This is a genomic window from Neobacillus niacini (assembly GCF_030817695.1).
In the GTDB taxonomy this organism is placed as follows: domain Bacteria; phylum Bacillota; class Bacilli; order Bacillales; family Cytobacillaceae; genus Neobacillus; species Neobacillus niacini_F.
Map to the genome: position 1 here is coordinate 1 of NZ_JAUSZQ010000002.1, position 115343 is coordinate 115343.

A 115343-nucleotide genomic window follows, 5' to 3' on the forward strand; every position below is an offset into this window, starting at 1 on the left:
GCTTTTATAAAAAGCTAAAAAATTGTTTGTTGACGTTCTTGTTTGTTTAGTTTTCAAAGAGCAATATTCTAACTCTAATCACTTCATGAACAACTTCGCTCAGAAGCAACTCTATTACTATATCATTTAGCTAACTTAGCGTCAACACTTTTTTTAAAATGTTTTCGACGCTTGCGTGTTGTTAACTCGTATTAACGACCGCTAAAATATAATAACACCGTTACCAACTAACGTCAACAATATATTTAAATTATTTTCATTCCCCTTACATGACTATTTTATATAGAAGAAAGCCGACCCTCTAATGAGAGCCGGCTCCTTTATTCTTTATTTCGATATTTCAATAATTCCTGCTTGTTTTAGATTAACTTGACCTGGTTTTTCAATTACTACCTTTTCACCTTCAGCTAAATTAGTGAAGACAACTGGTGTAATGGTAGATGTAGCATGTTCTTTAATGTAATCTAAATCAACTTTTAGTAATGGCTGACCTTGTTCTACAATATCATTTTCAGATACTAATGTTTCAAATCCTTGCCCCTTTAGGTTTACCGTATCAATTCCAACATGGATTAGAATTTCACGTCCTGTATCAGACAGGATTCCAATTGCATGTTTAGTTGGGAATAGGTTAACTATTTTCCCGTTTACAGGAGATACAATTGTACCCTCTGCCGGAACAATCGCAAAGCCGTCACCCATCATTTTACCTGCAAACACTTGGTCAGGCACTTCTGTAATTGGTTTTAATTCACCTTTTAGCGGAGCCACAAATCCTTCACCTTCAGTCCCGCGTGCAGTTTGAAGCGCTTCCGGATTAATTTCCTCGATTTGCTTTTCCACACCTTTTTCAGGCGCTTTTACCGTTGTGCTTGGTTTTTTACCATTCATTATATCTTTCATTTGACCCTTAATGGTTTCCGAGCGCGGTCCAAAGATTGCTTGAATATTGTTCCCCACTTCTAAGACACCAGCAGCACCAAGTCTTTTCAATTGGTCTTTATCCACATCTTTAATATCATTAACTGACACTCGAAGACGGGTAATACACGCGTCTAAATGAGCAATATTTCCTTTACCGCCCATTGCCTCTAAAATGTTAGAAGCCAAATCACCCGAACCAGCTTTACCTGTTGTTGCTTGACTTTCTTCTTCCTCTAGCTCACGTCCTGGAGTTTTTAAATTAAAGGTACGAATCGCAAAACGGAAACCGAAGTAATAGACAACTGCAAATACTAGACCTACTGGTATAACAATCCACGCATTAGTTTGCGGGTTAATTAATCCAAAAAGAATATAATCAATTAAACCACCAGAGAAAGTCATCCCGATTTTTACATCTAACATGTGCATGATCATAAATGAGAATCCGGCGAAAATCGCGTGGATACCAAATAATATTGGTGCTACGAATAAGAATGAGAATTCAATTGGTTCTGTAATACCTGTTAAGAAGGAAGTCAAGGCTGCTGATGCCATTAATCCTCCAATTACTGCTTTCTTTTCAGGCTTTGCTTCATGATAAATCGCTAAAGCCGCCGCTGGAAGACCAAACATCATGAACGGGAATTTACCTGTCATAAATGTTCCAGCCGTTAGATTTTGAACATTGTCTGTGATTTGTGCCATGAAGATACGTTGGTCTCCACGAACCACTTCTCCTGCTTTCGTTGCATATTCTCCGAATTCATACCAGAATGGAGAATAGAAAATATGGTGTAAACCAAATGGAATTAATGAACGTTCAATCACACCGAAAATAAATGCAGAAATCGTTAAGTTGGCATGAACCATGTTTTGGGAGAATGCATTTAGGCCATTTTGAATTGGCGGCCAAATAAAAATCATCAAAATCCCTAAAACTAGAGCAGTTGCTGCCGTGATGATTGGAACAAAACGTTTACCTGCAAAAAATCCTAAATAAGATGGTAATTCAATCTCAAAAAACTTATTGTACATTGAAGCTGCTAAAATACCGACGATAATACCGCCAAATACTCCTGTTTGAAGAGTAGGGATTCCAAGTACACTCGCATAACTTAAGCCATTAACATCCTCAGCTGTAATACCAAGTACTGTTCCCATTGTTACATTCATAACCAAGTAGCCGATAATCGCAGCCAGACCCGCGGTTCCTTCTCCGCCAGCTAATCCTACAGCAACACCAACCGCAAACAAGAGCGGTAAGTTCCCAAAGATAATGTTTCCGGCATTCTGCATCACAGAAGCAATCAATTTAACCGTGCTATTATCTAGGAAGGGTGCTAATTCTAAAAGTGCTGGGTTTAATAGTGCCGCTCCTAAAGCAAGTAATATACCTGCAGCCGGTAATAATGCGACCGGAAGCATTAACGCTTTACCGACTTTTTGCAAGACGCCAAAAGCTTTTTTAAACATAATATATAACCTCCATTTTTTATATAGCTCATTAAGCGTTTTCATTTACCATAAAAACACAAAAAAGGCATGAGTAAAAGTTCAATTGAAATGAGACTACGGGTATAGATTACCCAAAAGTCTTGGTTTCAATTAATACTTTTCACTCATGCCTGATCGAATCAGTAACACGTAAAAAATAATAACTATTTAAATTTTTTCTGTATTCTCTGCAAATGCATGGTTAAATACACTGCTTCTGCGTCAAATACTTTCATTTTCAAGGTCTGTTGCATCACTTTAATGAGCTTCCATGAGAGATTATAGCATACGGGATATTCTTGTTTCAATAGGGAATTTATTTTTTCTGGTTCATCTACTTTTTCCCCTTTAACCACTCTCTCAATGGTGAATCGCAGGTGACGCACAAGCCTCATATAATCAATGCTTTCTTTATCAATTTCAATTTCAAACTGCTCTTCGACCATATTTACCAGCCTGCTGACCAGCTGTGAATGCTGATTAACTTCAGATAAGTTCCTATTTGTCATGGCACTGTGAATATGGAGAGCAATAAAACCTATCTCCCCCACAGGAAGAGCAATCCCAGTTTTTTTATTGATAAAGTCAACAACCTCGGTAGCAATTTCATATTCATGCCGATAAAGCGTTTTAGTTTCTACCAGAAACGGATTACTCATTTCCAGGCCTTTAGATATTCTGTTGATTGCAAACATTAAGTGATCAGTTAACGCAACATGGATATGCTCATCTAACGGCGTATGGGTTCTTTGTTTGATAAGTTCAATAGCTGAAATAATCACTTCTTGTAAATCAGTATCTATAAAAGGAAGTAATTTAAGATAATTTTGCTGCTCCCTTTCATCTTTAAGCACAAAGAGCTTTTCTACTGAATCTGTTTCAATAAAATCACCTTGTTTGCGATTGAAACCAATTCCTTTTCCGATCAAGACTACTTCTTCATAGGAAGGGTGTGCAGCAATCAAAACATTGTTATTTAATACTTTATCAATTAATAGCTTCGCCATTGCCTTCCTCCCCATTTTGTCCAAATTAGCTTAGTATTCTCATGTTATAAGAGACAAAACAAGAAGTCAACGACATTATTCGACAACCACCTACTTATATGCTATTAAAAAGAAACCAACCGTAAATACAAGCAAAGTAAATGTATTTCGTGAAATTATTCGCAGCATAAAAAAAGAGCCTGTGACTATCACAGACTCTTTAACTCAGGTTATAAAAATAAGAAGTATAGAATGAATATAACAAAGAAGAAGTACATGATTGGATGAATTTCCTTCGCACGTCCTTTAACAATCATGGTAATTGGGTAAAAGATAAACCCAATTGCAATACCTGTAGCAATGCTATATGTCAAAGGCATAGCAATCATCGTAAGGAAGGCTGGTACAGCTACTTCAAATTTTGTCCATTCAATTTTACCTAATGAAGCTACCATCAACGCGCCAACAATAATTAATGCAGGTGCTGTAACTGCTGCAGTAACAACTGATAATAAAGGGAAGAAAAACAGTGATAAAATAAACAATGCAGCTGTAACAAGTGAAGCAAACCCTGTTCTTGCACCCGCTGCTACCCCTGCAGATGATTCAATATAAGATGTAGTTGTTGAAGTACCAAGAACTGCACCGACAGTTGTTGCCACTGAGTCAGCAAGTAACGCTCTGCCTGCACGAGGTAATTTATTGTCCTTGATCATTCCTGCTTGATTCGCAACTGCTACAAGTGTCCCAGCATTATCAAAGAAATCGACAAACAATAGAGTCAAGATAATTCCAAGCATACCCATTGTGTAAAATGAACTATCACCTAAAGAAGAAAACGCAGCTCCAAATGTAGGTGCTAGACTTGGAACAGAATCGACGATTTTATCTGGTGTTTCAATTAAGTTAAAGATCATTCCTACAATAACAGTAATAATCATTCCTAAAAATACTGCTCCATTAATCCCTCTAGTCATTAGAATAACTGTCACAATGATTCCAAAAATCGCTAGTAAAGTTGGCCCAGCTGTCAAATCACCTAATCCAACAAGGGTTGCATCATTGTTTACTACAATACCTGCACTCTGTAATCCAATAAAGGTAATATATAAACCAATACCAGCACCGACAGCATGCTTTAACTCAATCGGAATCGCATTGATTAATTTCTCACGTAAACCAGTTAATGTTAATAAGAAGAAAAATACACCGGAAATGAATACTGCTCCTAAAGCATGCTGCCATGGAATGCCGCTAGCTAACACGATTGTATAGGCAAAGAAGGCGTTCAATCCCATACCAGGCGCTAAGGCAATCGGGAATTTTCCTAGAAGTCCCATAACAATGGAACCAATCGCTGCAGCCAATGCTGTCGCTACAAAGACTGCCCCGTAATCCATCCGCATTGCATCTGGTAAATCCGGTACACTTGATAGTGTCAATGTTAGCGGGTTAACCACTAATATATAGGCCATAGCCAAGAATGTTGTTATGCCGCCAATAATTTCACGACGATAATTCGTTCCTAATTCCTTAAACATAAAATATTTTTGCATTGGTTCTTCCCCCTAGGAATAAATCTGTATAAAACAAAAAAACGCTCCGATATCTACCGGAACGCTTGACTTGGGGCAAGTGTAATAAGAGGAATTTCCCTCCGTTTAACACTGCCTCGTAGTCAAGCCATTTACGGTGGCTCGGTAGAAACTCTTGGGCCTTATTCCCAATATTATACGAGTTAAATCGACAAATTATTTACATCTCCGTTATTCTACCAAGGATTATTTTTTTTGTAAATATAAAAAGCGAACGTTTTTAAAAATATATTTAAAAACGTTCGCTTTTAGAAGTATTATTTTGAATTTATTCCCATTCAATGGTTGCAGGCGGCTTGCTGGTAATGTCATAGACCACTCGGTTAACGTGAGCTACTTCATTAACAATCCGGGTTGAAATCACTTCAAGCACATCCCATGGGATACGTGCCCAATCGGAGGTCATCCCATCAATGGAGGTAACTGCGCGGATACCGATTGTATAATCATATGTCCGAGCGTCACCCATGACACCAACACTGCGAATGTCTGGAAGTACCGTAAAGTATTGCCAAATTTCACGGTCAAGTCCCGCCTTCTTGATTTCTTCACGGAGGATCCAATCAGATTCACGGACAATTTCGAGCTTATCTTCAGAAATCGCTCCTAAGACACGAATTCCAAGACCTGGTCCAGGGAATGGCTGTCTCCAAACAATATCATCGGGAATTCCAAGCTCTGTTCCAAGTGCACGAACCTCATCTTTAAACAATGTATTCAATGGTTCAATTAATTTAAATTGCATATCTTCAGGCAAACCGCCAACATTATGATGGGATTTAATGGTTTGCGCAGTGGCAGTTCCACTTTCGATAATATCGGTATAAAGTGTCCCTTGAGCTAAAAACTCAATTCCTTCTAGCTTAGTCGCTTCATCATCGAATACATAAATGAACTCGTTGCCAATGATCTTACGCTTCTTCTCAGGATCAGAAACGCCTTCTAATTTAGACATGAAACGTTCTTTCGCATCGACTTTAATCACGTTCATATGGAAGCCTTCAGCAAAAGTCTTCATTACACTCTCTGCTTCATTCTTGCGAAGTAAACCATGGTCAACAAAAATACAAGTTAGTTGATCACCAATCGCTTTATGAATAAGGACTGCAACAACAGAGGAGTCTACTCCGCCGCTAAGTGCGCAAAGTACTTTCTTGTCGCCAACTTGCTCACGGATTTTTGCCATTTCCACTTCAATGAAATTCCCCATTGACCAATCGCCTTTACACTCACATACATTAAAAACAAAATTCTTAAGCAGCTCATTTCCATATACGGAATGACGAACTTCTGGGTGAAATTGGACTGCATAAAGTTTCCTTGCTTCGTCACTCATAGCCGCAATCGGGCAGTGTGGGTTTGTTCCGTCAACCGTAAAGCCAGCTGGTGCTTCGACAACTAAATCTCCATGGCTCATCCAAACCACTTGCTCATTTGGCATATCATGGAAAAGCTTTGTTTGATTTTGAAGGTTCATTACCGCCTTCCCGTACTCACGGTTCTTCGCCTTTTCAACCTTCCCATCAAAGTGAACAGTCATTAGCTGCATCCCATAGCAAATTCCTAAGATAGGCAGACCCATTTCGAAAATTTCCTCATCACAGCGGAATGAGTTCTCATCATATACACTATTCGGTCCACCTGAAAAAATGATACCCTTTGGATTCATTTTTCTAATTTCCTCAGCGGTAATGGTATGCGGATGTAGCTCACTGTATACGCCGAACTCACGAATTCTGCGTGTAATTAACTGGTTATACTGACTTCCGAAGTCTAAAACTACAATCATATCTGTATTTATCAACACGTCCACCTCTTCCAAAATAATAAGGATAGTATTTACTTAAATAACAAAAAAAAACTAGAATTCTCCTCCCCAAATAGACCAGGAAGGCAGAATTCTAGCTTTTTCACAATTGCTATAGCCGAAATTTCTGCCTTCATAGTCAGGTTATTTATGGTAACCCGGTAGAGACTCTCGAACCCTATTTTCGAGGATATATGAAGGAATACTCATTAAATTTACGCCTTATTGTAACAATAGGTTGTTTTATCGGTCAAGCAATTGTCTTTTTAATTAAATTTTCCCATAATTCCCGTGAATCCTTCCAGCTTCCTTCGGGGAGTTTCTGATGGTAAAGATATTGCTCATATCTATCCGTCAGCTTAGACATCTCTCTAGAAGCAAAGAATGTATCAATGTATCGGGCATAATTTCTTAATGTTTGATTCTCATTTCGCTTTAAGCCGTACCTCTCTAGTTGTTCTAAAAGGATAAGATAAGCTTTACCAATATTTTCATCCTTTTTTCTTAAACGGAACTGAAGTAAATATAAACGAGGAATCCACTTTCCTCGTAACCTATACATTAGGCAAGCTGCACCAATGACTACACCAGCTAAACCAATAATCCATTCCCCGTTTTGATTGAAGAACGTTTTAATGCTAAGCCAGAAACCACTAAATGAAAAAGTTTGTTCTGTCTTCTTGGAACTGCCGCTTTCTTCGTCCAGGTTCCGCTGTGGCTTTGGTGTCGGCGTTGCCGTTGTTTCAGCAGCAGGAGTTGTTCCATCATTGTTTGTAAAATCAATTGAAACACTATTCGTGAATCCCTTTGTTGGTTCAAATGGAACCCATCCTTGATTAGGAAAATAAACTTCAACCCAGGAATGGGCATTATTATTGGTGATTTCATAAATTTGTTTCGAAGAATTATCTTCGCTGTATTCTAAAAACTCCCCGCCAGTATAACCTTTAACCCAGCGTGTAGGAATTCCGATTGATCGGAGCAAAACCGCCATCGAGGTGGAAAAATTATCACAGTACCCTATTTTTGTTTCAAATAGAAATTGGTCCACGTAATCCTCATTTTCTCCCGGAACGGCTACATCACTCTGACTGTAAGTGAACCCAGAGCCGCCAAAATAGCGCTCCACGGCTTTTGCTTTATCAAACCAGTTTGTTTCTTTTTCTGTGATACTCTCAGCCAGTTCCCTCACTCTATCAGGCAGGTTATCCGGCAATTGCGTATATCTTGCGAGAAATTCTGCATGAATCTGTTGCGGGTTTGCCGCAGTTGTTTCCCTTAGCTCAGTTGCCTTATAATTCGGAACCTTATACTCCACTGAATAGGAATCAGGAGCAATTGGACTAGAGTCAAAACCGTTCAATATAGAGATCTTTTCCTTAGTTGAGTCGATTTCTAAATTATAATCACGTTGAAATTGTACCCTTTGGATACCAGCCGGATAGATGACGTGATCATAATCCATAAACATTAATAAGGAAGCACTCTCATCCCGGGTTTCAACATTAGAAGGGATAGGGGAAACAGGTATTAACTCCTCTCCTCCTATTCGGAAGGGAGTCGATTCAGAAGGAATCCACCCTTTTCCTGTATAATGGTCCTTTGTTTCTACCTTCCAATAATTCTTTTCTGCAGCTTCACTTCGAAATACGATACTGTCATCGCCAATAAAAGGACCGCCTAAACGGGAATCATCTGTGCCGTAACCCACTTTGGCAATCCCATTGCCTGCCACATCTTCGCCACCTTTATTGCCTGCAGCCTTTAGGTATGGAACAGGGTCTGGCCATATCGGCGCGAACTTTGGAGCAATAATGCCAACGAAAACGCTAGAAGCAATCATTAAAACTAACGGTCTCATCCATTTTCGAGTAGTAAAGGAATCACTATTTACTTGTTCCTTACCGAGAATTCGGTAATAGGTTAACATCCCCATCACAGCAAACCCAACTACAACCGTTCGGATAATGGCTGTTTTTGCACTATAAAGTGTAAATGTATCTAAAACGGTAATATAAATGAGTGTCATAAAGAAGAAAATGAAAATTCTTTTCCGATTCAATAACCAATAATGAACTAAGTACACCATTAACCAAAGAAGAATAAACAACAAGAATGTCCTAAATTCATTGGTCAACCCTAACCAATTGCGAGCCACTATCCTGCTAAAATTTGTGGTCAATTCATTGGTAAAAAAAGTTAACCAACCCAATTGAAAGAACCCTTCCCCATAATGAAACATATTAACTGAGAAAAAGATAAACCATAATTTTATTATCATCTGCCAAATCCACTTCATCCTAAGAAAAGCCAATGTAAAAGATAAGAGGATAAAAATGACGAACATTTCAATATGATCGGTCGTTGTTAATTGCCCAATTGGACGGAGCCATTCCCATAGCAGCAAAAAACCAAACAAGTATAGTAGAAACGACTGAAAATCTCTTTTCATCGCAAATTCACCTCCGAAAAGGCATGACCAAATTGCCCTTCATGAACCATCACTACACGTACATTTCGTGCATTTGCCAGTGCAATTAGTGATCTTTCGTCTTCTGTTGGAGACTCCTTTTCCCCTTTTATAAGAAATAGAGTAATCTTCCCCTTTCTTTGCCCTAGGAAGCCAGCCTTTTCTATTAATGGCTTCGTTAAATGAGCCGATACTAATAAGAAGGATACGGTTTGTTGGACAAACATCCCCTCAGTCTCTAACACTTTTTCAAACGAGGAAAGACACTTTGCTTCTATCTTTGCTAAATGATAGAAAAGCTGGTGGAGTTGATTTTCTCCGCCCCTTATAGGAAATGTTGCTCTTTCACGGCTAATGGTCAATAGCCCAATTTGTGCTCCTTTTTTCAAAACAGCACGTAATAAAGAAGCGGTAAAGGAAACGACTGCTTCAAAATGCTGACCAGGTGCGCAATCCATCGCCACAAACACATCATGAGATTGACGCTGTTCAAATTCCTTTGTCATGATTTCATTTCGCTTTGCAGAGGCTTTCCAGTTAATCCATGAAAATCGATCACCAGGCTGGTAATCCCGGACACCAATCGCCAATGTGGTATCACGCTGTACCCGCTCCCTTGACGCTGTCATCCCTTGATCAAAATGGGTTTCAAAGGGGCGGTACAGTAAGTCAGTATAAGCTGGGTAGACAATGATTTTACTTTCATTTGTCTGTACCTTTTCTTTCTCAACTAAGCCGAGTATATCACCGGTTTTGACGAAAAAACCGTGAAATATATGCTCTCCCCGTGGAAGTTCATCAATGACGTATTCATAGGAAAAATTCTTCCTAAACCCCGGCAATACTAATGTCTTTGCCTTCTCTTTCTTATGGGTTAGAGTGTCATCTATTTGATCCTCAATGAACAGATAAAATATAGGAAAAAGTGATTTTCTCTTTACATTTACAGTTATCTTCAACGCTTCGCCGGCATTGTAATCACTTTGGGGTATATGTCGAGTTATTTCCAGCTCATTCAAGGAATAGAAGGATAAACAGATACAATAAAGAGCAAAAGGCAAAAAGCTATAAAATAAAAACCAGCTTACAAATCCGCCTTGAAACATGGCATAAGAAAAGGTAAGCATAATCAAAAATAGTAAGACGACAAACTTCCATACTTTTTTGAATGGAATCCATAACTTTTTCATCGTTACTTCACAAGCCTTTGGATTGGAACAGGAATCCTCGCAATCACTCGAGTGACAATTTCTTCTGCAGAAATTCCTTCAAATTTTGCTTCTGATTTTAAAATAATCCGATGAGATAAAACAAACGGTGCTAAGTATTGAATATCGTCAGGAAGGATATAGTCTCGGCCATACATAAAGGCATAGGCCTGTGCCGTTTTCATGAGGGCAATGGATCCCCTTGGACTGGCACCAAGGTACACTCCAGAAAAGTTTCTCGTTAGGTTAACGATGTCAACAATATATCGTTTAATCGTTGGGTCGACATAGACTTCTTTGATTTCCTTTTGCAATGCGATTAATCCTTCTAGGTCAATCACTGGATAAAGGTCTTCGATCGGCGGGACTTTTTGTGCTCGATTTAAAACTTCTATTTCTTCATCTACATCGGGGTAGCCCATTTTCATTTTTAATAAAAAGCGATCCAATTGTGCTTCTGGCAGCGGATAAGTCCCTTCGTACTCAATGGGATTTTGTGTCGCCATAACAAAAAATGGCTTTTGCAGCCGATGGGTAACGCCATCAATGGTTACACTCGCCTCTTCCATTCCTTCAAGCAGCGCCGACTGGGTCTTTGGCGACGTCCGGTTTATTTCATCGGCGAGAATAATATTCCCCATCAATGGTCCCGGCCGGAATTGAAATTCCATTTCTTTTGGGTTATATATCGAAATTCCTGTAACATCTGACGGCAGTAAGTCAGGAGTAAACTGAATCCTCCGAAAGTTAGCATTTACAGACTTGGCAAGAGCACGGACCATCATAGTCTTCCCCACACCAGGTACATCCTCCAGCAGCACATGACCTTCTGCTAATAAGGCAATAAGGCTTAGTTCGGCTACATTCCTTTTTCCAATCATAACCTTTTCAATGTTTAAGAGTATTTTTTCTATTATCGGGTTCATTTGTTCACGGGCCACTTTATATCCTCCTCAACAGTTCTATCTATATAGAACAATTATATCTCATGTATTCTATTTTACTTTAGGAAATTCCTGTAAAAAGTAACGCAATATTCAAAAACTAAATAAAATCGAAAAAGGCCTTCCACCAGTTTTAATAACTGATGAAAGGCCTTTTCTATAGATCACCAACTTTAGCGATTTACCACTCTTTGTATATGAATTGCCAAGTATAATTTTTCATTATTTGTAAGACTATAGTCAAATTGATTTTCAATGTAATCATTGATTTTTTCTGTACATATAAATGCCTCTTTATGCTTTTGCTTAAAGGACTCATACAGGAATGGATCATCGTCTTCAATATAATTCTTGCTATAAAGTCTCTGAGCAAAAAATTTCAAATGCGTCACAAATCGAAAATAATTTAATGATTCCTCGTCAAAACTAATTTTATAATGATATTTCACTATGTTTAGGATATCTTGCATGACTCTCGTAATATTAGCGACATTTGGCATTTCTTCATTCAAGCCTGAGTTAACGATGTGCATGGCAATAAAACCAGCTTCATCCTCCGGCAAGAGGACACCTATTTTCTCTTTAACTACTTTTAATGCCTCCATACCGATTAAAAACTCATCCTTATAAAACCTTTTGATTTCCCACAATAAAGCATTTTTTATATCGTAGCCTTTTTGGTGTCTATCTACAGCAAAGTGAATATGGTCGGTTAAAGAGACATAAATGCTGTCGTTAAGGTTTCTACCTAACCTGCTTTTAGCGAGTTGGATGATACTCTCCGTTATTTCCATGTATTCAATAGGCACTTCATATAAAAGAGTCTTGAATCTCTCAGATAAATCGTTATTTTTTAAGACAAAGGTCTTTTCAATCTTTTCTTCGTCCACAGTATCTCCGGGCTTTTTTTGAAATGCTAGACCTCTCCCCATGACCACTAATTCTTGGTTTTTCTCATTAAATGCACTGATAACATTATTATTAAATACTTTAGCTATTTTCATTTGACCACCTATATATGTTAGATATGGTTTTAATAACTGATTTAGTGATCGTTAAAAAATCTAGAGATTGGAAAGTAGGAAAGCCATAACAGCTTTCCTACTTTATAGTATATATTATAGTTTTTCTCCATTGGTTGCAATGACACCCTTATACCATTCGAAACTCTTCTTCTTTGAACGCTTGAGCGTCCCATTGCCCTCATTATCCTTGTCCACATAAATGTAGCCATAGCGCTTTTTCATCTCACCAGTTGAAGCACTGACAAGATCAATTGGCCCCCAGCTGGTATAGCCGAGAATTTCAACTCCGTCTTCAATCGCTTCAGACATTTCTGCCACGTGCTTACGTAAATACTCGATGCGGTAATCGTCGTTAACACTTCCATCTTCTGTTGGAACATCGACTGCACCTAAGCCATTTTCAACAACGAATAGAGGTTTTTGGTAGCGATCATATAATTGGTTCGCGGTAATACGGAAGCCCTTCGGGTCAATTGTCCACCCCCACTCAGACTTTTCAAGGTAAGGATTTTCAATGGAACCGAACACATTGCCTTCAGTGGTCTTATTAATTTCTGGATCCGTACTTGTTGTGCGGCTTGCATAATAACTGAAGCCAATATAATCTACCGTATGATTCCTTAGAAGCTCTTCATCCTTCTCTTCCATTTCAATCGTCAGGTTATTATCCTTGAAAAATCTTTTGGCATAGCCTGGGTATTGCCCCCGAGATTGCACATCGATAAAGAAGAACGAATCACGGTCTTTTTCCATTGCATCAAAAATATCATCGGGGTTACATGAATACGGATATGTTTGACCTGCTGCCAACATACAGCCAATTTTCACATCAGGAATGATCTCATGTCCAGCTTTTACTGCCAAGCTACTTGCCACCAATTGGTGATGCGCAGCTTGGTATTTTACCTGCTTTTTATCTTCTCCCTCGTTAAAGACAAGGCCAGCTCCAACAAACGGCAAGTGCAGAAGCATATTGATTTCATTAAACGTCATCCAGTACTTTACTTTGTCTTTATATCTTTTAAAAAGAGTTGTAGCATATGTTTCAAAAAAGTTAACCAGCTTGCGATTTCTCCAGCTGCCATAATTTTTCACTAAGTTAACGGGTACATCAAAATGGGCAATCGTTACCACAGGCTCGATACCATATTTTAAGAGTTCATCAAATACATTGTCGTAAAATTGAAGTCCTGCTTCGTTCGGCGCGGCATCATCTCCATTTGGGAAAATCCGAGCCCAAGAGATAGATAAACGCAATGCTTTGAAGCCCATTTCAGCAAAAAGCGCAATATCTTCTTTGTAAGTGTGGAAAAAGTCTATTGCTTCATGTGATGGATAAAATTCACCTTCAAGTGGTTCATACGAAGGCAGATTCCCAAACATAATCTCCCAGCGTTTATTCCCTGTTGGTAATAAATCAACCGTTGTTAATCCCTTTCCGTCAGCTAAATAAGCACCTTCCGCTTGGTTAGCTGCAATCGCGCCGCCCCATAAAAATCCGTTAGGAAAAGCCATTTTATCCTTCCTTTCTTTAAACACAGGAAGAAAGGAAAAGCAAACCTTTTCCTTTCTTCAATAAAAATGATTAATTCGTCACTAGTTTCATTAATTGATTACCTGTTTTTACTTGCTTTTGATTTGTTAACTGTAAGCTGTATTCCTTATGGTTCGTCACGACAACAGGTGTTGTTAACGGCTTACCTGCTTTTTTAATTTGCTCGATATCGAACTCAATTAATAATTGACCTTTTTTCACATACTCACCTTGAGTAGTATGCGCTTTGAAATACTTTCCTTCTAATTGAACCGTATCCATTCCAATATGCATTAGAATTTCTGCACCTGAATCAGTTGTAATTCCAATCGCATGATTCGTTGGGAACAATGCCGATACAGTTCCAGATACAGGAGCGAGTAACTTACCTTCGCTTGGTTCAATTGCCACACCGTGTCCAAGTGCACCAGATGAAAACGCAGCGTCTTCAATTTCTGATAATGCTAGTACTTTCCCATTTAATGGGCTAACCAATTCTTCATTTTGGACCTTAGTTGCTGCAATTTCCTTAGAAGCAGTAGTTGTTTCATTTGTACCCTTTGAAGTCTTCTCTTGATTAATTCCACCGAATAAATAAGTTAAAACAAATGCTACTGCAAAACCTGCGACCAAAGCAATAATCGATCCATAGAAACTCATATCAAGTCCTGCACCTGGTTTGATAAAGGCTGGGAAAACGAATACACCCATTCCACCAAACATCCATAATTTACCTGCAGTTGCACCGATGATACCTCCACCAACTGCACCACCGATACAGCTCATGATGAATGGTTTTTTAAGCGGTAATGTAATACCGTAAATAGCCGGTTCTGTTACACCGAAAATACCTGAAATGAAAGATGAAACGCTAAGTGATTTTAATGTTTTGTCTTTAGTTTTTAGCATAACGGCTAATACTGCACCGATTTGTGCAAAACATACCATAACGGTTGTTGCTAATACTGGGTCGTTACCCATAGTAGTCAAGTTGTTAATTGCGATTGGAACAAGACCCCAATGAAGACCGAAGATAACAAATACTTGCCATAATCCGCCTAGAATTAAACCAGCTACAAGAGGGCTTAACTCATAAATCCATACAGTCGCTGCACCTAACAAACTGCCCGCCCATGTTGAGATCGGTCCGATTGCTAGGAATGTTACTGGTACCATGATCGCAATTGTAAAGAATGGAACTACGAATGTTTTTACAACATCTGGAATAATCTTCTTTAACCCTTTTTCTACTCTTGAAGCTACAAAGGCTGATAGAATAATTGGAATAACGCTTGATGCATAACTCATCATTATTACAGGAATCCCTAAGAATGTAATGTGTATTGGTGATTCAAAGAGTGTACCTTTGAAAAGCACCGTGGAAACTTCCCCTGTTGTTAATGTTGCTAATGTAGGGTGTACCAAGGCTGCGGCGATCGCCATCCCGATAAACGGTGAACCGCCAAATTTCTTCATTGCTGTATATCCTAAGAAAATTGGCAAGAAGTTAAATAGTCCATCCCCAGCAATATTCAATAGTTGGTAAGAGCCAGAAGTTGCTTCGACCCAACCTAACGCTAAGATTAAGGCAGCAAACCCTTTAATCATACCTGTTGCAGCAAGAACGCCTAAGATTGGTTGGAAAACACCTGAAATCATATCAATGAATTTCGCACCCAAACTCGTTTTTTCATCACTGCTTGAATCACTGTTTTCGCTTACAGAACCAAGGTTTCCAACTTGTAAAACAGCGGCATACACATCAGGGACATGGTTTCCGATAACGACCTGATATTGTCCTCCGCTTTTCATAACGGTAACAACACCATCCATATTTTTTAACACTTCTGTATTAGCTTTCTTTTCATCCTTTAACTTAAAGCGGAGACGTGTAATACAGTGAACAAGACTGGAAACGTTTTCTTTTCCGCCCACATTTGCAAGAATATCTTTTGCTAACTGTTCGTATTTCATATTTTGACCCTTCCTTCTTTATTTGATTTTATTTTTATCTGAATTTAATTTTTATCAAATAAAAAACCTGACCTGATTAGATACAGTACACACTCATAGCAAAGAGCGTGTCTTACTCTAATCAGATCAGGTTATGCCCACTTAAGGTAACATTCCTGCAAAGGAATTTTATTAAGTTTTATTTGATACGTGTAATTTATCACGGGTATTTGGTATATGTCAACGCTTTCTCTTTAAAAAAATTAATAGATTAATTGAAACCCGAAAACCATCTTATATATATATAAATACAAAAAAATAACGGTTACAAAAATTCTTGCCTGTTAAAAAAAATCATGTTATAGTAAACGCAATTAAACAAACAACCTTTTAGGATTGTTACTGGTTATGCAGGCAAAACCTAAATCACGTATTCTATGAGACCCTTATGTCTTCATTACGTGGTTTAGGTTTTTTTATTTGCTTTTTTAGGTAAGCAGTAAGCGTAACCAAAAAAATGGAGGGATTCTATATGAATAAAACAACATATCAATTTCCAGAAGGATTTTTATGGGGCGGCGCTACAGCTGCTAACCAATTAGAAGGTGCCTATCTTGAAGGCGGCAAAGGAATGAATCTAGCAGATGTCATGCCTGGTGGAAAAGTAAGATTAAAGGTTATTTCAGAACCCGGTTTTGATTTTAAAATTGATAGCGAGAAATATGTTTATCCGAACCATGATGGCATTGATTTTTATCACCGTTACAAAGAAGATATCGCACTATTTGCTGAAATGGGCTTTAAAACATATCGAATGAGTATAGCTTGGAGCCGGATTTTCCCTAAAGGTACCGAATTAGAACCAAATGAAGAAGGTTTAGCTTTCTATGACCGTGTATTCGATGAATTAGAAAAATATAATATTGAACCGGTTGTTACGATTTCTCACTATGAGATTCCGCTTTATCTAATCACTGAATATGGCGGTTGGCGTAACCGTGAAGTGATCGGTTTCTTTGAACGTTATGCAACAACATTGTTCAAACGCTATAAAAACAAAGTAAAATACTGGTTAACATTTAACGAAATCAACGGTGCAACACACATGCCGCTTCTTGGACTTGGTTTCTCACCAGAAACGGAAGAAACAAAGTTACAAGATAGTTTCCAAGGTCTTCATCACCAATTTGTAGCAAGTGCCCTTGCTGTAAAAGCGGGACATGAAATCATTCCTGGAAGTCAAATCGGCTGTATGCTTATCTATGCACCAACCTATTCTTATGATTGCAATCCTGAAAATGTGTTACATGCACTACAAGAGGAACGTCTATTTAACAATTATTGTGGTGATGTACAGGTTAGAGGAGCTTATCCAGCGTTTGCAAACCGTTTCTTTAAAGAAAACAGCATTAGCCTTGAAATTAAAGAGGGTGACTTAGAAATCATTAAGGAAGGTACTGTTGATTTCATCTCCTTCAGTTACTATATGTCACGCACAGATAAAAAGCATAAAACACCAGAGGAAATTGGACAAGGTAATCTAATTGGCGGCGTTAAGAACCCATTCTTAAGCGCTAGTGATTGGGGCTGGGAAATCGACCCTACTGGACTTCGAATCGCTCTAAACCAATTATATGACCGTTATCAAGTGCCATTATTCGTCGTAGAAAATGGACTCGGCGCTTATGATAAAGTCGAAGAGGATGGCTCAATCAATGATGATTATCGTATTGATTATCTAAGAAGCCATATCGATGCAATGGGTGAAGCGATTGAAGATGGTGTGAATTTAATGGGATATACTCCATGGGGCTGTATCGACCTAGTGAGTGCGTCAACAGGCGAAATGTCCAAGCGTTATGGCTTTATCTATGTAGATAAGCATGATGATGGAAGTGGTACGCTTGAGCGTAGTAAGAAGAAATCATTCTTCTGGTACAAAAACGTGATTGCTACAAACGGGCAAGAACTATAAGAATGTAAAAAGCAGAGACCTAGAATACTTTAAAGGGTTCCGTATTCGGGTGCTTCCTTATTAAAGACACAAGAATTGACGTATGAATTGGCATACGTCTTTTTCTTTATTTATCAAGGTTGCCACGAAATTTAATTAACTTTGACATACAATTAACATCATTATTACGATGGACAATAATATTGTACATTAAAAAAGAGAGTCAAAACTTCTGTCATTTGTAGTGCCGTTTTAAATGCAATTTTATTGATCTTTATAAGCTGGTCGATTAATTCCCGCATTTATGATTAAGAGGGTCCACACTTACCGGTTGGGGAATAAGTTAGATTAAGCACCCGAGCTGATAGATAGACGGAAAATTTCCGCTTAATTAGTATTTATTATTAAACAAGGCTTAAATAGACGGAGAAATTCCGCCTATTAGTTCGAAAAATTCGAAAATGGGAGATTTTGCTTTGCATAGTCGGAAAAACTCCCCTTATTTACCCCGAAACGAGCTCCATTCTGCATTTAACCGGAAAATCTCCGCTTATTTTAACTTTTACTTGTTACTAGATTAAGGACAAGAAATCTTATTTTCCTAATAAAGAAACTCGCCAATTCTATGGCGAGTTTTACCTTTTTATGATACTTAATCTCTGTTCTTTTGGTGTTTTTAAATTGTTTATTACTAAATTAAATTATAACTCTATCCCATGACGTTCAAATGCAGCTGCTTCTAGAACGGACATACCTTGCGCCTCGGCAGCCTTAGCCACTTTTTCCGAAACTTGCGGTGCAAGATTGGCAGGAGCAGCGTAGGACATTTCTCTTGAGCGAGCAGAGTTTCTACGTTGGAACGGTCCCCAGATCGCAAAAGTTTGGCCTGGACTTTGAATATTAACAAAAAGCGTGTTTCCATCAGGCGAGAACGTTGGGCCTGCTAATTCAGACCCACTTTGACGGTTGTGGGCAAATGGATAGATTTTGCCTTCTGGAGTAATTCCCATAAGTCTATCGTCACCTGAACCATCTTCTGCATACCAAAGGTCGCCCCATGGAGTCATACAAATATTATCTGGATATTCCATTTCTCGTGCATCATTTCCCTCATAGAAAAGCTCCAATGTATTAGTGTGAGGAATATAACGGTAAACGCGGCCGAGTTTTTTGTCGCCGGCAGAGGTATCATCGAACCAGAAAACACCCTCTTGGAAGAACGCTCCCTCAAGTCTAGAGAACTTAATGCAATTCTGTACAGCAGCTTCCTCACGGCACAAATGAGGATCTACTTGCTTCCAAACAATTTTAAATGTTTGTCCTGTTTTAAAAGTGCTTGCAACTGGATCAGTTACCGCTTCAATCGCAGCTGCATACAGCGTACCGCCTTCTTGTAACGCGCCAGGCTTTTGGCTCGTGTTATTTGGGATAAAACGGTAAAGGTAGCTTGGGCTCGCATCTTCAGTTAAGTATACATATCCTGTAGATGGGTCAATTGCACAGGCTTCGTGTGCAAAACGGCCCATCTCCTTGATTGGAGTTTTGGACATATCGTTTTCCGGCTGCTGTGGATCTACTTCGAATACATATCCGTGTCCCGTAGAACGGTTTTCTTCACAAGTCAGCCAAGTGCCCCAAGGTGTTGCACCACCAGCACAATTTCGCATTGTTCCTGAAGACGTTACATATTCTTTAATAACTTCGCGATTAGCTCCAACAACTAGAGCCGTTGTACCGCCTTGAGCATTTGCATTATACGGATTGCTTCCAAATGCTGGACCTGTCCCTAATTCATGATTACGAACAAGGATGGTCGTATTGTTTGGACCTTCAAAAGCTGCCATCCCATCAAAGGCGCCCGGGATTATTGCTCCGTTTGACATTAGACCGCCTTCTTTAGAGATAATTTTGTAATGAAACCCTTCTGGAAGGTCGAGAATTCCATTCGGATCCGGCACCAAAGGACCGTAACCGCCAAAACCGCCGGTTGGATTATTCGTCGTATCTGCAAACGCTTTTGAACCAAGTGCTAATACCCCTGTTGAGCCAAGTGTGAGGGCAAGTGTCCCCATTCCTCCCGCTTTTAAAAAGTCTCTCCTGTTCAAGCCATTTTTAGAAGTTTCATTATTCAAGACTATCTCTCCTCAACTATTAAATATGAATCTAGTAATAGATTAAATTGAAAGTTTTAAGGAAAAGTAGGATTCCTGTAAAAATTCAGTAAATGAATGATAAGGAATTGTAAATAGGTCTTATTTTTACTAGAAATCAATTTAAAAAAATCCTAACTACACCTGATTATTAGTTCCAGGGTTCTTTTAAGCCTAAGGTTATTTAAATACATGAACTCCGTACGAAAAACATTAACTGAATACTTCACCAATTCTTAACATTTCTTAATATGGCGTTTACACTCAAGAAATTATTTCTTCACATTTCTTCCGTACTATTTAATAGAATCTACTAGGGGAGGAAATAAGTAATGAAATTCACTAAATTTGTAATGTGCCTGATGTCTATTGCATTTTTTATGGGTTCTCTAATTGGGACACAGTCAAAAGCAACAGCAAATGGAACGGATTTTGAACGTGGTGTATCGGTCAATGTGAAGGTGATGTCATATAACATTCATCACGCTGAAGGCGTTGATAAAGTATTGGATTTGGAACGAATTGCTAAGATTATCGAGGATGAAGGAGCAGAGATTATTGGACTTCAGGAAGTGGACAACCACTGGTCAGAACGCAGTGCTTTTAAAGACCAAGCAAAATGGTTGGCTGAGCGGCTTGGAATGTTTTATGTCTATGCTGCCAACTTGGACAGAGATCCAGTAAACGAAGGGGAACCGCGCCGTCAGTATGGAACAGCGATCTTGAGTAAGTATCCGATTTTGAACTCTGAAAACCACTCTCTTACGAGAATCGGAAATACAGAACAGCGGGGTCTCCTTGAAGCTACCATTAATGTAAAAGGAAATCACCTACATTTTTATAATACACATTTAGCTTTAACAACAGCCGAGCGTGAAATACAAATGAAGGAAATCATTGCAATTGCAGCAGAATCCAAAGGACCAAAAGTAATTATGGGAGATTTAAACGCTGTCCCAGAAAGCATTGAAATGCAGCCGATGTATGCACATTATCTTGACGTATTTGCGGATCAGCCTGAAGCTTATACCTATTCGGCTACGAAGCCTACTAAACGTATTGATTATATTTTTACCTCAACCGATATTAAAACGGTAGAAACGGATGTAATTAATACATTAGCTTCCGATCACCTGCCAATTACAGCTGAAATTGTATTGGAAAGACTCGAACCTTATTATAATGGCGGAAAGTAAAAACTAGGAAAAATACCCATCAGGCTGTAATGGCTTGGTGGGTATTTTTTTGATTAAGTCACCTACCTTCAAATAATACCTCTAATCTATTAATAGATTTTATAAAACATCGGAGGACAAAAAGAGGACAATTTGTCCCCAAAGTGCCCCCAAGTAGCTATTTTAAATTATCGAACTGTTTGTACTAACTTTAGTGGAATGGATACGTTACGATCAAGAGTAGTCCCTGCACCTTCCGGGAAAAGTTGAAAGTGATCAATAGCTTTTCCAATGATATCAGCTTGCTGTCTTGACTGTTCCGTTCCTACATGAATGGCAGTTACATGACAATGGTCATCTTGGACGTCTAAAATTCTTACACTTTGATTGTCCATCACGGAAGCAATTTGAATAAATGTCCAGTTCTCATTACTAACAATCGAATCAATATGATTATGACCGTTGACATAAATCCCTTTCCCTTTTTTCTTCCTTAAAATTGACCATACATCAATGCTTGGCTCAATAGATAACATCGGAATATTAGACCTTGCAGTTGTATCATAAACCGGGTGATGTGCAAAAATAATCATTAATTTATCACCTGATTTTTCAACTTCTTCTGCCAGCCAGTTTTGCTGTTCTTCACTTATCCACCCGTCCCATCGATCAAAATCCATTTCACGAGCGGTTTCTAGGAATAATAAATAAGCTTCCTCTGTTTCAATAGAATGATTTCCATTCATCCCAACTTGTTTTAGTACCTCTTCCCGAGTTTGGCTATATAAATCGTGATTACCTAATGTATGGATAAATGACCTTTGATATTGCTGAATGTAGCCATAAATTCCATCCAATTCTTCTTTTCTGCCAAAGTTTGTTAAATCGCCAACGGAAATATGATACTCTGCTTCTTGACTTAGAAAGTTGTCCATAAACATTGAAAAAAAATCATCTCGATTTTTTAAGGTTACTTCATCTAAGTCTAGTGAACTTGGATAATGTAAATCTCCGATAACCGCTATTTTCATTCCTATGCACTCCTTTAGATTTTAATTTTTTCAGGATGATTGGTTGTAAAGTATATCTCATCATAAATTTCAAACAAAGGCTTAGCTACTTCCATTTCATCTACCGTCCATGTGACAATCCCAATGGAAGCGTCCAGTAATTCTTGAATGATATCAAAATTTAGATAATGGTAATTCATTGACACAAAAGAAGCTCCTGTAGCTTTAATTTCATCGATTAAATTAATCAACAATCCATGTAGAACAGAACAAGTTTGAATATTTTTATCAAGGTCTTTGATTTTTCTTAAAGATCGGTGATCAAAAGATATGGCGATCGCTTCTTGATACATATTCTTTTCCTTGATAAGTTCTGCTACTTTCTCTTCTAACAGTTCATAATGATTTCCTTTTTGCTTTAACTCAATCAATATTTTCTTTTTTCCTTTACACAGTTCAAGAACCTCACTCAAAGTCGGTACTTTTTCTCCTATAAAATCATTCCCAAACCAACTCCCGGCGTCAAACTGCCTAATCTCTTCTAAAGTAAAATCTCTAATATACCCGCGGCCATTTGTTGTCCGGTCAATTTTGTCATCATGTATAACAACGGGCACATCATCCTTAGTTAAGTGAACATCAATTTCGATACCCATAACATCATCATTTTCAATAGCTTTTTTGATTGCTGCTATCGTATTTTCCGGAGCCATTCCAGACCATCCTCTATGAGCAATTAAATTCATAATTCATCCTCCTATTTAACTCCTGTATAGACAAAAGCACGAATAATTTGGCGTTGGGCAATAAAGAAAATAATTAAAATTGGAATAACAAGAATCATATTTCCAGCCATTAAAATATTCCACGTCGCTCCACCTTCAACTTGACGCAGTTGAGCGATCCCAATCGGTAGTGTTCTTGATTTTTCACTGGTAGTCATAACCAGGGGCCAGAAATAATCATTCCAATGTGTAATAAAACTGAATAAGCCAAAAGTCACTAACGTTGGTTTGGCCATAGGCACCATAATTCTTCTCATTATTTTCAACTCAGAGGCGTTATCTAATCTGGCTGCTTCAATTATTTCTTCAGGGATTTGCATAAATGTCTGTCTCAACATAAAAATTCCGAAGGCACTAGTTGCGAATGGCAAAATCAATCCCCAAAGCGTATCAAGTAAACCCCAGCTGCTTAAATTTAAAAATACCGGTAAAAAGATTAGCTGAGCTGGAATCATTAATGTCACCATCGTTATCGCAAAAAAGAAGTTTTTCAACGGAAAGTTATAGCGGGCAAAAGCGTAAGCGGCAGGGATAACCGTTGCTAATTGAAAAATTAAGATTCCAACAGCCACGATCACACTATTTGTAAAGTACTTTAAAAATGGACCAGAGTTCCAAGCCTCAACAAAGTTTTGCCACATCAGGTTTTTTGGGTACCACTGAGGTGGAAAAACTAGAGTTTCCGCAAGTGTTTTGAAACTGGTGGAAATCATCCATACAAAAGGCAAAGCAAAAATAGAAACTACTAATGCTAAGCCTATGCCATTAACAATTTTTTGTACCTTAGGCATGTTCATCCTCCTTATTTTTTATTGATAATGCACTTTTTTGCTTAGCACTTTAAAATAAATCAGGGTCAAGATTGATAATATAATTAATAGAATTACTCCAGCTGCAGATGCATTACCTAATTTAAAGAAAGTAAAGCCATTTTCATAAATGTAATAGACTAATGTTTTGGTTGAGTTGACCGGTCCTCCACCTGTCATTATACTGATTGTTTCAAATACTTGAATTGAGTTTATTAACCCAATGATTGTTAGAAAGAAAAGCGTAGGCGTTAACATAGGCAGCGTTATTTTAGTAAGGACTCTCCATTTGGATGCTTTATCCAAAGCCGCTGCTTCATACAAATTATTTGGAATGCTTTGTAAGCCTGCTATAAAGATAAGGGTGTAATACCCAACGCTTTTCCATACAGATACAATAACGAGTGATATTAAAGCAAATTTTGGGTCTGTTAACCAAGGCACTTTTTCAAACCCTAGTTTTGTAACAATCCAGTTTAACAAGCCATAATCTGCTTCCATAATCCACATCCAAAGCATGGATACAGACACGAGAGAAATAATATGCGGACTGAAGACTGCCCCTTGAATAATGCCGTATATCTTCCCTTTTTTGTTTATCCAAAGAGATAAAGCCAGAGAAATCGTAACGGTGAGAAATACCGATAAAAACGTATATACAAGCGAATTTTGGATGACCTCTAAAAAAAGAGGATCTGTAACAAGACGTTTGAAGTTTTCCAATCCGACATATGTTTTCTCAGGGCTGATAAAGTTCCATTCATGAAAACTCAAAAAAATCATGTAGCCGATAGGAAAAAGAAAAAATAATATAAACACAATAAGTGCAGGTGCAATCATTAAATATGGACGGATATAATCCCGAGTCATATTTTGATCCCACCCTTTTCATGATTTTGTAACGGATATGGAAATACGCCTTTATCCTTTTCGATTCGATCTCCCGTCCGATCAAAATAATAGATTTTTTCGACCGGGATACATAAGGCCACATTCGCATTTTCTGAAAAAGGGGTTTCTGTACTTTTAATATTTTGTCTTCCTAATTTGTTCTCAATCAAATAAATAGTTTCGGATCCGAGCGTTTCACGAGTAATAATTTTACTAGGGTATCGAAGGGTAAATACCTGGGGATCGTCTGAATATACTATTTTCCCATGTTCTGGTCTAAAACCAAAGTGAGTAATTTCCGGATGGTTTTTTACATTTAAATCATCCCTTACTCCTTCCACTGGCAGCACATTCATAGCAGGCGTACCGATAAACTCAGCTACAAAAGTATTTTTGGGGTTATTATATAAAACCATCGGCGCAGCTTGCTGCATGATTTTTCCCTTATCTAAAATAACAATTTCATCTGCCATAGACATAGCTTCTACTTGGTCATGAGTAACATAAATAAATGTCGTACCGAGACGTTTATGAAGTTGAATCAACTCTGTTCTCATTTGTCCTCGAAGCTTTGCATCTAAGTTCGATAGAGGCTCATCTAAAATAAATACTTCCGGCTTTTTCACCATTGCACGAGCTAACGCTACCCGCTGACGCTGACCTCCGGATAGATTTTGCGGCTTCATTTCCAAATATTCCATTAAACCAACAACTTCAGCGATTTCTTCCACCATTTCTTTCCGTTTCCGTTTTGGGATTCCAATATTCTCTAACCCAAATTCAATATTTCCGCGAACAGTCATCGTCGGGTACAATGCGTAGTTTTGGAAAACCATCGAAATGTCACGCTTTCCAGGTGCTAAGTTATTCACCATTTTATCGCCAATCCATATTTCACCTTCCGAGGGCTTTTCAAATCCAGCAATCATTCTCAATGTCGTTGATTTTCCGCATCCAGATGGACCGACTAGAACAGTAAAGGAGCCATCTTGAATATGCAAATCCATATTGTCTACTACTTTTTTTTCGTTATCATATACTTTGGAAATACCTTTTAAAGAAATGCTTGCCATTATAGATAGACCTCCCTATTTATTGCTAACTGCTTTTTTTCTGAAATTGTGTAAAAACGAAGACAATTCTTCAATATTTTTAACTTTATAATCCCAAGGGGTTTGATCTAAATTTCGATAATCTGAAATAAAAACCGTCCTGGCTCCTTTATTGCGGGCAGGGTACAAATCATTAAATGGGTTATCACCAATAGAAAGAATTTCTTCTGGTTTATATCCTTTTTCTATTAGGTCAATCATTGTTTTTTCTATGCCTTGTGGTTTTTTTCCATTATAAATGGCTTTATCGAAATGAGGCAGTACCTCTAAATACTCTAAAAATACTTCTCCTGACTCAAAAGGGGAATTTGTAATAAGAATTTTCGCTTCCACATCGATATGCTTAAACGCTTGGATTAGCACCTCACTTTTTGGAATGGCAAATTCAGCGTTTAACATTTCTGCCCTTACACGATTAAAAGCATTCGTTCTCACTTCCTCGCTGACCCCTAACTTCTCTCCAAGGATAAGTGCTATGCACCATGGATCTCCAATATAGAATAAGTTGGAATCCTTTGTATATTCTTGTTGTAATGGATTGCCTTCCCAACTGAAAGCACGATTTGGTACTAAATCTGTATGGGTAAAAATACTGTCAGTGGTAAAATCGTAATATTGGCCAAGAGAAACGAAATGCTCACCATTTAAAATGTTGTATGCTGTCTTAATCATGCTTTCGATTTCCTTTTCGCTACATCGATCTTCCAACATGTAAGTTAAATATCTTCCTAAAAAGGTATCTTCTTGATAGAGAGTTCCGTCCATATCAAAAATCATTACTCTAATGTTATTTATCCAGTCCATGTTTAGCTCCTTAATATTTTTAAAAAACGTCCATGAGAAAGAGCTATACTCCTCACAAAGTCTCATGGACGTCTAATATAAATCGGGTTTTACTTTATGACAGCATTGGCGCGTTCAGCAGCGGCATCCAGAGCAGCTTTTGGCTCAATAGATGGGTCAAGTATCATTTTCTGAATTTCCTCAATCACGATTTTTACTACTTCCGGGTAACCCGAAACCATTGGACGTGCATTACCATACTGTAATTGATCGACGGCTACTTTGAACTGAGGTTTTTCCTTATAAAGATTTTGAATTGTCTCCGTTTCTTGTGCCGAAATACGGCTTGGCAAGTATCCTGTATATTCGCTTGCATAAGCAGCTTGTTCTGGTGCTGTCATAAATTTAATAAATTCCCATGCAGCTTGCTGCTTTTCCTCATCTAATCCAGCACTCATAACTAAGTTAGCACCACCAGTTGGTACCTTTTGCTCTTTATGTTTTGGCATCATGGCTGTATCTAATTCAAAGCTGTTTTCTTCCGCTAACTGAAGCATAAATGATAGATCTGCAGTAGATGAAAAGTACATGGCTGATTTACCGTTGACAAAATCCTGTCTAGCTTGGTCTGCCGCAGCTTTTGGCTCTCCACCAGGAATGCGTAAAGTACCTTCTTCAAACATGTTTTTCCATAAAGACAATGCTTCTACACCAGCTGCTTTATTAAATGTGAACTCAGTTCCTTTTTTATTGATCACTTGTCCGCCAGCCTGTGCAAGAAACGCTTCAAAAAACCAAATATCAACAGGCATTGAAATTCCGACACGATCTTTCGTAGTTAATTGCTTGGCTGCATTTGTAAAATCTTCCCACGTAACAATGCTTTTCAGATCAATACCAGCTTCTTCAAAGATTGTTTTATTCACATACATAATTGGCGTACTTCTTAAATATGGCAAACCATACAACTTACCATCCACATAGGAGTTCCCCATTAATCCAGGATTGAAATCATCCATATTAATTTCTGGGTCAGCTTCTACAAATGATGTTAAGTCTTGAGTCATACCAGCCTTAGCAAAAGTTTCAATAAAAGATATCTCATTCATTGTTACTTCTGGTGGATTTTTAGCGGCTACAGCAGCTTGGGTTTTTGCATGCAATTCATCATAAGTTCCTTGAAATTCTGCTGTAACCTGAATCTTATCTTGGGACTCATTAAATTGTTTAACTAAGTTTTCATTATTTTCACCAATTTTGTCGCCCCACGCGTACCAGTATGTTAATTCAATTTTTTCTCCATCTTTCGTTCCACCCTCAGCTGCTGTTGTATTGGCTTCCTGATTGCCGGAACATGCTGTTAGTGAAATCATTGCAGTTAAAATTAATGGTAACAATCTCTTTTTCTTCACAAATATTCCTCCCGTTATATCATTTTTTTATTTTATCGCAATCTCATTCAAGGTTAGTTCTATTTACCCTGCGAAGCCCCCCTCTTTATAAACAACAAAAAGACTGCAAATAAACTGTGTATGTTTCATACACCAGGAATTTGCAGCCTCTCTAATTGCGCCTAATTAATACTATTTACTTTACAATACTTACTATAAATTCATTATGTTAATAGAGCATTAATTGAATATTAATATATTGTAAATTAACATTTAATTTATATCCATTATATCCGATTTCCACAAATCTGTATTTGAGGTTGTAACTGCTGATACTCCATGTGCTAACGCCTCTTTCGCATCATGACTATTTGTTAGTAAGCCTCCCGTTATAATGGGAATAGGAGAAACCTTGATCAATCTCTGTAAAAAATCAGGTGCCCGACTTGGCATTATTTCAATAATATCGGATTGAATATGCTCTATATTATCTACTAGGTTATTATATACTTCTGTATCAATGAGAAAAACTCGCTGAATGACAAATATCCCTTTTGACTTTGCTTTTTTAATAATGCTTGATTTTGTTGTTACAATAGCAAATGGCTTTACATTTTTCTTAATAAACTCAATACCATAATCATCTACCGCTAAACCTCCAATCTTCTCCACATGCAAAATAACAGGTAATCCTGCTTTTTGCAGTACATCCACATACTCCTTAACCGTCAAAACATTGCCAGTCATCAAAATGACTGCACTAATATTCTCTTTATACTTAATAGCTTTTTCAATCGACTTAGGTTCTTTGATTGCTGCAATTAGCTTGTGGTTGTTCAATCTCTCCTCAAACAATTTCCTCAAATTATACTGGACCATGTAATCATCCTTACTATTCATACTTTTTAGTCTTATATTATACAGTATCAAATGGAGTTAAGCCGAATTCCTTTCCTTTGTTCCTGCTAATTCACCTTACCAACACGAAAAAAGCCCCCACCAGTTCAGTAAACTGATGAAAGGCTTTTATCAAAAAATTTAAATATCAAAATAACCTTTCTTAAACAACCGTTAGTTCTTTTTCAAAAACCTTTTCTGGAGAAACATAATTATAGCCAAGATCTTTTGCGATAGCAGAGTATGTGATTTCACCATTCGCTACGTTTAATCCAAGTTTTAAAGATCCATTGTCCATAATTGCTTGGTATACACCCTTGTTGGCAATCTGTAATGCGTAAGGAACCGTGACATTTGTTAATGCAATGGTAGATGTTCTTGGAACCGCCCCAGGCATGTTTGCTACTGCGTAATGAACAACACCGTGTTTTTCATATGTTGGTTTGTCATGTGTTGTAATATGGTCAACTGTCTCTACAATACCACCTTGGTCAATAGCCACATCTACGATTACAGAACCTGGTTTCATGGCTTTTACCATTTCTTCGGTTACCAGCTTAGGAGCTTTTGCACCAGGAATTAATACAGCTCCTATTAAAAGATCAGCTTCTGCTACTGCTTCAGCAATGTTGAATGGATTCGACATTAATGTTTTAATTTGATTGCCAAAGATATCATCCAATTGACGTAATCGATCCGCACTTAAGTCAATGATGGTAACATCCGCTCCTAATCCGATTGCCATTTTTGCTGCATTTGTACCTACGACACCACCACCAATGATGGTGACTTTACCTCGACTAACACCAGGAACACCAGCAAGAAGGATACCTTTACCGCCATTTGATTTTTGTAGGAATTGAGAACCAATTTGCGCAGCCATACGACCTGCTACCTCACTCATTGGAGTAAGGAGAGGAAGAGTACGGTTTGCTTCAACTGTTTCATAAGCGATGGCGATTACTCCCTTATCCTTAAGAGCTTGAGCTAAATCCGGCTCTGCAGCTAAGTGTAAGTATGTGAATAAAACTAACCCTTCGCGGAAGTATCCATATTCGCTTGGAAGAGGTTCTTTTACCTTCATAATCATTTCAGCCTGAGACCATACATCTGCAGCATATTCAATAATTTCTGCACCAGCATCGGCGTAATCTTCGTTTGTAAAACCACTTCCAACCCCAGCGTCTTTCTCTACTAATACCTTATGCCCAGCATTTACAAACGATAGTAATCCAGCTGGAGTAAGAGCTACACGATTTTCATTATTTTTTACCTCTTTTGGTACTCCAATAATCATTTTAATCTTCCTCCTAAGTTAAATAGTTGCTTATCAAAAATTTTTCTCCAACCTTTCAAACTATCATTAATTTTGATTACGGTTAGAATTGTAACTCAAGTATAATATTTGATTTATTACACTTCATTAGACACAGTGTAAAATACAAGCTGGATATGATACGACAGTTCGGATTATAAAAAAACCTCCTTCCGCTTTGGAAAAAGGTTTTGCTTTTCTCAGTAAATAGTGTAACTTTGTCCTGTTTGAGAACCCAAGATGCTTTTTCTATATGCAAGTGCAACTCTTTTAGCCGGAACTGGTTCAAATCCAACAAAGAAGGAACCATACTTTTCTTTTGATTCTTCAAGCATGTTTGGACTTACGCTATTAATACGAATTCCCCTTGGTAATTCAATCGCAGCTGATTTGACAAAAGCACGAATACCACCATTAGCCATTGCAGAAGAGGCACCCCCAACTACTGGATCGTCCATAAGAATTCCAGTCGTCAACGTGATACTACCTTTATCACGAATGTATGGCAGTCCGAGAAGAACCAAGTTTATTTGGCCAAGAAGTTTACTATTTACTGCAATCCTATTTAGTTCTGGGGTAAGCCCCTCAATCGGCCCGAAATGAGCAGAGCCTGTTGTACTTACTAGCGCATCGATTTCTCCAACTTCCTCAAACATTCGCATAATGCTATCAGTTGAAGTAATATCTACTTTTATTTCGGAATTACTTCGACTTGCTTTAATAATTTCTGTATCACCTTTCATTTCATTTACAACAGCAGATCCAATAGTACCATTCGCTCCTACTACTAATATCCTCATTTTTTACAACACTCCTATTTCTGTCTTCCCATCACTATTTTCATAAAACTCTCTATGAAGTTTCCTGCGTGCTTCTTCAATACCTGGCTGGAATTGGATGAGTGCTTTACGTCTTGTTTCCTTAACTCCTGCAATAGCTTCCTCTATTTTTTCATCAGCACGGTCAACAAGGGCTTTAAGTTCACGTGCAACCGCAAGTCCAGCTACTGTTCCTTGAGCCTTGGCCACCTTAGCACTTTCAACACCTGTAATATTGCCTGCTACATATAAACCATCGACATTTGTCTGCATAGATTCATTGTGCATAGGAACATGTCCTCCCAGTTCAGGAACATAGCAGAAAGTGCACCCTGCAACAGCCGCAAGCTCAGACATTGGTGTAAGACCACCTGCAATACAGACAAAATCCGCTGATACTACTTTTTCCGTTCCAGGCACAACTTCCCCGGTTGCGGTAATATCGGCAATGCGCACACCTTTCACTTGATTTTCTCCAAGTATTTCAAGAGCTGTTTTGCGCAGTTGAATCGGAATATCCCACATTTTAAACCCATTTTTCGGATACAAACGCGCACCAAGTTTTGGGCTAACCCATTTACCTCCAAACCGGATTAAAGGCGAAGGTGCCAAATGTGATAATCGTAAAAGTGATTCCATCATTTTCTCAGGATCAGCGGCATCCCCAGATAAAAGACTCTGCTTTGGAAGCAATATACCCTCAATGTGAACGCCACATAATTGCAATTCCCTTGCAATTGATACTGAGAGTACATTAACACCGATAATGATCCCTTTCTCTCCCGGCTTCACACGATGAACATTTCCCATCACCTGGGCTGCTCCAACCGACATTACACCTGGAAGAGTCCAACCCGGAATCGGAATAGGAATTTCCGAAGCACCTGTTGCTAGCAATAAACATTTAGATTCAATGGCTTTATCAGTGGTATATACGCACCACCCATTGTCCAATTTTATTAAATCATAAACGGATACTCCACATTGAATTTTTACCCCAAGCCCAATGGCACGTTCATAGAGTTTTTGGGCTTCGGCAATACCGTTCACCCACTTGCCATCAGGTTCCTCGTGCAACTGCCCCAATAAGCGCCCTCCAGATTTAACGAACTCATCTATCACATACACTTTTAATCCATATTCGGCTGCCGAAATGGCTGCGCCCAACCCGGCTGGACCTGCACCTACAATCAAAAGATCAATCATAACTTACCACCCTTTAAAGACATTGTAGAGAGAGAGATGCCTGATTCGATTTGTATATTGTTTTCTACTGGAGTTATACAAGCACGAACGGTATTTTTCCCATTCACTCTTACCCGACATTCAAAGCAATGACCAATATTACAATATATCCCGCGTGGAGTTCCCTTGTCCTCGTGACAGCGAAGGGTACGAACACCAGATGCAAGCAAGGCAGAAGCAATTGTATCTCCTTCATAAGCTTCATATTGTTTTCCGTCAAAATAAATCGTAACTTCTCTTCGTTTCTCAATATCCCCCAGAATTGGATGATGGTGAACTCTCATTGAACTCATTTTGACTCGCCTCCTAATACACCAAATGTAACTGGCCGAACAGGAGGACGATAGCTAAGTGACACTTCATTAGAAACCGCTGGTCCCCCTAATTGCTGCACCAATCGATCGATCATCGTGCGACAAGTACGTCCCCCGCATGGTCCCATCCCTGCACGAGTTCGTAACTTTACCTCACGTGAGGAACATTGAAACCGCTCAACCGTGTCTTTAATTTCACCCAACGTGATTTCTTCACATCTGCATATTACGGTTTGATTATCACTCATGGAATTTCTCCTCCATTATTTCTTGATTAAATTAAACTTATTATTTTATCCAGGTTATCTATTATTGTAAAAGGAACTAGCATTCCTATTATTCATAAATTGATATGGCAGCGATTATACAAAGTAAAGAGACATCAACATTCATTCTTTGTAAAATAGATGTGCAGCCAACTATTTTTACGCAGAAGAGAACGTTTGATGTCTCATACGTATCCCAGTAGCACATCAGAGAATATTATTTGAAAAACTGCGGTGTTTAAATGTTTACATGCTACGATTCATTTAATCTATGTTTTTTTAAATAAAACCATAGTATGGTTTTTGACTTGTAGCAAAATGTGCCCATCTGATCATGGTTATGAAATCAAATACCGGAAGTTTAACAGCCCTTTGGATATCAGCTGCATACGGCGGTAAATCACTGCATTCCAATAGAATTGCTCCAATATCGGGATTTTCATTGACCATGTTTACAGCTGCCTCTACTACTTCTTTTCTCACCTTTTCGTTATCGAAAGATCCTCGGCTCTCAATGATAGCTGAGAATTCAGGCAATCTGCCTAAATCTCTTACTACAACGCTGTTTGGATCATTTATCCCACAACTTTTAAATAAGTTTGGTGTAATTCCATGGGCATCTGCTGTCAACATGCCAATTTTTTGACTAGGTTTTAAGCCTGTCTTAATCCAAGGTACTTGAACGACACTTGAAAGATAAACTGGAATATCAACCGCTGCTGCAACTTTATCTTGGAAATTACCAAAGAACCCGCATGCCGCGCAAATTGCACGTGCTCCTTCTGCTTCAAATTCTTTTGCAGCTTTGATAATATCATCTAGTAATGTAGGATCACCTACATGAATTCTTTCTTGATTGCAATTTGGTACTACTTTAAGTCTTACAGGAAAGTCATATGTAGACAGATTGGCAACATTTCCGGGTAAGACAGGGTACCAGCATTCATCTAAATAAAGGATTCCAACTGAATATCCTGCTACATATTGACCTTTTTTCATGGTTATAATATTACTCTCTTTTTCCTTCCCTATATAACCATATTCCCGTTCATTAATTAATGTTTTCGTTTCCAATGATGACCTCTCCTTATAGGTTCAGAGAATACATTTGTATTCTCTGAACCTTGTTATCTCTTTTCTTTGACCCTACACTAAAGCAACTTCATATCCTAACTTAATCAATTCCTCTTGAAGCTTTGCTTTTATCTCGTCAGTAGGTTGTGTTAAAGGCTTTCTTACTTTTCCACCTTTAATTCCGATCAGGTCCATACCAGCTTTTACTGGCCCCGGATATGGGTTACCTTCCGCCTCCATTAAGCCATAAATGCCTGATAATTTGCGGTTCAAATCACGTGCAGCAGGTAAATCGTTCTTCTCAACTGCAAGTTCGTAAAGCTCTACAAGTTCCTTAGGAAGCAAATTAACGAGGATTCCAAAAGCACCCTGTCCTCCAATGGAGAAAGTAGGAAGGATAAAGTGTTCTTCACCGGTAAATACAGTAAAGTTTTCAACATCCTTCGTCAAAGCTACCACCTGACATAGGTGACCAAAATCGGCAGATTCCTTGACACTTACAATGTTTTCTTCCTGACTCAACTCATAAATCATTTCAGGAGAAAGGCATACGCTGGTTGCTCCCGGATAATTGTAAATGACGATTCCAACATTTGATTTTGCAGCTACTTCCTTGAAAAATTCAAGAATTCCTTCTTCACTTGTCTTATGATAATAAGGAGGCAGAGCCAGTCCCCATTTAGCACCACATTCTGCAGCATAATTAGCAAGTTCGATGGTTTCCTTGGCAGTAGAGCAGCCAACACCCGCCATTACAGGTACTCTTCCTGCAGCATACTCACAACCAGCCTTAATTAAATTTTTACGTTCCTCTAATGACATTACATGGTATTCTCCTGTAGTGCCTCCAACCAGAAGTCCGTGAACTCCATTTTCAATTTGAAAGTCAATTACTTTCTTATAAGATGGAAAATCAATCGTTTCATCATCGTGGAATGGTGTGATTAATGGTACAAAAATTCCTTGTGGTGCAGTAGTCATCATTAATTCCTCCTATTATTAACCCATTGTTTTTATTTACATTTATTAGTTTTAGATATTCACAACTTGTTTTTTCTTGTATCTGGAAAAATTTAATCGATCAATGTTAAAATCAGTTGGTTCCCCTGTAATTAGCTGTGCAACCATTCTTCCAGTGATTGGAGACATGCTAATACCATCTCCTTCATGTCCACTGGCAATATAGAACCCAGGCACTTCTTCCACTTCTGACACAATCGGAAGGTGGTCTTCCACCCAAGGCCTAACTCCTGCATAGGCTCTTATGCAGTTAAGTTCTTTTAAGATTGGCAAGAAGCGAATCGCTCTCTCCGCAATGGCACGCATAACTTCCACTTCTGATCTAATGTCATACCCTCTGAAGGCCCGATGCCCTCCTACTAAGTAGTTATTGGCATCAGTAGGCTCAATCGTAAAAGCGACATTATGTTTTTCTACTATTTCACTTACATTTCTTTTAAAACTAATATCTTCGAATTTAGATAACATATATCCGAATTCATGAACCTTTTGACTCGCCACCTTATGTGGTGTTTTCTCAGAGATTAATACCATGCCTTTTCTTGGTTTAATCGGTATGTGAATTCCGACCATTTCAGCTATTTTAGGCGACCATACGCCAGCACAATTCACAATTCTTTTTGTTTTAAAGGTGCCTCGGTCCGTTACGACGCTTTCAACTCTTCCTTTAGCATCCAATGAAATATTCTGTACCGCATGATAGTCATAAACTTCCAAACCTAGCTTTTTTCCTTCTTCGACAAACGCATAACATAATTTATATGGATTCATGGAAGAATCAACTTCCGTCCAAATACCTCCGGCTAAATCATCGGCTAAATAGGGTTCAATTTCCTGCAGTTCAGTTCTATCAACCATGCGCATATCATAACCATCTTTAGCTTGCTGGGAAACATAATCCCTGGCAATTTCCAGCTCTTTTTCTGTTTCACAAACATATAAACTTCCTCTGGAGGCAAATTCAAAATCCACTGAAAATTCCTTCGCCAATTGTTTAAAAAGCTGGATACTTCTATAGCCTATCTCCGTATCAATACCAGGTTTCTTATCACAAATTAAGGCTACTGCATCACATCTGCTCGAAGTGCCTGAGGCAACACCGCCTTTTTCAATTAATGCAACCTCAAGGCCTTTTTTTACCAAATGATAGGCTACACTAGATCCGATTACACCAGCTCCAATGACCACAACATCAAAACTTTTCATTTGTAATCCCCTCTAAGAAAATATGGTTTCTCTACTGCTATTTGCCCTCAAAAAATCCTGATGGTTCTACTTTAAGGCTTATGTTGATTTGCTTCGTTTCCAAATATTCTTCAAAACCATATGTCCCCAAGTCTCTTCCGATCCCACTTAGCTTGTACCCGCCCCAAGGCGCTTCATTAAACGTTGGATGATACGTATTGATCCAAGTAATCCCTGCACGTAATTGGCGAATAACACGTTGTGCTTTCGCACCGTCATTTGTGAACACAGCACCAGCTAATCCAAAAGCAGTACCATTCGCTAATTCAATGGCTTCCTCTTCTGTTTTAAAGGTTTGGATCACTAAAACCGGACCAAAAATCTCTTCCTGAACAATTCTCATGTTCGGAGTTGTATCTCCAAAGATCGTAGGTTCAACATAATAACCCTTTGCAAAGTCACCCTCAACCATTCGCTTGCCGCCACAAAGTAAGGTAGCGCCTTCATTTTTTCCTATCTCAATATAATCAAGTACGGTATTCATATGATCTTCTGAAACCAGTGGCCCCATTTCAATGCCTTCTTCCCAACCTGGCCCCACTTTGATCTTCTTGGCACGCTTGACTAATTCAGGCACGAACTTTTCATATAAACTTTCTTCTAGCACTAAGCGTGAACCCGCTGAACAAACTTGGCCTTGATTGGCAAAAATAGCATATAAGGCATAATCAACAGCTGCATCAAAATCTGCATCCGCAAACACGATATTAGGAGATTTCCCACCTAATTCCAGGCTAATCTTTTTCACGGTATCCGCTGCCGATTTCATTAACATAATTCCGGTATCCGTACCGCCGGTAAACGAGATTTTATCGACATCCGGACTGGAAACCAATTCTGCCCCAATTTTACGTCCAGAGCCCAAAACTAAGTTAACTACACCTGGTGGAAATCCTACTTCATCAAGAATCTCAAATAAACGAATAACCGAAAGTGGTGTGATATTTGCTGGTTTTACAATCACTGTACAACCTGCAGCAAGGGCAGCCGCAATTTTTTGGTTGGCCATAACTAACGGGTAGTTCCATGGAACAATAATACCTACCACACCGATCGCTTCACGAACAACCATGGCTTGAATATCATCCGGAACATCATACGTCTGACCATGTGGTTTTGTGGCTAAACCTGCATAGTAGCGTAATTGGTTAACAGCATCTTCCACGTCACCCAGAGCTTCTCTTAATGTTTTTCCGTTATTTAATGTATCTAAATAAGCAAATTCTTCTTTTCTTTCTTCTAATTTATTGGACACCTGGAGCAGAAGTTCAGCACGGTGTCTGGCTTTACTATTCATCCAGCCATTCACATAAAATGCCTTTCGGGCAGCATCTATCGCCTTTTTAGCATCTTCTGTTGATCCCTCGGTAACAGTTCCAATTACCTCTCCATTTGCTGGATTAATAATTTCTCTAGTTTGATTGGATTCACTTAATACCCACTCACCATTTATGTACATTTTTTGAGTAGTACTATTGCTAATTAATACTGATTCAATGTCTGCTTTTTCTAAAATCATTACATTCACCTCTTCATCGATTTATACAAATTGTAAAATTAAGAATTTTTTAAATACCACTGATATAAAGATACATCAGGTTTCAATGTTCTTCATTGGACAGTGTGTAAAATATATCGCTTGATTTATTTAACACTGCTTGAACTAAATTGGTCTTTTATACACACTGTCCTCTTACTAGAATTTTGAAGTATAATGCTCAAAAAAAAGAACAGATTCGCTTCAAGAAACGTCTGCTCAAAATTAACCTATTTTCCCATTAGAATCTCATTTTCAATAAATCACTGAATACTTCTACATTGATATAGTCTTATTTTCTTTTGGTATTTCTTGTTCAATTTCCCGATATTCTGTTTCCCAGAAGTCGGCTCCCTTAATCCCTAATTTAGTCGGATTAAAGACTGGATCAAGCCCGGCTTTTTTCTGCATTTCATAATCCTTTAATACGATTAAGGCCGTTTTAGTGAGGAAGAAAATAGCCGGCAGGTTAACCCAAGCCATAGTACCCATGCCTAAATCTCCCAATGCCCAGGCAGTACTTGCTGTTTTTACAGAACCATAAAATGCCGTAACTAACATAAATACTTTTAATAAATTATATAACCAAGTTGATTTAAGTTTAGAGTTTTTGAATAGGAAAACAAGGCTTGTTTCTGCTTTATAATAGTATGAAACTAAAGTTGTAAAACAGAAGAATAATAGAGCAATAGCTAGAAATGCTGCCCCAAAATTTGGTATAACTGATTCAACTGCAAACTGTGTATAAAGAGATGGTTCAACGTCGCCAAGATTATTCACAATTGGGTCCATCCCATCAGGCTTTACATCATACATTCCTGTAATCAAAATCATAAATGCTGTTGCTGAGCAGATTAACAAGGTATCAATATAGACCGAGAAGGATTGAACTAAACCTTGTTTTGCCGGATGAGATACTTCTGCTGCACCAGATTCAAAGGTTTCACTACCTAAACCAGCAGCGTTGGAATAAACCCCTCTTTGAACTCCCCATGCGATCGCAGAACCGATTAATCCTCCGAACGTTGCATTTAAATCAAAAGCACTAGTAAAAATTAAGGAAAGCACGGTTGGTATTTGAGATGCATTTAATACAAGGGTAATGATACAAACTGCAAGGTAGCCAATGGCCATAAATGGAACCATAATCTCAGCCGCCTTGGCAATCCTTTTAACTCCACCAAAAATAATAACTCCTAGGAGAATAACGATAAAGCTTCCAGTGACAAATGGTGAAACACCAAAGGCATTTTCCATCGCTAATGCCATGGTATTGGTCTGTACGCTTGGCCATAAACAACTCATGACAATCAAAGTTAAGATGGCTGAAAAAATGGCAAACCATTTGATCCTTAACCCTTTTTCAATATAATAAGGTGTTCCACCTCTGTATTCACCATCAATTTTACTTTTATATACTTGTGTAAGAGTAATCTCGATAAAGGAAGTAGCTGCCCCTAAGAACGCTGATACCCACATCCAGAAAACAGCCCCCGGACCTCCCAGCGCAATCGCAGTAGCAACACCAGCTATGTTCCCTGTTCCGACTCTACTGCCTAATGACATGGTTAATGCTTGGAAAGAACTGATTCCCGCTTTAGAAGACTTTCCTTCAAACGAAAGCTTAATCATATCCTTAATAAACCTTACTTGTACAAACCGAGTAAGTATCGTATACAATATACCTATTCCTAAAAATATATAAACTAGTACTGGACTCCAGACATAGCCATTTAGCCAACTAACAAGGTCATTCATTCGATTTCCCCCTGATTATTGTTATTTTTATTTCGGCATTAATCTGTAACACAAAATGTATAATACTAACGAGAACTATGAATAATCTATCTGCCCTCCCTTTTTTATAATTCTTTTCAACCTCCGTCTTTGAAAGCCTTTTCACTCCCCTGTAAATAAAAACAATTTCACGCAGGATAATAAAAAGGTTTATAATTCGTAACCAATGATTCTACAAAGCATAATTAAGTAGTCTTTTGAAAAACTATTCTAAAGCTTTTAGTATGCTCTAAAAACAATGTAGGATTTATTTATGTTTTGTAGAAAATAGGGTACTTATATATATTTTAAATTTAAATTAAATTCTGAATATTAACATTGGACATAATGTTAAACACTTATAACAAATTATTTTACATTCATTAAGCTCAAGCACATTTCACACCTCTAATAAAATAAAAATGGAGCAACGTGTTTAGATAAACGACGTTGCTCCATTTGCCCTGCTCTTTTTGAATTCACTCTTATGTTCGAATAACTTCACAAAAATACTTCAGTTATTGAGCTTTTTCTTCTATTGAAGTATGATAATGGATTTGTGCGTATTCTTTTTCCCTGATTTCATTTTGCCGGTATTCTTCTTCCCAGAAGTCAGCTCCCTTAATCCCTAATTTAGTTGGATTAAAGACAGGATCAATCCCGGCCTTTTTCTGTATTTCATAATCTTTTAATACTTTTAATGCAGGTTTCGTTAAAAATAAAATCGCAATGAAGTTTAACCAAGTCATTGCTCCAAATCCTAAATCACCTAACACCCACGCAAATTCAGCCGAATTCGTACTGTTATAGAAAACACCCACTAATAATGCAACTTTTAAAACGGTTAATGGCCATGTTACCTTTACTTTTCGATTACGATTAATATAAGCAAGACTGGTTTCAGCCTTATAAGAATAGGTAATTAGACTTGTAAACGCAAAGAAGAAAATAGAAATGGCGACAAAGGGAGCGCCTAATCCAGGTAAAACTGATTCCACTGCTAGTTGTGCGTTACCAGCCCCTGCTTCAACTTCACCTATATTATTTATAAGACTTTCGCCACTTGGAGATTCTACATTATACATACCTGTAACTAAAATCATGAATGCGGTTGCAGAACAAAGGACTAACGTAACTATATATACCGAGAATGCTTGTACCAAGCCTTGTTTTGCAGGATGAGATACTTCTGCAGCTCCAGATTCAAACGTTTCACTACCGAATCCAGCGGCATGGGAAAAGGCTCCTCGCTGTACTCCCCAAGCAATGGCCGAACCAATTAAGCCACCAAATGTAGCATGAGTGCTGAATGCACTTGTAAAAATAAGTGAAATAACACCAGGTAATTGTGTAAAATTGGTGAATAATATGTAGGCACAAACCAGTATATAACCAATCGCCATAAACGGTACGATTATTTCAGCAGCTTTTGCAATTCTCTTGACCCCTCCAAAAATTACAACACTGAGTAAAAGAACCAATAAGCCTCCAGTAATGGCAGGAGAAATACCGAATGCGCTTTCCATTGAAATAGCAATGGTATTTACTTGTATGCCAGGAACAAGTATCGTCATTGAAATCATGGTAATAATAGCGAACAATACCGCAAACCATTCCCATTTTAACCCCTTTCCAATGTAATACGGGCCCCCACCTCGATACTGACCATCTTGTTTACTTTTGTAGACTTGTGCAAGTGTTGTTTCAACAAATGAAGTACTAGCTGAAAGAATGGCCATAACCCACATCCAAAATACCGCACCTGGTCCACCAAAAGTAATGGCTGTTGCTACGCCAGCAATATTACCAATACCTACTCTACTTCCAATGGACATAGATATTGCCTGAAAAGAAGATACTCCCTCTGCCGAGCTGTCTCTAGCAAACGTTAACTTGATCATGTCCTTTAATAGCCTTATTTGAAAAAAACGTGTAGCAATCGAATAAAATAATCCCACTCCTAAAATTATATAAACCAATGCTGAGCTCCATACGACACTATTTAACCAATTAACAATAGCATTCATCGAATTCCCCCTAATCAAGTGTGTTCCTGGTCTGAATATTTGGAGAATATTATTATTAATAGCAGCCTTGTAAATTTCATAAGGCTATAGACATACTTCTTATTCCCCCCACTTTTTTAAAATATAATGGTTCCTACCCTTATTCATTTGCTTAATAGGTGACTGGTTACTTGTACTATTTATTTTAATATAATATATTTTCTGATAATAGCTCATTAGACACTTTGTTAAATATTGGTAGCTGCAACTTTTACATTATGATGGTGTACTTTCTCTTGATAATAATTTGTTTATATTTTCATAGGGCTTAATCCCCGTCATGACATGACAAAAAGGAGGGGAGATCATTAGTGACCTTCCATTGCTTGAATAAAATGATTATCTTAGTTACTAGAATTCCTCTATTAATACTTATTTCTAATCATCACTTCATCAACGGCTATATATTTCCGCTGTTTCATCATATCTATGATGATATCTGCCACATCATCCGGATGAATAAACATCTCTGCTATATCATCATTCCCCCATAATTCAGTTTTCATATTGCCCATGTAAGCTGCAAATAACTTAATGTCAGTATCTTTCAGCTCATCAATTAAACTCTCAGTAAATCCCCTTACCCCGAATTTACTTGCACTATAAACAGATTCCAACGCTTTACCTCTTTTACCTGATAGAGATACAATATTAACGATCGTACCTTGGTTTTCCTCTTTCATGTCACTTAATACTTCTTGCGTACAAAAGATGGTTCCCTTTAAGTTAATATCAATCATATGATGAATACTTTCTTCAGATAAGTTTTCCGTTAAATCGAAGACACCGACTCCAGCATTATTAATTAATAGATTGATTGGACCAACTTCTTCCTTAACTAATGGAAATACCCTTGATACATCCTTCTTAGAAGAAACATCCACTTCATATATTGAATGACTGTTCTTTAATGTTTCGGCTATTCGAACCAGTTTTGTTTTTGTTCGTCCCAATAAGCATACGTAGTAGCCGAGATCAGAATATTTTTTGGCCAATGAAGCACCGAGTCCACTTCCTGCACCTGTAATCACAATATTACTAGCCATATAATACTCCTCCTTTCCCTGAACAAAGAATGGTAAAATTCATAGAGATGTTAAATGAAAACGATGGGCACGCCCATCGTTTTCATTTAAAGAAACTATTCCATTTTTCATGTATAATTACTACAGTTGATAGATACTTTCCTTTAAAGTTTTCACAATAAAAGTAAAGTCATCTTCTGTAATGCTTAATGGAGGTGAAAGTTGTAAAATGTTATTATATCCAGCAACCGTATCTCCATTTTTACCAATAATAAGACCTTTTTCTTTACAAAGAGCCATTACCTTGTTTACTTTTTCAATCTTTGCTGGCTCTTTTGTTTGCTTATCTTCTACTAACTCAATTCCTAATAGCAGACCTTTTCCACGAACATCGCCTACGTTTGGATGTTCTTTAATTTCTTCAAGTTCAAGTAATAGGCGTTCACCTAATTCTTTAGAACGTTCAATTAAGTTTTCGTTTTCTAGAATTTCCAAATTCTTTAACGCTACAGCACAAGATGCAGGGCTTCCACCAAATGTATTGACATGACGTAAACGGTCATATTCATCATTGCCTACATATGCCTCATAAATTTCTCTTTTCACAGCTGTTGCTGAAAGAGGAAGATATGCACTTGTAAGACCTTTCGCCATTGTTATGATATCCGGCTTTACTCCATAGTTCATAAAGCCAAATGGCTTACCTGTTCGGCCAAATCCACAAATGACCTCATCACAGATTAGAAGTGCCCCATGCTTTTCACAAATTTCTTTTACTTTAGCCATATATCCATCGGGCGGCATTAAAATACCTCCACCTGTAATAATAGGCTCCATAATAACTCCAGCCACGGTTTGGCTTAATTCCCATGTCATCACACGATCAATTTCTTCAGCACTTTTTAATGTTTGAACATCTTCTGGATTGCGATACGTATCTGGTGGTGCTACATGTAGGAATCCTTGACCTAGTGGTTCATATTTATATTTACGTTGCGCTTGACCAGTTGCTGCAAGAGCCCCCATTGAATTACCATGGTAAGCGCGATAGCGTGAAATAAACTTAATTCGTCCATGGTCCCCTTTTTGCTGATGATACTGGCGAGCAATTTTAAAGGCTGTTTCATTCGCTTCCGAACCACTATTGGAGAAGAAAATGACGTAATCATCACCAAGCCACTCATTTAATTTTTCTGCTAATTTAATCGCCGGAACATGACTTTGTGACAAAGGAAAATAAGGCATTTCCATCAGTTGTTCATAGGCTGCTTGAGCCAGCTCTTTCCGACCATAGCCCACATTCACACACCAAAGACCTGACATTCCATCCAAATAACGATTTCCATCAATATCGGTTACCCATGCACCTTCTGCTTCCTTGGCAATTAAATTACTTTGATTCGGATTTGCCCCTCTCATCGCATGCCAAAGGTACTTTTCATCTGTTTTTTGCAAACTTTGTGTTTGTTCTATCGCTTGCACAATCATCAACCCCATTCTTTCCTTTTATGTTTAATAACGAGCCGTAAGCATTTTCTTGCGAGTATAGAATTCTACGCCATCTTTTCCGTTTGCATGGAGATCACCGTAGAAAGATTTCTTATAACCTGAGAATGGGAAGAATGCCATTGGCGCAGGAACTCCAAGATTAACCCCAAGCATACCTGCATCAATTTCTTCACGGAATTCACGGATGGCTTTAGCACTATCTGTATATAGACATGCGCCATTTGCGAACTCTGACTTATTTGTAAGTTCAATTGCTTCCTCTAAAGTTTCTACTCGAACAATCGATAACACAGGGGCGAAAATTTCATCTTGCCAAATTTTCATTTCAGGTTGCACGTTGTCAAAGATCGTCGGTCCAACAAAATATCCTTGCTCGTTCTCTGCTTCCTTTCTTCCGTCCCTAATAAGAGAAGCGCCCTCGTTTTCACCAATTTCAATATAATTAAGGGTGCGTTGTTTTTGTGACTCACGGATAACTGGCCCAAGGAATACGCCTTCATCCATACCGTTTCCAATTTTTATTTCATCGGCTGCTTTTTTTAGTCGGCTAATTAATTCATCTGCAACGTCTCCAACTGCAACTACCACGGAAGCTGCCATACAACGTTCCCCTGCAGATCCAAATGCAGCACCAATAATATTGGTTACAGCATTGTCTAAATCAGCATCCGGCATAACGATTGAATGATTTTTTGCTCCTGCAAGAGCTTGTACACGTTTGCCATTGGCAGCAGCTCTTTTGTATATGTACTCAGCTACAGGTTGAGAACCAACGAAGGATACAGCCTTTACATCTTCATTATCCAGAATGCCATTTACAACGTCATGTGCACCATGCACAATATTTAATACGCCATCTGGTAGGCCAGCTTCTTTAAACAGTTCAGCTAAACGATTAGCCAATAACGGTGTTCTTTCAGATGGTTTTAATACAAAAGTATTTCCACATGCAATAGCTAGTGGGAACATCCAGCATGGCACCATCATAGGGAAGTTAAACGGCGTGATTCCCCCGATAACTCCGATTGGGTAACGATACATACCCGATTCAACACCAGTAGCAATATCCGGAAGCTGAGTCCCCATCATTAAAGTAGGTACACCTGCGGCAAATTCAACACATTCAATACCGCGTAAAACTTCGCCGTAAGCTTCTCCATAACTTTTTCCGTTTTCAAGGGTAACGAGTTTGGCTAACTCATCCCAATGTTCAACTAATAGTTGTTGATAGCGGAATAAAATACGAGCACGTCTCGGCACTGCAACCTTACTCCATGTTTTGAATGCTTTTTTAGCGGTCGCTACAGCTCTATCTAAATCTTCACTAGTCGATAGTGGTACACGGGCAATAACCTCTCCTGTTGCTGGGTTCGGTACTTCTTCCATTTGTGTACTCGCAGATTCTACCCATTGTCCACCGACATAGTTCTTTAATGTTCTTACAGTTTGTGTTAACTCCATTGTAATGCCTCCTATTTTTGAATGTATAACAATCCTTTAAGCTAATTATATTTGTTCAAAAAAAAACCATCATTGGACAGTGTGTAAAATGTTTTGCGAATTTTTTCTACATTTCGAGTGATACCATCTAAAACAATTTACTTATTGTCTTATAAAAAAAAAGAAACCCAGCTTGTGGGTTTCTTTTCATTTTTATGATGATTTAGGAATAGAGGTATATTCATACGGTGTATTAGACGCAGTGGCATATTCATATGCAGATATCGCCACTTCAATTGCTTGACGCTTATAAGGATCCATGAAGTCTTTTCCAATCAATTCATATAATTTATTAAGTCGGTGATAGAGTGTTTGCCGGACAATATGAAGTTGTTCAGATGTTTCCTTTTTGGCACCCTTACATTGCAAATATATTTTTAATGTTTTAAGCAGCTCTCCATTGTTTTGTTGGTCATGAGATAATACAGGTCCTAGATAATCTGAGATGAATTCACTAAGTACTCCTTGTTCTTTAGCTGCTAAAACTAGTCGAAAAATATATAAATCCTCATAAAAATAACTAGTTAATTCATTTGGCATTTTTTCTCGGATATTCAATGTTTCTGTTGCTGAATGATAGCTATATTGAACATGGCTTAAATTACTGGTAAATTTCCCGACGCCAAATTCAAGTTGAGAAAATTTCTGCTTCTTTATAAATTCAGACTCTTTTAAACAATCTATTCCTTCTTGCAGCCTGCGCTTGAAATCATCAGTTTTCCCATTATTAACAAGTATAAAAGCTAACTGGTTTTTTTGTATATGAGTTAATAGATAGATCCCTCGTTGTTCAAAAATAGAACGAAAGTAGACTTTTAAATAAGTGAATTCTGATATTACTTTTTTAAGATTATCAGCTTTACAGAGTAAAACTGTACACCCATTCGGCTTGAGATTAGGTTCAAGTTCTGAAAGATACTTATGAATTTGTTCATTACTTTTCCCTCCTTCAAGCCAACAACTAACCCATTCCGCCTCTTTAGCCATCCTTTGTTCTTCAATATATAATTCGCGTAAAAGGCTTTGAGCTAAAGCAATAGCACTACGGTCTAAAATTAGCGTTTCAAATTCAGTGATTTCACCTGATTCAGATATGATAAACAGGTCGGCAAAAGTCTGATTCAAAGCTTGTACAGATTGATGGGCTACGTTCATATGTATAGGTATCTTGTTCCCTTTTAATAGTTGAAAAATTTTATCTTGTTCTTCTGGTGGTTTTTTAGAGATTACTTGAACTTTTCCTTGGTTAGAAATATAAAAAACTGTCATCTTTAAATGTTCATGTAAAAGTTGTAAGATTTTTTGATGTGGATTAGAGGAGAGAAGCACTTGATTTAACCTATTAGAATACTCTTCCAAATCAGAAAGAATTTGATAATGTTTTTTAATCAAAAGACTATGTATCTCTTGTGTAATATCAATAAACCGCACTTCTTTTTGGAAAACAATTAATGGAAAGTCGTGGGCGTCAGCTAATTCAATAATTTCTTGTGGTATTAGAGAAATATGTGGTCCTAATTCTATGCACAGTCCGGCTGCATTGGAATCAATCGACTGTTGAACTAAAGAACGAAAAGTATCTTTATTCCCTCTCCACCCAATTCCAGTAGAGAGAATAAGCTCATTGCCATTTAATAGATTTGAGATAGAAGTTACCTCCATAACATGGACCCAGCGGACGAGACGGCAAAGTCCTGTCTTCCCCGCTATTACTTTTGCATGTCTAAAATGTTTATTATTTAGAATCTCCTGTACCGATAATTTCACCTCAAGGTTCATTCACAACTTCCTCCTCTTAGAAGAAAAACTCAAATTGTAAGCGCTTATAAATATCTAAAAAAAATAAGAATTATTCATTTGTTAAATTAATCATAGCTTGGCCGATAATTTCGTTCTTGGGGGTTAGATGAACTATTTTCAGTATACTCTAAAAACTTTGCATGAGTAAAATGATTGTTTATAATGTTATACATGAGATAGATTAATGTAAACAAGGAGAATAAGATGACAATAAGTCGTTTTGAGGTCTTTAACACAGTAGTCGAATTGGGAAGTCTTACAAAAGCTGGAGAAATGTTAAACTTAACACAGTCTGGAATCAGCCATGCAATTAATAGTCTTGAAAACGAATTAGGCTTTACCTTACTCAATAGAGGGCGTTCAGGTATTTATTTAACTAACAACGGCGAACGCATGCTTGCATATATTCGTGATATCTTGATCTTAAACGATAGAATGAAGCAAGAGGCAGCAGCAATTAACGGTTTAGAGGTAGGTGTAGTCCGAATAGGAACATTTGCAAGTGTCTCTGCACAATGGTTGCCCCATATTATAAAACAGTTTGAAAATGAACATCCAGGAATCGACGTGAAATTGTTTGAGGGCGATTATTCTACTATAGAGCAGTCGATTTTAAACGGGGTAATTGATTGCGGTTTTCTCACTTTACCTGTACCGAAGCCATTGGAAGTTCTTCCTTTAAAAAAGGATAAAATGCTTTGTATTATCTCAGATCAGCATCCTCTTCATAAACTAGATAGAATTTCCTTTAAACAAATAGAAGCAGAGCCTTTGATTATGCCCAAAGAAGGTTGGGACAATGAGGTAAGCCAAATTTTTAGAGAGAATAAAATAAAACCAAATGTGAAATTTGAGGTATCAGATGATCAAGCAATCATTGCTATGATACAAAATAATATAGGTATCAGCATACGTCCTGAAATGACTTTATCCCGTCTCCCTAATAACGTTCATATTCTTAATTTAGAAAAGGATTCTTTTCGTTTTATAGGTATTGCTACAAAACCTAATATGTCTCCTGCAACTAAAAAATGGATTGATTGTGTCCACTCGTGGTTAAGTGACAACAATTTATTGAATTTTTAACATTAAAATAGTTTTTTCAGTACTTAAATTGCTGACATAAAACATATTACTGCCAATCATGGAAGAAAGGTAATATTACGATCAAAAGATGAAAAGTTAGTTTCTTTATGTAAGTTTGCTCAACTTATGAAAAGCCTCCATTAAAATCCAATTTGCAGTATTTTTAATTAAAACAAAAGGCTGTAAATGATATTCTCATCATTCACAGCCCTCCTAGCTTTATTCCTCAAGTGATACTGTTTTCTTCCGTCTAACCAAAGCAGTAATCCCAATTCCTATTATTCCGAAAATCCCAATTAACGAGCCTGCAAACAATGGTTTGTTTTCATAAAACTTCACTAAAGCTGTCTTCTCGGCAATTTCAAACGGAATGACTGTAGTCGTTTTATTTCCCGCTTCATCTTCCGCTGTCACTTCCACTTTATATGAATTGATTTCTGAGAAAGTAGATGTAAAGATGGAAACACCATTCTCATCTGCTGATTCATCAAAGTTATGCAACTTGCCATTTACCAGAATGGATTTGATGGTATCGCGCGGATTATCAAGGGTAATCTCTGCTTTAACAGCCTCGAAGTATAGCTCATTCTGCTTAATACCATCGTAAATTACCTTTGGAGCCTTTTTATCAATAATAAACTCGACACTTAATTGCTTAATATTACCTGCCTTATCCTTTACTTCAAAGAACAAAACATGTTTACCTTCGGAAGTAATCGGATCGCCTAGCTTATACTCCCTGCCGTCCAAGGTGAGCGCAATAATGTCATATTCGTTCAAGTCCTCAATTAACAGTTCAGGTATTAAATCCTTATTAAAATAATTATTCGAAACAGGTTCTTTAAACTTGATGACTGGTGACGTTTTATCAATCGTAAAGACGATTGTTCTCGCACTAACATTGTTCGCTAAGTCTGTTACCGTTGCTTTGAAAACATAGTCTTTTTCCAACTCTAGATTCGTTCCGTTTTTGTAAGGAGCACCATTTAACGTAACAGAAGTTCTGCTTGGATCTAAATGAATGTCAGAATACGCAACCATTGGCTTCAGGTTCTCATTAAAGAAACCATCAAGAATGCCAGAAATCGATAATGCGGGCTTTGTCGTATCTACGGTAAACTTGATTTCCAATGTTGATTCATTGCCGGCTTTATCCCGAGCCACGACATTAAAGTGATACGCCATTTCCTTCGATGCAGTCGGAGCCGTTCTGCCGGCATTATCACCGTTTAATGTAACGGAAACGATTGTATCGTCTTTCTGATCCAAGGCAAATTCCGGAGTAAAAATTTCATTAATATATTCTCCATCTTTAATGACTCTGCTTTGCCCTTTGAATTTAGGGGTGATGACTGGTTTCGTCTTATCAATTGTGAAGCTGACTTGCTGGATAAAGCTATTTCCTGCTTTGTCTGTAGCTTCTACCGAGACATGATAGTCTCCCTCTTCACTAAAATTATGACTAAGCGATGCCGTGTTATTGCTGATAGAGAAGCCGCCGGTATTATAACGGGCACCATCTCTTGTAACGGTTATTTTGTTATTGTCTAAATTTACGTCACGAATTGCCACACTTACTTTCTTATCCACATTATAAAACGCATCCTGCTCCACACCAGTGATTTCTATAGCGGGTTTTGTTTTATCAATTGTAAATGTCCTGTTAACAGTGACAGGTCCATTGCCAGCCTTATCTGTCGATTTCACAAAGATTTCATACAACCCATCTTCGTTGAAATTATGGTTAATTGAAGAAAGTTGTTTTTGATTGGTAATGAACGTACCCAAATCATATGACTTGTTATCTTTTGTTACCGCTAGTTCGACTTTATTTGTCGGAAAATTCTTCTCCATTACGGATACTGTTACGTTTTTGTTCGCCGGGTTAAAGGAGTGATTGTCGACACCCTCCACTTCTATAACAGGCCTTGTGGAATCAATAATAAAATGAATCGGTCCGTGGACGGTTTTTCGCTTCGCTTTGTCCTTCGATTCCAAAGTCACAGTATAATTTCCTTCTTCTTTAAACGTGTAACGAAGTGCGCCTTCTGTTTTATAGCTTAATGCAATCTCACCAATGCTATAAGGCTCTCCATCTTTTAACACATTCAATTTTGTATTAGATAAGTCGATGTTCGTATCTTTTACCCAAAATGCTGCTGTCGTACTTTGGTAATTCTGATCATTCTCCATACCATCAGTTGCCACTATCGGATTAATCGTATCAATGGTAAAGGTTACGGTTTTTTCGACTGCAGTGTTTCCCGCTGCGTCTTCCGCGTTCACTTTAATGAAATACTCATAGTCATCGTTAAAATTGTAGGTAAGACTAGATAGCTCCGCAAAGTTCCTCCACTCACCAATCCAAACACTTTTACTTTCATTTGTAACCGTGTTTTTTTCTATTACCTCATACTGTACTTTGTTGTTAGCAAAATTATGTTCGTTCACTACGAGTGAAACATTTTTGCTCTCAGTGTCGTATGATTGGTCCTCCACCACTTCGTTGGTTTTCACATCGATAATATCAATTACCGGTTTAATTGTATCAACCGTGAACGATAACCCCATGTCGGGTGCTTTGTTACCTGCCTTATCTTCCGCACTTACTGTAATCTGATAATCTCCATCTTCAGTAAATTTCAATGGTAGTTCAGATTTTTCTCCTGTATTTACAAACGTTTCTTTTTTCTCACTATCATCTTTCTGAACCATAACGGTTACGTTGTTTGTTTCATAGTAGTATTCGTTAACCCCAATGACAACCTCACCGTTTTTCACAAAAGTACCATCATTAATTCCAGTGATCTCAACCTTTGGTGCCGTTCTGTCGATGGTAAACACTACAGTTCTAGAACTTACTTTTCCAAATCTGTCTACTGCGGTTACTTTTAGTTGATAAATACCTTCCTCTTCGAAAGTAAGGTTCATTTCACCTTTATAAAGCCACTTTAAGTAATCATAGATGTCCCAGTTGCCTGGTTTAAGTTCGGTTACCTGACTTCCATTTGTTCTTGTTATTTCAAGGGTTGTTTTGTTTTTATCAAACGTGTAATCATTTACGATTACGGATACATCCACCGTCTCACTATTATAATGTTCTTGATGTTTAACCCCTTTAAACTCGATATCTGGTTGGTTCGTATCAATCGTAATAGTTTTCCTTACTACACTTTCATTCTTAGCTTTATCTGTAGATTCTACTAATATTTCATAGACACCATCTTCTTTAAATAAATGCTGTGCTGTAACGGTTTCACCGTCCCGAACGAATGGTTCCATCCCATACTCTTCGCCATTTTTCTTTACCGATACGTTGTACAACTCATGATTCTTATCGGTTACCGTTATTTTTACTGTTTTTTCACCATCAACAACTAGTTCATCTTCTGCCATCACCGTACCGTCAAGGGAAACCGCCGCTTTTGGATTGGTATTATCAATTGTAAAAGAAACTGATTTTGCTGGTGCGACTTGCCCTAGTTTATCGGTTGAAGTGAGGGTAAGCTTATATTTTCCTTCAGTGGTAAAGGTATGTTTCGCCTCAGCCTTTGAGTCTGAGATGGCCTTTAGTTGAATCACTTCTGGATAAGCTGCTCCGTCTTTCTCAACTTTTAAACTGGTTTGAGTTAAATCAAGGGTTAAATCCTCAACCGATACCGTTACTTCCTTTTTACTTTTATCGGAGTTGTAATATTCTCCTGCATTCACTCCTGTGATTCCAAGTGTTGGCGCAGACTTATCGATAATAAATGTTACCTTTTTAGCTGCGGTATTCCCTGCTTTATCGGTGGCGCTTAACTCAAGTTCATAAGCACCTTCCTCAGTAAAAGAATGTTTTTTGTAGGCTTCTTCACCCGTATAGGTTGTTACTTGGTTTCCTGCCGTTACTTTAAGCTGTGTTTTACTTTCATCAACATTCGTGTCGGTCACACTGATTTCAGCATTTTTTGATTCACTGTATTCACCTTGATCATTAACACCGTTAATAGCTAGGACCGGTGCTGTATGATCAATTGTAAAGCTTGTGACTCCTAACTGATGTCCAGGATCCGTATTTTGCCGATCTTTTACTATCACACCTACCTTGTAATCACCATCCTCTGTCAGGGAAAGGACACCATTTTTACCTTTTCTCTCGAAACCTTTCACTTCTGTTGTCTTTTCGCCATTAACCGTTTTTTCAATGGCTGCACTTGCATCAAGAATGAGAATGTCACTTTCAATGTTGAGTTCAACCTGTTGATAATAACCACTTTCGTTTTGATCCTTTATGGTTAATCGTGGACCTTGTTTCACGATACCAAAACTCACTTTTGCTGGTTCACTTTTATTTCCTGCTTTATCCTTGGCAGCAATCGTCACTTCATAGAATCCAGTATTATCAAGAGTTAGGAACATTTCATTTTCTTTCCAGGCAGGCGCCTGTACAGGTTCGTAGGCAATTCCATCTTTTAAAATTGAAATCGTATCCTTCCCAGAAATAAAATGGCTATCAGTTACTTTTATACTCATCGAGACTGGCTTGCTAGTAAACGCTCCATCTGAAAAAATGCCATCTTCAAACCAAGGTGTAACATTTACTACAGGTTTTACGGCATCTCGAATTATAGTAAATGTGTTGGTTAAAGCTGGGATATTCCAAGAGTTCTCCTCAGCAAATTCCACCGTAACATGTAAACTGCCCTCGGGACTATCTGGCTGTACTGGGACGGAAACCAAATATTCCCCTAAAAAGCCTACTTCAGGATCCTTTATTTCCTCAACCTTTGCTGTTGTGATTTCACTGCCTTGGTAAGCAGCTTTAACAGCAAACGGTGCTTCTGCCCCCGCAACACCTTCACCCTGGCTGTTATTCTCAAAGTCTTCCTTTAAATCCACCTTAAAGGTAATACTATCTTTATTCGTCATCCAGTCTGGCTGGACACTCGACTCCATATCCCATCTGTCATCATTAAACACGATATATCGCTTTGCCCCATCCAGCGAAAATGCATTTGTGCTAAATACAAACACTGAAATAAGCAAAAGGATTACCGTTAATAACCAAATGACCTTCTTTTTACTGTTGTACCCTCTAGCTATCCTGTCTGCCATTCTACTAAACTCCCCTTAAATGAACGTGGTGGAATGAACAACCATCACATCTACTTCTTTTTTGAAAAAATCTTCTTCCTCTAGTAATAATGAAGTTTCCTCTATATCATTCGATAAAAGTGTTGTTTCATCAAGGTCTGCTGTTAACAATAAAGTTTCTTCGATATATCCATTACCCAGTAAGGCTGTTTCTTCGATTTCACTGCTCATAAGTTCCGTCTCTTGACTAGCTGCTGCCTCCCCTGCAAATTGCTTTTTTAACATAATTTCTTTTGTCAGCCGCTTTTCATTCGAATCATCCTGGGCTCTTTTCTTTTTATGTAATCTTTTCCGCAGGCTGATACCGGTTAAGTCCTCGACCACTTGTGCAATACCCATTTTGACGTAGAGAATAACTGAGATGATTAGGGTAATCATTGCACCGGCCATTCCTCCGTAAAGCATAATCTGGTACTCCATTTTCCTTCCCCTTTCTAGTTAATACTAAGATTATCAAACCTCCTTTTTAGCTTTTTAAAGGCTTCATTCTCTCCTGCTCCCTCCAGCGCATTTGCTTGTTCAAAAGTTAGCTTCGCTGCTTGATAATTTCGGCTGCCTTCTTCTTTACCTTGTTCGATATCTAACAATAAATTTCCAAGTTTAACATAGGCATCTATACCTTTCGGATCATTTTTTATCGCGTCTTGGAATTGCTCAACCGCACGGGCTGGCTCACCCATCTCTTGATATATGACGCCAATTTTCACTACTATATCCGCTTCATTACTTGCATTTAAATCCAAAAGGTTCTGATAATGCTGTATGGCTTGCTCGTAATCTTCCTTTGCAGTTACTTTATCCTTTGAATTTACACCTCTGCTATAGAAGGCTTGCGCTAATTTTTGCTCAAAATCCAATTCATACTTAATCAATAAGTTCTCGTTTTCGACTAAATGTAAAACCTCGTAGGCCTTTTCAACGATTTCGATTGCTTTTGTATTGGCGTCGGAAATTTGCCCTTTATACGAGATGTAAATATTCGCTAAAGAATTATAGTTATCAATTTTCCTGCGTTCATTGGGCAGCCGATCATTATACTTTTCAAACTCAAGCAGATTTTCGGAGAACTTTTTATAGTCAATATTCATGGAAATCATCGTTGTCGCTAATGCTTCATAATACTGCGCATCCGGAATTTCTTCTGGATCGACTTGATTAAAATGTTTTAACGCTTCCGAGTAATTACGTTTGATATCAAAATAGGTCATCCCCATCTTAAAGCGGACCTCATTATTCTCATGGATATCTCCGTACTCATCCTCAATATAGGCTTCTATCTTTGTTAATCCTGTATCCGTCTCATTTCGATTGCTATATAAATCTAGTAAATTGATATACGCTTCTGATCGGGTATTATCAATTGTCGTAATCGCTTTTTCTAACATTTCAATAGCTTTTTTATCCTCGCCATCCATTAAATAAACCGTGCTATCATTGACCAAGCTCATATAATCCTGGAACTGCGTATTTTTCACGCCTTTATAGCCAAACACGGATGTAGCCGTAAATGCTAGACACAAAACAACCGGTACAAGAAAAATGGAGAGCTTCTTGCGCAGCTTATTTTTATATCCTGCTGTCAGCTTGTTAATATTTTTAAGGTCGTAGGATAGTTCACTGCAGCTCTGATAGCGGTTGGTTGGTTCCGACTGAGTCGCTTTGTTAATAATATGTTCAAGACCTTCAGGAAGGGTTGGATCCCAATGGCGGATTGGCTTAAGCTCAAAGGGCGGCTCATTTAAACTCTTACCGGTGACAAGTTGATACAAGGTAACCCCTAAGCTATAGATATCGGTGCGCGCATCTGTCTGTTTGCCAGACATCTGCTCGGGCGCAGCATAGGATTTCGTTCCTAAATTCGTTGTATCCGTAGAACTCTCGGTTTTGAATTCCCTTGCAATTCCAAAGTCAATCAGCTTAATTTTCCCTTCGGGAGTTAGCATAATATTATCTGGTTTCATATCTCGATAAATAATTGGGTACGGTTTCCTTGTATGTAAGTACTCTAGTACCTCACTCAACTGTCTTGCCCAATCAATTACCTGATTCGCAGAAATCGTCTTTTCTCTTTTCAGTTTCTCTTTTAAAGACTCGCCTTCGATATAGTCCATGACCACATAGATATCGCCTTCAGATTCGATAATATCGTAGATTTTTGGCAGCGCTCCATGGTCAAGTACTTTGAGCATATTGGCTTCAACAATCAAGCTGTTGATTAGAAGTTCGTTATCACTAGACGCACGTTTCCGTATATCCTTCACGACTAATGATTTGTTCAGCCTATTATCCATCGCCAAATAAACGATACTCATCCCGCCGCGGCCAATTTCCTTTAATATTTCATATCTTTCATCGATTAACGACCCAATTTGTATCAAGTAAAACGCCCCCGCTGCTTACAAAACTTTTGCTGCTACAACCGAAATATTATCTTCTTCTTTTCTTGCCTTGACTAATTCGACTAAGTCGACAATTTTATTTTTCAATTGCTGATCATTCGTTATCGTATCTGGTTCGAGATTCAACGCTAACTCTTCCTCCGTAATCTGATGGTAAAATCCATCTGAACATAGCATTAATACTGTGTTTGCTTGGACATCACCTGTGGAAAATTCAATTTCAATTTCTTTTGTTGCCCCAACACATTGCAGCAGGACATTTCTGCGTGGATCAATTTTGGCCTGTTCTTCCGTTATGTTCCCACGGGCCACTTCTCTTGCTACTAATGTTTGGTCCTTTGTGAGTTGGTTAGTGGATGTAGAAATGCTGTATGCCCGGCTATCTCCGACATGTGCAATATAATATTTATTGTGAACGATTAGCAGTACGGTCAGGGTTGTCCCTAAATTCGCTTTTGAGTTCTCACCGTAGTTGAGGATTTTCTCATTCAATTGTTTAATGCACTTTTCTACTTCTGAATAGATTTCTTCCTCAATGTGCTCTGAGCGCGAGAGTCTCGGCATTTCCGCATCAAACCACTCTGCCATGCCTCTAATGACCGTCGCACTTGCCAACTCACCGTGCGACAAGCCGCCCATCCCATCACAGATGATAAATAGACCTACTGGACCTCTCGGAGTTTTGGCTGTCTTAAGTAACAAGGCATCTTGGTTGGTCTTCTTTTTAATACCAACATCCGTATGGTGCGCTGTTAAAAATGCCATCAGATAACCTCCTTTTAAAATAACTTGAAAATAAATTCTTGATTAGCAAGTTTAATACGGTCTTCGTGTTTAATTTTGGTCTTTTCATTTGGAGACAGTTTGACTCCGTTAAGAAAGCTGCCATTTCTTGAATGTTTATCAATTAGAAAATATTCGCCATCAGAGGTAACCAATTCTGCATGTATCCGCCCAATCACTTTGTTGTTCGAAGCATAATCGGCTTGTTCAGGGTCTCTTCCTATTTTAAAAACTTCTTTCGTTACGAGTATTTTGGCACCGGTTTCCGTCTCTAAAAGAAATGGTTTTTGCAGACTTCCATTGTTTATCCCTAATGCTGTGGTACCTTCTTCATACTCGTCCGGCTCGTTAAAAGCCTCTAACACGAAAGTCCCCTCATCCGCCAGTGCTAATGCACGCGTGATGAATCCCGGACCTGGACTGTAAAAATTGGAGTTCGTTACCTGAACAGCCTCGTTTTTATCTCCACCTCCGCCTGAAAACTCAGTCAGTTTTTCTTTAAACTCCTGCAGCTGGAATGTCGGCGTACCCGCTAGGTAATTATGAAGCTTGATAAAAAACTGCAAATCGCCATTTTCATCATAGGATGTGGAAGCGATTAACTCTTTGAAAAATTTACTCATTGATACCTTTTCAAAGACATTATCTTTTATGGGATGGCACATAAATACTAATCTATTTGAAAAGTGATCAAGAAAAATATGTTTCTTGTCTAGCAAAATGTTTTCGAGGTCTACACTGCTTTTCTCTAACTCCATTAAACTGTCAATAATGTTTACTAAATGGGTCATCAGCTGTACTTTCGTAAGCGTCCCTGAAAAAAGCTTATCCAAGTTGGTTTTCATCCTATCGTCTCCATTTTTAGGGTTTCAACACTACCCGTTATTACTTGCTTTCGTAATGGTGTTGTTCCTAACTCTCCTCTAAAAAGAGAGTTAGGAACAGGACAACCTGCAGGCTTATTTAAATGCACTCGCGTTGCTGTTGACCGCGGTTTCTGTAGAGTTATAGGCATTTACAGTTTGATCTAAAAACTTTGCATAGCTATCAACAATTTCACGGAAGTTATCGAACTTTGGTGTAAGTGCATTGAAATTATTTCGAATTGTATTCGATGCATCACTATTCCATGAATTCGCTAAAGCATTCATTTCTCTCTTAATCTCATCCAATCTGCCCGTTAATTGTTGGTTTAAATTACGGATTTGATTGGCTGTACTGCTAACCTCATTCAGGGATATTTTGATTCCTTCTACTGCCATCGTTTCCACCTCACATTCATTAAAACCCTATTAGTTCGTTAAACGTCGCGCTCCATTAATGACCTCATTTTGAGTGTCACGATAAGTGCGGGCACTTACTTTCAAGAATTCAGAGTATTGTTTCATTAAATTCGTCATCTGATTGAAATCATCCATAAATCCTTTAATCTGATTAACATAAGCCAAGTTATCAGTACCCTGCCAAGCAGCCTGCATCCCTTCAACTTCGTTGAAAAGAGCTTTATAAACTCGCTCATAATCAGCGGATTGCTGGTCAATCTTTGCAGCAGCAGTGTCTAGCTTTGCAGGATCAACTGTGATTGTTCTTGCCATTCTTTTCACCTCCTTTAAAGTGCCATCAGCACCAGTTTACAAAATCATCAGCTTTGAGCCATTTTTCAAACCAATTTCTTCGATGGTCCTGTTGATATCAAATACATTTCCAGTAATTCGGTCACATAAAACCGTTTGCTCTGTTGCCTTGTAATCCCCTTGTGAAAGGTCGGAGATTGTATGTGTCAGCAGATAGACAACTTCATATACAGGACTTTTCAGCGGTATAAATACGTCATAAGTGTTGTTTGAAGCCGGGTTATAAATCTCGACTAAAATCTTATGCATATTGCACTGCCTCCTCTTCACTCGCTGCAGTAGTGAGAAGTTTTACTAGTTTTACTTTCCCTTTGTTCACTGCATAGCCGAAGTCCTCTGGTAGTTCACCATACATATCATTGGTAATTTTATTGATTTTCAGCGTGTATTGTTCAGCAATACCATTGCCTGCCCAAACACCTTCACTCAGTGATACTTGTTTTTGGAACCACGGTTCATACGTGTATGAGCTAAGTTTATCAACAGCATCGGAGAAGATAATCGTTACGTTCAGTCCATTTACTCGTTCTAAAAAGACCTTCAATTTATCCATTCCGTCCTCAGAGAGCTGTGCATTCAATTCCGTGAAAGAATGGATGAGGCATGTGATGTTTTCAAACACCGGTGCTGGTTTGCCTTCCGCGACTGCATCCTTTGTAGTGTTGTTGCGGTACACCAATGTATTAAATAAATAGACAATCGTCTCTTCTAATTGTTTTGGTCCTGTCACATATTGATACGTGCGGCTGCTGTCAGATAAAAAGCTGCTAGCAGCATCGATGACAATTACCTCTCTCCGATCTTTCATCGAGATAACTTCCGCAAGTCCCTGCATGAAAGCTGAGGATTCATCACCCGTAAGCGAAGTTACGAGACTAACCTCTGGAGCAGTAAAGTCATAAGTATAAATACTTAAGGAATCCTTCTCGACCCCAATCGGTATTCTGTTTGTTTGATTAAAACGGATTTCATCCTGCAAATATTCGACATCTACTTTATCTGGAAGAACCGGAATTCGTTTTGCTGAATTCTTATTCCATTTCCGCTGGTGCTCACGGCAATAACCTGTTACAAAGCTGTATAAGTCTCCTGCTCCTTTTGAAAGTTGCGCAACTTGGAATTCATAAACATTCTCTGTTTTAAAAATACCTCTTCCTTTATTTTTCGATGGATAAACTCCATCAACATTGCCTAACACACCAGAATATTCCGTTGTATCATTCAACTGCAGGACATACATTTGCTTGAAGTTCTGCAGAAGCCGGTATCGAATGGCACCTGTGTTTAACGCCGTTACTAGAAAAAAGATTCCGTATTTCGTTCCTTCTCGAGTCAAAAACGAAATGGCTTCCTCATGGTGTTCATACATCTCTGAAAAAGCAGAGTAATTATGAATTATCAAAACAAGCGAAGGTACTTTTTCGTTCGACTGCTGATTGAAGGTTTTAAAGTCTCCTCCATAATTTGCGAATTGTTTCTTTCTTGCTGCGATTTCACGATTCATCATTTTAAAGAGATTATCGATTTTTTCTCCTTCATGTGACAGCATGACATCGCCAACATGCGGGGACTCACGATACCAGCTTAACGTTTCTGACCCAAAGTCTAGTAAATAGAGATTTACTTCTTCAGGCGTATGTTCTTCCATCAAGGAATAGATAAGCGACGTCAAGAAGGTTGTTTTCCCACTTCCAGCCACCCCATATACAACCGAATTGCCTTCTTGGGTGATTGGCAGCCTCAACAATGCCTGGCGTTGATTGGCTGGGTCATCATACTCACCAATCACAGGATTTAGTTCAAACTGTTGCGAAACATCCTCTCGATACTTTTCCTTTAATTCATCTAGGTAGATATTAGCTGGGATTGGATCCAACCAAAGCTGTTTTACTTTAATATTTTCTTGGTTTGCAAGATTTGCTAAATAGTTTGTGACTTCATCAATTTGACTCGCTGGGTTTTTGACTGTATTTTTCCGCTTATCAATTCTAGCGGATTTCATTACACGACCTAAATTATCAATGACCGTAATCCCATCATCTTTTGTTTTTTCCACCTTATCTGCAGGGTAATACGGCGCCCCTGCCCAAGCAGATTGACCAAGTTCAAATAGTTCGTTATAGCCCACTTGCAAGTAGAATCTTCCGGCTTGTGATAACTCAGCGGCATCCGGTCGTTTAATGACTTCCATACTGTCCGCCTTTTCCTGAACCTTAAGACTAATACGGAATTTACTGTTACTCCAAATTTGATCATCGACAACCCCTGAAGGTTTTTGCGTCGCTAAAATCAAATGGATGCCTAAGCTTCTTCCAATCCGGGCGGCACTGACAAGCTGGTCCATAAATTCCGGCTGCTGCGTTTTTAACTCGGCAAACTCATCGGAAATCATGAATAAATGTTGTAATGGCTCTGAAACGGCACCTTCACGGTATAACTTTTGGTACTTATAAATATCAATATTGCTCTCATTCAACACTCTGCTGGTTTCACTAAAAATGGCTTGGCGCCGCTTAAGTTCACTTTGAATACTAATCAGTGAACGTTTGACGGCTGCACCATCAAGGTTGGTAATCGTCCCTGCTAAATGCGGCAGTTTCAGGAAGGCATTGGCCATCCCGCCGCCCTTGTAATCGATTAAAATAAAGGCGACTTCGTCTGGGTGGTAGTTTACCGCTAACGATAAGATAAAGGTCATAATAAACTCACTCTTACCAGAACCGGTCATACCTGCAATCAATCCATGTGGTCCATGGTATTTTTCATGGAGATCAAGTTTAAAAGGCTCTCCCTGCTGGTTGACACCAATCCGCGTTTCAATTGTTTGAGTCGGATTATTTTCCTTCCATCTTGTCGGCGAATTTAAATGCTGCACTTTTCCAACACCAAACATTTCTAAAAAGGTGATCATATCAGGAAGTGTGTAGGATTTCACAGAAGAAACTAGCTGGATATTGGCCAACTCTACGGCAATAGGTTCTGCGTCCTGTTGTAAAAAAATATCGGCGGTAAAATTTTGAACCTTCCCTGAGATATCGTCCTTATCGAAGATTTTGCTGATTTTGTCTTTAAGCTCCACGACATTCGTGCACTCTTTCGGCAGCATTTCCAAACTGTTATACAAAGTAATCAAGCTGAAGCCAATCTCTTTCTTCTCTTTTAAAAGCAAATTCACCATTTCAGCTTTTCCTGCTAACTCTTTGCTCATCGAAAAAACGACATAATGCTGCTTTATTTCTGCATCATTACTGTCAGCCATGGCTGCTCGATGGGTAATCTCTTTTTCAAAATAAGCGGAAAGCTCCTTAATTTCATTTGCGTCTGTGGCAATAAAGCGGACATTTTTCCCATCATCCCAGACATGCGGCAGCCACTTGACGAACTTCCAACACTCTTGTTCCTCTTTATCATAAATAAACACTAGTTTTAATTCGTCATAACTATGTAAGGCCGCTAATTGAAAAATAATCCCTTTAGCGAACTCCACAACACTTTCCCTTTTTCCAATAATCCCGCTTACGCGCTCATCCATAAGCGATATGGTGACAGGCACCTGTCTTAAGATTTGAGGAGATTCTACCCACTGGTACAATTCATCCTGAAGGTTGTCATCCTCAAGCGTAAATTTCTTTTCCGGATATTTAATGTCTGCATTTAACGGCAAATTGCCTAAACCGACTCTTACCTTAAGAAAATCATTTTGTCCTAGTGTACGTTCCCACAAATTACGTTCACGGTTGCGAATCCTTTTTAAGTACAGGTAAAGGGGAATATGGTTTTCATGCAAGATCTCACTTTGATACCTGCATTCGTCCGCCACCACCTGTTTCATCTCTTCTATGTACTTGCGGTATTTTTCCTGACGTATTTTCTCCTGCTCCATCCGCCGTTTCTTCTCATACCTTTTTGTTAAAATCGGCCAAAGAATCATCCCAATCATCATACTTACTGACATGATAAGCGTAGGCATTGCGTACATAATGTCTCCATTCGTCCGCATTACATTTTGAACCGCAAATATTCCTGTAAACAGCGACGCCATCCCCATCGTAATCGATGGACCGAGCATGAGCATTAAGGGTGTTTCTTCGGAATTATTTCGCTGGGGCGGCGGATCAATTTTAATTGTCTTTCGCTCAATATCTCGTTTAAACCTTGGTGAACGAAAAAACAAATCATCCTGTTCCTCTTCGGTTAGAAAATCATCGAGACTCTCATCTTCTTGGACAATCGGCTGGTCAACAACAAAAGGTTTAAAAGTCTTTCGATTTAAGAGCACTAATTGGTGAGGATTATTTAACGACAGTAATCGTCCATTGTAAATAATCCTTAAGCTCATTATCGAAATCACGTCACCAATGGCGAGCACTTTTTCCTTAATTCTTTCACCGTTGACATATGTACCGTTTGAACTGTTATTGTCCCGGATTATAGCTTGACCATTCCCATCATATTCAACGGAACAGTGTGAACTGGATACCAATTTGTTGGTAAAACAAATGTCGTTATCTTTGGCTCGCCCAATCCTAATCACATCGGCTGATACCTTATGTCTTGTAAACTCATTTCGTCCATCACTCGCTGGTTCTACATATAATAGCGCTGTCGAATCTTGATCACGGTAGATGGTATACGTCATAAAAGGCTCCACTGGGACTTTTCTAACTTTTTCACCAGCAGCGCCCTTTAGGTAGGCATATTTATTTGATTTTACAAACCACATGCCGTTTTCGGCTTCAATAGCCATTAAATCAATTGTATTACCATCTTTATCAACACTGGTGAGAACGTATCTCCCGGTTATTTTTTCAGGTAAAACTAGATTAAATGCTTTACCTCTATCAAACAACGTTACTATCAAAACATTTCTCTCCCTGCTCAAGTAGAAACAATTTCCTATATTTGTTATTATAAAGCAGTTTTCAATTTGGTCCGTCATACTTTAGACACAATTTGGCAATATCTACTACCATTACCACAATGATTGGTACAGCGCTCTTCCAGTTCTTTATCCCTAATGTTTTTACAAAATAGCATAAGGATAAAGAACCAAATGGAAATTTTCCATAATAAAAATCCACATGAGAATTCTCATATGGACGTTATTAACTATTCACGCCTGAGGCTTCATAACCAATACCATTTAACAAGTCACACCACTGCTCATATGTATTTAATTCAATCTTGACTGGTGCAGTCGGATGATCTGTGTATTCTACCACCCATATCCCTCTTCTGGAAGGAAGGAAGAAGACAATATTTTCAAGAATAGGGTCTCTTTCAATACTTGGATTATAAAACATTGAAATATTATAAAGAGACCAGCCCTGGGATTCTAAATCATCGAGAAACAATTGAAAGCTTTGTTCTTCTTCAGGTGAAAAACTGCTTATTTTTCTTACTTTCTTTATGTTTTGATGTTCACTCAGCAAATCAAATGCCTGATCGGAGAGATAGAACATCTGGGCTCTTTCTATCCCCTCTTCTGTAAAAGAGTAATAATTTCGTATTATGCTTGGAATATCAGCAACTTTGGTATAGGCAAATTCGTGGATAATATCACGATCGATGATATGAGACATCCATGTATCGTTTTCAATATGGTGTAACATTAAAATGTTCGATTGTCCCTTATTTGAGCAGCGAATCATCCATTTCGATTCAACATATCTCTGAATAAATTGCTGAATTTCATCTTTTAATGGGATCTCTCCCTTACTCTCTTTTTCATCATCCCAGAGCTGCTTTAGGATTAATTGATGAGTAGTAACTTCCATAATTGCTTCCCATTCTTTTTGACGCTTTTCTCCTACGGAAGCCTCTGCAATACCTTTTGCTACACCAGGATATCCACTAAGTGTTACTAAGAGAGCTAGCTCCGCTGATGTACAAGTCATAATATAATCCATTTAATTCACATTCCTTTTCTTAGAAACCATTAGGAAACCATTGGGACGGTTCTCGCGGTTTTTTGTAAATCGAACTTTGCCACAAGAACCGTCCCCGAGTGATTATAGGAAAATCGCCCGAAGTAGATTTTTAAGCACATAATAAACAATAATAGAGGCAATAATTTGGACAACTATAGAAATCAACATAAAGAACTTTCTTTTTAAGAAAGAGTACTTTAAAAATTTCTTGTTCAGATACGGTCCTATACCAAGAAAAGCATTGGTCACAAACGTAAGCGTCCGTTGGAATACCGTTTTGGGATTTTCATAAACACCTGTTTCATAAACATCAAGCACAATCCTTCCGAGTAAAAAAACCAAGGTACTGAACATTATTTGAATACACAGATAATAGGATATTAAGCCTTGAATCAGTTTCATCGTTTCTAAAGTCATGTTTCATCCTTATCCTTTATTTAGAGATTTTTTCTGAAGATATAAAAGTACCCATATAAAACGTTTTTAGTTGAACCAGCTTCCAACGGATTTAAAAGTGTTATTAATCCCCGCACCTATATCTTTAATTCCTTCTTCAACTGCTCCTCCAAACTTTTCGCCAACAGCTTTAATCTGGTCTTCAAAGACAATACTTCCGACTCCGCCAACTAAGGCACCAACGGCACCGCCAACTACGATTCCGACAGGGCCACCCACGCTCCCAATCATCGCACCGACTTTAGCGCCTCCGCTTATTGCGACAAAATCAGCGGCTAGTCCAGCAACTGCGCGTCCGGTTTTTTCACCACTGGTCTTACCTGCATTGTCAGGATCAACAAACTCTGCAGTGTTTGCAGCGATTGATATTCCCCAGCCAACCAATGGGACTTTCTTTGCCACTTTGGTCCAACCCTTGGCATCGATTATGTGCTTAGCAATTTCCTTTGTACCGGTTGTTATACGTTTTTGGAATGTACCAGATAAAGTATCCGCTTTTAACAGATTCAAATTCTTTGGAAAACCAGCCGCATGCTTTAATAAAGCTGAAGGATTATTATAAGAAGCAGCCAACTTTTGAAGTTGCTTTACGACCGGATTCGTAGGGCTCGATTTTGAAAAATTGTAAATCGCACGAGCCAGCTTCGAGTCATATCTTCCTCTTCCTCTACTCTTCCAGGATGGATGAGCTCCTACTGTAAATTTATAATCACCCTTAATTTTCTTCCAAAACGTTGGCTTTCCGCCTATGTAATTAATTTTAAGCTTCCGTGAAATCCCAGTACTAAGTGCGATTGTGAAAAGTTGTGTGCCAACTAAGGCGGCATCCCCAACACTAAGCTTTCCATTAATGTAGTCGAAGACATTCAAGATACTTGCGATGGTTGATTTCTTAGATTCTGGAGTTAATGCGGATTCCGATTTTTTCGTCAGTTCAGTCTCTGTCTGACAATACTTATCCATGGATTGTGCTATAAAGCGATCCAAATCTCTCAACTTCGTCTCTAATTGATGAGATGACGTTATGGCAGCATTGAATCGGGAACGTAAATTCCCCCGATTCATAATCTCATGATCAATTGAATACCTAAGAGCACTTAAACCATCACTAACATCTGATACTTTTTGTGACATAGGACCAATACTGGCACCAGTTTGTTTAACATAATCTGTTTGAATCCTTATGGGCGGCAATTTACTAGCACCTCCATGTACTCTATTAAATTATTTACCAGCGGCATTTGCCTTTTTTTCTGCTTCCGCTTTTGCCTTAGCTTCCGCCTTTGCTTTCGCTTCAGCTTCCTCTTGACGCTGAATTTGCTGTGAAGCTGAGAGGACATCCGATCCGATAGAGCTTAGTTTTGAGGATAGGGCTGCAATTTCTAGATTTATACTGTCAATCGTTTGATTTATGTAGATCATTTCTTGTGCGTTCCAGCCGTTGTTGAGATTCCCTTTTACCCTTTGTAAGTTACTTTTAACTTCAAGTAGTCTTGAGGAATAATCATTGATTTTATTTGCCTGCGAAGCGGCTAAATGAACGTTAATACTCACTTGATCACCTGCTTTATTACGAAACGGCCATTGATTTTCACAATTTCCGATTCCCTCTATTTTCCTATTTATTATAAAAGCTATTTTTTTATTATTCTATAAAAAAGAAGAAATTGGTTATTTTGTACCGCTCGTCTCCCTAGGATTTATAAAAAAATAACGTCTGAAGACCCAGACGTTATTGATTGCCCCTTCTAAGGGACGTTCCTTATAATTTTCATTAAGCCAGTTCATTCCATAAGAACTGACCCCGTGTTATTCCATTGCTTTTAACGCTTTTGTTTTAAATCGGCATTGTTCCATGGCTTCGGCAAGCTCTGCTCTTAATTGCACTTCATCAAAATCCACTAACTTTTTTCCTGCAACCACTTGCTTTCCAGCGATAAATACATCACTTACATTGCCCGCATTAGCTGAGTACACCAAAGCAGAATACGGATCAAAAATAGGATACATATTGACTGAATCGGTTTCAACTAGGATGAAATCAGCCTGTTTCCCTGCTTCAATTGAGCCAATTTGCTTCTGCATCCCTAAAACATTGGCTCCTCCGATTGTTGCTAACCTTACAATTTCATCAGCTGGAAAGGCACTACGATCCCGTAAATACGTTTTATGAAAATTGGCAAACAATCGCATTTGGCTAAATAAATCCAAGGTATTGCCGCTGCTTGGTCCATCTGTACCCAGCCCAACCGCTATACCAGCAGATAATAAATCCCGAACACGGGCTACACCTTTAGCAGATTTCGTATTAGCCCCGATACAATGAGCTACTTTTACATCATACTTCTTCAGTAACTCAATATCATGGTCTGATAAAAGAATACAGTGTGCAGCGACAAGTCTTGAACTCAATACACCAATATCCTCTAAAAATTCAATCGGTGATTGATTGCGTTCATTGCGAAATTTATCCATTTCAAAGTCCATTTCACTAACATGCATCATCCATGGCACATCGTATCTTTTAGACAATGCATCTGCTTGCTGGAGTACTTCTATTGTATTTGAGTATGGGGCGTGCGGAGCTACTGATGCTTGAATTCTGCTATTTTCCTGCCATTTAGGGATAAAACGTTGAGCATACTGTAAGCCGCCCATTGGTTCAGGCACATCAACCGTTACTGAATCAATGACGGTTTCTGCTAAAATTCCACGGCTATGCATTTCTTCAGCTGCTTCTGCTAATTGTTGTTCAAAATAATACATATCAAAGAATGTGGTCACACCGGCAAGCTGCATTTCAGCGATGGCATACTTTGCGCTCGCGTATGCCAACTGTTCATTCATACATTCATTTTCTAATGGAAATAAAAAGCGGCGTAAACGGTCAGGATAGTCATCTCCTAATGAACGAAACGGTATCATGCCAATATGTGTATGTGTATTAACCATACCTGGCAGTAAAATAGCCCCTTTCGCATCGATGCATTGGTCATAGGTGATGTCATTTGGCATTGATTCCATCGAACCAACATCTAAAATTCTCTCCTCAGCCGTTATGATATATCCGTTTGGAAACTGCTCCATTTGCTCATTCATTGTTAAAATCCAAGCATTTTTAATCACTATTTTCAAATTGGTTCACCCTCAACCAATGGAATTATCAATTGCGAACGAACATTCATCATCCCTTTATCAGTAATTTTGATAACAGGTGAAACCGGCAGGGATAAAGTCGAGAAGGACATAATTTCATTGCTGTTGCGGTAGCCTAACCTATTCATAGCTTGCCGCACTTCCTTCAATTGCGCACCTAGTTCTTGTATCGGTTCATCGCTGATAATACCGCCAACTGGCAATGGGCAAACGGCTTGCACCTTCCCAGCTTGTACCACGACATAGCCACCTTGGATGTCCAATAATTGTTTTTGCGCTGCTATCATATCTTCTAAGCTCGTTCCCATAACCATCAAATTATGATGATCATGCGCCCAAGTTGTAGCGACAGCTCCTTTTTCATATAAAGCTCTATCGACAAAGCCGTAAGCAATGTTGCCTGTTTTCCCGTATCGTTCCATCACAACGATTAAGGCTAACCCACTATTTTCCCAATCTAAAAAACCATCTTCCACGCTAACCTCTTGCTGAACATGTTCAGTAAATGTACCTACTTCTGAAATTTGAATCACGTTGACGACAGCCTTTTCAGCAGCTTTCACCTTGAACCGTAAATCCTCTGATGTCAGTGCCCGGCAATGTAAGGACGTATAGAAATGTTTTGGAAAATCAGGTTTCAAAGCTGGATATTGGATGTCATTCCCCCGTTTATATACCATTTTTCCATCTTTATATACCGACCCAATTTCAAAGTTTTCAACATCATTCAGTAATAGAAAATCAGCTTTAAAGCCCGGGACAATCGCACCTCGGTCCTGGAATCCCATTCTTCTTGCAGGCGTATAAGTAGCACAATATATGGCCTGTTCTACTGGCATCCCAGAGAAAATAGCTAAGCGTACATTGGCGTCCAAATGTCCTTCCAACAAGTCATCTGCCATCACATCGTCTGTAATAATAGCCATATAGTCATAGAAACCATTTTCAACGACAACACGTATGTTCTCAGGAGTAATGGATTTCTTTTGAAATTCTAAAAACATTCCATTGGTGATTTTCTCATAAATCGATTCAGGCGATTGTTGGGTATGATCGGCTGTTATTCCCGCATATATAAATTTTGCTAATTCTAATCCCGAAACACACGGAACATGACCTTCTAAAGGCATAAATGGTCTCTCTGATTGAACAGCGCGTAAAATCTGTCTAATCAAAGAGTCTGGTTCATTGACAATACCGTTAAAGTTCATTGCTTCCCCTAGTGCAATCACTTTCGGATGCTGTAAGAGCTGCTTCACTTCTTCTACACCGATATAGCCGCCCGTTGTTTCTAATTCTGGAGTTGTCGAAGGTACAGAGGAAGGAATGGCATAGAAAATATCCATGGCACTTGGCTGTGAAAAGAACGCCTCTAGCCCTTCCATACCAAACACATTTGCAATCTCATGAGCATCAGCGACTACCGTTGTTACTCCATGGGTTAACACTGCTTCTGAAAAAATAGAAGGGGATGTCATTGAGCTTTCTATATGCATGTGAATATCCATCAATCCAGGAATCATATACTGATTTTTTGCGTCAACCACTTCTACAACCTGATAATTTTCGATTTCGTCAGCCGTTATAAAATAAAATTTATCCTCAACAATTAACACATTTTTCTTTTCAAATTTTTTAGTAAATGTGTTAAATACCTGTGCATTTATAATCACCAAATCAACGATCATTTTCATTTCCCCCTTTTCAAGGACTTCATTAAAAGAAAAAGGCCAAGAATGATTCTTAGCCCTTTTCCATAACCTCAAACTATTTGTTCAAAATTCGATTCCATTGATTAATCCAAGACTCAAGGTTTTTATTTACGAATAATGAATCCACTTTATTTGTACGTTCTGCCACATCACCGTACGTTTTATTTTTAGCTGTTTCCTCGTCAAGGACTACATTTTTATTGGTTGGTGCTTCATTTAGAGACACTGCCGTTTTTTCCTGAACTTCCTGACTTAGTCTCCAATCGATATATTTATATGCCAAGTCTTTATTTTTTGAGTTTTTGTTGACGTTAATCGTATTAAAGTTTGCGTACGTTCCAGACTCAGGGACAACATAGGCTACATCTGGATTAGATTCTGTAATAATCGGAACAGCAAAGTCACCGACAACAGCCGCTGCAATTTCACCTGATTGGAACATATTGGCTAAATCAGAAGATTTGCTATATGTTTTTACAACGTTCGGAGCTAAATCTGTGATTCCTTCAACTGCTGCTTTTCCATTATCACTTGTAATATCAACATTCTTATGACCGCTTGCTACATATAGCATCGCTGGCCCAAATGTGGTAGTTATGTCAGGAATCGAGATTTTCCCCTTTAAAGAAGAGTCCCATAAATCATCCCATTCCTTAATTTCTTTACCTGCTGCCTTTTTATTATAAACGATTCCGATACTGTTTAGCGTGTATGCCGGGCCAGAACCATCTGCAGCTAAATCTTTTGCACTATCGATTAAGTTGTCCATGTTAGGAACATTTTTGCTGTCGATTTTTTCAAATAGGCCAGCTGTTACACCGTCAGCCGCATTTGACTGGGACAATTCAATCACATCAACCGTTGAGTTTGGATTGCTTTTCAATTTTGTTAAACGCTCAGAGCTTGTACCCGTTTCTAACACAATGTCGACATTGTATTTTTCTTCAAAGGGTTTGAAGACATCTTCTTGCATTTTATCTTCTTCCAAACCAAACGTTGAAATGACCAAGGTTTGTGGTTCCTTATTTGCAGATTTATCATCTCCGCCGCCTCCGCCGCCGCATGCAGCAAGGATACTAGCTGTTACGAAAGTTAAACTTACTAATCCTAATTTCTTCTTCATTTTGTACTCCCCTTTTCTTAGATGTTAAACGATGATTAGCTTGTGAGCAGGAATGGATAATGTTACAGCGTCACCAACTTGATAAACCACATCATCCGCTCTATTTGCGATTAAGGTGCCAATGGAAGTTTCAACTTCATATTGATAAGACTTACCTAGGAAGGTACGGACCTTTATAACCCCTGACACCGAATTAGTAGTATACTGTGTTGCCTTTGCTGCTATTTCGATATCATCTGGACGAATGGTTCCCGTTCCTTTTCCTGGTTCCCACTCGCGATTACTTGTGAAAACTGTTCCATCAACAGCCTTATATTTCCAGTCTTCTGTCTGTGTTAAATCAAAGAAGTTCTCAAACCCGATAAAACGAGCAACGAACTCCGTTTTTGGATTATTGTAAATTTCTTCAGGTGTGTCAAACTGTTCGATTACACCTTTATTCATAACAGCCACCTTGTCTGAAATGGAGAAACATTCCTCTTGATCATGTGTTACAAACACAGATGTAATGCCTAATTGGCTTTGAATTCGTTTAATTTCAATACGCATCGATAAACGCAATTTCGCATCTAGGTTACTTAAAGGTTCATCTAATAATAATAATTTCGGCTCGATCACTAAAGCGCGCGCTAAAGCCACACGTTGCCTTTGTCCGCCTGAAAGCTGTTTGGGATAGCGGTCACTGAGCGCTTCTAAACCTGTAATCTCTAGAATATTTTTTACCTTTTTGTCAATGCTATTCTTTTTTTCCTTGCGTAATTTTAATCCGAAAGCGACATTTTCCTTGATCGTAAGATGAGGAAACAAAGCATAGCTTTGAAACACCATCCCAAATTCGCGTTTATGAACGGGCACCTTTGTTAAGTTTTGATTGTCAACAAGAAACTCACCATCATTTGGCTCTATTAAGCCAGCAATGACACGTAAAGTGGTTGTTTTCCCACAGCCTGATGGCCCTAATAAGGAAACCAATTCTCCCTTTTCAATGGATAAATTTAAATCTTTTAAGATATTGTTTTTGTTATCATAACTTACTCGAATATCTTTTAATTCAACATAGGACATAATGCTGTGTTACCCCCTTCGCTGTTAACATCTTGGATGTTCCTATGAAATACTTGCTAATCCTAGTGTCTTCTCAATTACAAACATCAGAACAATCGTACCAAGCATTAAAATAACGGATAAAGCAGAAACGGATGGATCATAGTTGTATTCAATATAATTCATTAAGCTAGTTGGCAGCATGGTTACACCTGGTCCGGATAAAAACTGTGAAACAGGTATATTATTGAAGGAATTAATGAATGCCAACATGAAGGAAGCAAAAATTCCTGAAGTAATGTTCGGTAATACCACTTTGATAAACGTTTGTAACTTTGTACAGCCTAACGTCCACGAAACCTCTTCAATTGAAAAATCTAACTGCTCAATTGTTGAACCAACCACTCGAATGACGTAAGGTACGCAAATCAAGAAATGTCCTAATAACAGCCCTTGGATGATAGGAAACTGAAACTTGATGACAATAAATTGATACATAGAATATCCGACCACCAAACCCGGTACAATCGTTGGGGAAAGGAAAAAGCTCTTAATCCAATTTCGCCCAAACACCCTGTGTCGTGCCAAAGAATATGCAGCAGGAACTCCAATAACTAACGCCAAGAGGGTCGCAATAAATGCTACTTGTAAACTTAGGAAGAAGCTATCCATAAAGGATTCGTTGTTCAATACCTTACTGTACCAGTCAAGAGTAAAACCTTGAATGGGAAATTGAATTGTTGAATTCGTTCCAAAAGAGGTCACGATGATAATGAACAAAGGAACCAAAAGAAATGCAAAAACTAGACCTGCAAAGATTTTTAAGCTGATATTTTTACGCATTTGCCTCACCTCTTTTATCCATGCGTCCTGCAACCCAGCTGAATAACTTCATCACAATTAAAGTGGCCACAATCATAATCAAGGCAATGACACTTGCACCTTGCCAGTTCCCTAGTGCCGTTGCACTTTGATATAAGAAGGTAGCTAACATGATGTTTCGGTTGCCGCCTAATAATTGCGGGGTTGTATATGCTGTCATGCTTCCTGTGAAAACTAAAATACTGCCAACAATAATCCCCGGTACACTTAATGGCAATATCACCTTCACAAAAGCAATCAAACGATTGGCGCCTAACGTTTCTGCCGCTTCCATTATTTCGGAATCGATGTTCTCTAATATTCCCACTAATGTAATGACCATTAAAGGTAAGAAGAGATACACAGAGCCAATGATGATCGCGAATTCTGTATAAAGTAAAGTAAGTGGTTTAGAAAGTAAACCAATATTCATTAAAGCATTGTTTAGTATCCCGTCTTGTCCCAATATCGTAATCCAAGCAAAACTCCGCACAACTGAATTTGTTAACAATGGAAACAATGTGATCGACATTAACAAGCCGCGCCATTTTTTCGGACTTTGGGAAATGTAGTAAGCAGTTGGGACTCCCAGCACTACACAAATCAGCGTCGCAATCAGTGAAACCTTAATCGTCCGCCAAAAAATACCAAAATTATACTCATCCAAGAAGAAGGAAGTATAATTCGATAAGGTGAAACCTCCATTAAAGAACGTCGGAAAAATCGTGGAAATCAGAGGTAACACCAAGAATAAAATCAAGAGAATCATTCCTGGAGCCAAGATGAGATATGGGATTCTTCGCTGTGTCATTTCTGGCCTCACTTTCCAATTCAAAAAATTATTATTGAATGATGATTAACACGTACAAGGATCAAGTTTAATCTATCTCTTATACTTTTATGATTATAATGAATAAGATAATGGCTGGCAACCCTAATTACGAATATTTTTTTATTTTCTACAATTAATGTTCGTAAAATAAACAACCCTATCATAAAAAAGTCGAATAGTTACTAAATAGTATGCGTTTTCACGAACATTAGGGTATATCCCTAAAAAGATCTATTATGTAAAAATGTTTATAATAAATTTAGTATTCATTTATTTCTTGTTCTTAAAACATCTATCCATAAAAAAATCTCGATTAGACATCTTTACACAAAAAAACACCCCCTATTTTATTAGGAAGTGGTTAATTAAGGTTTTCAATATTCAAGAAGCTGGACATTTCTTATGGTTTTTAATGCAGTTAGTTTATGTCCGAGAATCGCCCACATGCTTTGTAAATTTATCTTAACTTACCTTCTGGTCAGCTTCCTCATCAATCGCTGTATTTGCACCGTTTAAGTGCTTTTCCAACTCATTTTGATATAATACTTTCTGTTCTGGTTCCCATTTTAAAACAGAAGCCATTATATCAATCACTTTGTCCTTCCATTCTTTTGCCCAATGAATATCAAATAGAAGAGTACCTGTTCTTCTGAAGAAAAAGTCGATAGGTTTTGTAGTCATCTCGTGTTTTATTGAATAGATAATTTGTAAGTATACATATAGAGGCAAATCACTTTTATCATCAAAACCTTTTCTATACTCAAACACCTTATCAATATTCGAGCCATACCTTGTTACAAGCTTCTCGGCTTCTTTCCTTGTCAGGCCATAAGCCATTCCCATTTTAACCTTTTCATTTACAAAACTTTGGAAATTCTTTGAACCTCCAACATTCCCGCCTGAAATCGGTAATGTTTTTGTAAGGCACGAAGGAAACGTTCTATCTTCTTCTTCCTTAAATTTCTTTACTAGCAAATCTACTACTAACTCAGCCATTTTACGATAGCCTGTAAGTTTCCCACCAGCAATCGTGATAAGTCCTGAATCTGATGTCCAGATTTCATCTTTACGTGAAATTTCTGAAGGGCTTTTTCCATCTTCATGAATTAATGGGCGTAATCCTGCCCAGCTGGATTCAATATCTTTTGCCGTTATATTTTAAGAAAAATAAATTGTCGAAGAAAACTCTTGCATATGGATAATAAACCCAGGTTCTCCCCTTATAGGTACAGCCCCATCCATTGCCAATAGAAGAAATAAAATAGCATCATGATTAGAATATAAACTGGCATCATAATCACACTAATCTTCAAAAGATTATTTGCATCATATGAGATTTCTCCTTCTTCATAAAAGAGTAATAATGCTTTGGAACTTACAGGAACGGTCACACAATAATTCATACCTATTAAACCCATAAATACAACCGTTGTAGGATTCAAACCAATGGTTTCACTAAATAATAATAGAACGGGTATAAAAACGATTGCCCGTGTTGTATGTGATGTAATATATAAATGACTTGTAACAGTTACTAGAAGAATAATAAAAACAAGGAACCATTCAGGTGCACAAACAAATAAATTTATGAAATTCATCATGACATCTTCAATCCATTGAACAACACCTGTTTCAACTAACATTCTGCCTAATGCAGTTGCTGCCGCAACAAATATGATTAAATTCCAAGATACGGACTTTATCCCCTGTTTCCAACTAATAATTCCGTGTTTTGGTATCATGACTATAACTGCTCCTAGCATCGCAATAAATGCTATATCATATCCGTGTATGCTTTCCGTTACCCATCCAATAAATAATAGAGTAATGATGGTTAATGTCTTTTTTTCTTTGTTAGTCATTTCTTTTTGGAAATTGCTTGGTTGTATAATTTCCTCAAACACCTCTAGTTCGTCTATACTATCTTTCGGCCATAAAAGCCATTTGATGATTAGATATGAAATAAATGTAATAACTAATGTGAAGGGTAATGCCCAAATAAACCATTCAACATATGAAATACTTTGATTAACAGTACTCTCAAGTAAACCTATACCAATTAAATGGGAACCTGCCCCAATAAGTACAGCTGAAGTACTCATTAATATAATTATTGGTGCTATTAGAGCAAGGACACCTTTTTCTTTATCTGTAAATTTTTTGCTAAGTTGATTAAGAATCGGCATGGATAACGCTGCGCGTCCGGAAGTAGATGGAATGAAAATAGCGGTTGAAAATAACACCATACATACCCCTAGCAGAAGTTTACTTTTCTTTCTCGATTTATTTAAGGTTAATAGAGTTATTCGATTCGCTAAACCTGATTCTTTCACTGCCTCACCTATGATAAATGAACCAACCATTAGCCAAACAACTTCCTCTGATAGTGATTGATATAGTAAATCTTCCTGTGCACCATTCATCATGATAATAAATATAATCAGCGATATAGCAACAAAACCTGCAGGAATTTTTGTTGCAATCCATAAGATCATCGCTGATAGAAATGCAAATAGGGAAACCTTTGCTTTGTAATCTAAATCATTAATGAAAACAATCATACTCAACACCAAAACATGTAAAGCAACCGGCACAAACGGTTTAGAAACAGGGGCTATAGTGTTTTTCAAACGTGCGTGCCTTTCGATTCTTCGCAGCTCCATTCTTGTCATCATGATTGATAAACTCTTTCTTTAGTATACTTTCTTCTAGCAATGCCGAAACCAATTAAAATTTGTCTTAAAACAGATTCCGTACTATCCTCAATCCATTTTGGGGCTTTTATGATCGCTTTTTCTAACGTAGTAGGTTTTTGAATGATACTACTATATGCATCAATCCCTGCTTCATAATTTAATTTTGCTCCCTTTCCGATTGTACCGGTAATGGCAATGACCGGAATATTATTCTTCTTTGCAATCCGGGCAACCTCTGCAGGAATTTTCCCATTTGGTGTTTGAAAATCTAAACTCCCTTCTGCCGTAAATACAATATCAGCTGTTGATATTGTTTCCTCTATATTGATGTAATTCATAATAATATCGAATCTTGGATGTAATACTGCACTTGTAAAGGCAATTAATCCAGCACCTAACCCACCTGATGCACCGCTGCCTGGTAATGAACGAACATCTACTCCTATTGCCTCTTGAATTAAAGTTGCATAATGTTCCAATGCAAACGATAATTGTTCGACTTGTTCAGGCGTTGCTCCTTTTTGTGGTCCAAATACACGTGCTACGCCAGTTTCTCCACACAAAACATTTTTCCAGTTACACGCAACATCAATGGAAACACGCTGTAATCGTTTATCAATATTTTTCATGTTAACGGCATCCGCCTTTAGTAATCCTTCTCCACCATTAATGAAAATAGGGCGTTGTTTTTTATCAATGAACCGGACTCCTAATGCTTGTGCCATACCTGCTCCACCATCTGATGTTCCGGAATCTCCGCAGCCAATCAAAATATGATCGACACTTTCATCGAGTGCAGCTCGAATTAACTCCCCTACACCATATGTTGTTGTTTTTAATGGGTTTCTTTGATTTCTTGGAACTAGTTTCAATCCAGCGACTGCTGCCATTTCAATCACTGCTGTTCGTTTTCCACGCTCTTCAAAAATACCAAAATAACTTTTTATCCTTTTACCAACTGGTCCTGTTACTTTTTTATAAATTAGTTTTCCACCTTTTATGTCAACAATTGTCTTGGCGAAGCCTTCTCCACCATCAATCATTGGGATGACTTCTAAATCGATAGACGGATCAAATCGTCTTACACCACGTTCCATCGCAACTCCTACATCCTCAGCATCCAAACATTCTTTAAAACCTGATGGTACTATTACTATTTTCATCTCAACATACCTCCAAAATGCTTTCCTACATATGAATTTACTCTCTGAAACTTAAAAGAGATTAAGAGAAAGATTATAAATTCATGAGAAAAATTGGTAGGATAATGGGATTGTTTATCCTGCAGTGAATGAATTTTATGGGACCATTGAGTTTTAAATAGAAATCCACTAAAAAAACCACCTCGCTATCTCTAGAAAAGTGGTTTTTTATGAATCCTGGCTACTCTAAATGTAAGTGTAATTTTAATTGGCATATGGGGATTTGCGCCATTGATTTTTAGCCTCATGAACACTTCATGCGCACCACTTTTTCATATTCCCTTTAATAATTGGCTTCATAAAAACTCCATGACTACCATTTTTTAATATTTGATACAAAGAAACTTAAAACCAAACCAAAAAAGTTAGGAGAATAACCAAATTGGATATCTCGACAACTTTTTACCCCTCAAAACCCATTTAAGCCAGATATCACAGAAAAAAATACGTTTTTAATCAAACGTTTGATTAGTACGAATACGAATTAATTAAATGTTTGATTAAAAACGCTATAACCCTTTTGAATTACAAACCTTGTCATCATTTCAAGTGAATTTTTTGTCGAGGATTAGTCACGGTTTATATATTTCTTTAATGCTGTTTTTAGCCTGCCATGCGGCGGTTCGTATGGTTAAATAAAGCTAGTTATTGCCACTAGAACCATCCCCGCGGTCCATGTGACAAAAGAGATAAAAAAAGAGGCTTCCCAAAAGTTCAAAGAACTAATGGAAAACCTCTAGAATGTAAGTTTGGCAAAAAGCGAAGACATAAATGAACAGCGTCCCAGTCCTGGTCTCTTTATTGGTTACTAGATTCATACATCGTTATTTTATTAACACGATTTTCGTGCCTGCCGCCCTCAAAATTGGTTGTTAACCAAATTTTCGCAATGTCCCGCGCTAAGCCTGGACCGATGACACGTTCTCCCATTGCTAATATATTAGAATTGTTATGCTCTCTTGTTGCCTTAGCACTAAATGTATCATGAACCAGCGCACAGCGAACACCCTTAACTTTGTTTGCAGTAATACTCATTCCAATTCCTGTACCACAAATTAAAATACCGCGATTTACTTCTCCGCTAGCTACCTTTTCAGCTACTGTTATAGCATAATCAGGATAGTCTACAGAAGTACTACAATTACAACCGAAATCTATATAGTCAATATTCATCTCTTCCATTAAAGCGATCATTTCATTTCGAATGTTTACACCGCCATGGTCCGAAGCAATGGCTACTTTCACTTTATCCGCTCCTATCTAATTGCAATTCATGCTATTACTTTATCTCTACTTTTTCTTTGGAACAATCTGTACAAATGCCATACCATGTTTTAACACCTTCTGGGCTATCTACGCTGTCAATGACATCCCCACAATCTTGACAGATAATTGTACCCTGCTTGACATTTATATACTCAGCCATTACCTTACCCCCTTAACTAGATAAAATTCAAATTAAGATTCTCCCTTGTTTCTAATGTAAAAGAGGCTCTAGAAATCTATACTTATCCTGTCTATCATTCTTTTCATCATTAATATTTTCAAGTTTTCTTTGAATCATTTTGTTATCTTTAATTCCAACTGTTAGACCAGAAGATCCATTGATCAAAAGTTCTACTGCTGTTACACCCATTTGGCTAGCTAATATCCGGTCGAAAGCCGAAGGGTTTCCCCCTCTTTGGATAAAACCTAATACAGTTGTCCTAACACTCATGTTCAACTTCTCTTCAATGTAACGTTGTAGTTCTGCTAGATCATACATATATTCTGTTACGATTACGAGATTATCTTTTTTCCCGCTATTTATCCGTGAACTTAATTTTGAACATATCGTATCGAAATTTAACTTTTTCTCGGGAGTTGAAATAATTTCTCCTCCTCCAGCTAACGCACAATGCAAGGCTAAATCACCACAATATCGTCCCATTACCTCAACAATGGTTGTTTTATCATGTGAATAATCAGTATCTTTAATTTTTCCAATACACTCTAGAATCGTATTTAAAGTGGTATCAAACCCAATCGAATAGTCCGTATAAGTCAGGTCATTATCAATGGTTCCAGGTAATCCAATTACATTAATTCCTAGTTCATGTAATTTTTGAGCTCCTTTTAAAGAACCATCACCACCTATGACAATCAACGAATCTATACCAAAGGTCTTTAATACCTTAAGGGCCTTTTTTCTCCCTGCTTCCTCCATAAATTCTGGAGACCTAGATGTTTTTAATATCGTTCCGCCTCTATCAGCAATATTTTCAACTAATTTAGAGGTTAGGGGTTTGATTCTACCTTCAATTAATCCTTGATATCCGCCCTCAATACCCATTACATCAATATCATTATAATTGGCTGCTTTTACAACTGCTCTGATAGCGGCATTCATCCCTGGGGCATCTCCACCACTTGTTAAGATCCCTAGTTTTTTCATGGAAAAAAACACCTCTTAATTTTTTTGAATTTTAATAGTAAGAAACTCCAGGAGCTTATAAACATAACTCCCGGAATTTTTAAGGGTTCAAGCAAATTATTATATTTTTAACTAATTTTTTTCACTTTTTTTTCTTCAAGATTCAGAGCCTTTCCTGATTGTTTTACCAAGAAAACAATAATGAGAGAGCTAATGATCATACTAATACCTAAGAAAATCATACTAGTATTAAAGGATCCTGTTGTATCCTTAATATATCCGACAAGGTATGGTCCAAAGAATCCCCCAAGGTTTCCGATACTATTAATCATTGCGATAGCTCCTCCAGCTGCAGCTCCAGTTAAGAAGGAAGGCGGAATAGCCCAAAATGGAGAGTACGCCCCAAATGTCCCACATAAAGCAATGGTTAAAAATACAAACGATATTAAAATGGATGAACTAGAAAAATAAGTACTAATAATCATTGCAACGGCACTTGTTGTTAAACAGACTGCAACATGCCAGCGTCTCTCATTCTTTTTGTCGGAATGGTTCCCAACTAAAATCATTACAACCATCGCACAGGCATACATTAGTCCTAAAATCCAACCAATACTTTGAGTAGTAAGAGATGTGGTCTCTGATAACCCTTTGGAAATAGTCGGTAAAAACATGTTTATTCCGTAATAGCCCATCATCCAACAAAAGTATCCTAAAGATAGAATTAAAACGTCACGGTCCTTTAAAGCCTGCCAGAAAGTGTAATGTTTTACTTGCTGTTTTTCAAAATTCTCTTTTGTTATAACATCGATTAACCATTGTTTCTCTTCTTTGTTTAACCATTTTACATCTTCAAGTTTATCATCAAGATAGAAAAAGCATATTACACCTAAAATAAGGGCTGGGATCGCTTCCAAAATAAACAACCATTGCCATCCAGCAAAACCCAGCCAGTCAATCCCAAGCAAAAAGGTAGAGAGCGGAGCACCTATAGCATTAGCACCTGGGATTGCCAACATGAACCCTGCAATCGCTTTTGCGTGATGTTTTGTTTGATAAAATCCACTTAAGTAAGCTACCATACATGGATAAAAACTAGCTTCAGCAATCCCTAGCACAAATCGTGCTGCATAAAATTGCATAGGTGTTTGTACGAAAGCCATTAATATCGCAATGATAGCCCATGTAACCATAATCCTGCTAATCCATTTTCTTGCCCCTACTTTTGCCATCATAGCGCTTCCTGGTACTTCTAACAGAAAATATCCAAGGAAGAAAATCCCCGCTCCTAATCCGAAAACTGCATTAGAAAATCCTAAATCTTCGTTCATTTGCAGGGCAGCAAATCCGATGTTAACCCGATCTAGTATCGCTATTATAAAACATAGAAATAGAAATGGTATTAATCTCAATGTCACTTTTTTCGTAGTGGAACGCTCTAATGCTACTTGATCCAAAATAATTCCTCCTTAGTCTTTTATACTAAATTTTTAACGCTTTCATTTTTCAATTATGTAATGGTATTGTTTTTAGCTTTATACAAAACCAATACCTATTTACCAAGACGGCGTAACCCCTTACATTAAACGCTCTCAACAAAATTTAATAGTAACACATGTTCAGGGGAAAAAAATTAATGAAAATATCCCAACTACTCTTTGTTTTAAACAACTATAAATTAATAGACTTCTAGTTAGTTTTACTATTTAACTACTTGTTCACTTGTCTACTAAGTTACTTTCAATATGAGTATATATTTTATAAGAATCGTTGTCAAGATGATTATTCAAACTATTATGAGATTCCAGAATTACTATTTTTTCATAACATTAGCAGCATACCTTAGCTAAAAAGAAAAAATCCCCAAATTTATTATTGGGGATTTTTGCGTGTAAGTTTTTATTTTCAAAGTTTTCTTGTTTTTTTCGGTACCAGTATAATTGGTCTAATCTTTCCAATAACGATCATATAAATTTTGCATATGGTTAGTCATAATTTCCACTGATTTTTCTACATTATGCTCTTCGATTGCTTTGATCAGCAACTGATGCTCTTGAAAATTTATATCCCTGTAATCCGGCCGTGTTACGGTTCGATCTCGAATAAACTTCCACATCTCCTGTTGTTTCATTGCGTTACTAATAGCCGCCATAATGTTTATATATAACTCATTATGAGAAGCCTTTGCAATACCACGATGTAATTGATCATCTGTTTCTGGTACATATACCCCGGCCTTGGTTTCTTCCTCCATCTTTTGGATGGTCGAACGAAGTTCCTCTATATCTTCATCAGTAGCCCTTTGCGCCGCGAATTTTACAATGAGAGGTTCTATATTCATCCTAACTTCAATAATATCCTCTGGAGAAATAGAATTGAAAACAATAGCCGTTTGTGAGGTATCAGATAAAACCTGGTCGCTTTTAACATAAATACCTTCGCCCTGCCGGGAGTAGATAATCCCGTTTAACTCCAATGCACTAAGTGCTTGTCTAATAGGTGCACGACTAACACCAAACTGTTCGCACAACTCCCTTTCAGCAGGTAATTTATCACCTATTTTAAAAGAACCTAATTGAATTTCTGATAGAATTTGATTATAAATTTGCATATATAACTTTTTGCTTGATACTGGATTAAAACTAATAGTAACCACCTTCTCATATTGTGTCTATTATACCTAAGTATTTATTATATTAAATAATTATATAGACATTTATATGAAAGAGCAATAAACTTGTGTATTTGTATACTTACCTGAAAAGATAACTTAATTGCATATTTTTATTTCGATAAAGAGGAATGCGAATTAAGTTAGAAATTATGTTATTTTAATAATTGAATTAGGAATAATGATAACTCAGGAATTAAAGTAATCACCATTAAACTGAGTAACATCGAAATGAGAAACGGTAAAACAGCTTTTGATAAAGTCTCTATACTCAGTCCAGAGATTCCTGACCCAACAAATAAATTTACTCCGACCGGAGGGGTAATAAAACCAATTGCTAAGTTTACAATCATGATAATCCCAAAGTGAATGGGATCAATACCAATATTTATTGCAATTGGCAGTAAAATTGGTGTTAAGATAATAACAGCAGCCGATGTATCCATAAAGCATCCAACAAATAAAAGTAAAATATTGATGAGAAGAATAATAATTAATGGATTAGAGGATATACTCAACAATGCATCCGCAACCATTGCTGGTATTTGTTCCAAAGTTAAAATTTTCCCGAATGCATTTGCTGTTCCGATGATAATTAAAATGGTAGCGGATGTCAGCGCTGCATCCTTTATCACGGCCGGAAAGCTCTTAAAATTTAGTTCCTTATAAATAAATAAACTAACAATTGCAGCATAAACAACTGCAACAACAGCTGCTTCAGTAGGGGTGAAAATACCACCATAAATACCACCTAAAATAATAACTGGCACTAAAATTGCCCATTTTGCTTCATTAAGCTCAGCCCACGCTCTTTTTAACGTGAATTTTTCGCCATTGCCTTTGTATCCTTGCTTTTTTGAATATATATAGCTCCAGGCTATCATTACTATACCAATTAATATACCAGGCAAAATTCCAGCTATAAACATATCACCTATCGATACACTACCGGAAACACCATATAGAACCATTGGTATACTTGGTGGAATAATGATACCTAAGGCACCAGCGGACACGACCACTGCCGTTGCAAACCTTTTATCATAACCAAATCCCACCATTGCAGGGATCATAACTCCGCCTACAGCTGCAACAGTCGCTGGGCCCGAACCGGAAATAGCAGCAAAAAACATACAAGTTATAACAGCTGCCATCGCAAAACCACCAGTAAAGTTACCAACAAAAACATTAGCAAATTTAAACAGACGTTCCGATATTCCGCCTTTACCCATAATTTCTCCAGCTAGGATAAAAAAAGGAACGGCCATTAGTGGAAATGAATCTGTTGATGCAACTAAACTCTGTGCCAGATATTGAACGGAAGTTACATCAGCATATATGATAGTTACTAAAGTAGACAAACCTAAGGAAAAACCAATTGGCACAGTTAATAGTAAAAAGAATACAAAACTGCCAAATAACACAATTGCTGTCATAAAATCACCTACTCTCCAGTTCTAAATGTACTAGTTTGTATTCTCATATTTTGAATGACTCTAATTGCCGTTAATAAAAATCCTGCCAATGGAGCGGCATAAACGTATTTTAATGGTATCCCCATAGCCGGAGACATGCGGTTTATTTGCGTTACTACTTCAAAACTAAAGTATGTCAGCAGAACAACAAATACTAGAACTGCTATGTTTGCACACATTGCCAAGACAAATTTGCCCTTTTTCTTAAAAACCAAATTAAGCGCATCTACACTTATATGTGCCTGTCTTTTAACTCCATAACTCACTCCAATATAAACTAACCATATAAAAGCATATCTAGCTAACTCCTCGGACCAAACTAAGGATGACCCCATTACATATCTCATAATTACTTGAACAAAAATAACAACTACGGTTAGAATACTTAGTATAATAAGAACGAAGGATTCAATGTTTTCATCCAGCCAAGTTAAAATCTTCATGTTTTCCCCCCTCGAGATTGCGCTTTCTTTTTTAACTAACATCTGTAATGATTAAAAGCAGAACTCACCTAAGTGGATAGATTCTGCTTTTCAACTAAACTATTTTTGAGCCTCTAATAGACTATCAATAAGCTCCTTACCATATACGTCCTCAAATTCTTTATATACTGATTCTGATGCTTTTCTAAAGGATGCCTTATCCGGAGTATTAACTTTCATTCCTTTAGCCTCAAGTTCTTTAATGAGATTTGCTTCTTCATTCATAACTAATTCACGGTGGAATTTAGAAACTTCTTTTACACTTGACGAAATGATTTCCTGCTGATCAGGTGTAAGTGTTCCCCAGAATTTGTCACTAATTGCAATTGTCGTTGGACTATAGGAATGTCCTGTTAAACTCAAATACTTTTGTACTTCATCAAATTTACTAGCATGGATATTTGAAACAGGATTTTCTTGCCCATCGACAGTACCCTGCTGTAACGCCATGTAGAGTTCACCAAAAGCCATTGGAGTAGGGTTTGCACCTAATTCTTTAAAGATACTCACCAATATAGGCATTTCCGGAGTTCTAATCTTTAAACCTTTTAAATCTTCTACTGTTTCAATTGGTTTCTTGCTGTTTGTTACGTTTCTAAAACCATTTTCCAAGTGTCCAAGGATACGTAAGTTATCGTCAAGAAGTGGTTCAAACACCTTTTGGCCAATAGGACCATCTAATGCTTCCCAAGCTTGTTCATTCTTTTCAAAAAGGAATGGCAATCCAAAAACGTCCACTTTTGGTTCATATTGCGCAAAGGTACTAGCAGCAACCATTTGAATATCATCAAATGATACCCCCTCTACCATTTGAGGCTCACTTCCTAACACTTCGTTAGGAAAAACCTCTACTGTTATCTGACCATCTGATTTTTCCTCAACTAATTCTTTAAATTTAATTGCTGCTGTGTGTCTTGAGTTTGCTTCTACAGCGCTATGTGCGAATTTAATTGTAATTTCCCCCCCAGATGAATCAGGCTTCTTGTTATCAGCACTTGTTTTATCTGAACTGCCACACGCTGATAAAATAACCATCATTAAAGAAACCAGTGCCAAGAAAATTACCTTTCTAGATTGTTTCATTCCATTTCCCCCTTGTAGAAAATTTTATTTATTTAATAGTAGATACGTTTTTTTCAAAGGCAGTATGCGATTTTCACCTACTACTTTTAATTTCATATCTATCAATTAACAAAAAGTAATTTTATATTATGGTAAATCTAATACTATTTTTATTGGATATCCGCTTTTTGTTACCGCTGTCTCCATTGCTTCATTTATTCGTTCGAATGGGTAGCGGTGTGTGACCAACGACTCCAAGTTGTATTTTTGACTAGTAATGATATCAATTGCCATTTTGAAATCTTCCTTTACATACATGGATGAACCAAACATTTGCACTTCAGAAATCATTACCCTATTCCAGTCAATTGGTACACTTTCTTCAAATAATGCGATAGAGATAATTTTCCCTTTTCTCTTAATTACATTGAAGGCATCGTCTATAACGGATTTATGTCCGAATGTAATAAAAACATGGTCAAATTCACCAATATTTGCTGAAACATAGTTTTGCAGGGATTGTTCTCTTACATTAACGACATCAGTAGCACATAATCTTTTGCCAATCTCTAAATTGGTATCGATAGCATCTGTTAAGCAGATCGTATCCGCTCCTTTATAATGAGCTGCAACTGCTGTTACAAGACCTATTGGGCCTGAACCAAGAATCGCTACTTTGTCTCCATTTTTTACATCCGCTATATTTACAGCATGAACTCCAACTGCTAAAGGTTCAGTTAAAACTGCCAGGTATGGAGAAAGCGTTTTCGGTATTATGTATACAGCTTGCTCTGGAGCTGTCATATACTCCGCAAATCCCCCATCCCATTTTTGGGTCCCAAGCACGATTTTTTCTTTACAGAGATTGTAACGTCCCTCCAAACATTGCGAACAATGACTACAGCCAACATGCGGTTCAACCGTCACCATATCTCCAACGTTCAAGGTTGTTACTTTATCTCCAATTAAAACAATGTTTCCGATTACTTCATGCCCCAGTATACTTGGCGGTGTTCGGAACGGGTGAGTTCCAACATACGCATGAACTTCTGAACCACAAATTCCTGCAGTGGTCAATTGAATCAATACTTCACTTTCACCAATTTTAGGAATATCCTTTTCTATCATCGTCATGTTTTTAATATGATCAAATAAAGCTGCTCTCAAATCTAAATGCCTCCTCTGTTTCTTCATAATTCAAATATCGATATAAGGCCTTAATATTTACAAAATAATCCCTATAACAGGGGAAATCGTTTCCATTTATAAAAAAATTGTTTAAAACCTGTTGATGGAAGTAAAACGATTTACCAATGGCAATAAAAAATATCGAAATGAAATTATGATGTAAACTCCCTTATCAAAAGATTCCGAATATTTTATCGCTAATTCTAATTACTCGTTCTTATACCACTTTTAAACGTTTAACATTCGAAAAAGAATCTATTCCTATATCTGAGTTTGGGTCTTTGGTGTTCGTGGAATCAAGTTAGTATTATTAAAAAAAGGTTTTGAATTGGGGACATATTGGTTACAATCTGAGCTGGGAGAGTTTAAATAAATATGATTATCGTAGATGGCAGTATAGAGTATCATTCATATAAGTTTTGCACAGACACCAAAAAAAATGAGTGCCTGTGCAAATGTATGCCATGATTAATCCATATGTGACCCACCATTTATATCGATTTCTTCACCAGTAATATAGGAAGCTTCATCTGAAGCTAAGAATGCAATGGTAGCTGCAATTTCTTCTGTTTCTCCAGGTCTTCCCATAGGAATTCCTGCAATAACGTTCTGTGCCTGTTCTTCAGGGAGGGACTTCCAGATGTCCGTATTAACAAGCCCTGGTGCAACACAGTTAACTGTGATTCCATCAAGTGCGACCTCACGGGCAAGGTTCTTGGAGAATCCTAATACAGCAGCCTTTGAAGCAGAATAGTGCGGTCCTCCAAACACGCCTCCACCTCGTTTTGCTGAAACGGAAGAAAGACTGACGATTCTGCCGAATTTTTGTTTTTTCATTGTTTCAAGTACTGCCTGGGAGCATAAGAATAGTCCAAACATATTAACATTAAATACCTTTGTAATATCCTCAAGCGTCATATCTTGAACAGTTACTTTTTGTGAAATTCCTGCATTATTAATTAGAATATCAATTCGGCCGTATGTCTCAAGAACCTTCTCTACCATGCTGTCAATAGATTCCTTATTGGTTACATTCAATTCCACCCCTAAAGCTTTTCCACCTGCTTCAGTAATAGCATTAACTGTGTCTTGAATTCCGTCCATATTAAGGTCAGCTACTACAACTGCTGCTCCTTGTTTTGCAAGTGTTAATGCGATTGTACGTCCAATCCCTCTTTTTGAACCGCTTCCAGTGACGATTGCTACTCTATTATCTAATCTAAACATTATTCTCTCTCCTCCGGATTGCTTAGTTAAGCATTTTCTTTGCTGTTTCCACAATATTTTCAACAGTAATTCCATTAAGCTCCAGTAACTTTTCGTATGGTGCAGACTGACCAAATTGATCTTGAACCCCTATTCTCCTTACCATACCCTTACCTTCTTCCGCTACTACTTCACATACTGCACTTCCAAGACCATTTAAAATATTATGATCCTCAATTGTGATGATCTTACCAATCTTTAGACATTCAACCACGGCATCTCGGTCCAAAGGTTTAATAGTATGCATGTCTAGCAGTTTTACAGAAATCCCTTCCTCTTCCAACTGCTTTGTTGCTTCTAAGGCCAGGCGGACAGTATCACCATTTGCAATAATAGCTATATCATTACCATCCTTAATCTGCTTTGCTTTTCCAATTGTAAATTCCTCATTTTCATCATAAATAATAGGAACAGTATCCCTAGTAAAACGAAGATATACAGGACCATAAATTTTCGCCGCTTGTTCTACTAACTTTCTAGTAGAAAAATAGTCAGCACCCATAATGACCGTCATATTTGGAAAGCTTCTTAAGACACCCATATCCTCGATAGCTTGGTGACTGCCGCCATCATTAGCTGGAGTTAGACCTCCATGAGAACAGGCAATTTTTACGTTTAGGTTTGGATAACAGATTTCTTGTCTAATTTGCTCTGCCATTCTTAAAGAACCAAATACAGCGTAAGTGCTTACAAACGGGATTTTACCTGTTGTAGCAAGCCCTGCAGCCAAGCCTGCAGCATTTTGTTCTGCAATTCCAACGTTAATATGCTGGTCAGGTAACTGCTTTATAAAGTTGGTGGTTTTGCAGGATTTCGCAATATCAACATCAATTACATAAATGTTTTTATTTTCTTTACCTAATTTTACGATTTCATCACCAAAGGCTTCTCTTGTAGCTTTTTTTACCGTTAAAGCTCTTTCCATTATGCTCATCATTTTAAACCTCCTGCGATTTCTTCCATAGCCAGTCGATACTCTTCATCATTAGGAGCAACCCCGTGCCAATCCGCTACATCTTCCATATAAGAAACGCCTTTACCTTTTACCGTATCAAGTACAATACACTTTGGTTTTCCATTTTTTGCAACTCTTATTTCATCTAACGTTTCAACAATTTCCTCCATCGAGTGACCATTAATACGTTTTGTTTCAAAACCAAATGCTTCAAATTTCTTTTCTAAATCTTGCACCGGCATAACTTCATCGGTGAAGCCATCAATTTGGAGTCGATTATTATCAACAAAAACCACTAAATTATCTAATTGGTACTTAACTGCTGTCTGAGCAGCTTCCCAAATTTGACCTTCTTGACATTCACCATCTCCGATTAGAGAGAAAACTCGATAATCTTTTTTATCTCTTTTCCCTGCAATGGCCATTCCAACCCCGCAAGAGAGCCCTTGACCTAGGGATCCTGTAGAAATGTCAATCCCTGGGCACTTTTTCATATCAGGATGTCCCTGGAAAGGAGATCCATATTCTCTTAAAGTGTAGATCGTTTCATATGGCACATAGCCAAGTAAAGCTAGGGCAGAGTATTGTATAGGGCAAACATGTCCTTTTGAAAGAACAAATCTGTCACGGTCTTCCCAATTAGGATTTTTTGGATCAATGTTCATTTCTTTAAAGTATAGTGCTGCAATAAGATCAGCTGCAGAAAGTGAACCGCCGGGGTGACCAGATTGTGCCTTGTGAATCATCGTAATAGCTGTTTGTCTTAGTTCAATTGCTCTTTCCTTTAATTCTCCAATACTAATATCTTTCATGTCTGCACCTCGTTAAATAATGACTTGTTTTCAAATTTTAATTAAAAGGCTTACATTTGTTTATTTGTCCACTTGTCTACTAAGTTACCTTATGATTTTAGTATATCTCTATTCTTGTTTTTGTCAACAGAATTTATATAAAAACTTTAAGTCTTGATACGCATATTTCTACAACACAAAAAACCACTCCCTAATTTTTTTAGGAAGTGGTTTTTGGTATTGATATAGAAAAAGACTACTGCATTGTTAAGAGTAAGTAGTCTCGCTTCCGTAAGATTTACCAATGACGGTACGTGATTTTACCCTTGCCCTGCGTTTAATCTACGAAATAGTATTATGATCCTATAAATTCTTCAACTTCCTTCTTAGTCGGCAGAGCAGAGATTGCTCCTTTTCCTGTTGTAGTAAGAGCGCCGCTAGCGTTGGCAAATTGCAGGATAAAAGTATGGTGGTCTCGCAGTATTTCTTCAATGTTTTCCGGATATGCATGCAATTCTAGTAATTGATATAAAAATCCGCCAATGAAGGCATCACCTGCTCCAGTTGTGTCCACCGCTTCAACAGAGTATCCGCTCGATTCAAACTTTTGATCCTTTAAAATCAAGTCCGCTCCGGCAGCTCCCTTTGTGTAGACAACGGCCTTCACGTTTCCAACGAACAACGATTGCATCGCTTCCGCTTCATCCTTTATACCCGTAATAAATTCAAGCTCCTCATCGGAAACCTTTACGATATCTGCAGTCGGTAAAAATTCGAGAATTGCCTTACGACAGTCCTCTGGATCTTCCCAAAGCGGAAGCCGTACATTTGGGTCAAAGCTTACCAAGCCATCGGCAGCCCTAACAGCGGCAATCGCTTTTTTATGAGCTTGTTTCATCGGGCTTTCCACCAGATCAACTGAGCAGAAGTGGAGAATATCCCCTGCTTGGAACCATGCTGGCTCGATTTCCTCCTCACTTAACAGTAAATCAGCAGAAGGATTACGGTAAAATGAAAAATCACGTTCCCCGTTTTCTTTTAACGAGACGAAAGCTAAGGCCGTATTCGCATCACCAGTCCGGTATATTTTATCTGTGTCAACACCGGCCTCGACAAGCTTTTCAACTAAAAAGTCGCCAAACGCATCCTTCCCTAATTTAGAAATCATCGCTGCTTCCTGCCCATATTTGGCAACAGCCGCAGCCACATTTGCCGGTGCTCCCCCTGGCGCTCTCTCAAATGCGACAACATCCTTTAAGGCAACCCCTTTCTGAAGAGGAATAAAATCAATTAACACTTCACCAATCGAAAACAATTTTCCCATTTTGTCACCTCTAGTATGTCTAACAGATTATTTGATATCCCATTTAACAGCCTTTACATTCGTATGTCCACCATGAGCAAACACAGAGATTCCATTACTATTTTTACCAGGAAAAATCCTTCCAGTAAATACTTCCTCTCCATCATTTACAAACACTTCAACCGAGGAAACATCAACAAAGATTCGGAACGAAATCTTTTTAGCGTCCAACGTACATTTCCGAATCGCACCAAACTCCTCAGCAAAAGATACGCCGGACCTAGTCCGATCAAACACAACCTTTTTGGCAACCGCATCATATTTAATCACGGTTTTCTCGTTTTCTCCCACCCGAAGTTCCAAACCAAACGCCTCGGCACTACTATCAGAGAATTCCGCAAGAAGCTCATACACGTCTCCCTCAAAGTTATCCAAACGGACATTTTCATTTTCTACACTTTGGCTGGTTTCTACCTTTTTCCCTCGAAGCAAGATCAACTCAGGAACTGGCTGTTGAATCAGTTTTCCGTCTTTAATCTTTAACTCACGAGGAAGTGTTAAACAATGTGCCCAGCCATTTCTATCAGTAGGATAGTCAATTTCCGGTAATCCCATCCACCCGACTAAAATCCGCCTCCCCTGGTGATCCACCGTTGTTTGCGGCGCGTAAAAATCAAAACCGCGATCTAGCTCATAAAAAGCACCATGTTTTAGTTCAATATTCTCTAAATCTATCGGACTTCCTATTACATACCCTGATTGATAAATATTTTGATAGTGGTCGCCTTCTGCTTTTAACCCTTGTGGGGAGAAAAGGAATACACCTTGCCCATCCAGCTCAAAGTAATCAGGACATTCCCACATATAACCGAACTCTTCACCTAACCCGGTCTTCACTTCACCCACAAACTGCCAATCTTTTAAATCCCTAGAGCGGTATAAAACAACACTACCCGTCTCATTTTCCCTTTGGGCCCCAATCACCGCATAGAAGTGATCCCCATTTTTCCAAACCTTTGGATCACGGAAATGATCGGTATAACCGCTCGGAACTTCTGCAATCACCGGTGCATCCATTTTTACAATACTTCCACCCGGGCTCATCACAGCCAAACATTGATAGGGGTGTCTATTCCAATATTCATCACGCGTATTGCCCGTATACATTAAATATAATTTGCCATCATGCTCAATCCCGCTTCCGGAATAAGCACCATGACTATCAAACTCATTGGACGGCTCAATGGCCATTCCAACATTTTCCCAATGAACCAGGTCTTTAGACTTCGTATGATACCAATGTTTCAATCCATGAACCGGCCCAAGCGGGAACCATTGATAAAATAAATGATACTCCCCATTAAAATAGCTAAATCCATTCGGATCGTTTAATAATCCTGTCTCCGGCTGAATATGAAAAGACTGGCGCCATGGGCATTGATTCACTAAATTGGCTAACCTTTGGATTTCTTCTTCGGACACGTCTTCCATGGTTCTGTATCGCTGCTCTTTTGTCCATTCCATGCTGTTCACTCCTAATACAGAAAGGAGAATCACGGGATTCTCCTTTTCATTTTTTATTATGCTGCTGCTTGATCAGATGTTTGTTTACCCGCTTTTTTTTCGTCTCTTTTGGCTAAAACAATCGTGACAATAAATGCAACGACAAATGCGATGGCCATACCGATAATATAAGAAATGATCGTATCTGGACGAATCGAGATGATTCCTGGTATACCTGCTGCCCCAAGTGCAGTCGCTTTAACCTTGAACAACGTAACAAAGCCCGATCCAAAGGCAGAACCGATAATGGCACCGATAAATGGATAGCGTAATTTCAAGTTAACCCCGAACATCGCTGGTTCCGTAATCCCTAATAAGGCAGAGATCCCGGCAGCTGAAGCCGTTCCTTTGATCTTGCCATTTTTTGTTGTCTTTAGTACCGCAAGTGTCGCTGCTCCCTGCGCAATGTTTGACATCGCCGCGATAACGAAGATAAACGATCCACCCGTTTTCACAACATCAGCAAGTAATTGTGTTTCTACCGCTATGAAGCTGTGGTGCATACCTGTAATAACAATTGGTGCATAAGCCAAACCGAAGATAATTCCGCCTACGACACCTGTTGTGTCATATAACCAAACGATTCCATCTGTTAAAAGATTACCAGCTGAGCGTGTCAGCGGTCCTACCAGAGTGAACGTTAAAATCCCCGTAATAAAGATAGAGAATAGCGGTGTTAATAGATTGTCTAAAGCAGAAGGAACAACCTTCCGTAGGGATGTTTCAATCTTTGCTAGAATAAATGACGCCGCAAGTACAGGAAGTACGCTTCCTTGATAGCCTACCTTCTCAATTTCTATGCCAAAGATATTCCAAACGGGGACTTCATTATTAAGTACCGCAGCACCATAACCGTACCCATTTAATAGGTCTGGGTGAACCATCAGCATTCCAAGAGTGGCCCCAAGGAAAGGATTCCCACCAAACCGCTTCGTTGCGGAGAAACCAATTAAAATCGGTAAAAAGACAAAGGCTGCATTTGCAAATGTATTAATAAGTGCCGCTAAATCCGCCATTTCTGGATTGGCATCTACTAAGGATTTTCCCTCAAAAAATAAATCTGGAGCTGTTAAGACATTATTTATCCCCATTAGTAAACCGCCAGCTACAATCGCTGGAATAATCGGAACGAAAATGTCTGACAGCATTTTGACGAATTGCTGAATTGGATTTAGTTTCTTCGTCGCTGCATCTTTTACATCACTCGTTGACATTTCTGTTTGACCAGACATCTCCGCTAAGTGTTTATAGACCTCGTTCACCGTTCCAGATCCTAAGATAATTTGATACTGACCTCCCGTTGAGAAGGTCCCTTTCACGACATCCATGTTGTCCAAAGCTGCTTGATTAACGACCGATTCATCTTCTAAAACAAGACGTAAACGTGTGGCGCAATGCGCTGCAGCTGATACATTTTCCTTACCGCCAATGGCATCCAGTACTTCCCGAGCAATTTTTTTATGATCCATCTTAATCCCTCTCTTTTCATTTGATATAGGAACCGGTTCCACCGAAGAGTAAAAAATAAAAACCCTTCATAAGAGGAACCGGTTCCACTGTTAACTAAAAAAATTTGTAAGAGAAGCCTAATCCATTTGTTACCAAGTGGATAGGTCCTCTTAATTGGAACCGATTTCGCTGTTTTTATTATAGGGGACGGTTAAAGAGATTGTCAACGCTTTCTCGCTCAATAATTTCAAATTTAGAGACGGTTAATTTTTCCACAGGGCGTTCATTAACTAACTCTACAATATGTCTTGCAGCACTTTCCCCTGCTTCTTTGTAAAAAAACTTCGCAGTCGTAATGCCCGGATGAATGATTCCTGTAACATCATAGCCGCCAAAACCTGTAACTGCTAAGTCCTGCGGTATCATAATCCCCTCTGAATAGGACGCCTTCAAAACACCAAGAGCAATATTATCGGTTGCACAAACAAAGATGTCAGGTTGAAATTCATAGATAATTTCATTTGCACTAGCCTGTGCAGCTGGAATGTTGAATAATGTCTCATAGAAGCGAACATCACAATCGTCTACTTCTTGTATCGCCTTTTTAAAACCCTGCTTTCGTTTCACGCCTACTGAAATATCCCGTTCCGTTACGCCTAGATAAGCAATTTTTCGATACCCTTTTTCAAGTACATACCGCCCCATCGTATAACCAGCCTGAAAATCATCATGAATCAGACTATGAAAGTCCTCATGCTCTTGTCCAATTAACAATACAGGAACCTTAACACTCTCAAATGCCTCGATATGCTGATCTGTGATTTCAGTAGCAAGCAAAATAATCCCCGCCATCTTTTGATTGGCGAAGCTATAAATGCTTTCAATCTCTCTCTCTAGATTTTGACTTGTATTGGAAATAAGCATTTGATAATTCATTTTCTTTAATTGTTCATCAATGCCAATCAACGTTTGTGAAGAAGCATAGGAATCAAGCCTCGGGACAATCGTGCCAATAATATTCGTTTTCTTCGCTTTTAAACTCTGTGCAAATGGATTCGGAGAATACCCCGTTTCTTTGATGGCCTGTTCAATTTTCTTTTTTGTGGCTTCCCCAACCGAGCCGCCATTTAAATAACGAGAAACCGTACTTTTCGCCACACCCGCAAGCTTAGCAATATCTAAAATTGTACTCATTTCCTCAACCTCATAACATTTCAAATTCATATATGATTATAGCATTATCAATAGCTTCATCCAAAGCGACGGGGCGACGGGGACGGTTCTTATGGCTTTTTATGAAGCTAGTTTAGGCCACAAGAACCACCCCCAGTGGCATTGTTAAGCAATTTGTTCGGTTTGCTCCGAGACAAGCTTGTTATATATCTGTAAATCCTTTGCATATAAATTTAAATAAGTTGCCATTCCTTGATTTTTTACTTTTTCAAAGCTTTCCCAGTCAACAATACCGTATTCCATATTCAACTTTTCAGCATTCGCCCAAGCCGTTTCCTCGAACGCAATATTCATCTTATGCTCTTCGATTAACATTGTTAGAAGATTGCCATCACTGTATTGTTCGTATATTGTATGATTTTTTTTCATCTCGTAAAATTCAAGCGTTTTTGTCAGTGAATCCAGTAAAGCTTTCCGGTCCAACGCATGCCCTAACTCATGTAGTGTGAAAGCTTTAATATACGATTCGAGTGAAACTTGAGCCTGCATTTCCTTTATTGCTTCTTCTATACGTTTCACATCATAACCTATATAGTTAAGGATAAAATTATAGCTCATATTCACCCCAGTATGGTTTTGCTTCAGTTCCATATCTATTCCAACAGCTCTTATAGTTGACTGGATTAATCGCTCAACCCAGTTTTTCCCACCCTTATTGTTCAATTTTTCCCCTTGCTTTCTCATTTAATATATCTTTTGAAGCATATAGTTATTTTACGCTAATTCATTATTAGTATGGAAGTCTTCTATTCACATATTTTATTAAATGAAGTTTCACACAACTATATGAATATATATCAAAAATATATATCAAAATAAATTCCGTAGCAACAAGTAACACTAAGTATAAGGCTGGTCAACATAAGCTGTTCATTTCCACATCTGGGATAAAGAGGGTTGGGGGACCAGGTTAGATTAAGCATCCGAGAGGATAAATAGACGGAAAAATTCCGCTTAATTAGTAATATTTAATAAAAAAGGCTTAAATAGACGGAGAGATTCCGCCTATCAGCTCGAAAAATTCGAAAATGGGCAATTTTGCTATGCATAGTCGGAAAAACTCCGCTTATTTACCCCAAAACGAGCTCCATTCTGAATCTAACCGGAAAATCTCCGCTTATTCAACGGTGCCAATACGACTGTCATTTCGGAATAAGAATCAATGGGCTAATTAAATAAAAGGCATTCAACGCAAAAAAGGGCGCGCCATAATGTATGGGGCACCCCTTTTTGGATAATATATCGGTTTATTTTTGATGAGTGTTGCTTACGTATTTAATCATTATCACGTTGTTTGGAACGGGCTTCGCCGCCTTTGCGTCCAATCTCCTCATAAAACTCTCTGTCGTGGTTTTCTGAAGTGGCTTCGCCGCCTTTACGCCCGATTTCCTCATAGAACTCTCTATCGTGGTTTTCTGAAGTGGCTTCGCCGCCTTTACGCCCAATCTCCTCATAGAACTCTCTGTCGTGGTTTTTAGCGGTAGCTTCCCCGCCTTTTCGTCCTGCTTCTTCTAAAGTCATTTTATCATTATCGTTGTTATTTCGGTTTTTGTTATTCATTAAAAATTCCTCCCTTAAATATTTTCCATTTTTTAATACATTGTGTTCCATATCACTAGAAACTAGAAATTTTTATAATTAACTATTGTCGTTGTCACGTTGTCTGGCACGGGCTTTGCCGCCTTTACTGCCGATTTCTTCATAAAAATCCCTATCATGGTTTGCAGCGGTAGCTTCTCCACCTTTTTGCCCAATCTTTTCATAAAATTCCCTATCATGATTTGAGGAGGTGGCTTCTCCACCTTTCCGTCCCGCTTCTTCGACAGTCATGTTACCATTATTGTTTTCGCTGCGATTGTTCTTGGTATTCTTCGCCATAGAAAAATTCCTCCTTCATTTTACTAGAATTGTGTTGCACTCTTTATATTCCCGCCCTCTATTAAATTAAACATCTTTTATTAATTGCTTTTAGAACAACCAAAAGACCTCCTATAGGTTCAAGTGATCTAACCCCCTGCCCCTTAATAGTAAAACCTTATAACTTTCGAGGATAAATATATTTGATTTCACTAGTTTTTTTTCTATCAAATCGGGTAAATATTCATATACTTTAGATTAATAACTGGGGGGAAAGGAATATGAAAAAAAACAACACGATCATGCAATTTTTCGAGTGGCATATAGAGCCGGATGGCAACCACTGGAGACGTTTAAAGGAAATGGCGCCAGAATTAAAAGAAAAAGGAATTACTTCCATCTGGATACCGCCAGTGACAAAAGCAATCTCTCCTGAAAATAATGGCTATGCCACATATGATTTATACGATCTGGGTGAATTTAATCAAAAAGGATCCATCCGGACAAAGTACGGGACTAAACATGAACTAATAGAGGCAATAGCTGCATGTCAAAATACCGGAATTAAAGTCTACATAGATGTTGTAATGAACCATAAAGCAGGTGCTGACGAGACGGAATTAATTAACGTGATTGAAGTGGACCAGGAGGACCGGACGGAAGAAATATCTGATTCCTTTGTTATTGAGGCTTTTACTAAATTTACATTTCCAGAGCGGGATGGAAAATATTCTTCTTTTGAATGGGGGCACGAACATTTAACCGGAACTGATTATGATAATAAGACGGAGAAATCGGGAATATTTAAAATCCTTGGAGATGACAAGGATTGGAGTAATCATGTAGATAACGAATATGGTAATTATGACTATCTAATGTTTGCCGATATTGACTATGAACATCCTGAAGTAAAAAAAGAAATGATAGAATGGGGAAAATGGCTTAGTGATACCCTTAACTGTGATGGATACCGTCTTGATGCAATCAAGCATATTAATTACTATTTTATCAGTGAGTTTGTAGAGGAGATGCGTAAACACCGTGGTGATGACTTTTATTTCGTCGGTGAAGTATGGAGGCCTGAACTTCATGGCTGCCAAAAATACCTTGACCATGTCGATTATCAGATAGATTTGTTTGATGTCCCCTTGCATTATAAGTTGCACCAATCCTCCAACGTAGGCAGTGATTTCGATTTAACCAGTATTTTCGAGGGTACCCTTGTAAACTCCCACCCAAAGAATGCTGTAACCTTCGTTGATAATCATGACACTCAGCCCCAGGAATCTCTTGAATCATGGGTACAGGACTGGTTTAAACCAAGTGCATATGCCCTAATTCTACTTAGAAAAGATGGAAATCCGTGTCTCTTCTATGGGGATTATTACGGAATCGGAGGACCGGAGCCAGCAGAAGGAAAAAAGGAAATCCTTGATCGCCTTCTCTTTGCCAGATACGAGAAAGCATATGGGGAACAACACGATTACTTCGACCATCCAAATACCATTGGCTGGGTTCGCCTGGGTAGTAAAGAGTTTAAACACTCAGGGTGTGCGGTCGTCATCTCCAATGGGGAAGATCGCGAAAAAAGAATGTACGTTGGTGAAAGAAAAGCTGGAGAAACATGGGTCGACCTAACAAACTCAAGGGATGACCAGATAACTATTGAAGATGATGGATATGCCACTTTCCCGGTTAATGGTGGCTGCGTTTCCGTTTGGGCTTACCTTCCTAATGAATAAGATACATTATAGATATGGACCAAAATTTTAATAGAACAAACAAAATGTCCACTAGCAGGTGGACGTTTGTTTGTTCTATCTATTTATGGTGAGGTAACCTTTTATAGCTATATCGCTGACATCGTTTCTTTATAAAAGCGATTCGGCCCCGTCAATGTAAATTTCGCTTCCGGTTATATGGTTTGATTGGGTAGAAGCAAGGAATAGTACTAGGTCGGCGACTTGTTCGGCCTTTCCTGGTTTGTGCTTCAATGGTTGGTTTCCTTCAGGGTATTCAATGGGGATTTCCACTTTTTTTAGCTGTTCATTTTCTTTCCATGTGTTTTCATTGATACTAGTTTCAATCGCACCTGGGCAGATTATGTTCACCCTAATACCGTAGTTGGCAAGCTCAAGAGCGGCCATTTTCCCAAAGCCCATCTGGCCAATTTTGGATGTACTATATGCAGACATTCCAATATTTTTATAGATTCTGTTCCCATTAATTGAACTAGTAATTATGATACTACCCCCTTCTTGCTTCATATAAGGGATTGCATATTTAACAGTTAGAAACGTACTCGTTAAGTTATTGGATATGGTTAAGTCCCATTCCTTAGGCTCCAAGTCTTCTATGGGCGCAACTTTCCCATTAATCCCCGCGTTCGCAAAAACAATATCTAGTCTCCCCCACTGATCGATGGTCCTTTTGTAACAGGTCTCCACTTCCTTGGGGTGAGCAACGTTGGCTTCTATGACAAGTGCTTCACTCCCCATTTCCTCGATCTGATCTTTCACTTTTTCCACGTTTTTTTTATGCAAATCTATTAAAGCAATCTTTCCCCCATTTTGAGCAAGCTTTAGAGCAGCAGCCCTTCCTATCCCTGAGCCAGCCCCTGTAACAAGAGCAACCTGATTTTGAAGTAGATTCTCCACGTTAGAAAGCCTCCTTAAAAGTTGATATCTATTACTATATCCACCATAGAGATTTTGAAACATAAAGATTATATTTAAAATTCGTCTACTGTTCTTTTATTATTCTATCAACCATAGCCTCCTCGTCTAAAGAAGAGCCTGCAACTAAGAGTTATAGTATTGTTAGAGCCATTTAGGTTAACTTTTATGAGTTTGTTTGGTATAAAAAAATCACCTCAGCACATAAGTCTGTTGGTGATTCCGTTTTTGGAATTTAATTTTTAAAGTTTCTTTCAAGATTATAAATGAACCTCTTCTCCTTCTTAAACACTCAAGTACCGATATACGTCTTCATCCTTTATCTCATCTACTGAGCTCTCATACACGATTGATCCGTGATCCACGACATAAATGTAATCTGCTACACTTTTCGCATAGTCTAAATTTTGTTCTACTAAAATCATGGATGTCTTACTTTTTTCTTTAATATCCCGAATAACTCTTTGAATATCTGCAACAATATTAGGCTGAATTCCTTCTGTCGGTTCATCTAATAGCAAGAAAGATGGGTTAGAAACCAAAGCTCTTGCAATGGCTAGCTGCTGCTGTTGACCTCCACTTAAGTCCCCACCATTTCGATTCTTAAATTCCTTTAAGATTGGAAAATATTCATAGATATCCTCTCGAATTAAGTTCTTCTTTGTCCCACCACTAGCTTCTAGACCGATTAATAAATTTTCATAGACAGAAAGCTTCGGAAAAATCTCTCTGCCTTGTGGAACATAACCAATCCCCTTTATTGCACGATATGAAGGACTTTTTTTTGTGATATTATCATTTTTAAAAAGAATACTACCACTTTTCGGTGATAAAATTCCCATAATGGCTTTTAATAATGTTGTTTTACCAACACCATTTCGTCCCATGATACAAACCACTTGGCTTTCCTTTACCTTTAGCTTTATATTCCTTACCACCATGCTTTCACCGTAACCAACCTCTAAATTATCCAGTTCTAGCATTTTATTAATCCACCTTTCGTCCAAGGTATACTTCACGAACCCGAGGATCATTTTGAATCTCTTCCATTGAACCTTGACAAAGTAATTGGCCTTCATGCATCACTGTCACGATATCGGCATACTCTTTTACAAAATCCATATCATGCTCAACAATTAATACTGTTCGATCCTTTGCGATTTCTCGAATCATTTCTCCTGTCTTCATTCTTTCAACTTTAGACATTCCTGCAATAGGTTCATCTAGTAACACTAGACCGGGATCCTGTAATAAAACCATCGCAATTTCTAACCATTGCTTTTGCCCATGTGATAGAGCTCCTGCCTGCTGATCCTTTTCATCTATTAATCCGGTTAAATGAAGCATCTCCTCTATATCTTTTTGTTGGTTTTTTGTTATTTTTGCTGTAATCGTTGCCCAAAGTCCCTTATCCTGCTTTAAGGCAATGATTAAATTTTCATACACAGTTAAGTTTTGAAAAATGGAAGGAGTTTGGAATTTTCGAGATATTCCTATATGGACGATTTTAAAATCCTTTAGTTTCACTAGATTTTGATCCTCCATATACACAACCTTCCCTTGACTTACTTGAGTTTTCCCACAAATTACATCTAATAAAGTTGTCTTGCCTGCTCCATTTGGTCCAATCAAGAAATGAACTTTATTATTTGTTACCTTAAAATCCAAATTACTAATTGCTTTAAATCCACTAAATTCAACTGTAATTTTTTTCGACTCTAGCACTGTTTGGCTGTTTATCATGTAAACCACTCCATCTTTTTTGGAATTTCTTAAATAGTCCCATCAAACCGTCAGGTAAAAACACAACGACAATAACGAACATAAGTCCTAAGAAATATAACCAAATATCTGGGTAGGACTCACTGAAGGTTGTTTTTGCCCAGTTTACTAAAATCGCTCCTAGCACTGGACCAATCAGTGTACCACGTCCCCCTAATGCAACCCATAACACCATTTCAATAGAAGGAATAATTCCCATCATGGTTGGTGAAATAATACCTACCTGAAGAACAAATAACATCCCAGCTAATCCCGCAATTCCAGCCGATAAAGCATAAATAAAGGTTTTGAAGATGGCAGGATCATATCCTAAAAACCGAAGACGATTTTCCCCATCTCGAATACCGATTAACACCTGCCCTAAGCGTCCGTTAATCAGCACTTTACTAGCAAAATAAACAATTGCCAGAACAGCAGCTGTAATAAGATAAATAACAGTCTGTGTTGTTGTCGATGCTAACGAAAATCCAAAAATTGTATTGAAACTCGTCAAGCCATTTGTTCCACCAGTTAAACCTTGTTGCCCTACAAAAAGAGTGACAACAACAACGACTAATGCTTGAGATAAGATGGTGAAATAAACTCCATTAATACGATTACGAAACGTTAACAGTCCAAGTAGCAATCCAATCATTAAGGGAATGAATATTCCTAATATGATTGCTAGGATTGGATTTTGAAATGGTACCCAAATGAATGGAAGCTCTCGCACACCACTCCATGCCATAAAATCAGGAAGTTTAGTAGTACCGGAGGCCTCTAACTTTAAATACATCCCCATTGCATATGCACCAATTCCAAAGAAAATCCCGTGTCCTAAACTCAGTACACCTGTATAACCCCATAACAAGTCCAAACCAATTACTAAAATAGCAAAAGCTAAGTATTTACCGAGAAGATTCAGACGGAAATCTGTTAGAAATAAGGGCGCTATAAGTAACACGATAAAACCCAACAATAGAAGACTTTTTTTATTAAATATCGATTGATTCATTATTTTCCCCATAAAGTCACCGCTCCTTATCTCTATTCGTCAAGTGCTCTTGATCGAGAACTTACAAGTCCAGAAGGTCTCCATTGTAAAAAAGCGATAATTAGCATAAATACCAGTACTTTCCCGATTGTAGCTGAAGTGAAAAATTCAAAGACGGTATTGAAAAATCCAATTCCAAATGCACCAACCACTGCTCCTACAAGAGCACCAACTCCGCCAACAACTACTACCATAAAAGCATCGATAATATAATATGTCCCAATTGTTGGACCAATAGGACCTAATAAGGTTAAGGCACAGCCTGCAATGCCAGCAAAACCTGAGCCAATCGCAAAAGTCCCTAAATCGACCCTTCTTGTTTGAACACCTAAGCATTCTGCCATTTGTCTATTTTGCATAACAGCACGAACTCTTCTACCATTAGTCGTCCGATAAAAATAAAGAAAAATAGCAACAAGACATAAAATTGAAAGACTTAAAATAAAAATGCGTGAGTATGGTAAAACAAGCGTACCTATCGTAAGTCCTCCATTTAAAAAGCTAGGACTCTGTACACCAACGTTAGGCGCACCAAAAATCGTTCTTGCTAATTGTTGAAGCATTAAACCAACACCATATGTTGCCAGTAAGCTATCTAAAGGACGTTTATATAAAAATTGAATCAACGATACCTCTAGTAAAATCCCAAATCCTGCAGCAATTAAAAAGGCGATAGGAATGGATAACAAAAAGTAAAGATCAAAAAACGGTTCAGGGACATACTTTAAAAAAAGGGATTGAATCACATATGTTACATATGCTCCAATCATAATTAACTCTCCATGAGCCATGTTAATAACCTTCATTAAGCCGAAGGTAACAGCAAGCCCTAGAGCAATTAATAATAAAATGGAACCAAGGCTTAATCCATTGAAAAGGGTTAATATTGTACCACTCATATCCTTGCTCCTTTCTACAAAACGATTATCGTAAATATCAAACAATTATTCTTTTAAAAAAATAAGATCGTTATATAGTTATAATTTCTAATAAACGAAAAAGGACAAAAAGTAGATAGAGGCTAATCAAACCTCTACCTAATTTAATTTAAAATATCAATCTTTTAGAAAAAAGCCATTATTAAAAATGATTACTGACCTAAGCTTTCAGCTAACCCGCTTGCCCAATCAAATCCCTTTAGGAATGGATCTGGTTTTACTGGTTCACCTGAATTCCATAGCTCTTTAATTTGTCCATCCACCTGTACTTCACCAATTCTTACTGTCTTATAAACATGCTGGTTTTCACCATCAACCTTTACAAGACCACCTGGTGCCTCGAATTCTAATTCCTTAGCAGCTTCTTTTACAGCATCCACATCTGTTGTTCCAGCTTTTTCTACTGCAGCAGCCCATAAATAAACACCAAAATAACCTGCTTCAATTGGGTCTGCTGTTACACGATCTTCTCCATAAGCTGCTTTGTAGGCTGCGACAAACTCACTGTTTTCAGGAGTTTCAGTCGTTTGATAGTAGTTCCAGCTCGTTAAATGACCTGCAATAACATCTGCACCAATACCTCGGACTTCTTCTTCAGCAACACTTACTGAAAGCACAGTAATATCTTCTGACGTAATACCTGCATCCTTTAATTGTTTAAAAAATGCAACATTACTATCACCATTTAACGTATTGAAAATCACATCTGGTTTTTCACTTTTTATTTTCGCAATGACTGTGTTATAGTCTGTATGCCCTAGTGGTGTATATTCCTCACCAACTAAATCTGCACCCGCATCTTCAAGTTGTGCTTTAATTGCAGCATTTGCTGTTCTTGGAAATACATAATCTGATCCTAATAAGTAAAACTTTGTACCACGATTTTCTAGTAACCAATCAACAGCAGGAACAATTTGTTGGTTTGGCGCTGCACCTGTGTAAAAGATGTTTGGAGAGCTTTCCATCCCTTCATATTGAACTGGATACCATAGTAACCCATTGCTTTCTTCTACCACCGGAAGCATTGCTTTACGACTCGCAGACGTCCAGCCACCAAAAATGGTTGCAACCTTATCTTGCTGTAATAATTTCTTCGCTTTCTCTGCAAATGTAGGCCAATCTGATGCGCCATCCTCAATAACTGGCTTAATTTGCTTACCTAAAACGCCTCCGTTTGCATTAATTTCGTTTATTGCCAATAATTCTGCATCATGTACAGATGTTTCACTGATCGCCATGGTTCCACTTAAAGAATGCAAGATTCCAACTTCAATCACATCTTCTTCTGAATCAGAAGTACCTTCTGTTGATCCAGAGTTTCCCTCTTCTGGGGCGGATGCACCATTACTTTCTGAACACGCTGCAATGATCATTGTAAAAGCTACCATTAGTAAAAAAAGATAAAACTGTTTTATTTTCATTTTTTCAACCCCATTTTCATATGTAAAATTTCCCAACAACTAAATGATATCAACACTACAAATGATGTTCCACTAACACGTGAGGTAATATGACGTGGTTTTTATTTTTTCAAAATCAAAAAAAAAACACTTGATGCCAACTTAGACAACAAGTGCTTTTTTTCTTACAACCTATTAAGCTCAATAACGGAATTCCAAGAATGGCAGTAAAGCATAACATCCTAAACTGAGCTTATCGTTCTCATCGTTAATATTTCCTCCAAAGAATAGATTCTTTATTTAATAACACGCGCCTACTATATGTCTGGGCTTCTGCTATAATCGCTTCAATGATTCCGGTATGATTTGCTAATAATCGCAGAATACCCCCTTGATCAGGTAATGCTGATAATCCTAAATGAACATCGGGAAAGTTTTCAATAAGGTGAGAATAAAACTTATCTAAAAACTTTTTATTCACCTGCTCATGAATAAGAATGAATGTACCTATATGGGTATATCCTTCCATTTGCATAATTCCGTTCATTTGATGATCGGGTTCTAAAAAAAGATGATCAAATAACACGAGCTGTCCGTCTCTATAAATCTTAAGTTTGGACCGAATCCATTCATATTTAAAAAAACTCCCATCTTTTGCCCAGCCAGGAGTAATGATATCGCTATAAAAAAAACACGAATCACGTTCTATTTCAACCTCTGTTTCTTGTATAAATCGAGCTTCTTCATATGCAATCAAAGGATCTGGAATGTACTCAAGTACACTTCCAAATCCCAGTTTTATTTTTGTTTGCTGACGTACAGGTTCGGTAGGAGTTTTATAAACCTTCGTTGACGATTGTGTAGTAACTAGGAGATGAGCACTGTCATCTACCTGTATTTGAGTGAAATAAGAATCTCCATTAACATACCCTCCACCAACATGAATGAGATAGATAGAAGGTGAATCACCCTCTAGGTAGATTGGACGTGCTATTTTTAAGGCACCCTCATAATAGCACGATGAGATAATCGTTTTTTCATTCTTTTTAGAGGCGAAAAGATCTAACACTCCTGTGTAGCTCATGAACCTAATCCCATTAATAATGCACTCTTTTTAATCCAATCAACGACCTTATCTAAACCAGTTCCATCCTTCAAATTCGTGAAAATATAGGCCTTTTCCCCTCTCGCTGCAATCGTATCACTTTCCATAATCTCTAGACTCGCCCCCACATATGGAGCTAAATCAATCTTATTTATAATAAATAAATCTGATTTAATCATCCCCTGCCCTCCTTTTCTAGGGATCTTTTCCCCTTGGGCAACATCTATGATATATATGGAAAAGTCGACCAACTCTGGACTAAAGGTTGCAGCTAAATTATCACCACCACTTTCCACAAAAATCAATTCTAAATCCCGATGCAGTTCTGTTAGCTCTTCAATGGCCGCAAAGTTCATAGATGCATCTTCACGAATAGCTGTATGAGGGCATCCTCCAGTTTCCACACCAATAACGCGGTCCTCAGGCAATACTCCATTTTTAATTAAAAAATTCGCATCTTCTTTTGTATAAATATCATTTGTAACAACCGCCATACTCAGCTCTTCATTCAATGCTCGCGTTAATTTTTCGACTAGCATTGTTTTACCGGCCCCAACAGGACCACCAACTCCAATTCGTATCGGTTCCATCTTGATCTCTCCTTCATAACGCTTAATTACGACATAAATAATCGTACATGCAGCCTCTCATGACGCATTTGCGCAATTTCCAAGCCCGGACTTACCGCACCTAAATCATCCTTTGTTAGCTTCATAATTCTATTTTTGGCCTCGTGAATCTTTACCTGCATTTCGACCAATAGCTTTTGACCATCTGTTTGACCTAGCGGCACACCTCGAACTGCATTTTGAATAAGCGATGACACAGAGGAAAATAGGTATGCTGAAAGAATTTTCTCCTTATCAATCTGCAGGTGATGTGCAACAAACGCAAACACAAGTGCCGAATGACCGTAGCCCTGTTTATTTTTTATAAAACGGTGATACTCCCCTAAGGTAGTTGAAGAGTATAGTTCCATACACAACTTCGCCATTCGTTCCCCAATCCTGCGATTACCCTCTCTTGTTTCCTTCGCAAGACTCGACACATACAATAGACGGTCAATTTCGAGCAGCTCATTCATACCTCTGCTAGATTCCAAGATTTCATATGATAGTCTACAAGCAAGTCCATCTGAGAGGACTAATTGTTTATCAACATAGGCAGAAATGGCAGTTTTAAAGCTTTCCTTATCTACAATAACTTGTTCTTGGATATATGTTTCTAAACCAAATGAGTGCGAAAATGCCCCAGAAGGAAAATTAGAATCACATAATTGTAGTAAAGGAATTAAATCATTATCCATGACTATGTCCTATATGACGAAACGCCTGTCCTACTTTTCTATTTTCTCGTTTATAAGGCACCTTTAGCTGTTTAAGTAATTCCTCGACAAGGTAATCATACTGAACCAACATTTCATCGCCTTCAAATTGGGCTGGAAGATGGCGATTTCCTAACTGATGTGCAATATCACCCATTTGTCCAATTGAAGTTGGCATGATCACTAACACATCATCCTCTTTCACCGAAATAACAATCATGTTTTTTTCATCCATATGAAGAATATCACCATCGACCAAATCTTTATTATCCCTTAGCCGAATTCCAATTTCTCTCCCATGGTCTGTAGTAACCCGCTGGATTCTTTTGACCAATAAATCACTTTCCAAATAAACACGTTCAACATGTGGAGTTCTTTTTTCAATCGTCGAGACATTACCTAGCACTTTTTCAATTATCATATCCTTCACCTCAAAATAAGAAATAACGCTGGGCCATTGGAACAATCTCAGCTGGTTCACATGTAATCAATTCTCCATCCACACGAACTTCGTATGTTTGCGGATCAACTTCAATATTTGGTGTTGCGTCATTAAATACCATTGATTTTTTTGAAATTTTTCCGGATTCCAGAAACACACTTAATTTCTTTTTGAAGTCCTAACTTCTTATGAACGCCGTTTTCATATGCAGCCTTAGAAACGAACGTTATGGATGTTCGATATTTCAAGCTTCCATGACTTGCAAACATCGGGCGATATAAGACAGGCTGAGGAGTAGGAATACTCGCGTTTGGATCACCCATTATACTATGAGCAATCATCCCGCCTTTTAGAATAAGATCTGGTTTCACCCCAAAAAATGCAGGGTCCCACAAAACTAAATCTGCAAATTTACCAACCTCCACAGATCCCACATATTCCGAAATACCATGTACAATTGCTGGGTTAATGGTGTATTTGGCAATATATCTTTTTACCCGAAAGTTATCCCCTACTGTGAGGTCCTCTTGCAGCTTGCCTCGTTGCTTCTTCATTTTATCGGCTGTTTGCCATGTACGGGAAATCACCTCACCCACACGTCCCATTGCCTGCGAGTCTGATGAAATCATGCTGAACACACCCAGGTCATGTAATATATCTTCAGCCGCAATTGTTTCCTTTCTAATTCTTGAATCCGCAAAAGCAACGTCCTCCGGAACACTCGGATCCAAGTGATGACAAACCATCAGCATATCTAGATGTTCTTCAAGTGTGTTTACTGTAAATGGACGGGTTGGATTTGTAGATGAAGGAAGAATATTAGAATAACCAGCTGCTTTAATAATATCAGGAGCATGCCCGCCTCCAGCACCCTCAGTATGGTATGTATGGATAACCCGGCCATCAATAGCAGCTAAGGTATCTTCCACAAACCCTCCTTCATTTAAGGTGTCTGTGTGGATAGCAACTTGAATATCAAATTGATCCGCTACTTTTAAACTAGTATCAATCGTTGCGGCAGTTGTTCCCCAATCTTCATGAAGCTTTAAGCCAATAGCTCCTGCTTCTACCTGTTCAATAAGAGGTTTCTCATCTGAAGAATTTCCCTTTCCTAAGAATCCTAGATTCATAGGGTATTCTTCTGCAGCAAGAAGCATCCCATGAATATTCCATGGCCCCGGTGTACACGTTGTTGCATTTGTTCCTGTTGCAGGACCTGTACCTCCACCTAACATTGTCGTAATCCCGGAGGAAAGGGCAGTCTCAATCTGTTGAGGAGCAATGAAATGAATATGAGCATCAATCCCACCCGCAGTTACTATTTTTCCCTCTGCAGCGATTACTTCAGTAGAAGCACCAATAACAATATCAACATTGTCCATCAATAATGGGTTTCCCGCTTTACCAATAGCAGCAATATAACCATCCTTCACACCAATATCAGCTTTATAAATGCCTGTATAATCGAGAATAATGGCATTGGTGAATACTAAATCGACACTCTCGGCTCTAGTTGCTAAGGGATGCTGCCCCATTCCATCCCGGATAACCTTGCCACCACCAAACTTCACTTCGTCTCCATATGTTGTATAATCTTTTTCGATCTCAATAAATAGTTCGGTATCCGCCAAACGGACGGCATCCCCAACCGTTGGACCAAACATATCAGCATACTGCTTTCTGGACATTTTAAAGCTCATTATTCTACCTCCTTTCCTACCACCGGTCCATTTGTTTTGTTATTTAAACCATAGACCTTTTGTTCGCCTGAAAACGCAACAAGCTCTACTTCCTTTTGATCTCCAGGCTCAAAACGCACAGCAGTACCAGCAGGAATATTAATGTGCATTCCAAAAGCTTGTTCACGGTCAAAGTGTAAACCTGAATTGACTTCAAAGAAATGAAAATGCGATCCTATTTGAATCGGACGATCTCCCCTATTGAGAACTTGAATTTTCTTCGATTGTTTATTTGCGTTGCATACAATCACTTCTTCCTTCAACACATACTCACCAGGAATCATTCACTACTCCTCCTCTTATTAACGGATTGGGTCATGCACTGTCACAAGCTTTGTCCCATCCGGAAAAGTTGCCTCCACCTGAATATCATGAATCATTTCAGGAACACCCTCCATTACATCTTCCCTTGATAATATGGTGGCACCATACTGCATTAACTGAGCTACTGTCTTTCCATCTCGCGCACCTTCAAGGACTTCATATGTAATAATAGCTATAGCCTCTGGATAATTAAGTTTCAATCCTCGCTTTTGCCTGCGCCGTGCTAAATCAGCCGCTACAACCACCATCAGTTTCTCCATTTCCCGCGAAGTAAGCCTCATTTATTTCACCCCTTCATTCAATATACCCCAAGTTACACATTATTTAACATATAATGTTAGGTAACCTAACATAAAAACAAAGTAACATATACTGGGTTTTTTTACAATATTTTAAAAAGTTAAAAAACGGGACACTCAGGGACGAGTAGGGCCGGTTTTCACACTCCTTTTAGGGATAATTGGACTATTCCAATGTCATCAAAGGACAGGCTTGGTCATACCGATGGTCAGATTACGAAAAATGTGTACCTTCACGTTAAGCAAAAAATGAAAAAAGAGGCCCTCAAAAGTTTAGTCAACGAATGAGAGCCTCTTTAATTAACATTATGTTAGTAAATTTTACAAACCCCTTATATATCAAGGGATTGAGCAGCTATCACATCATGCCGCCCATTCATCAAGCAGTATTAATTACACAAACTTTACCTTAATATCATATAATTTTTTTGTTGCTAGTCACCACATTAGCTTCGCTTGAAAGATTATTTTTCGAATGAAGCCCTGCTGCTGCAACAATACCCAAAACAGCACAGACAATTATATAAATGAAGGCGGATACATATAACCCATTAAAAACTTCAATTAAATATCCCATAACCATTGGTGCAAGGAATGCCCCAATCATCCCGCCAAGATTAATCATACCAAATGTAGACCCAATAACGTTCTTTGAGAATATTTTATGTGGAAGGCCAAATATGGTAGCCACAATTGGACCATGAAAAAACATACATATAGCTTGATACGTAATAACTAGCGAAACAGATGGTGCGTTGAATAATAAATAAAGAGACCCAATCATGATTATAAAGCTTACAATTGCAAGATATTTTTCTTTTCCACTTAATAAAGACTTAATAAGTTGTCCACCAATAATAACACCAACAGCCCCAGCAAGTGCCGGAATGGACGAAAGCATACCCATAGACATCAATTCAAGTCCTCTCACATTTACAAGATAAGGGGGCATCCATGAAATAAGTCCCCAAACGACAGTACTTACTCCAAACCACATAATGGCCAACTGCCAGCTTGTCCGGATCTTTAAAACATCTTTAAAAGAGGCTTTTTGTACCGTTTCTTCATCAACTATTTCTACCTGCATATTTTTCGGATTTAAATAATACCAAAGTAGAGCAGCAACGAAAACGCCCAATAAACCTATGGCAATAAAAAGGTTTTGCCAGCCAATCCACACAAGAAGCGGCGTAGCAATTAAAGGGGCAATCACTCCACCAAGTGAATTGGAAGACATCATGATTGTCTGGGCACTAGTTCGCTCTTCTTTAGGAAAGACATCCGCTATTGCTTTGGAGCTTGCCGCAGGATATCCACCTTCTCCGAGACCGAACATAAAACGAATCATAATCATAGACATAAGAGACCATGCCATTCCTGTTAAAACGGTAAATAGTGACCAAAACAAAATTGCAATAGCAATTACTTTTCTGGATCCAAATTTATCGGCAAGCCAACCGCCAGGCAATTGCATTAAAGCGTAGCCAGCAAAAAAACTGCTGAGCACAACTCCCATAACAGTCGGGCTAAGATTAAAATCCTTTGCAATTTCCACAATCCCAACATTCATTGCCATCCTGTCAAGATAAGATAAACACCATCCTAAAAACAGCAGTGCGAGAATCATATGTCTCTTTTTATTTTTAATTTGGTTATTTTGCACAATGATGTCCTCCTTTTCAATTTACATGTAACCAACATCAAACCGACTAATTTCTTCTTAAATATGTTAGTGTGAGCTGTTTAAATAATTAAAAACAAGGGAAATAAACATTTTTCCTGCTAAAAGAATAGACTGCTCATCCACATCAAAATTCGGGTGATGGTGAGGATAGACAGCTTGAATAGCAGGATTCATACCTCCTACATTAAAAAATGCACCCGGCTTCTCTTTTACATAGTAGGCAAAGTCCTCCATCGCCATCTGTAAAGAGGACTCCGAAACATTTTCTTTTCCGACAATCTTCTCGCCAACGCGTTTAACGCGAAGTGCTTCCTCCGAATTGTTGCATACAGAAGGATAGCCATATTCATAGGTTACTACACACTCGGCACCTGCACCGCTACATGCAGCCTCTGCTACTCTTCTAATATTCTTTTCGGCAAGCTCCCGTGCCTCCTCGGAAAAGGTGCGAACTGTTCCCGTTAAAATCACTTGATCAGGAATAATATTATATCTACTTGCACCATCAAACGAACAGACGGTTATAACGGCCGGATCTGTTGTATTAATACGGCTCGCTGTTATCTGCTGGATATTCATAACAATTTGGCTCCCAACGAGGACTGGATCAACTGCGAGATGTGGCGAGGATCCGTGTCCACCTTCTCCTTTTATAACAATTTCAAACTTATCACCAGCTGCCATCATGTATTCTTCTTTAAATAGAATCTGTCCTACCGGAAGGTTCGATAAAACATGAGCGCCGTAGACGACATCGACATTATTAAGACACCCATCCTCAATCATTGCTTTGGCACCGCCAGGAATAACCTCTTCAGCAAACTGATGAATAAACAGCACATTGCCTTGAAGATGTTCTTTTACTTTGCTGAGCGCAAATGCCGCTCCAAGTAGTGAAGCAGTATGAATATCATGCCCACACGCATGCATGACACCTGGTATTTTTGATTTATAGGGAACAGCCTTTTCATCCTGAATCGGTAATGCATCAAAATCAGCACGGAGTGCAACCGTTTTTCCAGGCTTCCCCCCTTTTAACAAAGCAGTGACGCCACGTCCCCCTACTTCAGTTTTTACTTCAAGGCCACAATCTCTTAAATAGTTTGCAATGATTGTCGGGGTTCTTTCTTCTTCAAATGACAATTCCGGATACATGTGTAAATCTCGTCTAATATGAACGAGATCTTCGAATATATTTTCTAATTCCTTGTAGGCTGTTTTTTCCATAACAACTTTTCCTCCTTTGAACAGAAAGCGTTTTCATAAAATTAATATTTTTACTTTTCGTTATTTATTAAATATTATATAATTTCAGATATATTGGTCAATGTGGAATTAAACAACTTATATACATATCAATTATTGCTATCAACAATGGAGGTTGGAATATGGAAAAAAAAGAAGCATTTCTTCAACAACTAAGTAAAGAAAATCAAAAGGCACAGTATCACGTAATGAATTTAATGGAAAGCTTTCGGGCAATCAACTCGACTCTTGAATTGGATGAAGTACTAAAAAAAATCATGCATTTTGCTTTAAATATAGTCGAGACCGCAGAGGCAGGATATATACAAATGTATGATGAGTCTTTGAATAAACTGATTATAAAGACATATGTTGGCTTTAATGAGAACATCAGCCACTTTAAAGTGAATATTGGTGAGTCTATTACAGGGAAAGTTTTTGAAGACGGCTGTTTTAGGCTAATTACCACAAGGAAAGAGATTTATGATAGTATGAGTGATTTGAGCAAAGAGAATTTTGACTTTATTGATAAGGCACACCATAATAACCAAAAGATTAAGTCTATTTTATCCGTCCCCGTTTCATTTGGAGCAAAACGGATTGGCGTTATGACATTTCATTGCTTTGATATCGAAGATGGTCTCAGCGAAACAGACCTCCTTCTCTTACAAAGCTTCGCATCCCAAGCAGCTATCGCACTTCATAATGCCCAACTTTATACAGAAGTACATAAAAGCCTAGATGAAGTCACCCATTTATCACAGAGGCTTAAAGAAACCAATGCACTGTTAGAGAAGCGAACATACATTCACAATCACCTCACCGAGTTATCAGTCCAGAAAAAAGGACTAAAAGCTATTATCATAGAAATGAATAAATTGATGGACAGGAATCTTGTCTATGCGGATTATCTTGAAGGGAATTACGTTCCACAACACATTAAACATTTTGCCAAAAGTCTAGATGATATTTTCTTTCTCTTTACTAGTAAAACTAAGCCAGCTTATGTATCAATCTGTGACACAGTTCAGATTGATTGCTATATTTATCCGATTAGGTCGGGCTCCGTTCTTTTGGGTTGTCTGGCTGTAGAAGGAAGCTCCCCTCTATCACAACTCGATAAACTTATTATCGAACAAGGAGCCCCTATTCTTTCTCTTGAAATTATGAAACTTAGATCACAGACTGAAATCATGTATAAGAAAACCTATGAAACCTATCATCACTTCTTAAAAATAAAAAATCCTCAGCAGGCTGAGATTACTGCAAAGGAATTAGGAATTCATCATCATTATTTTCTCCAAACAGCATTAATTGAATTAGATGGAAACGTCGATCTACACTCACTTGAAAACGATGCACTGCTTCTTCTAAAACATCTGAAAGAGAAAATAACTTTAGAAAATAGCCTTCTTTTTAGTTACAATAATAAAATTACCCTTTTTTCTTCTGCCCGAGATGCTGTCAGCGAAGCATATATTACAAAAATAATCGAAAGCAGCATAAAATGGTGGAACGAACGGTTTTCAGTAGTCGCCCGGGCAGGAATCAGCACAGGACATTACTATCCTGGCCAAGCGGAAGAAAATCATTTAAAAGCGGAGAAAGCCCTTCTTCACTTGAAAAAACAAAAGAAAAAAGGCATTCTTCATTACAGGGATATTGGAATCAGCCGCCTTTTTTTACAACATCCCCCTGAAGAAATCAATTCATTTCTGCGCGAGACGTTTTCTCTATTATGGACAGGACAGGAGAAAAAGGACGATCTTCTGCATACACTCTTCACGTATGTACAGAATAACCGTTCCATGACTTCTACTGCTAAGGAACTTCATATCCATGCCAACACGCTCTATCACCGCATAAAAAAAATTGAGGATATTCTGGATATGGACTTTAGCCATTTTGAGGATTACCTAAAAGTACAGCTAGCGGTCTATCTTTATAAAACCTTTTTTGGTTCATTAACAAAGGCGGGAAAATTAATGTAGAAAAGGCCTTCCATCAATTTAGTAAACTATTTATAGTCAGGAAAAATAATGAATTAAAGTATGATAAGCACCTACCCAAAACTGAAACTAACATATTGCCATTAATTATATGGGTTAATTGCCAGATAGTAATCTATTGATTTGACTTTTTCAAATAACATAAAAAGGCTGATTTCCTAAATAGCGGAACCAGCCTT

General features: G+C 38.1%; 92 protein-coding genes, 3 pseudogenes and 2 riboswitches. Of the genes and pseudogenes, 5 read left to right on the forward strand and 90 right to left on the reverse strand.

The annotated features are described in order from the left end of the window. Window positions 1–327 precede the first annotated feature (327 nt). The 10 genes from ptsG to QFZ28_RS00270 all read right to left on the reverse strand — a co-directional run bounded on the left by ptsG (window position 328) and on the right by QFZ28_RS00270 (window position 15961). Entirely contained in the window at window positions 328–2397 is a 2070-nt protein-coding gene (ptsG, locus tag QFZ28_RS00225) for a glucose-specific PTS transporter subunit IIBC (RefSeq protein WP_307192853.1), read from the reverse strand. Window positions 2398–2582: 185 nt separating this feature from the next. After that, window positions 2583–3425 carry a glucose PTS transporter transcription antiterminator GlcT gene (gene glcT / locus QFZ28_RS00230; protein ID WP_307192854.1) on the reverse strand — a complete coding sequence of 281 codons (843 nt, stop codon included), beginning with the start codon at window positions 3423–3425 and terminating at the stop codon, window positions 2583–2585. Window positions 3426–3634: 209 nt separating this feature from the next. Further along, window positions 3635–4960, reverse strand: coding sequence for an NCS2 family permease (locus QFZ28_RS00235; protein ID WP_307192855.1), 1326 nt, complete (start codon window positions 4958–4960; stop codon window positions 3635–3637). A gap of 99 nt (window positions 4961–5059) precedes the next feature. After that, window positions 5060–5161, reverse strand: a riboswitch (purine riboswitch). A 106-nt stretch (window positions 5162–5267) separates the two neighbouring features. Further along, entirely contained in the window at window positions 5268–6788 is a 1521-nt protein-coding gene (gene guaA / locus QFZ28_RS00240; RefSeq protein WP_307192856.1) for a glutamine-hydrolyzing GMP synthase, read from the reverse strand. A 134-nt stretch (window positions 6789–6922) separates the two neighbouring features. After that, window positions 6923–7024, reverse strand: a riboswitch (purine riboswitch). Between the two features lie 32 nt (window positions 7025–7056). Then, window positions 7057–9258: a transglutaminase TgpA family protein gene (locus tag QFZ28_RS00245; protein ID WP_307192857.1), complete on the reverse strand. Its 2202-nt coding sequence runs from the start codon at window positions 9256–9258 to the stop codon at window positions 7057–7059. After that, window positions 9255–10466: a DUF58 domain-containing protein gene (locus tag QFZ28_RS00250; protein ID WP_307192858.1), complete on the reverse strand. Its 1212-nt coding sequence runs from the start codon at window positions 10464–10466 to the stop codon at window positions 9255–9257. The genes QFZ28_RS00245 and QFZ28_RS00250 overlap by 4 nt, the downstream gene beginning before the upstream one ends. 2 nt (window positions 10467–10468) lie before the next feature. Further along, complete coding sequence (locus tag QFZ28_RS00255; protein WP_373428102.1) at window positions 10469–11410, reverse strand: AAA family ATPase; 942 nt, start codon at window positions 11408–11410, stop codon at window positions 10469–10471. A gap of 191 nt (window positions 11411–11601) precedes the next feature. Further along, window positions 11602–12432, reverse strand: a complete 831-nt coding sequence (gene licT, locus QFZ28_RS00260) for a BglG family transcription antiterminator LicT (protein WP_307192860.1) — start codon at window positions 12430–12432, stop codon at window positions 11602–11604. A gap of 114 nt (window positions 12433–12546) precedes the next feature. Next, window positions 12547–13968: a 6-phospho-beta-glucosidase gene (locus QFZ28_RS00265; RefSeq protein ID WP_307192861.1), complete on the reverse strand. Its 1422-nt coding sequence runs from the start codon at window positions 13966–13968 to the stop codon at window positions 12547–12549. 70 nt (window positions 13969–14038) lie between these two features. Continuing rightward, window positions 14039–15961 carry a beta-glucoside-specific PTS transporter subunit IIABC gene (locus tag QFZ28_RS00270; RefSeq protein ID WP_307192862.1) on the reverse strand — a complete coding sequence of 641 codons (1923 nt, stop codon included), beginning with the start codon at window positions 15959–15961 and terminating at the stop codon, window positions 14039–14041. Window positions 15962–16472: 511 nt separating this feature from the next. Between QFZ28_RS00270 and QFZ28_RS00275 the strand changes: the two genes are divergently transcribed. Beyond that, window positions 16473–17915 carry a glycoside hydrolase family 1 protein gene (locus QFZ28_RS00275; RefSeq protein WP_307192863.1) on the forward strand — a complete coding sequence of 481 codons (1443 nt, stop codon included), beginning with the start codon at window positions 16473–16475 and terminating at the stop codon, window positions 17913–17915. Between the two features lie 680 nt (window positions 17916–18595). Here the strand turns inward: QFZ28_RS00275 and QFZ28_RS00280 are convergent. Continuing rightward, the gene (locus tag QFZ28_RS00280; protein ID WP_307192864.1) at window positions 18596–20026 is read right to left on the reverse strand and encodes an alkaline phosphatase PhoX; all 1431 of its coding nucleotides are present in this window, start codon (window positions 20024–20026) and stop codon (window positions 18596–18598) included. A 350-nt stretch (window positions 20027–20376) separates the two neighbouring features. On the opposite strand from QFZ28_RS00280, the gene QFZ28_RS00285 reads away from it, so the two are divergent. After that, window positions 20377–21240 carry an endonuclease/exonuclease/phosphatase family protein gene (locus QFZ28_RS00285; RefSeq protein ID WP_307192865.1) on the forward strand — a complete coding sequence of 288 codons (864 nt, stop codon included), beginning with the start codon at window positions 20377–20379 and terminating at the stop codon, window positions 21238–21240. A 167-nt stretch (window positions 21241–21407) separates the two neighbouring features. Here QFZ28_RS00285 and QFZ28_RS00290 read toward each other — a convergent pair whose 3' ends face one another. The 23 genes from QFZ28_RS00290 to QFZ28_RS00400 all read right to left on the reverse strand — a co-directional run bounded on the left by QFZ28_RS00290 (window position 21408) and on the right by QFZ28_RS00400 (window position 47386). Next, window positions 21408–22250 carry a metallophosphoesterase family protein gene (locus QFZ28_RS00290; RefSeq protein ID WP_307192866.1) on the reverse strand — a complete coding sequence of 281 codons (843 nt, stop codon included), beginning with the start codon at window positions 22248–22250 and terminating at the stop codon, window positions 21408–21410. Between the two features lie 14 nt (window positions 22251–22264). Then, the gene (locus tag QFZ28_RS00295) at window positions 22265–22975 is read right to left on the reverse strand and encodes a glycerophosphodiester phosphodiesterase (RefSeq protein ID WP_307192867.1); all 711 of its coding nucleotides are present in this window, start codon (window positions 22973–22975) and stop codon (window positions 22265–22267) included. Between the two features lie 11 nt (window positions 22976–22986). Further along, complete coding sequence (locus QFZ28_RS00300) at window positions 22987–23805, reverse strand: carbohydrate ABC transporter permease (RefSeq protein WP_307192868.1); 819 nt, start codon at window positions 23803–23805, stop codon at window positions 22987–22989. A gap of 18 nt (window positions 23806–23823) precedes the next feature. Beyond that, entirely contained in the window at window positions 23824–24693 is an 870-nt protein-coding gene (locus QFZ28_RS00305; protein WP_307192869.1) for a carbohydrate ABC transporter permease, read from the reverse strand. Continuing rightward, complete coding sequence (locus tag QFZ28_RS00310) at window positions 24690–25787, reverse strand: ABC transporter ATP-binding protein (protein WP_307192870.1); 1098 nt, start codon at window positions 25785–25787, stop codon at window positions 24690–24692. Before QFZ28_RS00310 ends, QFZ28_RS00305 begins: the two co-directional genes overlap by 4 nt. A 15-nt stretch (window positions 25788–25802) precedes the next feature. Further along, window positions 25803–26630, reverse strand: coding sequence for an HAD family hydrolase (locus QFZ28_RS00315; protein WP_307192871.1), 828 nt, complete (start codon window positions 26628–26630; stop codon window positions 25803–25805). Window positions 26631–26719: 89 nt separating this feature from the next. After that, on the reverse strand, window positions 26720–28021 hold the full coding sequence (locus QFZ28_RS00320) for an ABC transporter substrate-binding protein (RefSeq protein WP_307192872.1): 1302 nt from the start codon (window positions 28019–28021) through the stop codon (window positions 26720–26722). A 252-nt stretch (window positions 28022–28273) separates the two neighbouring features. Beyond that, window positions 28274–28879, reverse strand: coding sequence for a glycerol-3-phosphate responsive antiterminator (locus QFZ28_RS00325; RefSeq protein WP_307192873.1), 606 nt, complete (start codon window positions 28877–28879; stop codon window positions 28274–28276). Between the two features lie 181 nt (window positions 28880–29060). After that, window positions 29061–30194 carry an alanine dehydrogenase gene (ald, locus tag QFZ28_RS00330; RefSeq protein ID WP_307192874.1) on the reverse strand — a complete coding sequence of 378 codons (1134 nt, stop codon included), beginning with the start codon at window positions 30192–30194 and terminating at the stop codon, window positions 29061–29063. 218 nt (window positions 30195–30412) lie between these two features. Beyond that, window positions 30413–31012: a short chain dehydrogenase gene (locus tag QFZ28_RS00335; RefSeq protein ID WP_307192875.1), complete on the reverse strand. Its 600-nt coding sequence runs from the start codon at window positions 31010–31012 to the stop codon at window positions 30413–30415. Window positions 31013–31015: 3 nt separating this feature from the next. Beyond that, window positions 31016–32236 carry an NAD(P)/FAD-dependent oxidoreductase gene (locus QFZ28_RS00340; RefSeq protein WP_307192876.1) on the reverse strand — a complete coding sequence of 407 codons (1221 nt, stop codon included), beginning with the start codon at window positions 32234–32236 and terminating at the stop codon, window positions 31016–31018. Beyond that, the gene (locus tag QFZ28_RS00345; RefSeq protein ID WP_307192877.1) at window positions 32233–32568 is read right to left on the reverse strand and encodes a (2Fe-2S)-binding protein; all 336 of its coding nucleotides are present in this window, start codon (window positions 32566–32568) and stop codon (window positions 32233–32235) included. The genes QFZ28_RS00340 and QFZ28_RS00345 overlap by 4 nt, the downstream gene beginning before the upstream one ends. Further along, entirely contained in the window at window positions 32565–32837 is a 273-nt protein-coding gene (locus QFZ28_RS00350; RefSeq protein WP_307192878.1) for a (2Fe-2S)-binding protein, read from the reverse strand. Before QFZ28_RS00350 ends, QFZ28_RS00345 begins: the two co-directional genes overlap by 4 nt. Before the next feature lie 297 nt (window positions 32838–33134). After that, the gene (locus QFZ28_RS00355; protein ID WP_307192879.1) at window positions 33135–33929 is read right to left on the reverse strand and encodes an aspartate/glutamate racemase family protein; all 795 of its coding nucleotides are present in this window, start codon (window positions 33927–33929) and stop codon (window positions 33135–33137) included. Window positions 33930–34001: 72 nt separating this feature from the next. After that, window positions 34002–34910 carry a 4-hydroxy-tetrahydrodipicolinate synthase gene (gene dapA / locus QFZ28_RS00360; protein ID WP_307192880.1) on the reverse strand — a complete coding sequence of 303 codons (909 nt, stop codon included), beginning with the start codon at window positions 34908–34910 and terminating at the stop codon, window positions 34002–34004. A 51-nt stretch (window positions 34911–34961) separates the two neighbouring features. Continuing rightward, window positions 34962–36155, reverse strand: coding sequence for an NAD(P)/FAD-dependent oxidoreductase (locus tag QFZ28_RS00365; protein ID WP_307192881.1), 1194 nt, complete (start codon window positions 36153–36155; stop codon window positions 34962–34964). A gap of 37 nt (window positions 36156–36192) precedes the next feature. Next, window positions 36193–37713 (reverse strand): aldehyde dehydrogenase family protein, encoded by a 1521-nt coding sequence (locus QFZ28_RS00370; RefSeq protein WP_307192882.1) that lies wholly within the window; start codon window positions 37711–37713, stop codon window positions 36193–36195. Window positions 37714–38007: 294 nt separating this feature from the next. After that, window positions 38008–39489 (reverse strand): alanine/glycine:cation symporter family protein, encoded by a 1482-nt coding sequence (locus tag QFZ28_RS00375; protein ID WP_307192883.1) that lies wholly within the window; start codon window positions 39487–39489, stop codon window positions 38008–38010. A 536-nt stretch (window positions 39490–40025) separates the two neighbouring features. Continuing rightward, on the reverse strand, window positions 40026–41534 hold the full coding sequence (locus tag QFZ28_RS00380) for an alanine/glycine:cation symporter family protein (protein WP_307192884.1): 1509 nt from the start codon (window positions 41532–41534) through the stop codon (window positions 40026–40028). A gap of 404 nt (window positions 41535–41938) precedes the next feature. Further along, window positions 41939–42619 carry an SDR family oxidoreductase gene (locus tag QFZ28_RS00385; protein ID WP_307192885.1) on the reverse strand — a complete coding sequence of 227 codons (681 nt, stop codon included), beginning with the start codon at window positions 42617–42619 and terminating at the stop codon, window positions 41939–41941. Window positions 42620–42739: 120 nt separating this feature from the next. Then, a complete protein-coding gene (locus tag QFZ28_RS00390) occupies window positions 42740–44080 on the reverse strand; it encodes an aspartate aminotransferase family protein (RefSeq protein WP_307192886.1) in 1341 nt (446 codons plus the stop codon). A gap of 30 nt (window positions 44081–44110) precedes the next feature. Then, window positions 44111–45568: a CoA-acylating methylmalonate-semialdehyde dehydrogenase gene (locus QFZ28_RS00395; RefSeq protein WP_307192887.1), complete on the reverse strand. Its 1458-nt coding sequence runs from the start codon at window positions 45566–45568 to the stop codon at window positions 44111–44113. A gap of 192 nt (window positions 45569–45760) precedes the next feature. Then, entirely contained in the window at window positions 45761–47386 is a 1626-nt protein-coding gene (locus QFZ28_RS00400; protein ID WP_307192888.1) for a PucR family transcriptional regulator, read from the reverse strand. 225 nt (window positions 47387–47611) lie between these two features. Here QFZ28_RS00400 and QFZ28_RS00405 point away from each other — a divergent pair, with 225 nt between their 5' ends. Further along, on the forward strand, window positions 47612–48493 hold the full coding sequence (locus QFZ28_RS00405) for a LysR family transcriptional regulator (protein WP_307192889.1): 882 nt from the start codon (window positions 47612–47614) through the stop codon (window positions 48491–48493). A gap of 219 nt (window positions 48494–48712) precedes the next feature. Here QFZ28_RS00405 and QFZ28_RS00410 read toward each other — a convergent pair whose 3' ends face one another. From QFZ28_RS00410 to QFZ28_RS29960, 41 genes and pseudogenes are all read right to left on the reverse strand, one after another. Beyond that, window positions 48713–53590, reverse strand: coding sequence for an Ig-like domain-containing protein (locus QFZ28_RS00410; protein WP_307192890.1), 4878 nt, complete (start codon window positions 53588–53590; stop codon window positions 48713–48715). 15 nt (window positions 53591–53605) lie between these two features. Then, on the reverse strand, window positions 53606–54049 hold the full coding sequence (locus QFZ28_RS00415; RefSeq protein ID WP_307192891.1) for a hypothetical protein: 444 nt from the start codon (window positions 54047–54049) through the stop codon (window positions 53606–53608). A gap of 14 nt (window positions 54050–54063) precedes the next feature. Then, window positions 54064–56007: a serine/threonine-protein kinase gene (locus QFZ28_RS00420; protein ID WP_307192892.1), complete on the reverse strand. Its 1944-nt coding sequence runs from the start codon at window positions 56005–56007 to the stop codon at window positions 54064–54066. Window positions 56008–56025: 18 nt separating this feature from the next. After that, the gene (locus tag QFZ28_RS00425; RefSeq protein ID WP_307192893.1) at window positions 56026–56793 is read right to left on the reverse strand and encodes a PP2C family protein-serine/threonine phosphatase; all 768 of its coding nucleotides are present in this window, start codon (window positions 56791–56793) and stop codon (window positions 56026–56028) included. A gap of 14 nt (window positions 56794–56807) precedes the next feature. Then, on the reverse strand, window positions 56808–57656 hold the full coding sequence (locus QFZ28_RS00430; RefSeq protein WP_307192894.1) for an FHA domain-containing protein: 849 nt from the start codon (window positions 57654–57656) through the stop codon (window positions 56808–56810). A 114-nt stretch (window positions 57657–57770) separates the two neighbouring features. Further along, window positions 57771–58073 (reverse strand): pore-forming ESAT-6 family protein, encoded by a 303-nt coding sequence (locus tag QFZ28_RS00435; protein ID WP_307192895.1) that lies wholly within the window; start codon window positions 58071–58073, stop codon window positions 57771–57773. A 30-nt stretch (window positions 58074–58103) separates the two neighbouring features. Further along, the gene (locus QFZ28_RS00440; protein WP_307192896.1) at window positions 58104–58406 is read right to left on the reverse strand and encodes a WXG100 family type VII secretion target; all 303 of its coding nucleotides are present in this window, start codon (window positions 58404–58406) and stop codon (window positions 58104–58106) included. A 36-nt stretch (window positions 58407–58442) separates the two neighbouring features. Then, window positions 58443–58694, reverse strand: a complete 252-nt coding sequence (locus QFZ28_RS00445) for an EsaB/YukD family protein (protein ID WP_307192897.1) — start codon at window positions 58692–58694, stop codon at window positions 58443–58445. Beyond that, window positions 58687–63306, reverse strand: coding sequence for a type VII secretion protein EssC (essC, locus tag QFZ28_RS00450; protein ID WP_307192898.1), 4620 nt, complete (start codon window positions 63304–63306; stop codon window positions 58687–58689). The genes QFZ28_RS00445 and essC overlap by 8 nt, the downstream gene beginning before the upstream one ends. A 244-nt stretch (window positions 63307–63550) precedes the next feature. Continuing rightward, on the reverse strand, window positions 63551–64342 hold the full coding sequence (locus tag QFZ28_RS00455) for a hypothetical protein (protein WP_307192899.1): 792 nt from the start codon (window positions 64340–64342) through the stop codon (window positions 63551–63553). Between the two features lie 114 nt (window positions 64343–64456). Then, the gene (locus QFZ28_RS00460) at window positions 64457–64792 is read right to left on the reverse strand and encodes a hypothetical protein (RefSeq protein ID WP_307192900.1); all 336 of its coding nucleotides are present in this window, start codon (window positions 64790–64792) and stop codon (window positions 64457–64459) included. Window positions 64793–64858: 66 nt separating this feature from the next. Beyond that, window positions 64859–66025, reverse strand: coding sequence for a hypothetical protein (locus tag QFZ28_RS00465; RefSeq protein ID WP_307192901.1), 1167 nt, complete (start codon window positions 66023–66025; stop codon window positions 64859–64861). Window positions 66026–66055: 30 nt separating this feature from the next. Beyond that, window positions 66056–66385 carry a hypothetical protein gene (locus tag QFZ28_RS00470; protein WP_307192902.1) on the reverse strand — a complete coding sequence of 110 codons (330 nt, stop codon included), beginning with the start codon at window positions 66383–66385 and terminating at the stop codon, window positions 66056–66058. Between the two features lie 255 nt (window positions 66386–66640). Continuing rightward, entirely contained in the window at window positions 66641–67957 is a 1317-nt protein-coding gene (locus QFZ28_RS00475; RefSeq protein ID WP_307196917.1) for an amidohydrolase, read from the reverse strand. Between the two features lie 5 nt (window positions 67958–67962). Beyond that, window positions 67963–69675 (reverse strand): adenine deaminase, encoded by a 1713-nt coding sequence (locus QFZ28_RS00480; RefSeq protein ID WP_307192903.1) that lies wholly within the window; start codon window positions 69673–69675, stop codon window positions 67963–67965. A 79-nt stretch (window positions 69676–69754) separates the two neighbouring features. After that, window positions 69755–70822 carry an ABC transporter substrate-binding protein gene (locus QFZ28_RS00485; protein ID WP_307192904.1) on the reverse strand — a complete coding sequence of 356 codons (1068 nt, stop codon included), beginning with the start codon at window positions 70820–70822 and terminating at the stop codon, window positions 69755–69757. 24 nt (window positions 70823–70846) lie between these two features. Next, window positions 70847–71887: an ABC transporter ATP-binding protein gene (locus QFZ28_RS00490; RefSeq protein ID WP_307192905.1), complete on the reverse strand. Its 1041-nt coding sequence runs from the start codon at window positions 71885–71887 to the stop codon at window positions 70847–70849. A gap of 42 nt (window positions 71888–71929) precedes the next feature. After that, the gene (locus QFZ28_RS00495) at window positions 71930–72709 is read right to left on the reverse strand and encodes an ABC transporter permease (RefSeq protein WP_307192906.1); all 780 of its coding nucleotides are present in this window, start codon (window positions 72707–72709) and stop codon (window positions 71930–71932) included. Further along, the gene (locus QFZ28_RS00500; protein ID WP_307192907.1) at window positions 72702–73538 is read right to left on the reverse strand and encodes an ABC transporter permease; all 837 of its coding nucleotides are present in this window, start codon (window positions 73536–73538) and stop codon (window positions 72702–72704) included. The genes QFZ28_RS00495 and QFZ28_RS00500 overlap by 8 nt, the downstream gene beginning before the upstream one ends. Before the next feature lie 483 nt (window positions 73539–74021). Continuing rightward, window positions 74022–74555 (reverse strand): glycerol-3-phosphate dehydrogenase C-terminal domain-containing protein, encoded by a 534-nt coding sequence (locus QFZ28_RS00505; protein WP_373428033.1) that lies wholly within the window; start codon window positions 74553–74555, stop codon window positions 74022–74024. 224 nt (window positions 74556–74779) lie between these two features. Continuing rightward, the gene (locus QFZ28_RS00510) at window positions 74780–76234 is read right to left on the reverse strand and encodes an SLC13 family permease (RefSeq protein ID WP_307192908.1); all 1455 of its coding nucleotides are present in this window, start codon (window positions 76232–76234) and stop codon (window positions 74780–74782) included. After that, window positions 76231–77418: a glycerate kinase family protein gene (locus QFZ28_RS00515; protein WP_307192909.1), complete on the reverse strand. Its 1188-nt coding sequence runs from the start codon at window positions 77416–77418 to the stop codon at window positions 76231–76233. The genes QFZ28_RS00510 and QFZ28_RS00515 overlap by 4 nt, the downstream gene beginning before the upstream one ends. A gap of 837 nt (window positions 77419–78255) precedes the next feature. Then, window positions 78256–78702 (reverse strand): ribose 5-phosphate isomerase B, encoded by a 447-nt coding sequence (rpiB, locus tag QFZ28_RS00520; protein WP_307192910.1) that lies wholly within the window; start codon window positions 78700–78702, stop codon window positions 78256–78258. A 34-nt stretch (window positions 78703–78736) separates the two neighbouring features. After that, on the reverse strand, window positions 78737–78883 hold the full coding sequence (locus QFZ28_RS00525; protein ID WP_307192911.1) for a GapA-binding peptide SR1P: 147 nt from the start codon (window positions 78881–78883) through the stop codon (window positions 78737–78739). Between the two features lie 51 nt (window positions 78884–78934). Continuing rightward, window positions 78935–79891 (reverse strand): 6-phosphofructokinase, encoded by a 957-nt coding sequence (gene pfkA, locus QFZ28_RS00530; RefSeq protein WP_307192912.1) that lies wholly within the window; start codon window positions 79889–79891, stop codon window positions 78935–78937. Between the two features lie 107 nt (window positions 79892–79998). Beyond that, on the reverse strand, window positions 79999–81327 hold the full coding sequence (locus tag QFZ28_RS00535; RefSeq protein ID WP_307192913.1) for an MFS transporter: 1329 nt from the start codon (window positions 81325–81327) through the stop codon (window positions 79999–80001). A 488-nt stretch (window positions 81328–81815) separates the two neighbouring features. Then, complete coding sequence (locus QFZ28_RS00540; RefSeq protein WP_307192914.1) at window positions 81816–82481, reverse strand: FadR/GntR family transcriptional regulator; 666 nt, start codon at window positions 82479–82481, stop codon at window positions 81816–81818. A 215-nt stretch (window positions 82482–82696) separates the two neighbouring features. Next, a complete protein-coding gene (locus QFZ28_RS00545) occupies window positions 82697–83977 on the reverse strand; it encodes a TRAP transporter large permease (protein ID WP_307192915.1) in 1281 nt (426 codons plus the stop codon). Window positions 83978–83985: 8 nt separating this feature from the next. Then, window positions 83986–84459 carry a TRAP transporter small permease gene (locus QFZ28_RS00550; RefSeq protein WP_307192916.1) on the reverse strand — a complete coding sequence of 158 codons (474 nt, stop codon included), beginning with the start codon at window positions 84457–84459 and terminating at the stop codon, window positions 83986–83988. Between the two features lie 99 nt (window positions 84460–84558). Then, entirely contained in the window at window positions 84559–85581 is a 1023-nt protein-coding gene (locus tag QFZ28_RS00555; RefSeq protein ID WP_307192917.1) for a TRAP transporter substrate-binding protein, read from the reverse strand. 126 nt (window positions 85582–85707) lie between these two features. Then, entirely contained in the window at window positions 85708–86727 is a 1020-nt protein-coding gene (locus QFZ28_RS00560) for a zinc-dependent alcohol dehydrogenase (protein WP_307192918.1), read from the reverse strand. A 489-nt stretch (window positions 86728–87216) separates the two neighbouring features. Further along, window positions 87217–87975 (reverse strand): SDR family NAD(P)-dependent oxidoreductase, encoded by a 759-nt coding sequence (locus tag QFZ28_RS00565; RefSeq protein WP_307192919.1) that lies wholly within the window; start codon window positions 87973–87975, stop codon window positions 87217–87219. A gap of 22 nt (window positions 87976–87997) precedes the next feature. Next, window positions 87998–88948, reverse strand: coding sequence for a transketolase family protein (locus tag QFZ28_RS00570; RefSeq protein ID WP_307196918.1), 951 nt, complete (start codon window positions 88946–88948; stop codon window positions 87998–88000). After that, window positions 88948–89781, reverse strand: coding sequence for a transketolase (locus tag QFZ28_RS00575; protein ID WP_307192920.1), 834 nt, complete (start codon window positions 89779–89781; stop codon window positions 88948–88950). Before QFZ28_RS00575 ends, QFZ28_RS00570 begins: the two co-directional genes overlap by 1 nt. Window positions 89782–90115: 334 nt before the next feature. Then, complete coding sequence (locus QFZ28_RS00580; protein ID WP_307192921.1) at window positions 90116–91084, reverse strand: carbohydrate kinase family protein; 969 nt, start codon at window positions 91082–91084, stop codon at window positions 90116–90118. Between the two features lie 27 nt (window positions 91085–91111). Then, on the reverse strand, window positions 91112–92587 hold the full coding sequence (locus QFZ28_RS00585) for a sucrose-6-phosphate hydrolase (protein ID WP_307192922.1): 1476 nt from the start codon (window positions 92585–92587) through the stop codon (window positions 91112–91114). Between the two features lie 56 nt (window positions 92588–92643). Further along, complete coding sequence (locus QFZ28_RS00590; RefSeq protein ID WP_307192923.1) at window positions 92644–94095, reverse strand: sucrose-specific PTS transporter subunit IIBC; 1452 nt, start codon at window positions 94093–94095, stop codon at window positions 92644–92646. Window positions 94096–94273: 178 nt separating this feature from the next. After that, on the reverse strand, window positions 94274–95269 hold the full coding sequence (locus QFZ28_RS00595) for a LacI family DNA-binding transcriptional regulator (RefSeq protein ID WP_307192924.1): 996 nt from the start codon (window positions 95267–95269) through the stop codon (window positions 94274–94276). A gap of 144 nt (window positions 95270–95413) precedes the next feature. Beyond that, window positions 95414–95971, reverse strand: coding sequence for an integrase (locus tag QFZ28_RS00600; protein ID WP_307192925.1), 558 nt, complete (start codon window positions 95969–95971; stop codon window positions 95414–95416). Window positions 95972–96586: 615 nt separating this feature from the next. Continuing rightward, window positions 96587–96868 (reverse strand): annotated as a pseudogene (locus QFZ28_RS00605) (general stress protein); the annotation flags it as partial. Window positions 96869–96955: 87 nt separating this feature from the next. After that, a pseudogene (locus tag QFZ28_RS29960) lies at window positions 96956–97186 on the reverse strand (KGG domain-containing protein); the annotation flags it as partial. A gap of 260 nt (window positions 97187–97446) precedes the next feature. Between QFZ28_RS29960 and QFZ28_RS00615 the strand changes: the two are divergent. Beyond that, window positions 97447–98907, forward strand: a complete 1461-nt coding sequence (locus tag QFZ28_RS00615; protein ID WP_307192927.1) for an alpha-amylase — start codon at window positions 97447–97449, stop codon at window positions 98905–98907. Window positions 98908–99036: 129 nt separating this feature from the next. On the opposite strand, the gene QFZ28_RS00620 is transcribed toward QFZ28_RS00615, so the two are convergent. From QFZ28_RS00620 to QFZ28_RS00690, 15 genes and pseudogenes are all read right to left on the reverse strand, one after another. Next, a complete protein-coding gene (locus tag QFZ28_RS00620) occupies window positions 99037–99822 on the reverse strand; it encodes an SDR family oxidoreductase (RefSeq protein ID WP_307192928.1) in 786 nt (261 codons plus the stop codon). Window positions 99823–100124: 302 nt separating this feature from the next. Beyond that, on the reverse strand, window positions 100125–100823 hold the full coding sequence (gene urtE, locus QFZ28_RS00625; protein WP_307192929.1) for an urea ABC transporter ATP-binding subunit UrtE: 699 nt from the start codon (window positions 100821–100823) through the stop codon (window positions 100125–100127). A 4-nt stretch (window positions 100824–100827) separates the two neighbouring features. Then, window positions 100828–101583 carry an urea ABC transporter ATP-binding protein UrtD gene (urtD, locus tag QFZ28_RS00630; RefSeq protein ID WP_307192930.1) on the reverse strand — a complete coding sequence of 252 codons (756 nt, stop codon included), beginning with the start codon at window positions 101581–101583 and terminating at the stop codon, window positions 100828–100830. Then, complete coding sequence (gene urtC / locus QFZ28_RS00635; RefSeq protein WP_307192931.1) at window positions 101537–102628, reverse strand: urea ABC transporter permease subunit UrtC; 1092 nt, start codon at window positions 102626–102628, stop codon at window positions 101537–101539. The genes urtD and urtC overlap by 47 nt, the downstream gene beginning before the upstream one ends. Window positions 102629–102648: 20 nt before the next feature. Further along, a complete protein-coding gene (urtB, locus tag QFZ28_RS00640) occupies window positions 102649–103554 on the reverse strand; it encodes an urea ABC transporter permease subunit UrtB (RefSeq protein WP_307192932.1) in 906 nt (301 codons plus the stop codon). 191 nt (window positions 103555–103745) lie between these two features. Beyond that, window positions 103746–105014, reverse strand: coding sequence for an urea ABC transporter substrate-binding protein (urtA, locus tag QFZ28_RS00645; protein WP_307192933.1), 1269 nt, complete (start codon window positions 105012–105014; stop codon window positions 103746–103748). Window positions 105015–105261: 247 nt separating this feature from the next. Further along, window positions 105262–106077 carry an urease accessory protein UreD gene (locus tag QFZ28_RS00650; protein ID WP_307192934.1) on the reverse strand — a complete coding sequence of 272 codons (816 nt, stop codon included), beginning with the start codon at window positions 106075–106077 and terminating at the stop codon, window positions 105262–105264. Next, complete coding sequence (ureG, locus tag QFZ28_RS00655; RefSeq protein ID WP_307192935.1) at window positions 106074–106688, reverse strand: urease accessory protein UreG; 615 nt, start codon at window positions 106686–106688, stop codon at window positions 106074–106076. Before ureG ends, QFZ28_RS00650 begins: the two co-directional genes overlap by 4 nt. A gap of 26 nt (window positions 106689–106714) precedes the next feature. Further along, a complete protein-coding gene (locus tag QFZ28_RS00660; protein ID WP_307192936.1) occupies window positions 106715–107404 on the reverse strand; it encodes an urease accessory protein UreF in 690 nt (229 codons plus the stop codon). Continuing rightward, entirely contained in the window at window positions 107397–107843 is a 447-nt protein-coding gene (gene ureE / locus QFZ28_RS00665; protein ID WP_307192937.1) for an urease accessory protein UreE, read from the reverse strand. The genes QFZ28_RS00660 and ureE overlap by 8 nt, the downstream gene beginning before the upstream one ends. 10 nt (window positions 107844–107853) lie before the next feature. After that, a pseudogene (ureC, locus tag QFZ28_RS00670) lies at window positions 107854–109564 on the reverse strand (urease subunit alpha). Beyond that, on the reverse strand, window positions 109564–109887 hold the full coding sequence (locus QFZ28_RS00675) for an urease subunit beta (protein ID WP_307192938.1): 324 nt from the start codon (window positions 109885–109887) through the stop codon (window positions 109564–109566). The pseudogene ureC and the gene QFZ28_RS00675 overlap by 1 nt, the downstream one beginning before the upstream one ends. Window positions 109888–109905: 18 nt before the next feature. Further along, window positions 109906–110208: an urease subunit gamma gene (locus tag QFZ28_RS00680; RefSeq protein ID WP_307192939.1), complete on the reverse strand. Its 303-nt coding sequence runs from the start codon at window positions 110206–110208 to the stop codon at window positions 109906–109908. Between the two features lie 433 nt (window positions 110209–110641). Continuing rightward, complete coding sequence (locus tag QFZ28_RS00685; RefSeq protein WP_307192940.1) at window positions 110642–111889, reverse strand: MFS transporter; 1248 nt, start codon at window positions 111887–111889, stop codon at window positions 110642–110644. 66 nt (window positions 111890–111955) lie between these two features. After that, entirely contained in the window at window positions 111956–113137 is a 1182-nt protein-coding gene (locus QFZ28_RS00690; RefSeq protein ID WP_307192941.1) for a M20 metallopeptidase family protein, read from the reverse strand. Between the two features lie 161 nt (window positions 113138–113298). Between QFZ28_RS00690 and QFZ28_RS00695 the strand changes: the two genes are divergently transcribed. Then, a complete protein-coding gene (locus QFZ28_RS00695; protein WP_307192942.1) occupies window positions 113299–115146 on the forward strand; it encodes a helix-turn-helix domain-containing protein in 1848 nt (615 codons plus the stop codon). Window positions 115147–115343: the final 197 nt, after the last annotated feature.

What these genes read in the sequence shown, in the direction of transcription:
- ptsG (WP_307192853.1), bottom strand. Translation starts at nt 2,397, where the DNA reads ATGTTTAAAAAAGCTTTTGGCGTCTTGCAAAAAGTCGGTAAAGCGTTA.
- glcT (WP_307192854.1), bottom strand. Translation starts at nt 3,425, where the DNA reads ATGGCGAAGCTATTAATTGATAAAGTATTAAATAACAATGTTTTGATT.
- QFZ28_RS00235 (WP_307192855.1), bottom strand. Translation starts at nt 4,960, where the DNA reads ATGCAAAAATATTTTATGTTTAAGGAATTAGGAACGAATTATCGTCGT.
- guaA (WP_307192856.1), bottom strand. Translation starts at nt 6,788, where the DNA reads ATGATTGTAGTTTTAGACTTCGGAAGTCAGTATAACCAGTTAATTACA.
- QFZ28_RS00245 (WP_307192857.1), bottom strand. Translation starts at nt 9,258, where the DNA reads ATGAAAAGAGATTTTCAGTCGTTTCTACTATACTTGTTTGGTTTTTTG.
- QFZ28_RS00250 (WP_307192858.1), bottom strand. Translation starts at nt 10,466, where the DNA reads ATGAAAAAGTTATGGATTCCATTCAAAAAAGTATGGAAGTTTGTCGTC.
- QFZ28_RS00255 (WP_373428102.1), bottom strand. Translation starts at nt 11,410, where the DNA reads ATGAACCCGATAATAGAAAAAATACTCTTAAACATTGAAAAGGTTATG.
- licT (WP_307192860.1), bottom strand. Translation starts at nt 12,432, where the DNA reads ATGAAAATAGCTAAAGTATTTAATAATAATGTTATCAGTGCATTTAAT.
- QFZ28_RS00265 (WP_307192861.1), bottom strand. Translation starts at nt 13,968, where the DNA reads ATGGCTTTTCCTAACGGATTTTTATGGGGCGGCGCGATTGCAGCTAAC.
- QFZ28_RS00270 (WP_307192862.1), bottom strand. Translation starts at nt 15,961, where the DNA reads ATGAAATACGAACAGTTAGCAAAAGATATTCTTGCAAATGTGGGCGGA.
- QFZ28_RS00275 (WP_307192863.1), top strand. Translation starts at nt 16,473, where the DNA reads ATGAATAAAACAACATATCAATTTCCAGAAGGATTTTTATGGGGCGGC.
- QFZ28_RS00285 (WP_307192865.1), top strand. Translation starts at nt 20,377, where the DNA reads ATGAAATTCACTAAATTTGTAATGTGCCTGATGTCTATTGCATTTTTT.
- QFZ28_RS00290 (WP_307192866.1), bottom strand. Translation starts at nt 22,250, where the DNA reads ATGAAAATAGCGGTTATCGGAGATTTACATTATCCAAGTTCACTAGAC.
- QFZ28_RS00295 (WP_307192867.1), bottom strand. Translation starts at nt 22,975, where the DNA reads ATGAATTTAATTGCTCATAGAGGATGGTCTGGAATGGCTCCGGAAAAT.
- QFZ28_RS00300 (WP_307192868.1), bottom strand. Translation starts at nt 23,805, where the DNA reads ATGCCTAAGGTACAAAAAATTGTTAATGGCATAGGCTTAGCATTAGTA.
- QFZ28_RS00305 (WP_307192869.1), bottom strand. Translation starts at nt 24,693, where the DNA reads ATGACTCGGGATTATATCCGTCCATATTTAATGATTGCACCTGCACTT.
- QFZ28_RS00310 (WP_307192870.1), bottom strand. Translation starts at nt 25,787, where the DNA reads ATGGCAAGCATTTCTTTAAAAGGTATTTCCAAAGTATATGATAACGAA.
- QFZ28_RS00315 (WP_307192871.1), bottom strand. Translation starts at nt 26,630, where the DNA reads ATGGACTGGATAAATAACATTAGAGTAATGATTTTTGATATGGACGGA.
- QFZ28_RS00325 (WP_307192873.1), bottom strand. Translation starts at nt 28,879, where the DNA reads ATGGTCCAGTATAATTTGAGGAAATTGTTTGAGGAGAGATTGAACAAC.
- ald (WP_307192874.1), bottom strand. Translation starts at nt 30,194, where the DNA reads ATGATTATTGGAGTACCAAAAGAGGTAAAAAATAATGAAAATCGTGTA.
- QFZ28_RS00335 (WP_307192875.1), bottom strand. Translation starts at nt 31,012, where the DNA reads ATGAGGATATTAGTAGTAGGAGCGAATGGTACTATTGGATCTGCTGTT.
- QFZ28_RS00340 (WP_307192876.1), bottom strand. Translation starts at nt 32,236, where the DNA reads ATGATTGATCTTTTGATTGTAGGTGCAGGTCCAGCCGGGTTGGGCGCA.
- QFZ28_RS00345 (WP_307192877.1), bottom strand. Translation starts at nt 32,568, where the DNA reads ATGAGTTCAATGAGAGTTCACCATCATCCAATTCTGGGGGATATTGAG.
- QFZ28_RS00350 (WP_307192878.1), bottom strand. Translation starts at nt 32,837, where the DNA reads ATGAGTGATAATCAAACCGTAATATGCAGATGTGAAGAAATCACGTTG.
- dapA (WP_307192880.1), bottom strand. Translation starts at nt 34,910, where the DNA reads ATGACTACTGCACCACAAGGAATTTTTGTACCATTAATCACACCATTC.
- QFZ28_RS00365 (WP_307192881.1), bottom strand. Translation starts at nt 36,155, where the DNA reads ATGAAAAGTTTTGATGTTGTGGTCATTGGAGCTGGTGTAATCGGATCT.
- QFZ28_RS00370 (WP_307192882.1), bottom strand. Translation starts at nt 37,713, where the DNA reads ATGATTTTAGAAAAAGCAGACATTGAATCAGTATTAATTAGCAATAGT.
- QFZ28_RS00375 (WP_307192883.1), bottom strand. Translation starts at nt 39,489, where the DNA reads ATGAATGACCTTGTTAGTTGGCTAAATGGCTATGTCTGGAGTCCAGTA.
- QFZ28_RS00380 (WP_307192884.1), bottom strand. Translation starts at nt 41,534, where the DNA reads ATGAATGCTATTGTTAATTGGTTAAATAGTGTCGTATGGAGCTCAGCA.
- QFZ28_RS00385 (WP_307192885.1), bottom strand. Translation starts at nt 42,619, where the DNA reads ATGGCTAGTAATATTGTGATTACAGGTGCAGGAAGTGGACTCGGTGCT.
- QFZ28_RS00395 (WP_307192887.1), bottom strand. Translation starts at nt 45,568, where the DNA reads ATGGAGTTAACACAAACTGTAAGAACATTAAAGAACTATGTCGGTGGA.
- QFZ28_RS00400 (WP_307192888.1), bottom strand. Translation starts at nt 47,386, where the DNA reads ATGAACCTTGAGGTGAAATTATCGGTACAGGAGATTCTAAATAATAAA.
- QFZ28_RS00405 (WP_307192889.1), top strand. Translation starts at nt 47,612, where the DNA reads ATGACAATAAGTCGTTTTGAGGTCTTTAACACAGTAGTCGAATTGGGA.
- QFZ28_RS00410 (WP_307192890.1), bottom strand. Translation starts at nt 53,590, where the DNA reads ATGGCAGACAGGATAGCTAGAGGGTACAACAGTAAAAAGAAGGTCATT.
- QFZ28_RS00415 (WP_307192891.1), bottom strand. Translation starts at nt 54,049, where the DNA reads ATGGAGTACCAGATTATGCTTTACGGAGGAATGGCCGGTGCAATGATT.
- QFZ28_RS00425 (WP_307192893.1), bottom strand. Translation starts at nt 56,793, where the DNA reads ATGGCATTTTTAACAGCGCACCATACGGATGTTGGTATTAAAAAGAAG.
- QFZ28_RS00430 (WP_307192894.1), bottom strand. Translation starts at nt 57,656, where the DNA reads ATGAAAACCAACTTGGATAAGCTTTTTTCAGGGACGCTTACGAAAGTA.
- QFZ28_RS00435 (WP_307192895.1), bottom strand. Translation starts at nt 58,073, where the DNA reads ATGGCAGTAGAAGGAATCAAAATATCCCTGAATGAGGTTAGCAGTACA.
- QFZ28_RS00440 (WP_307192896.1), bottom strand. Translation starts at nt 58,406, where the DNA reads ATGGCAAGAACAATCACAGTTGATCCTGCAAAGCTAGACACTGCTGCT.
- QFZ28_RS00445 (WP_307192897.1), bottom strand. Translation starts at nt 58,694, where the DNA reads ATGCATAAGATTTTAGTCGAGATTTATAACCCGGCTTCAAACAACACT.
- QFZ28_RS00455 (WP_307192899.1), bottom strand. Translation starts at nt 64,342, where the DNA reads ATGACTTGTACATCAGCGGAGCTAGCTCTCTTAGTAACACTTAGTGGA.
- QFZ28_RS00460 (WP_307192900.1), bottom strand. Translation starts at nt 64,792, where the DNA reads ATGACTTTAGAAACGATGAAACTGATTCAAGGCTTAATATCCTATTAT.
- QFZ28_RS00480 (WP_307192903.1), bottom strand. Translation starts at nt 69,675, where the DNA reads ATGATCGTTGATTTGGTGATTATAAATGCACAGGTATTTAACACATTT.
- QFZ28_RS00485 (WP_307192904.1), bottom strand. Translation starts at nt 70,822, where the DNA reads ATGAAGAAGAAATTAGGATTAGTAAGTTTAACTTTCGTAACAGCTAGT.
- QFZ28_RS00490 (WP_307192905.1), bottom strand. Translation starts at nt 71,887, where the DNA reads ATGTCCTATGTTGAATTAAAAGATATTCGAGTAAGTTATGATAACAAA.
- QFZ28_RS00495 (WP_307192906.1), bottom strand. Translation starts at nt 72,709, where the DNA reads ATGCGTAAAAATATCAGCTTAAAAATCTTTGCAGGTCTAGTTTTTGCA.
- QFZ28_RS00500 (WP_307192907.1), bottom strand. Translation starts at nt 73,538, where the DNA reads ATGACACAGCGAAGAATCCCATATCTCATCTTGGCTCCAGGAATGATT.
- QFZ28_RS00505 (WP_373428033.1), bottom strand. Translation starts at nt 74,555, where the DNA reads ATGGCTGAGTTAGTAGTAGATTTGCTAGTAAAGAAATTTAAGGAAGAA.
- QFZ28_RS00510 (WP_307192908.1), bottom strand. Translation starts at nt 76,234, where the DNA reads ATGATGACAAGAATGGAGCTGCGAAGAATCGAAAGGCACGCACGTTTG.
- QFZ28_RS00515 (WP_307192909.1), bottom strand. Translation starts at nt 77,418, where the DNA reads ATGAAAATAGTAATAGTACCATCAGGTTTTAAAGAATGTTTGGATGCT.
- QFZ28_RS00525 (WP_307192911.1), bottom strand. Translation starts at nt 78,883, where the DNA reads ATGGCTGAGTATATAAATGTCAAGCAGGGTACAATTATCTGTCAAGAT.
- pfkA (WP_307192912.1), bottom strand. Translation starts at nt 79,891, where the DNA reads ATGAAAAAACTAGGGATCTTAACAAGTGGTGGAGATGCCCCAGGGATG.
- QFZ28_RS00540 (WP_307192914.1), bottom strand. Translation starts at nt 82,481, where the DNA reads ATGCAAATTTATAATCAAATTCTATCAGAAATTCAATTAGGTTCTTTT.
- QFZ28_RS00545 (WP_307192915.1), bottom strand. Translation starts at nt 83,977, where the DNA reads ATGACAGCAATTGTGTTATTTGGCAGTTTTGTATTCTTTTTACTATTA.
- QFZ28_RS00550 (WP_307192916.1), bottom strand. Translation starts at nt 84,459, where the DNA reads ATGAAGATTTTAACTTGGCTGGATGAAAACATTGAATCCTTCGTTCTT.
- QFZ28_RS00555 (WP_307192917.1), bottom strand. Translation starts at nt 85,581, where the DNA reads ATGAAACAATCTAGAAAGGTAATTTTCTTGGCACTGGTTTCTTTAATG.
- QFZ28_RS00565 (WP_307192919.1), bottom strand. Translation starts at nt 87,975, where the DNA reads ATGTTTAGATTAGATAATAGAGTAGCAATCGTCACTGGAAGCGGTTCA.
- QFZ28_RS00570 (WP_307196918.1), bottom strand. Translation starts at nt 88,948, where the DNA reads ATGAGCATAATGGAAAGAGCTTTAACGGTAAAAAAAGCTACAAGAGAA.
- QFZ28_RS00575 (WP_307192920.1), bottom strand. Translation starts at nt 89,781, where the DNA reads ATGAAAGATATTAGTATTGGAGAATTAAAGGAAAGAGCAATTGAACTA.
- QFZ28_RS00580 (WP_307192921.1), bottom strand. Translation starts at nt 91,084, where the DNA reads ATGGGAAAATTGTTTTCGATTGGTGAAGTGTTAATTGATTTTATTCCT.
- QFZ28_RS00585 (WP_307192922.1), bottom strand. Translation starts at nt 92,587, where the DNA reads ATGGAATGGACAAAAGAGCAGCGATACAGAACCATGGAAGACGTGTCC.
- QFZ28_RS00590 (WP_307192923.1), bottom strand. Translation starts at nt 94,095, where the DNA reads ATGGATCATAAAAAAATTGCTCGGGAAGTACTGGATGCCATTGGCGGT.
- QFZ28_RS00595 (WP_307192924.1), bottom strand. Translation starts at nt 95,269, where the DNA reads ATGAGTACAATTTTAGATATTGCTAAGCTTGCGGGTGTGGCGAAAAGT.
- QFZ28_RS00615 (WP_307192927.1), top strand. Translation starts at nt 97,447, where the DNA reads ATGAAAAAAAACAACACGATCATGCAATTTTTCGAGTGGCATATAGAG.
- urtE (WP_307192929.1), bottom strand. Translation starts at nt 100,823, where the DNA reads ATGCTAGAACTGGATAATTTAGAGGTTGGTTACGGTGAAAGCATGGTG.
- urtD (WP_307192930.1), bottom strand. Translation starts at nt 101,583, where the DNA reads ATGATAAACAGCCAAACAGTGCTAGAGTCGAAAAAAATTACAGTTGAA.
- urtC (WP_307192931.1), bottom strand. Translation starts at nt 102,628, where the DNA reads ATGGGGAAAATAATGAATCAATCGATATTTAATAAAAAAAGTCTTCTA.
- urtB (WP_307192932.1), bottom strand. Translation starts at nt 103,554, where the DNA reads ATGAGTGGTACAATATTAACCCTTTTCAATGGATTAAGCCTTGGTTCC.
- urtA (WP_307192933.1), bottom strand. Translation starts at nt 105,014, where the DNA reads ATGAAAATAAAACAGTTTTATCTTTTTTTACTAATGGTAGCTTTTACA.
- QFZ28_RS00650 (WP_307192934.1), bottom strand. Translation starts at nt 106,077, where the DNA reads ATGAGCTACACAGGAGTGTTAGATCTTTTCGCCTCTAAAAAGAATGAA.
- ureG (WP_307192935.1), bottom strand. Translation starts at nt 106,688, where the DNA reads ATGGAACCGATACGAATTGGAGTTGGTGGTCCTGTTGGGGCCGGTAAA.
- QFZ28_RS00660 (WP_307192936.1), bottom strand. Translation starts at nt 107,404, where the DNA reads ATGGATAATGATTTAATTCCTTTACTACAATTATGTGATTCTAATTTT.
- ureE (WP_307192937.1), bottom strand. Translation starts at nt 107,843, where the DNA reads ATGATAATTGAAAAAGTGCTAGGTAATGTCTCGACGATTGAAAAAAGA.
- QFZ28_RS00675 (WP_307192938.1), bottom strand. Translation starts at nt 109,887, where the DNA reads ATGATTCCTGGTGAGTATGTGTTGAAGGAAGAAGTGATTGTATGCAAC.
- QFZ28_RS00680 (WP_307192939.1), bottom strand. Translation starts at nt 110,208, where the DNA reads ATGAGGCTTACTTCGCGGGAAATGGAGAAACTGATGGTGGTTGTAGCG.
- QFZ28_RS00690 (WP_307192941.1), bottom strand. Translation starts at nt 113,137, where the DNA reads ATGGAAAAAACAGCCTACAAGGAATTAGAAAATATATTCGAAGATCTC.
- QFZ28_RS00695 (WP_307192942.1), top strand. Translation starts at nt 113,299, where the DNA reads ATGGAAAAAAAAGAAGCATTTCTTCAACAACTAAGTAAAGAAAATCAA.